96 protein-coding genes (1 of these 96 only partly in view) are annotated in these 114768 nt (G+C 70.7%); 43 read left to right on the forward strand and 53 right to left on the reverse strand.

Annotated features, from left to right (window positions below; all coding sequences use genetic code 11):
- The first annotated feature begins 562 nt into the window (after positions 1-562).
- Entirely contained in the window at positions 563-1135 is a 573-nt protein-coding gene (locus tag ACWDGI_RS12460) for a S1 RNA-binding domain-containing protein (RefSeq protein WP_450758109.1), read from the forward strand.
- Between the two features lie 104 nt (positions 1136-1239).
- Here ACWDGI_RS12460 and ACWDGI_RS12465 read toward each other — a convergent pair whose 3' ends face one another.
- Positions 1240-2250 (reverse strand): hypothetical protein, encoded by a 1011-nt coding sequence (locus tag ACWDGI_RS12465; RefSeq protein WP_450758111.1) that lies wholly within the window; start codon positions 2248-2250, stop codon positions 1240-1242.
- On the opposite strand from ACWDGI_RS12465, the gene ACWDGI_RS12470 reads away from it, so the two are divergent.
- Entirely contained in the window at positions 2249-2479 is a 231-nt protein-coding gene (locus ACWDGI_RS12470; protein ID WP_450758113.1) for a hypothetical protein, read from the forward strand. The genes ACWDGI_RS12465 and ACWDGI_RS12470 overlap by 2 nt on opposite strands.
- A gap of 127 nt (positions 2480-2606) precedes the next feature.
- On the opposite strand, the gene ACWDGI_RS12475 is transcribed toward ACWDGI_RS12470, so the two are convergent.
- From ACWDGI_RS12475 to ACWDGI_RS12495, 5 genes are all read right to left on the reverse strand, one after another.
- Positions 2607-6260, reverse strand: a complete 3654-nt coding sequence (locus tag ACWDGI_RS12475; protein ID WP_450758115.1) for a hypothetical protein — start codon at positions 6258-6260, stop codon at positions 2607-2609.
- Between the two features lie 3 nt (positions 6261-6263).
- Positions 6264-6596, reverse strand: coding sequence for a hypothetical protein (locus ACWDGI_RS12480; protein WP_450758117.1), 333 nt, complete (start codon positions 6594-6596; stop codon positions 6264-6266).
- Positions 6597-6819: 223 nt separating this feature from the next.
- A complete protein-coding gene (locus tag ACWDGI_RS12485) occupies positions 6820-7599 on the reverse strand; it encodes a polysaccharide deacetylase family protein (protein WP_450758119.1) in 780 nt (259 codons plus the stop codon).
- A gap of 226 nt (positions 7600-7825) precedes the next feature.
- A complete protein-coding gene (locus tag ACWDGI_RS12490) occupies positions 7826-8407 on the reverse strand; it encodes an ATP-binding cassette domain-containing protein (RefSeq protein ID WP_450758120.1) in 582 nt (193 codons plus the stop codon).
- Positions 8404-8835, reverse strand: coding sequence for a GntR family transcriptional regulator (locus tag ACWDGI_RS12495; RefSeq protein ID WP_450758122.1), 432 nt, complete (start codon positions 8833-8835; stop codon positions 8404-8406). The genes ACWDGI_RS12490 and ACWDGI_RS12495 overlap by 4 nt, the downstream gene beginning before the upstream one ends.
- 205 nt (positions 8836-9040) lie before the next feature.
- Between ACWDGI_RS12495 and ACWDGI_RS12500 the strand changes: the two genes are divergently transcribed.
- Complete coding sequence (locus tag ACWDGI_RS12500) at positions 9041-10396, forward strand: NAD(P)/FAD-dependent oxidoreductase (protein ID WP_450758124.1); 1356 nt, start codon at positions 9041-9043, stop codon at positions 10394-10396.
- A 50-nt stretch (positions 10397-10446) separates the two neighbouring features.
- Positions 10447-10788, forward strand: coding sequence for a hypothetical protein (locus ACWDGI_RS12505; RefSeq protein ID WP_450758126.1), 342 nt, complete (start codon positions 10447-10449; stop codon positions 10786-10788).
- Between the two features lie 83 nt (positions 10789-10871).
- Here the strand turns inward: ACWDGI_RS12505 and ACWDGI_RS12510 are convergent, their stop codons facing one another.
- The gene (locus ACWDGI_RS12510; RefSeq protein ID WP_450758128.1) at positions 10872-11471 is read right to left on the reverse strand and encodes a hypothetical protein; all 600 of its coding nucleotides are present in this window, start codon (positions 11469-11471) and stop codon (positions 10872-10874) included.
- 702 nt (positions 11472-12173) lie between these two features.
- Between ACWDGI_RS12510 and ACWDGI_RS12515 the strand changes: the two genes are divergently transcribed.
- The gene (locus ACWDGI_RS12515) at positions 12174-13088 is read left to right on the forward strand and encodes an RNA polymerase sigma-70 factor (RefSeq protein ID WP_450758491.1); all 915 of its coding nucleotides are present in this window, start codon (positions 12174-12176) and stop codon (positions 13086-13088) included.
- A gap of 30 nt (positions 13089-13118) precedes the next feature.
- Here ACWDGI_RS12515 and ACWDGI_RS12520 read toward each other — a convergent pair whose 3' ends face one another.
- Positions 13119-15284 carry a SpoIIE family protein phosphatase gene (locus ACWDGI_RS12520; RefSeq protein ID WP_450758130.1) on the reverse strand — a complete coding sequence of 722 codons (2166 nt, stop codon included), beginning with the start codon at positions 15282-15284 and terminating at the stop codon, positions 13119-13121.
- 233 nt (positions 15285-15517) lie between these two features.
- Here ACWDGI_RS12520 and ACWDGI_RS12525 point away from each other — a divergent pair, with 233 nt between their 5' ends.
- The 3 genes from ACWDGI_RS12525 to ACWDGI_RS12535 all read left to right on the forward strand — a co-directional run bounded on the left by ACWDGI_RS12525 (position 15518) and on the right by ACWDGI_RS12535 (position 21509).
- Positions 15518-18013, forward strand: a complete 2496-nt coding sequence (locus ACWDGI_RS12525; RefSeq protein WP_450758132.1) for a SpoIIE family protein phosphatase — start codon at positions 15518-15520, stop codon at positions 18011-18013.
- Between the two features lie 204 nt (positions 18014-18217).
- Positions 18218-18586, forward strand: coding sequence for a cupin domain-containing protein (locus ACWDGI_RS12530; RefSeq protein ID WP_450758493.1), 369 nt, complete (start codon positions 18218-18220; stop codon positions 18584-18586).
- A gap of 70 nt (positions 18587-18656) precedes the next feature.
- On the forward strand, positions 18657-21509 hold the full coding sequence (locus ACWDGI_RS12535) for a helix-turn-helix transcriptional regulator (protein WP_450758134.1): 2853 nt from the start codon (positions 18657-18659) through the stop codon (positions 21507-21509).
- 16 nt (positions 21510-21525) lie between these two features.
- Here ACWDGI_RS12535 and ACWDGI_RS12540 read toward each other — a convergent pair whose 3' ends face one another.
- The 6 genes from ACWDGI_RS12540 to ACWDGI_RS12565 all read right to left on the reverse strand — a co-directional run bounded on the left by ACWDGI_RS12540 (position 21526) and on the right by ACWDGI_RS12565 (position 28826).
- Complete coding sequence (locus tag ACWDGI_RS12540; protein WP_450758136.1) at positions 21526-22731, reverse strand: acyl-CoA dehydrogenase family protein; 1206 nt, start codon at positions 22729-22731, stop codon at positions 21526-21528.
- A gap of 155 nt (positions 22732-22886) precedes the next feature.
- Positions 22887-23510: a DUF5134 domain-containing protein gene (locus ACWDGI_RS12545; protein WP_450758138.1), complete on the reverse strand. Its 624-nt coding sequence runs from the start codon at positions 23508-23510 to the stop codon at positions 22887-22889.
- 117 nt (positions 23511-23627) lie between these two features.
- Positions 23628-25253 carry a cytochrome bc1 complex cytochrome b subunit gene (gene qcrB / locus ACWDGI_RS12550; protein WP_450758140.1) on the reverse strand — a complete coding sequence of 542 codons (1626 nt, stop codon included), beginning with the start codon at positions 25251-25253 and terminating at the stop codon, positions 23628-23630.
- Between the two features lie 301 nt (positions 25254-25554).
- Entirely contained in the window at positions 25555-27255 is a 1701-nt protein-coding gene (locus ACWDGI_RS12555) for an FAD-binding oxidoreductase (protein WP_450758142.1), read from the reverse strand.
- The gene (locus ACWDGI_RS12560) at positions 27252-27878 is read right to left on the reverse strand and encodes a lysophospholipid acyltransferase family protein (RefSeq protein WP_450758144.1); all 627 of its coding nucleotides are present in this window, start codon (positions 27876-27878) and stop codon (positions 27252-27254) included. Before ACWDGI_RS12560 ends, ACWDGI_RS12555 begins: the two co-directional genes overlap by 4 nt.
- 135 nt (positions 27879-28013) lie before the next feature.
- Positions 28014-28826 carry an SDR family NAD(P)-dependent oxidoreductase gene (locus tag ACWDGI_RS12565; protein WP_450758495.1) on the reverse strand — a complete coding sequence of 271 codons (813 nt, stop codon included), beginning with the start codon at positions 28824-28826 and terminating at the stop codon, positions 28014-28016.
- Positions 28827-29188: 362 nt separating this feature from the next.
- On the opposite strand from ACWDGI_RS12565, the gene ACWDGI_RS12570 reads away from it, so the two are divergent.
- The 3 genes from ACWDGI_RS12570 to ACWDGI_RS12580 are packed head-to-tail and all read left to right on the forward strand — an operon-like array spanning position 29189 to position 33122.
- Positions 29189-30016 carry a hypothetical protein gene (locus ACWDGI_RS12570; protein ID WP_450758146.1) on the forward strand — a complete coding sequence of 276 codons (828 nt, stop codon included), beginning with the start codon at positions 29189-29191 and terminating at the stop codon, positions 30014-30016.
- Positions 30013-32328: an HAD-IB family hydrolase gene (locus ACWDGI_RS12575; protein WP_450758148.1), complete on the forward strand. Its 2316-nt coding sequence runs from the start codon at positions 30013-30015 to the stop codon at positions 32326-32328. The genes ACWDGI_RS12570 and ACWDGI_RS12575 overlap by 4 nt, the downstream gene beginning before the upstream one ends.
- Complete coding sequence (locus ACWDGI_RS12580; RefSeq protein WP_450758150.1) at positions 32328-33122, forward strand: ferritin-like domain-containing protein; 795 nt, start codon at positions 32328-32330, stop codon at positions 33120-33122. Before ACWDGI_RS12575 ends, ACWDGI_RS12580 begins: the two co-directional genes overlap by 1 nt.
- Positions 33123-33251: 129 nt before the next feature.
- Here the strand turns inward: ACWDGI_RS12580 and ACWDGI_RS12585 are convergent, their stop codons facing one another.
- From ACWDGI_RS12585 to ACWDGI_RS12595, 3 genes are all read right to left on the reverse strand, one after another.
- Positions 33252-33917, reverse strand: a complete 666-nt coding sequence (locus ACWDGI_RS12585; protein ID WP_450758497.1) for a nitroreductase — start codon at positions 33915-33917, stop codon at positions 33252-33254.
- 233 nt (positions 33918-34150) lie between these two features.
- Entirely contained in the window at positions 34151-34552 is a 402-nt protein-coding gene (locus ACWDGI_RS12590) for a winged helix-turn-helix transcriptional regulator (RefSeq protein WP_450758152.1), read from the reverse strand.
- Between the two features lie 69 nt (positions 34553-34621).
- Positions 34622-35872 (reverse strand): ABC transporter permease, encoded by a 1251-nt coding sequence (locus tag ACWDGI_RS12595; RefSeq protein ID WP_450758154.1) that lies wholly within the window; start codon positions 35870-35872, stop codon positions 34622-34624.
- A 119-nt stretch (positions 35873-35991) separates the two neighbouring features.
- Between ACWDGI_RS12595 and ACWDGI_RS12600 the strand changes: the two genes are divergently transcribed.
- Entirely contained in the window at positions 35992-36594 is a 603-nt protein-coding gene (locus ACWDGI_RS12600) for a TetR/AcrR family transcriptional regulator (RefSeq protein ID WP_450758156.1), read from the forward strand.
- 293 nt (positions 36595-36887) lie between these two features.
- Here ACWDGI_RS12600 and ACWDGI_RS12605 read toward each other — a convergent pair whose 3' ends face one another.
- The 3 genes from ACWDGI_RS12605 to ACWDGI_RS12615 form a co-directional block, all read right to left on the reverse strand.
- Positions 36888-37058 carry a hypothetical protein gene (locus ACWDGI_RS12605; protein WP_450758158.1) on the reverse strand — a complete coding sequence of 57 codons (171 nt, stop codon included), beginning with the start codon at positions 37056-37058 and terminating at the stop codon, positions 36888-36890.
- A gap of 280 nt (positions 37059-37338) precedes the next feature.
- A complete protein-coding gene (locus tag ACWDGI_RS12610; RefSeq protein ID WP_450758160.1) occupies positions 37339-37509 on the reverse strand; it encodes a hypothetical protein in 171 nt (56 codons plus the stop codon).
- 309 nt (positions 37510-37818) lie between these two features.
- Positions 37819-39519 (reverse strand): L-aspartate oxidase, encoded by a 1701-nt coding sequence (locus tag ACWDGI_RS12615; RefSeq protein WP_450758499.1) that lies wholly within the window; start codon positions 39517-39519, stop codon positions 37819-37821.
- Between the two features lie 437 nt (positions 39520-39956).
- Here ACWDGI_RS12615 and ACWDGI_RS12620 point away from each other — a divergent pair, with 437 nt between their 5' ends.
- Positions 39957-40493 carry a DUF1003 domain-containing protein gene (locus ACWDGI_RS12620; protein ID WP_450758162.1) on the forward strand — a complete coding sequence of 179 codons (537 nt, stop codon included), beginning with the start codon at positions 39957-39959 and terminating at the stop codon, positions 40491-40493.
- Positions 40494-40642: 149 nt separating this feature from the next.
- Here ACWDGI_RS12620 and ACWDGI_RS12625 read toward each other — a convergent pair whose 3' ends face one another.
- Positions 40643-41140: an Ohr family peroxiredoxin gene (locus ACWDGI_RS12625; RefSeq protein WP_450758164.1), complete on the reverse strand. Its 498-nt coding sequence runs from the start codon at positions 41138-41140 to the stop codon at positions 40643-40645.
- A gap of 457 nt (positions 41141-41597) precedes the next feature.
- Between ACWDGI_RS12625 and ACWDGI_RS12630 the strand changes: the two genes are divergently transcribed.
- Positions 41598-42326, forward strand: coding sequence for an SDR family oxidoreductase (locus ACWDGI_RS12630; protein WP_450758166.1), 729 nt, complete (start codon positions 41598-41600; stop codon positions 42324-42326).
- Positions 42327-42747: 421 nt separating this feature from the next.
- On the opposite strand, the gene ACWDGI_RS12635 is transcribed toward ACWDGI_RS12630, so the two are convergent.
- Positions 42748-43158, reverse strand: a complete 411-nt coding sequence (locus ACWDGI_RS12635) for a cupin domain-containing protein (RefSeq protein ID WP_450758168.1) — start codon at positions 43156-43158, stop codon at positions 42748-42750.
- 185 nt (positions 43159-43343) lie between these two features.
- The gene (locus ACWDGI_RS12640; protein WP_450758170.1) at positions 43344-43817 is read right to left on the reverse strand and encodes a carboxymuconolactone decarboxylase family protein; all 474 of its coding nucleotides are present in this window, start codon (positions 43815-43817) and stop codon (positions 43344-43346) included.
- Between the two features lie 265 nt (positions 43818-44082).
- On the opposite strand from ACWDGI_RS12640, the gene aceE reads away from it, so the two are divergent.
- Together aceE and ACWDGI_RS12650 are read left to right on the forward strand one after the other, a co-directional pair.
- Positions 44083-46776, forward strand: a complete 2694-nt coding sequence (aceE, locus tag ACWDGI_RS12645; RefSeq protein WP_450758172.1) for a pyruvate dehydrogenase (acetyl-transferring), homodimeric type — start codon at positions 44083-44085, stop codon at positions 46774-46776.
- A gap of 134 nt (positions 46777-46910) precedes the next feature.
- Positions 46911-47396 (forward strand): MarR family winged helix-turn-helix transcriptional regulator, encoded by a 486-nt coding sequence (locus ACWDGI_RS12650; protein ID WP_450758174.1) that lies wholly within the window; start codon positions 46911-46913, stop codon positions 47394-47396.
- A gap of 117 nt (positions 47397-47513) precedes the next feature.
- Here ACWDGI_RS12650 and ACWDGI_RS12655 read toward each other — a convergent pair whose 3' ends face one another.
- Positions 47514-47855, reverse strand: a complete 342-nt coding sequence (locus ACWDGI_RS12655) for a DUF5133 domain-containing protein (protein WP_450758176.1) — start codon at positions 47853-47855, stop codon at positions 47514-47516.
- 645 nt (positions 47856-48500) lie between these two features.
- On the opposite strand from ACWDGI_RS12655, the gene ACWDGI_RS12660 reads away from it, so the two are divergent.
- On the forward strand, positions 48501-49427 hold the full coding sequence (locus ACWDGI_RS12660) for an RNA polymerase subunit sigma (RefSeq protein ID WP_450758178.1): 927 nt from the start codon (positions 48501-48503) through the stop codon (positions 49425-49427).
- Between the two features lie 66 nt (positions 49428-49493).
- Here the strand turns inward: ACWDGI_RS12660 and ACWDGI_RS12665 are convergent, their stop codons facing one another.
- Both ACWDGI_RS12665 and ACWDGI_RS12670 read right to left on the reverse strand, forming a co-directional pair.
- On the reverse strand, positions 49494-50162 hold the full coding sequence (locus ACWDGI_RS12665) for a nitroreductase (RefSeq protein ID WP_450758180.1): 669 nt from the start codon (positions 50160-50162) through the stop codon (positions 49494-49496).
- A gap of 222 nt (positions 50163-50384) precedes the next feature.
- Entirely contained in the window at positions 50385-50879 is a 495-nt protein-coding gene (locus ACWDGI_RS12670; RefSeq protein WP_450758182.1) for a MarR family winged helix-turn-helix transcriptional regulator, read from the reverse strand.
- A 398-nt stretch (positions 50880-51277) separates the two neighbouring features.
- Between ACWDGI_RS12670 and ACWDGI_RS12675 the strand changes: the two genes are divergently transcribed.
- A complete protein-coding gene (locus tag ACWDGI_RS12675; RefSeq protein ID WP_450758184.1) occupies positions 51278-51658 on the forward strand; it encodes an SsgA family sporulation/cell division regulator in 381 nt (126 codons plus the stop codon).
- Between the two features lie 793 nt (positions 51659-52451).
- Positions 52452-55184: an ATP-binding protein gene (locus tag ACWDGI_RS12680; protein ID WP_450758186.1), complete on the forward strand. Its 2733-nt coding sequence runs from the start codon at positions 52452-52454 to the stop codon at positions 55182-55184.
- A gap of 46 nt (positions 55185-55230) precedes the next feature.
- Here ACWDGI_RS12680 and ACWDGI_RS12685 read toward each other — a convergent pair whose 3' ends face one another.
- Positions 55231-56418: a hypothetical protein gene (locus ACWDGI_RS12685; protein WP_450758188.1), complete on the reverse strand. Its 1188-nt coding sequence runs from the start codon at positions 56416-56418 to the stop codon at positions 55231-55233.
- Between the two features lie 467 nt (positions 56419-56885).
- On the opposite strand from ACWDGI_RS12685, the gene ACWDGI_RS12690 reads away from it, so the two are divergent.
- From ACWDGI_RS12690 to ACWDGI_RS12700, 3 genes are all read left to right on the forward strand, one after another.
- Positions 56886-57461, forward strand: a complete 576-nt coding sequence (locus ACWDGI_RS12690) for a CGNR zinc finger domain-containing protein (protein ID WP_450758190.1) — start codon at positions 56886-56888, stop codon at positions 57459-57461.
- A 105-nt stretch (positions 57462-57566) separates the two neighbouring features.
- Entirely contained in the window at positions 57567-57992 is a 426-nt protein-coding gene (locus ACWDGI_RS12695) for a hypothetical protein (RefSeq protein WP_450758192.1), read from the forward strand.
- 235 nt (positions 57993-58227) lie between these two features.
- Positions 58228-58770, forward strand: a complete 543-nt coding sequence (locus ACWDGI_RS12700; protein ID WP_450758194.1) for an AAA family ATPase — start codon at positions 58228-58230, stop codon at positions 58768-58770.
- Between the two features lie 280 nt (positions 58771-59050).
- Here ACWDGI_RS12700 and ACWDGI_RS12705 read toward each other — a convergent pair whose 3' ends face one another.
- Positions 59051-59224 (reverse strand): hypothetical protein, encoded by a 174-nt coding sequence (locus ACWDGI_RS12705; protein ID WP_351313851.1) that lies wholly within the window; start codon positions 59222-59224, stop codon positions 59051-59053.
- A gap of 642 nt (positions 59225-59866) precedes the next feature.
- Here ACWDGI_RS12705 and ACWDGI_RS12710 point away from each other — a divergent pair.
- Entirely contained in the window at positions 59867-62137 is a 2271-nt protein-coding gene (locus ACWDGI_RS12710; RefSeq protein ID WP_450758196.1) for a M4 family metallopeptidase, read from the forward strand.
- Positions 62138-62205: 68 nt separating this feature from the next.
- Here the strand turns inward: ACWDGI_RS12710 and ACWDGI_RS12715 are convergent, their stop codons facing one another.
- The 3 genes from ACWDGI_RS12715 to ACWDGI_RS12725 form a co-directional block, all read right to left on the reverse strand.
- Positions 62206-63315 (reverse strand): acyltransferase family protein, encoded by a 1110-nt coding sequence (locus ACWDGI_RS12715; protein ID WP_450758198.1) that lies wholly within the window; start codon positions 63313-63315, stop codon positions 62206-62208.
- 272 nt (positions 63316-63587) lie between these two features.
- A complete protein-coding gene (locus ACWDGI_RS12720) occupies positions 63588-64148 on the reverse strand; it encodes a hypothetical protein (RefSeq protein WP_450758200.1) in 561 nt (186 codons plus the stop codon).
- Between the two features lie 132 nt (positions 64149-64280).
- Positions 64281-64775 carry a MarR family winged helix-turn-helix transcriptional regulator gene (locus tag ACWDGI_RS12725; RefSeq protein WP_450758202.1) on the reverse strand — a complete coding sequence of 165 codons (495 nt, stop codon included), beginning with the start codon at positions 64773-64775 and terminating at the stop codon, positions 64281-64283.
- Between the two features lie 263 nt (positions 64776-65038).
- Here ACWDGI_RS12725 and ACWDGI_RS12730 point away from each other — a divergent pair, with 263 nt between their 5' ends.
- The 3 genes from ACWDGI_RS12730 to ACWDGI_RS12740 all read left to right on the forward strand — a co-directional run bounded on the left by ACWDGI_RS12730 (position 65039) and on the right by ACWDGI_RS12740 (position 68990).
- The gene (locus ACWDGI_RS12730) at positions 65039-66457 is read left to right on the forward strand and encodes a lamin tail domain-containing protein (RefSeq protein ID WP_450758203.1); all 1419 of its coding nucleotides are present in this window, start codon (positions 65039-65041) and stop codon (positions 66455-66457) included.
- 165 nt (positions 66458-66622) lie between these two features.
- Positions 66623-67708, forward strand: coding sequence for a hypothetical protein (locus ACWDGI_RS12735; protein ID WP_450758205.1), 1086 nt, complete (start codon positions 66623-66625; stop codon positions 67706-67708).
- Between the two features lie 256 nt (positions 67709-67964).
- Positions 67965-68990, forward strand: coding sequence for an alcohol dehydrogenase (locus tag ACWDGI_RS12740; RefSeq protein ID WP_450758207.1), 1026 nt, complete (start codon positions 67965-67967; stop codon positions 68988-68990).
- A gap of 38 nt (positions 68991-69028) precedes the next feature.
- On the opposite strand, the gene ACWDGI_RS12745 is transcribed toward ACWDGI_RS12740, so the two are convergent.
- A complete protein-coding gene (locus tag ACWDGI_RS12745; RefSeq protein ID WP_450758209.1) occupies positions 69029-70732 on the reverse strand; it encodes a SpoIIE family protein phosphatase in 1704 nt (567 codons plus the stop codon).
- Between the two features lie 264 nt (positions 70733-70996).
- Between ACWDGI_RS12745 and ACWDGI_RS12750 the strand changes: the two genes are divergently transcribed.
- Positions 70997-75025, forward strand: a complete 4029-nt coding sequence (locus tag ACWDGI_RS12750; RefSeq protein ID WP_450758501.1) for a molybdopterin-dependent oxidoreductase — start codon at positions 70997-70999, stop codon at positions 75023-75025.
- On the opposite strand, the gene ACWDGI_RS12755 is transcribed toward ACWDGI_RS12750, so the two are convergent.
- Positions 75019-76029 (reverse strand): helix-turn-helix domain-containing protein, encoded by a 1011-nt coding sequence (locus tag ACWDGI_RS12755; protein ID WP_450758211.1) that lies wholly within the window; start codon positions 76027-76029, stop codon positions 75019-75021. The genes ACWDGI_RS12750 and ACWDGI_RS12755 overlap by 7 nt on opposite strands.
- 184 nt (positions 76030-76213) lie before the next feature.
- On the opposite strand from ACWDGI_RS12755, the gene ACWDGI_RS12760 reads away from it, so the two are divergent.
- The 3 genes from ACWDGI_RS12760 (at position 76214) to ACWDGI_RS12770 (ending at position 80896) form a co-directional block, all read left to right on the forward strand.
- Positions 76214-78268 (forward strand): molybdopterin cofactor-binding domain-containing protein, encoded by a 2055-nt coding sequence (locus ACWDGI_RS12760; RefSeq protein ID WP_450758503.1) that lies wholly within the window; start codon positions 76214-76216, stop codon positions 78266-78268.
- A 31-nt stretch (positions 78269-78299) separates the two neighbouring features.
- Positions 78300-78758 (forward strand): (2Fe-2S)-binding protein, encoded by a 459-nt coding sequence (locus ACWDGI_RS12765; protein WP_450758213.1) that lies wholly within the window; start codon positions 78300-78302, stop codon positions 78756-78758.
- Between the two features lie 203 nt (positions 78759-78961).
- Positions 78962-80896, forward strand: coding sequence for a right-handed parallel beta-helix repeat-containing protein (locus tag ACWDGI_RS12770; RefSeq protein ID WP_450758215.1), 1935 nt, complete (start codon positions 78962-78964; stop codon positions 80894-80896).
- 19 nt (positions 80897-80915) lie between these two features.
- Here the strand turns inward: ACWDGI_RS12770 and ACWDGI_RS12775 are convergent, their stop codons facing one another.
- On the reverse strand, positions 80916-81890 hold the full coding sequence (locus ACWDGI_RS12775; RefSeq protein ID WP_450758217.1) for an alpha/beta hydrolase: 975 nt from the start codon (positions 81888-81890) through the stop codon (positions 80916-80918).
- 263 nt (positions 81891-82153) lie between these two features.
- On the opposite strand from ACWDGI_RS12775, the gene ACWDGI_RS12780 reads away from it, so the two are divergent.
- Positions 82154-83035, forward strand: a complete 882-nt coding sequence (locus tag ACWDGI_RS12780) for an LLM class F420-dependent oxidoreductase (RefSeq protein WP_450758219.1) — start codon at positions 82154-82156, stop codon at positions 83033-83035.
- A gap of 127 nt (positions 83036-83162) precedes the next feature.
- On the opposite strand, the gene ACWDGI_RS12785 is transcribed toward ACWDGI_RS12780, so the two are convergent.
- A complete protein-coding gene (locus ACWDGI_RS12785) occupies positions 83163-83720 on the reverse strand; it encodes an NADPH-dependent FMN reductase (RefSeq protein ID WP_450758221.1) in 558 nt (185 codons plus the stop codon).
- A gap of 102 nt (positions 83721-83822) precedes the next feature.
- On the opposite strand from ACWDGI_RS12785, the gene ACWDGI_RS12790 reads away from it, so the two are divergent.
- Complete coding sequence (locus ACWDGI_RS12790) at positions 83823-84503, forward strand: TetR/AcrR family transcriptional regulator (RefSeq protein WP_450758223.1); 681 nt, start codon at positions 83823-83825, stop codon at positions 84501-84503.
- Here the strand turns inward: ACWDGI_RS12790 and ACWDGI_RS12795 are convergent.
- Both ACWDGI_RS12795 and ACWDGI_RS12800 read right to left on the reverse strand, forming a co-directional pair.
- Entirely contained in the window at positions 84478-85644 is a 1167-nt protein-coding gene (locus ACWDGI_RS12795) for an FAD-dependent oxidoreductase (RefSeq protein WP_450758225.1), read from the reverse strand. The two genes, ACWDGI_RS12790 and ACWDGI_RS12795, sit on opposite strands and share 26 nt — an antisense overlap.
- Positions 85645-85653: 9 nt before the next feature.
- Positions 85654-86325 (reverse strand): TetR/AcrR family transcriptional regulator, encoded by a 672-nt coding sequence (locus ACWDGI_RS12800; RefSeq protein WP_450758227.1) that lies wholly within the window; start codon positions 86323-86325, stop codon positions 85654-85656.
- 255 nt (positions 86326-86580) lie between these two features.
- Here ACWDGI_RS12800 and ACWDGI_RS12805 point away from each other — a divergent pair, with 255 nt between their 5' ends.
- The 3 genes from ACWDGI_RS12805 to ACWDGI_RS12815 all read left to right on the forward strand — a co-directional run bounded on the left by ACWDGI_RS12805 (position 86581) and on the right by ACWDGI_RS12815 (position 90409).
- A complete protein-coding gene (locus tag ACWDGI_RS12805) occupies positions 86581-87627 on the forward strand; it encodes a LacI family DNA-binding transcriptional regulator (RefSeq protein ID WP_450758229.1) in 1047 nt (348 codons plus the stop codon).
- A 121-nt stretch (positions 87628-87748) separates the two neighbouring features.
- Positions 87749-89185, forward strand: a complete 1437-nt coding sequence (locus ACWDGI_RS12810) for an aldehyde dehydrogenase family protein (RefSeq protein WP_450758231.1) — start codon at positions 87749-87751, stop codon at positions 89183-89185.
- Positions 89186-89488: 303 nt separating this feature from the next.
- On the forward strand, positions 89489-90409 hold the full coding sequence (locus tag ACWDGI_RS12815) for an aldo/keto reductase (RefSeq protein ID WP_450758233.1): 921 nt from the start codon (positions 89489-89491) through the stop codon (positions 90407-90409).
- An 81-nt stretch (positions 90410-90490) separates the two neighbouring features.
- Here ACWDGI_RS12815 and trxA read toward each other — a convergent pair whose 3' ends face one another.
- Positions 90491-90871: a thioredoxin gene (gene trxA, locus ACWDGI_RS12820; protein WP_450758235.1), complete on the reverse strand. Its 381-nt coding sequence runs from the start codon at positions 90869-90871 to the stop codon at positions 90491-90493.
- 133 nt (positions 90872-91004) lie between these two features.
- Here trxA and ACWDGI_RS12825 point away from each other — a divergent pair, with 133 nt between their 5' ends.
- Entirely contained in the window at positions 91005-92432 is a 1428-nt protein-coding gene (locus tag ACWDGI_RS12825) for a dihydrolipoyl dehydrogenase family protein (RefSeq protein WP_450758237.1), read from the forward strand.
- Between the two features lie 129 nt (positions 92433-92561).
- Here ACWDGI_RS12825 and ACWDGI_RS12830 read toward each other — a convergent pair whose 3' ends face one another.
- The gene (locus ACWDGI_RS12830) at positions 92562-92690 is read right to left on the reverse strand and encodes a hypothetical protein (RefSeq protein ID WP_450758239.1); all 129 of its coding nucleotides are present in this window, start codon (positions 92688-92690) and stop codon (positions 92562-92564) included.
- A gap of 43 nt (positions 92691-92733) precedes the next feature.
- Positions 92734-93378, reverse strand: a complete 645-nt coding sequence (locus ACWDGI_RS12835) for a peptide deformylase (RefSeq protein ID WP_450758241.1) — start codon at positions 93376-93378, stop codon at positions 92734-92736.
- 124 nt (positions 93379-93502) lie between these two features.
- Between ACWDGI_RS12835 and ACWDGI_RS12840 the strand changes: the two genes are divergently transcribed.
- The 3 genes from ACWDGI_RS12840 to ACWDGI_RS12850 all read left to right on the forward strand — a co-directional run bounded on the left by ACWDGI_RS12840 (position 93503) and on the right by ACWDGI_RS12850 (position 96376).
- Entirely contained in the window at positions 93503-94951 is a 1449-nt protein-coding gene (locus ACWDGI_RS12840) for a PepSY-associated TM helix domain-containing protein (RefSeq protein WP_450758243.1), read from the forward strand.
- 81 nt (positions 94952-95032) lie between these two features.
- Complete coding sequence (locus tag ACWDGI_RS12845; protein WP_351742906.1) at positions 95033-95449, forward strand: BlaI/MecI/CopY family transcriptional regulator; 417 nt, start codon at positions 95033-95035, stop codon at positions 95447-95449.
- A 6-nt stretch (positions 95450-95455) separates the two neighbouring features.
- Complete coding sequence (locus tag ACWDGI_RS12850; protein WP_450758245.1) at positions 95456-96376, forward strand: M56 family metallopeptidase; 921 nt, start codon at positions 95456-95458, stop codon at positions 96374-96376.
- Positions 96377-96483: 107 nt separating this feature from the next.
- Here the strand turns inward: ACWDGI_RS12850 and ACWDGI_RS12855 are convergent, their stop codons facing one another.
- Positions 96484-96831, reverse strand: coding sequence for a tetratricopeptide repeat protein (locus ACWDGI_RS12855; RefSeq protein ID WP_365793332.1), 348 nt, complete (start codon positions 96829-96831; stop codon positions 96484-96486).
- 212 nt (positions 96832-97043) lie between these two features.
- On the opposite strand from ACWDGI_RS12855, the gene ACWDGI_RS12860 reads away from it, so the two are divergent.
- Positions 97044-97892, forward strand: coding sequence for a chitosanase (locus ACWDGI_RS12860; RefSeq protein ID WP_450758247.1), 849 nt, complete (start codon positions 97044-97046; stop codon positions 97890-97892).
- A gap of 77 nt (positions 97893-97969) precedes the next feature.
- Here ACWDGI_RS12860 and ACWDGI_RS12865 read toward each other — a convergent pair whose 3' ends face one another.
- The 3 genes from ACWDGI_RS12865 to ACWDGI_RS12875 are packed head-to-tail and all read right to left on the reverse strand — an operon-like array spanning position 97970 to position 99950.
- Positions 97970-98776, reverse strand: coding sequence for an SAM-dependent methyltransferase (locus ACWDGI_RS12865; protein WP_450758249.1), 807 nt, complete (start codon positions 98774-98776; stop codon positions 97970-97972).
- A 41-nt stretch (positions 98777-98817) separates the two neighbouring features.
- Entirely contained in the window at positions 98818-99078 is a 261-nt protein-coding gene (locus ACWDGI_RS12870) for a DUF397 domain-containing protein (RefSeq protein WP_351742891.1), read from the reverse strand.
- Positions 99075-99950: a helix-turn-helix domain-containing protein gene (locus tag ACWDGI_RS12875; protein ID WP_450758251.1), complete on the reverse strand. Its 876-nt coding sequence runs from the start codon at positions 99948-99950 to the stop codon at positions 99075-99077. Before ACWDGI_RS12875 ends, ACWDGI_RS12870 begins: the two co-directional genes overlap by 4 nt.
- 349 nt (positions 99951-100299) lie before the next feature.
- Here ACWDGI_RS12875 and ACWDGI_RS12880 point away from each other — a divergent pair, with 349 nt between their 5' ends.
- Positions 100300-100626, forward strand: a complete 327-nt coding sequence (locus ACWDGI_RS12880) for an ATP-binding protein (RefSeq protein WP_450758253.1) — start codon at positions 100300-100302, stop codon at positions 100624-100626.
- Positions 100627-100838: 212 nt separating this feature from the next.
- Here the strand turns inward: ACWDGI_RS12880 and ACWDGI_RS12885 are convergent, their stop codons facing one another.
- The 9 genes from ACWDGI_RS12885 to ACWDGI_RS12925 all read right to left on the reverse strand — a co-directional run bounded on the left by ACWDGI_RS12885 (position 100839) and on the right by ACWDGI_RS12925 (position 111141).
- Positions 100839-101765 carry an endo alpha-1,4 polygalactosaminidase gene (locus ACWDGI_RS12885; RefSeq protein ID WP_450758255.1) on the reverse strand — a complete coding sequence of 309 codons (927 nt, stop codon included), beginning with the start codon at positions 101763-101765 and terminating at the stop codon, positions 100839-100841.
- Positions 101762-102424: a spherulation-specific family 4 protein gene (locus ACWDGI_RS12890; protein WP_450758257.1), complete on the reverse strand. Its 663-nt coding sequence runs from the start codon at positions 102422-102424 to the stop codon at positions 101762-101764. The genes ACWDGI_RS12885 and ACWDGI_RS12890 overlap by 4 nt, the downstream gene beginning before the upstream one ends.
- Positions 102421-103314, reverse strand: coding sequence for an NAD-dependent epimerase/dehydratase family protein (locus tag ACWDGI_RS12895; protein WP_450758259.1), 894 nt, complete (start codon positions 103312-103314; stop codon positions 102421-102423). Before ACWDGI_RS12895 ends, ACWDGI_RS12890 begins: the two co-directional genes overlap by 4 nt.
- Positions 103315-103321: 7 nt before the next feature.
- A complete protein-coding gene (locus ACWDGI_RS12900; protein ID WP_450758260.1) occupies positions 103322-104035 on the reverse strand; it encodes a nucleotidyltransferase family protein in 714 nt (237 codons plus the stop codon).
- A 43-nt stretch (positions 104036-104078) separates the two neighbouring features.
- Positions 104079-105080: a GDP-mannose 4,6-dehydratase gene (locus ACWDGI_RS12905; RefSeq protein WP_450758262.1), complete on the reverse strand. Its 1002-nt coding sequence runs from the start codon at positions 105078-105080 to the stop codon at positions 104079-104081.
- A 40-nt stretch (positions 105081-105120) separates the two neighbouring features.
- Complete coding sequence (locus tag ACWDGI_RS12910; RefSeq protein ID WP_450758264.1) at positions 105121-106539, reverse strand: hypothetical protein; 1419 nt, start codon at positions 106537-106539, stop codon at positions 105121-105123.
- Positions 106536-108053 carry a GT4 family glycosyltransferase PelF gene (pelF, locus tag ACWDGI_RS12915; protein ID WP_450758266.1) on the reverse strand — a complete coding sequence of 506 codons (1518 nt, stop codon included), beginning with the start codon at positions 108051-108053 and terminating at the stop codon, positions 106536-106538. Before pelF ends, ACWDGI_RS12910 begins: the two co-directional genes overlap by 4 nt.
- A 112-nt stretch (positions 108054-108165) precedes the next feature.
- On the reverse strand, positions 108166-110295 hold the full coding sequence (locus ACWDGI_RS12920) for a hypothetical protein (protein WP_450758268.1): 2130 nt from the start codon (positions 110293-110295) through the stop codon (positions 108166-108168).
- 318 nt (positions 110296-110613) lie between these two features.
- Positions 110614-111141: a hypothetical protein gene (locus tag ACWDGI_RS12925; protein WP_450758270.1), complete on the reverse strand. Its 528-nt coding sequence runs from the start codon at positions 111139-111141 to the stop codon at positions 110614-110616.
- A 378-nt stretch (positions 111142-111519) separates the two neighbouring features.
- Here ACWDGI_RS12925 and ACWDGI_RS12930 point away from each other — a divergent pair, with 378 nt between their 5' ends.
- Both ACWDGI_RS12930 and ACWDGI_RS12935 read left to right on the forward strand, forming a co-directional pair.
- Positions 111520-111834, forward strand: a complete 315-nt coding sequence (locus tag ACWDGI_RS12930) for a hypothetical protein (protein WP_450758272.1) — start codon at positions 111520-111522, stop codon at positions 111832-111834.
- A 572-nt stretch (positions 111835-112406) separates the two neighbouring features.
- Positions 112407-114768 carry the 5' portion of a Pls/PosA family non-ribosomal peptide synthetase gene (locus tag ACWDGI_RS12935; protein ID WP_450758274.1) on the forward strand. It continues 218 nt past the right edge of the window, so the window shows 2362 of its 2580 coding nt (coding positions 1-2362); its start codon is at positions 112407-112409; its stop codon lies beyond the right edge, outside the window.

A 114768-nucleotide genomic window follows, 5' to 3' on the forward strand; every position in this document is an offset into this window, starting at 1 on the left:
CGCAAGGCGGGACCGGGAACACCCAGGGCGGTACGCAAGGCGGGACCGGGAACACGCAGGGCGGTACGCAAGGCGGGACCGGGAACACCCAGGGCGGTACGCAAGGTGTCCGGAATTCGGCAGCTGGGCGCATCATCACCGCGCCGCTCCCATCTCCTTCTGCTTCACCCATGGCGTTCACGACGAGTCTTCTGAAGTTGATCACTGATCGGACGAGGCCACTGACGTGACGGCGAGGCCCCCGAACACTGTCGAGCGAGATGTCCGACGTCTCCGCACCACAGCCCCGGGGGCCTCGTTGGTTTCTCCACGCGCTGGAGGAGCGAGCTGACGATGCTCATCGTCACCCGTCAGCACGACCGACGGTGCAAGCTGTGAAGTCGATCCGCGCTGCCCGGCCAGACGGCGCCCCGATCTACGCGTTCTGGGCGAAGCCGATCGAAGCCCACTTCGGACCCCATCCGCAGCGAGAAAGGCATCCGCTGCGGCGGACGTCCCCTCAAGACCGCAGCGTGAGCTCACTTCCCACCCAGTGCACGGCTCCTCGTGAAAGGCTGGGAGCATGATGGGTGGTCCGTCCGAGAACCCAGAACTCTGGGCCTTCCTGGAATCGTTGCACCTCGGCGAACTGCTTTCCGGCACCGTCACAGCGATCGAACGGTTCGGTGTGTTCGTCGCGCTGGACGACGGCCCCGGCCATCCGGTCTTCCCCGGCGTCGGGTTCATCTCCTTCGCTGAACTGTCCTGGCGGCGTTTCGAGGCAGCCTCCGACGTCGTGCAGATCGGACAGCGCGTCTCATGCGAGTTCCTCCAGTTCGACACGTGGAACCTGGAGGCCAGACTGTCCTTGAAAGCCACACAGCTGGACCCCTTTCAGGTCTTCGCTGACACCATCGCGGTGGGGCAGAAACTGCCTGGCCAGGTCACCAAGCTGATCCCGTTCGGTGTCTTCGTCCAGGTCGCCGACGGAATCGAGGGACTGGTTCACCTGCGAGAGCTCGCCTGGCCACCGGTGGAGACTCCATCAGATGCCGTCCAGGTAGGCGACAAGATCACGGTGGTCGTCACCGAGATCGACCGAGAGCGACGCAGGATAGCCCTCTCCCGACGACAAGCCTCATCCGCCGGCGTGTGATGCGCTGCCTTCCTGCGACAGCTCCCTTGCACGAGTGTTCCTGAACGTCTGCTCAGTCGAAGGAAGCACAGTCGCCAGGCCGGTGAACCCTTGCGGGCAGAGCGCTAGTGCGTGCGCGACAAGGAGTCGCGTGACCGGCCGCGCACGATCTCGGCCAGGCGGGCGGCCTGCTCATCCACGGCTTGGGGTCCGTTGCCGGTCAGCAGGGAGTGGTCGGCGTCCCAGACCACCTTGGCGGCCGAGGGGTTGAGGGTGAGGCTGACGTCGTAACCGGCCTCCTTGAGTGCCACGTCGACGTAGTAGGTCAGGCGCGTGCGTTCGCCGGGCACCTTCGGATACCCGGACGCGAGCATCACCTTCTCGCCGTACTTGGGGACGGTGGTGATCCGTGCGCCCTTGAAGGCGTGGTCGGGATCGGTCGTGACCTTCCCGTCGCCGTCGACCCGGTAGCGCGCCGAGGTCAGGCCCACCGGGGCATGGCAGATGAGGGAGATCGGGACGTCGACCTCGCGGAGCGTGTTGAGCAACTCCCCCACACACGGGTTGTTGTTGAAGTCGACCATCGGTGCGTGTCCGCCGGGCATGTGCACGAAGGCCAGGTCCGCGAGCGAGAAGCCGGAGGCGGGGTCGGGGTGCCGTTCGATCAGTTGCTGGATGGACAGGTACTCGCGCTGCCGCGATGCCTCGAAGCCGGCGACGACGTCGCCCCGGACGGAGACGGCTTCCGCGTCCGTCCTGGGAAGCGGCTCGGAGACCGGGATGCGGCCCAGAAGCCGGTGGGCGAGGGCGAGTTCGCTCTCGCGGCGCTGGAGGAGGTCCGGGTTCTTCTCGCGCAGCTTCTCGGGGCCGAACCGCTCGACTCCGCTCTGAATGGCGGTGCAGGCGGTGGCGGGACCGAGGTTCCCGCACGCCTGGAAGTTGAGAGCGAGTCCGTTGACGTCGAGCTGCGGCAGCAGGCCGTCCGGCGTGGCCAGGACGAAGTCGTACTCCCTCTCGAACTCCGCCATCACGGCGGCCAGTTCGACGAGGAAGAATCCGGTCGGTATCCCGGGGTGGCCGGCGGGCGCGGTGAGCGGGAGCCGGCGTGCCGACGGTCTTGCCGGACTGGCGGACATGCTGCGGGAGATCCTGCCCGAGCTCAGGGACCGGGAGGCCGCCGAAGCAGCCGCCATGACGATCGTCCTCGTCGGGGCGTTGTGGACGCACAGCCATCCGGCGGAGGCAGTGCGTGCCGCCTACGCCGGCGATCCGAGCCTCGTCTTCCTTCCTACCCCCTTCGCCGCGACGCTCGAACGTTCGATCGCGATCTACCTGACCGGCCTGCTCGCCCACCCCGACCGGTGATCCCGGCGGAACCGGCGGAACCGGCGGAACCGGCGGAACCGGCGGAACCGGCGGAACCGGCGGAACCGGCCGGGGCTGCCCGGCCTCCGTCGACGCCTCAACGGCCGCCACGCCTCACCGTCGGTGATCATCCCGGGCGGTCGCCGGGCCGGATGCCATGGTTGCGGGCGCGTCGGCTGTAGGGCGCCGACACGAACTCCTCCAGCCCGAGAACACCGCCCGCGACCTGGCCGTCCAGGTGCCGGGCGAAGCCGATGACATCCGCCTGCCCCTCGCCCGCCAGCCAGTGCAGGACGAGGGTGAACACATCGCCCAGGAACTGCATCTGCACGGGGCTGCTTTCCCGGCCCCGGGCGGTGACGACCGCCGACAGGTCGCCGAGGCGCCGCTCGGTCGTGGCGAACGTGCCCGTCTCGATTGCCTTCTTGAACGCGTCGACCACAACCGGCAGCACCTTGGACCACAGGTGCTGCTCGACCGCGGCACAGAGCATGCTTCCCCACACCGCCGCCGACCACAGGGCGTCCGCGTGCTGAAGCCGCGTGGCGCAGCCCGCGAGCGAGGCGAGCAGGGGTGCGGCCAGCTCCCAGGCACCGATCCCGACGAGGAGCGCCACCGAGTCCCGGTAATGGCCCAGTGCCTCGGCGTCCCTGCCGCGCAGCCTCAGCGTCTCGGCGACGTCCCAGTGGAAGCTCGCCGTCTCCCTCGGGATGCCGAGCTTCTCCGCCCGCGCGAGGCCGATGGAGGCGTACCGCGCGGCGATGTCGAGGTCGCCCTTGTCCCGGTGGGACGTGCACAGCCTGCCCACGGCGGCCAGTTCCTGCTGGTCGTCATGGTTGATGCGCGCCAGTTCCAGTGCCTTCGTGGCAGCGGCGATCGCGGCGTCCGGATCACCCGCGATCTGGTGGAGGATCGCCTCGTCGAGGATGAAGGCGGCCTGCTGCGTCCGGTTCTCCAGCTCGAGCGCGCGGGCGTAGCCCTCCCGGGCATGGCGCATCGCCTCGTCGTAGCGCTGCAGCCGCTTGCTCAACTGGCCCAGCAGGCCGCCCGTTTGGAGCAGCCCGTTCTTGTCGTCGTGCCGGAGGTACAAGTCGTGTGCCTCTTCGGCCAGCAGCCGGGCCTCCTCTCCCTGTCCGTGCCGCATCTGGAGCTGTGCCATGCGCAGCAGGAGGTTCGGGCGGTTTTCGCAGGCCTCGCCGTAGGCCACGCTGCGCCGGAAGTCGGCCAGTGCCGCCGCCAGGTCGTCGAGCCGCTCGTGCCGAGTGCCGGTCAGCTCGAACCGGGTGGCCCATCGCTGGTCGGCGGTCTCCGCCGGGAGGTCCAGCCGCTCCAGCAGGGCGTCGATCCGCGTGACGAGCTGGTGTACCGCCTCCTCGCCGGCGGTGTCGTCCCTGGCGGTCAGCCCGAGCTCGTCCAGCAGAACATCCAGGTAGGACAGCGTGTCGCGGTGAGGTGTGCGCTCGACGGCACGACGCAGTCCCGTGATCTCCTTGTGCAGGAGGCGGGCCAGGGCGCCGTGGTCCCGGCGGGCTACGCGTGCGAGCATCGCGCACTGTGCGAGTGCGGCCTCGCCGGCGGTGCCGGCCCGGTCCCGCCACTGGTCCAGCCGCCCGTTCGCGGTGCCCACGTAGATGTACGACCGCTCGATTCCGGCGGGCAGCCCAGTGCCGACGATGGCCTCACAGACCGGGGTCTCCTCGGCCGTGATGCGGTGCACGACCATACGGCCGAAGTCGGCTGCCCGCTTCGACGGGATGCTCCAGAGCGAGCCGATGTAGCCGCGGGCGCCGACCCGGACGAACTCCCGGCCGACGCCCGTCCAGGACTGACAGGAGTTGTTGAACACGATGGGCCGGTGGCGCAGTGTCAGCCACTGCGGAATGCGCCAGTTCTCCAGGGCGAACTGCTCGCCCAGCACGATCCCGTCGTCCGTGCCGTGCGTGTTGAAGAACAGCAGCTCCACCGGCAGGTCTTGGGGCAGCGCCATCAGAGCACCGAGCATGACCTTGCCCGGTCCCGGCAGCAGGATGGGATGGGTGAAGTGGCCGCCCACCGAGCGCATCACGTCCTCGGTCTCCGAGACCCGGAAGAACCCGGGATCGAACACGAGGCTGAATGTGCCGGCCGATCGTTCGATGCCCTCGCCGTACACCTCGTTGAGGATGATCAGGACGGGATCGGCTGCGACGTGCCCGATGGGCTTGCGCGACCAGTCGGCCTGCGCGGAGCGGACGAACGAGTACGGCAGACCGGTGGTGAACGCGGTCAGCCTGCGCTCGCCGACGGAGGCGAGCGCGGCCGGCGGGACCTGCGCGGTCACCGCTTCTTCCAGGGCCCGATAGCGGTTTCTGCCGCCGGTGGACAGCCATCGCCGCAGTCTCCCGCCGACGTCGTCGCCCCTGGTCTCCTCGTGGAGGCGCGCGCCCGCGGTGATCCGCCGCTGCTGCTCGTCGACCGCTCGCCGGACCGGCTCCAGGTCCGGCGGCGGTGTGACCACCAGGCGTGCGCCGCGGTGATGGGCGTACACCGCACCCAACAGCGCGTTCACGTCTGCGGTGTTCTCGACCAGCGTCGCCTCGTCGGAATCCGGATTGGCCTGCGCGAACAGCTCGTCGAGCGGTGCGCCGGGACCGTCGACCGCACGCAGGGCCGCACCGGTGCGCAGCGCGGTGAACAGCGCGGCGACATAGCTCGCGGGGTCGTCGGTGGAGACCTCGATCGTGCGCTCCGGCTCGCCGCCCGGCTCGCGCAGCGACCGCCAGGCGACGCTGGTGAGTTCGGTCAGTCCGCTCCACCGCAGGCGCAGCTTCTCCGGGACGTCCGCGAACATCCCGTCGTCTGGGTCGCCCTCGTCCTCCCCGGTGTGCGCGGCCCACAGGCGGTTCGCCCCTCTGCGGAGGGCGGGGTCGAGGGTGTTGAGTTCCTCGGGGCTGAAGTCGGCGAGGAACACGGCGCGTTCGACGCCCATCCGCGACAACAGTCCGGACACCATCTCGTTGTGCTTGGCCCAGGACCGGTACTGGCTCAGCTCCTTGCCGAGCCGCTGATGCTCGGCTATGTCCAGCAGTGTCTGCCGCTGCACCTCCGGACCACCAGCCAGCACCTCGTCCAGACCCAGCCGCGAACCGATGCGCTGCATCGACTTGTCCTGACTGCTTTTGAACTCCTCGTACAGCGCGATGAATGCAGCCTCGGTCACAGGCGGCGGTTCGACTGCGACGATGGGCGTCAGCCGGTCCGCGGGGAGGCAGGACGCCACGACGGCTGCCTCCCGCATCTGGTCGGGGCGGCACACCACGACCGTGTCGCCGACGTTGAACACCGGCTGGCTGGTCAGCGCCAGGACCACCGCGGAACTGCCTGCCGGTAACGACAGGCGTACCTCATCGCCGTCGATCGCACACGGCACGGCCGCCTCGACGGTGAGCGTGACCCGATCGGGCAGGGAGTAGGCCACGCCCCGGTCGAACGGTTCCGGGGTCCCCTTCACCTCCAGGCACCAGTCCACCGGGACGCCCAGGTCAAAGCGCAGTTCGAGCGCCACGGAAGGGCCCTCGTCCCGCGGTGTGACCAGTTCGAGTTCCCGCGTGCCCGCCCCGAGGTGCTGCCTCACCCGCGTGGTCGCCGGCTCTGCCACGGGCAGCGCTGCGGGCCGCACCCCCGCGCCGAGCATCCGTTCTCGAAGGGGGAGCGGCGACTTGCGGTGCATGTCGAGCAGGGCCGCACCGAGGAGACCGCCGTCGAAGCGGAACCTGATCCCGTGCGACAGGCCGAGATCCATGGCCTACAACCCGTACACGTAGGAGTCGACCAGCGAGTACCGCGTGACGGTGGGCGGCCACGAACGCAGTTGCGTGCGGGCGCGCTCGCGTCCCTTGCGCACCATGGAATTAACCAGGACCGGCGTCGACACCCCGACGTACAGGGCGCCCCAGTAGGTGGTCGCCGGCAGCACCAGCGCCAGGACACCGCCGAGCGCCGAGAAGGCGAGCGAGACTGCGAGGTAGAACCACGACCACTGGAACCGTTCGGGATCGTTGCGGATCTCGTAGAGGCGAACGATCTCCGGCGCCAGCGCGCCGACCATACCCAGCAGGAACACGGCCGCAGAGCTCATTCTCCGCATCGTACCTGAGAGTGATCGACAGCTCACGCCGAAGGGAAGACCAACTCCGTATCGTCATGAGGGACTTGGTCTGCTCCTCGGACGCCGTTCAGAGGCCGGCCCGTCGCACGACGCTCAGCGCAAGCGCGAACCGACCCACGGGGTACGGCTCGATCTCCGGACCGCCGTGCTACGCGGATCCTCTGACGACCGGATCCGTCGCCGCCGAGGTGGCTCAGGGCCGGTAGACCATCCCGGGCTGGGGCTTGGCGGGGGCGAGCAGTTGCGACACGGTGACGATGGTGTAGCCGCGCTGCTTGAGTGCTTTGAGGATCCCCGGGACGGCGGGCACGGTCCCCTTGTGCAGGTCGTGCAGCAGGATGATGCCGTCCCGGTGGGTCTGGTCGAGCACCCGCTTGGTGATCAGGGCCGAGTCGGTCGTCTCGTAGTCCTTGGCCGTGACGCTCCAGAGCACCTGCGCCAGTCCCAGCTCCCGGCAGATCTTGGCCACTTTGCGGTTGGTGCGGCCCTGCGGCGGACGCATCAGGACGGGCCTGGTGCCGGTGATCCTCTCGATGGCGTCCTGTGTCCGGGTCAGTTCCTGACGGGCGTCGTCCGCTCCGATTTCGGTCAACCGCTTGTGATTCCAGGTGTGGTTGCCGACCTCGTGCCCCTCGTCCGCGATACGGCGCAGGATGTCGGGGTACTTCGAGATGTGACCCTTGCCCTGCACGAAGAACGTGGCGTGCAGACCCTGCTGCTTGAGGATGTCCAGGAGCTTGGGGGTCGTCGGGCTGGGACCGCCGTCGAAGCTGAGGGCGACGCACTTCACCTTGCGGCAGTCGGTGTCTCCGGTGACCGATCCCGATGCCTTGGCTCGGGCGGCGCGCGGCGAGGTGTGATCGTAGGTGGTGACCGTCAGGGCCAGAGTCACGGCGACGGCCAGGACGGCGGCCGCCGCTGCCGCGACGGCGATGAGTATGCGTGAGCGTCTTGTACGAGTGTTGAAGAACATGCGAGCCCGTTCTTTGGTGGGGTACCGGGGTTCCGGTGTTGTCGAGTGCGGATGAGGGCGGCCTGCGGGGTGAGGTCCCGCGGCCGCATGTCGAGCGTCAGGCGATGCCTCGGACGGCGTCCGAGCCGACGCTCCACCAGGGTGTGGACCAGCAGGGACAGCCCGAGCATGCAGATGACGGACAGCGTCATCGAGGGCAGTGGTCCCAGCCCGGGGAATGCCTGGATCAGGCCTTTGGCCAGGGGGATCCCGAGGCTCTGGTGGATGAGGTAGACGGGGTAAGGGGTAGGTGAGTGCCCCGGCGGTGACCGGCCAACGCCATCGCAGTCCGGTGAGCTCCGTCCTCCAGCCTGGGCCGTGCCACATGCGCGAGCGCGACGCGGGTGCGCCGTCCGGGGGACAGTTCACCGACGCGGGCGTGGAGCGGGATGCCGCCCTCGTGGACGATCCGCTCGGCGGCCGTCCGGTCCCACGACGAGTTCAGCTTCTCGCCCATCAGCAGGGTGTCCGCCACGGTGAAGCGGGGGTAGAGCGGCTTGTCCTGGGTGAGCAGGGCGACCCGGGCGCGGGCCTCGGCCGTGCCGGGCGCGGCGCCCAGCACCCGCAGTTCCCCCGAGCCGGCTCGCAGGAGGCCGCCGGCCAGGTGCAGCAGGGTGCTCTTGCCGGCGCCGTTGCGTCCGACGAGGGCGGCGACACGACCGCCGGGCACGGTGAACTCGCAGTCCCGCAGGGCCCAGCCGCCCCGCTTCCGGTACCGGAATCCGAGTCCCGTGGCGCGCAGTGCGGCCGGCGCGGCAGGCCCGGTCATACGTCCTCCTTCTTCCGTTCCCGGTCGCCCGGGGTGTGGCTGTCGTGTTCGTTGTCGTAGGCGTCCAGAACCGCTGTGACCACGGCGAGGACGTCGGCCCGTTCCAGGCCTTCGGCCCGGGCGCGTGCGACCCAGTCGGTGACTTCCCGGCGCAGCGGCGAGTCGTCCTCCGCGCCGGGCCGGGCGAGTGATCGCGTCACGAAGGTTCCGAGACCACGGCGCAGTTCGACCAGGCCGGCCTGCTCCATGTCGCGGTAGGCGCGCAGCACGGTGTTGGGGTTGATGGCGGTCGCCGCCACCACCTCCTTGGCCGTGGGCAGCTTGTCCCCGACCTTGAGGAAGCCCATCCGGAGTGCTCGTTCGGTCTGCTCGACGATCTGCACATAGGCCGGTACGCCGCTGCCACGGTCGATCCGGTAGTCGATCACGGCGCCTTCCTCGGTTCCATCATGCTTGTACTAATGAATTAATGGAAGCATGGTGGACGTCCGGTGGCGCTGTCAAACGTCGGTTCGGCACCGGACGGTGTCCTGGCCCCGCCGGACCAGGGCGCTCGTTTTCGCCCAACAAGCTGTGTCACACCGTCTGGCCCTGTCTTGTCAAAGAGGTGTCGAACAACAAACAGAGGGTCTGATGCGTGAAATTCTGATTGTCGGTGGCGGCTACGCAGGCTTCTACGCGGCCTGGGGCCTCGAGAAGAGGCTCAGCACGGCGGAGGCACGGGTCACGGTTGTCGACCCCCGCCCCTACATGACATACCAACCGTTCCTGCCGGAGGTCACGGCCGGATCGGTCGAGGCCCGACACGCCGCCGTGTCGCTGCGACGGCACCTGCGCCGCGCCCGGCTGATCGCAGGAACCGTGACCACGATCAGCCATGCCGACCGGACGGTCACGGTACGGCCTGCCAAGGGGGCGGACTACGAACTGCGTTACGACACCCTCGTCGTCACCGCCGGCGCCGTGACCCGCACCTTCCCCATCCCGGGGCTCGCCCAGCACGCGATCGGTCTGAAGCACGTCGAGGAGGCGGTGGCCATCCGCGACCGGCTGATGACCGCGTTCGACCAGGCGGCGTCGTTGCCTCCCGGCGCCGAGCGGCAAAGACTGCTGACGGTGACGTTCGTGGGTGGCGGATTCTCCGGGGTCGAGGGCTTCGGGGAACTGCTGTCGCTCGCGACGGCGATGCTGAAGTCGTATCCGGAGCTGGGCAGCGACGAGCTGTCCTTCCACCTGGTCGAGGCCCGGGGCCGCATCCTGCCCGAGGTGGGGGACAAGCCGGGCGCCTGGGTGGTGCGCTCCCTGGAACGCCGTGGCGCGCATGTTCACCTCAACACACAGATCCGCTCCCTCGCCGACGGCCATGTAGTGCTTTCCGACGGGGCGGAGTTCGATTCCGCGTTGGTCGTATGGACCGCCGGCAACGCCTCCAATCCGGTCGTGCACAACCACTCGGATCTCCCGATCGACGAACGGGGTCTGCTCGTGGTCCGTCCCGATCTGCGCGTGGGCACCGGCAGCGAACTCGTCGTGGACGCATGGGCGGCCGGGGACGACGCGGCCGTTCCCGACCTGGCCTCAACGGTGCCCGGGGCTCACACGGTGCCGAACGCCCAGCACGCCGTGCGGCAGGGCAGACGCCTCGCGAAGAACATCGTGGCCGACCTGCGCGGGGGACGGATCAAGAACTACCGCCACAGCAGTTTGGGGGTGGTGGCCACGCTGGGACTGGGACGGGGCATCTTCCAGTACAAGAGGATCGTCATCAAGGGGCTGCCGGCCTGGCTGATGCACCGGGGCTACCACGTCCTGGCCGTGCCCTCATGGGAACGCAAGATCCGCGTCCTCACGGTCTGGCTCACGGCTGCGTTCTTCGGCCGGGACCTGGTCTCCCTCGCCTCCGTGCAGCATCCACGGGACGCGTTCGTCACGAGCGGCGATCCGCAGCGCCCCGGTGAGAGCCCGACGAGTGGCCGCACGGCCGCATGACCACGCGGGATCCCGCACCCGGGCTCACCGCCTTCCCTGTGGAGCACACCATGAACACGAGCAAGGAGGCCGCGCGCGGCCTGACCGACATCGAGACCTTCCTGTACCGGCATGCCCATCTGGACGCGGCACGACAGCGCGTGGCGGTCTTCACCACGCGGGTGGCGGGGCTGAACCAGGAGCAGAAGGCGGATATCGAGAGCTGGTACCTCAAGGAACAGAGGTACGTGGCACGCATGGTCACGGAACACGTCGCGGCAAGCATCAGCGAGGTGCAGCAGCAGCACCGTGTCCGCCTCACACGGTGGCTACGAGGAACGCTGACCGCGATGATCCTGATCACCGTGGCCATGGCCTTGTGCTTCGCCGTCCTCCTGGGATCGTTGAGCTGAACCGCCGGGCGCCGCTCAGCTCGGCACCGCGCTCGCATGCGGAGACGGACACATCGCCGTGGTCACGGACACATCGCCGTGGTCTAGGCGCGACGGGCGCGGTAGAGACCTCGCCCGGTCCGCTGGACGCGAGAGGCGCCGACAAGGCGATCGAGTGTGCTGCGAACCCCGTTGATGCTTGCGCTGTCGGAGTCACGGCCCAGCGCGGCGGCCACATCACGGGCCCGTACGTCGACGGCGCCGGCCGCGGCGAAGTACTCCATGATCTGCTCGGTGAGCCGACCGTACTTCTTCTGCCCGTCCGTGTCGTCCCCAGCCGGAGCAGGACGGAGGGCGTCCTCGCTCCTGCTCGGCGGCTTCTGCGCCCGAGGCACAGGTGTCGTCGCGACGCCCTCGGACTCGACGGACTCGGTGGCGGGCGTCGCGACGCCCTCGGACTCGGTGGCGGCGGGCGGGGCCTGCGGGACGACGGGCTTCGCCACCTGGGCCTGCTCGGCGGCAGCCGGGGCGCGCATCAAGGACTCGAAGGCGCTGAGAGCCCGCTGCACCGAGCCGAGATGCGCCACCACCGCGGCAAGTTCCCTTTCCAGTGCCTGCTTCTGGATCTGGAGGCGGGCCAAATCCTCCTGGAGGCCTTCGGCGGTGACCGCGATGTCGTGCGTCGAGTGCGTTACGGAGCCCATGCGTTCCTCACATCCTGTACCCCTCCGGCCACGCCTCGGCTCGGCCGTGTGCCACCCGGCCCGGACGCGGAAATGGGTACCCCGGCAACATCATATGCACCGTTCTACAGGGGCACCGTGCCGTCCGACCAGGCCGCATCGTGCGCTGTGGAAGATCCGCCACGACCGCGGGCGGGCGGTGCCGCGTTCGACGGAGTGGCGCGACTGTCGTTCAAGGTGTGATGGCTCCGTGTCACAACTTTCGATCCCTGCCGGTCAATGGTGCGACAGGTCGAGCGGATGAGGGAGGTGGGGCGGCCTTGGACGTCCATGAGGCGGTCATGAGGTGGTCATGAGCCGAGGGGCGGTGTCCCTGAGGCGGATCCCGCCGCTCGGCCGGTCGAATCACTCGTTTGTGCGATGCGTCCAGGTGGCAGTACGACCAGTCTGGCGTGGTTGACGAAGATTGTTTCCATTCCCTGAAGAGAAGTGCAGTTGTTGCCCGGAGTCCTGATGTGAGCCGAGGGGCGGGCCGCGAGACCACGATGTCTTGCCTGACCGCCACTGTTCCGACAACAGCCTGCGGCATTCCCATGTGCCGGTTCGGCCGGAGGAACGGGGCTGATTCGGATCTCTGGTCCAGCTGCGATTGGACCAGTCGTGACTTTTGGTGGCCACATTTCCCGCACCATCCGAACAAGCCGGGCGGAGCCTCCATCACCTGTGACAAGTGACCTTGGCGAGGCTGTTTCTGACTTCGTGCAGCACCGCGCGCGCCTCTTCGGGATCGCCTACCGTGTGCTCGGCAGTGTGGTCGAGGCCGAGGACGTGGTCCAGGAGGTGTGGCTGCGTTGGCAGAAGACCGACCGTTCCGTAGTGGTGAGCCCGGTGGCCTTCCTGTCGAGCGCGACGACCCGCTTGGCCATCAACGTGGCGCAGTCGGCGAGGGTGCGTCGGGAGACCTACATCGGGCCGTGGCTGCCGGAGCCCGTCGACACCAGTCTGGATCCGGAGGTGGGCGCGGAGCGCGCGGAGGCACTGGAGTTGGCCCTGTTGCTGGTACTGGAGAAGCTGAGTCCCACCGAGCGGGCCGCGTACGTCCTGCGGGAGGCGTTCGACTACTCCTATCCGGAGATTGCCGAGATCCTGCAGCTCAGCGTCGTCAACATCCGCCAGATCGTGAGCCGTTCGCGCAAGCGCCTGTCGGGCGAGCCGCGGGTGAGTGTGGACACGGTGGAGCATCGACGCCTGCTGGACGCCTTCGTCTCAGCGGCTCGCACCGGGGATGTGGCCTCGCTGGAAGCCGTCCTCGCCCCTGACATCGTCAGCCTCTCCGACGGTGACGGTCTCCGAGGTGCCGCCCGCGTACCCGTGGTGGGCCGTGCGCCTGTGGCCAACCTGGCGACCGCCACCCCGCGGTTCTGGCAGGACACGGAGCTGCGACTGGTCCAGGCCAATGGCCGTCCGAGCGTGATGATGTACCGCGACGGTTCCCCCACCACCATCCTGACGATCGCCGCTTCGAGGGACGGCATACACAGGGTGATGTGGGTGTTCAACCCGAGCAAGATCGCCGCGTTTCTGGGCTCCCGCGCCCGCTGCGCGACTGTTCCCGGTCCGGCGCCGGCCGATGGGTGAGCCACGCTCCCCGTCCCGCAGCACTCCGCCCTACCCGGTGGTGGCGAGCCCGATGAGCAGCAAGGCGATGTCGTCCGTCGTGGGTGCGGTTCGCCGTGCGTGGTCGATCAGGGCCGTGGCGAGCCGGTCCATCGGCTGGAACCGGGCCCGGGCGAGCTGGGCGGCGAGCCCGGACATGGCGTCGTCCAGGTCGACTCCGGGAGTTTCGACGAGTCCGTCGGTGTACAGGGCGAGGACGGTGCCGGGGATCAGCGGGATCTCGGTGGAGGGATAGTCCGTGTCGGGGTCGATGCCGAGCAGCAGCCCGGGCGGCAGGGAGAGGACCTCGGCGTGTCCGTCGGGGTGGCACAGGATCGGCGGGGGATGCCCGGCGGTGGCCAGGACGGCCCGGCGGCGTGCGAGGTCGAGACGTGCGTACAGGCAGCTGGCGAAGCGACCCGAATCCAGGTCGACCAGTTGGCGGTTGGCCTGCGTGAGGGCCTGCACCGGCGTGGTTCCGGTGACGGCGTGGGAGCGGAGGGAGGGACGGATCCGGCCCATGAGCGCGGCGGCGGTGACGTTGTGACCCTGAACGTCGCCGATGAACGCGGCCGCCGTGGTGTCGTCCACCCGCACCAGGTCGTAGAAGTCGCCGCCGATGTCCATACCGCGGGCGGCGGGTAGGTAACGGGCGGCTGCGTCCAGACCCGGGACGTCCGGTAGCGAGTCGGGGAGCAGGGCCGCCTGGAGGGTCTGCGCGAGCTCCTTGCTCGCGTCGTAGAGGCGGGCCCGTTCCAGCGCCTGGGCGATGAGCCCCGCGAGTGCGGTGAAGATCACCCGCTCCTGCTCGGAGAAGGGATGGGGGTGGTCGAAGGCGAACACGCACGAGCCCACCGGGCGCCCGGAGGTGATCAGCGGCAGGAAGGCCCAGGCGTGCAGGCCTTCCTGACGGACGGCGGGTGGGTAGGCGCGGGACAGTTCCTCGAACGTGGCGAAGAAACCGGGCCGGCCGGTGGCGAGGACCCGGACCGGGGGCGCCTGGCAGGTCAGCGGAGCTCCTTCGAAGAGTTCCAGAAGCCCGGGGTCGTATCCGCGACGGCCGATGACACGCATTCTGCCGTCCTCGGCCGCGAGCAGGGCCACGGTCCGGGCGCCGAAGGCCGGCAGTATCTCTTCGGTGATCAGATCGACCACGTCACGCACGCCCACGGCTTCGGAGAGAGCGGCGGCCAGGTGGAGCACCTGGTAGACCTCGCCCAGGGGGATCGGCTCGCCCAGGAATGTCCGCGTCTCGGCGGGCCCGGCCCGTGGGGAGGGGCCCGGGCCGGCCGGCGAGATACGGACGCTCACCCCGGATCCGTCGGGGTAGAGCTCGAAGGCGAGCCACTGGTCCGGCGGACGCATGGCGGTGCAGCAGGCGGGCCTGCGGCTCGCCAGGGCGCCGTGGAAGCAGTCCTCGAAGCGTGAGTCGGCGCACCAGGGCAAGGACTGCCAGGGGCGGGTGCCGGTCAGCTCGGGGACGCTGCCGCCGAGCAGGGTGGCGGCGGTGGCGCTGACGTAGGTGAACCTGCCCTCGAGGTCGAGCGAGCAGTTGCCCTCCGGCAACCGTTCCACGAGGTCCGTCGCGGCCAGCGCCTCGGCCGGATCCCGGCTGCGGGCCGGCGGGTGCGGCAGGGTGCGTGGTGCCGGTCCCGGGCGGACGGCGTGGCCGGTGTCGGACGCGTCGCGGAGGAACCGCCCCAGGCGGCTGCAGACGGCAGCGACCCGATCGGGTCCCGGCCCGGTGGCCCCGGCGGTGCCGGACCCGGGCCACAGAAGCAGCAGGGCGCCCCATCCCCGGGTGCCGGTGACGATCGGTGCCGCGGCCGCCGCGCAGCGGTACGGAAGTGCGATCGCCGTGCGCGGATAGCGCCGGGCGAGTTCCTCGGGGTTGCTCAGCCAGACCAGCCGTCGTCGGCGCAGCGCCTCCGCCACCGGATCAGGACTGGACAGCGCCATGCGGAACCAGGGCGCCAGACAGTCGGCCGGCAGCCCCAGGGTCGCCTCCAACCGCAGCGTGTGCCCGTTGGAAGCCAGCAAGAACACCGCACCCGCGAGCACCCCCGTGTCGCGCACGGCGAACTCCAGCAGCCGGTCCAGCTCCGCCCGGCGAGTCGATCCGCCGGCGGGTGAGGACGGACGAGGCCCGCAGGGCTGTACCGCGCCGTCTTCCCGCATGGCGCACATACCAGCACCGTACGTCCGCTCCGGCCGACCCCGCGCGGGAGAGCCCGCTGCGCCCGCCGGCCCCCGTTGTCACAGATCACAGCGCCGTCCGGTCAATGGCCTGAAAAGGGACAAGTAGGGGCGCAATTCGGCTCATGTCCGAGTCCGGAATCGAGAACCGTGACGAAGCACGGCGTGCCGCAGACGTCTGCTCCGCCGCCACCTATCCGAGGACGACGAATTCGATGATCAGCACTGACGAAGCGATACCCGGTGAGCAGCCGAACATCCACGAGCCCTCGGAGTCGGCGATCGCGATGCTCGACGAGCAGGGGACGGTGGTCGGATGGACGGGGGCCGCCGAGCGGCTGGTCGGGTACTCCGCCGGCGACGTCGTGGGCCGGTCGGCCTCGGCCGTACTGCCGTACCCCGAGGAAGCACCGACGACTGCGGAGTTCGTCGAGCAGTGCCGCACCCAGCGCGGCTGGTCGGGCACGACGACGGTGCGGCACAAGGACGGTCACGCACTCGACGTGAGCCTGCGGGTCTCGATGCTGTGGGGGCAGGGCGGAACGGTCCGGTGGCTGGTGTCCGTGACCGACATCGGCGAGGCCTCCGGGGAAGCGACGAACCGACTGGTGCGGGAGTCCCTGCTCGCCCGCGTCCCCATGGGCATCGTCGTCGGGGACCCGCAACTGCGCTGCACCTGGGTGAACGACACGATGGAGAGCCACGACGGCATCTCCCGCGACCGACGGCTCGGACGTCGATTCACCGAGGTGCACCCGGACGCCGAGACCGAAGCACTCGAGTCAGCGATGCGGCAGACTGTCCGGAGCGGGCCGATCAAGGTCCACGACTACCGGACGCGGCTGCCGTCGAGCCCGCAGCGGGAGCACACGTTCGCGGCTTCGATCTTCTGCCTCCGGGACGCCGACGGCCTGGTGCTGGGGGTGTGCGTCATCAGCGTCGACGTCACCGAGAGCCGGCGGGCGCGCGATCGCCTGGCCATACTCAGCGAGGGCAGCACCCGCCTCGGCAGCAGCCTGGACGTGATGCGGACCAGCCAGGACCTGGCCGACCTGGCCGTGCCTCTGCTCGCCGACTACGTCGCCGTCGACCTCGAGCAGTCGGTGCCCGGCGGAGAAGGGCCCCCGGTCCACGTCGGGTTCACGGGCGAACGCCTCCCTGTTTTCAGGCGCGCCGGTCTGGCCTCGGTCCGTCAAGGGGTCCCGGAGTCCCCATGGGTGCACGGTGAGGTGGTGCCCTGGCCGCCCGCCTCGCCCTTCACCGATGTCCTGAGCTCCGGCAGGCCCCACCTCGAGCCGGTCCTGGACACCGCTCCTGGTACATGGATCGACCATGACCCCACGCGGGCGCGGAAGATCCACGAGAACGGCATGCACTCCCTGATGGTCATTCCCATCCGGGCGCGGCGTGTCCTGCTGGGCATGGTGCTGTTCGTCCGCACCGTGGACCCGGGGCCGTTCCAGGAGGTCGACGTGCTCCTCGCCGAGGAACTCGTCAGCCGCGCCGCGCTGGCGCTGGACAACGCGCGCCAGTACGCCCGCGAGCACACCGCTGCCCTCGCCCTCCAACGGAACCTGCTTCCGCACCGTCTGAAGGGCGGCGCGGCGGTGGAGACGGCGTCTCGTTACCTCCCCGCCGACATGGATCACGGCGTCGGGGGTGACTGGTTCGATGTGATCCCGCTGTCCGGCGCGCGGGTGGCACTCGTCGTCGGCGACGTGGTCGGACACGGGATCAACGCCGCCGCGACCATGGGCCGGCTCCGCACCGCCGTGCGCACGCTCGCCGACATGGAGCTGCCCCCCGACGAACTGCTGACCCACCTCGACGACACGGTCCAGCGGCTGGCCGAGGAGGACGCCGACGGCCCGGAGCAGTACCCCCCGGCCGTGGGTGCCACCTGTCTGTACGCGGTCTACGACCCGGTGACCCGCCGGTGCACCATGGCACGGGCCGGGCACCCCCCGCCCGCGATCATCGACCCGCAGGGGCGGGTCGCCTTCCCCGACCTGCCCACCGGAACCCCCCTGGGCATCGGGCTGGGAGTCCCCTTCGAGGCCGTGGAACTGGAACTGCCCGAGGGAAGTCTCCTCGGCCTGTACACCGACGGCCTCATCGAGACCCGCGACCACGACATCGACGTGGGCATGCACCGCCTCGGCACCGCTCTGGCACAGCCGAGCCGCACCCTGGACGAACTCTGCGGCCGCGCGATGGAGACCTTCCCGGGGCAGGCACCCTCCGACGACGCCACACTGCTCCTCGTGCGGACCCGCACCCTCAGCCCCGCCCAGGTCGCCTCCTGGGCACTGCCGAGCGACCAGACCGCCGCCCGCAGTGCCCGGCACCTGGCAGCCCGTCAGCTGGCCGAATGGGGCCTGGGAGGCCTTGCGGACTCCACACAGCTGATCGTCAGTGAACTGGTCACCAACGCCGTCCGGCACGGGAGCGGCCGGATCACTCTGCGTCTGATCCGGCACCAGGTCCTGACCTGCGAGGTGTTCGACACGAGCGCCTGCTCCCCACGTCTGCTCGGCGCACGCACCCATGACGAGAACGGCCGCGGCCTCTTCCTGGTCGCGCAGTTGTCCCGCCGATGGGGTTTCCGCTCCGTATCGGGTGGCAAGGTGGTCTGGGCCGAAGAGGAGCTGGCCCCCGCGTCAGCACCATCACCGGTTCCCGGGGTGATGCCGCGGGCTCCTGGTTTGTGAGGGCCGCGGACAGGAGGCAAGGTGGTCTTGGAGCTCCGCTCGTGAGGCAGCAGGCGCACGGCCCGCCGCGGACGCCGTACACCGGCCCACGAGCGGTGCCGGACCATCCGTTTCGGGCAGGCCCACGGAGGTGCAGCAGTGTCGGCAGAGGACTCGGCGAACGAGACCGCGCAGCAGGACAGCGAGTCGACGTTCGGCCCCAGGATGCTGGCGGACGTCAAGCCGCCCTTCGTTCCCGAGGGTGCTTCCGGGATGACCGTTCTCGTCGAGTGGCCGCCCGGCGACCCCGGGACTCCTCCGCACCGCCACTCGGGGCCGTGTTTCGGCTACGTCCTCGAAGGGGCGGTCCGGTGGGAGCTCGAGGGCGAGCCGGAACGCGTCATCAAGGCCGGTGAGACGTTCTGGGAGCCGGGCGGTGACGTGATCCACTACCAGAACGGCAACGCCTCGTCGGACGCGCCGGCCAAGTACATCGTGTTCATGATGTGCGCGCCGGGTCAGCCGATGCTCACCCTGGTCGAGGAGCGGGAGTTGACGCAGCGGGCCCATCTGCGCGCCCCGCGCCCCGCCTGACCTGCCGGAGTGCCGATCACACAGGGGGACCGGCGTTGAGGGCGCCCATGGCCTGCGGCATGCTTGCCCCATGCGCACCACAGACCCCACGGGCGGCCTGGACCCCGGGCGCGGTGCGCAGGCGGGGGCCGGGCTGAGCCTGCGGGGGCGGGACCGTGAGATCGCGGCCGTCCGCGAAGCTCTGGTGGCCGTGCGTGGCGGACGGGGCGCCTGCGTCGTCGTGGAAGGCGTGCCCGGCGTCGGCAAGAGCCGGCTGCTCGCGGAGCTGGACGAGCGGGCGCGGCGGTGCGGGTTCGATGTGGTCTCCGTACGGGCCGACGAGTTCGATCAGTACGCCGCAGGGGCCGCCCTGCAGTCGGCCCTGCAGGCCTGCGACGGTTCCGCCCGAGCCGTCGCGGCCGTGGACGACCAGCGGCTCCGGCTGCTGGACAGCATCGCGGACGCTCTGGAGGAGCGGGCTCAGCGCGCGCCGGTGCTCGTGCTCGTGGACGACACGCGATGGGCGGATCCGGCCACGCTCTTCGCGCTGCGCACGCTGCCCGGACGCCTGGCCGCCTCGCGGATCCAGTGGGTGCTGGCGGTCCGGTCGGAGACCGAGCGGCCGACCGTGGTCAGGGTGCGGGAGGACCTCGAACGCCTCGGAGCCCGATGGCTGACCCTCGGTCCCCTGCCGCAGCAGGAACTGGAGAACATCGCGGCCGACGTGCTCGGGGTGAAGCCCTCACCCGGTCTGGCCAGGATGCTGCGAGGTGTCGCGGGCAATCCGTTCCTGGCTATCGAACTGGTGCGCTCTTTTCCTGACACGGAAGCCGTCAAAGCGGAGGCGGGCGCTGCCGGCCGCCTGTACCGAGACATCCCCGTCGGCTTCCGGCAGAGTGTCGGCGCACGTCTGGAGCAGCTCCCGGAGGATGCCGTACGCCTGCTCCAGATCGGCTCCGTCCTCGGCCGCGAATTCGACTTCGGTACGGCCGCCCGCCTGCTCGGCAGGCAGGCCGGCAGCCTGCTGGCAGGCGTGGAGGCCGCCCTGAACGGCGGACTGCTCTCGGCGGACGGCCCGCGACTCGCCTTCCGCCACGACCTCCTGAGGCAGGCCGTCCACGAGAACCTTCCGCCGGCCGTACGGACCACCCTGCACCGGGAGGCCGCCGAGAGTCTGCGCGCCACCGGGGCACGATCGGCGGAGGTGGCCTGGCACGTCGTCATGGCGGGCGGCCCGCTCGACGACGACGCCGTGACCAGTCTGCACACGGCCGTACGGGAACTGTCGTCGACGGCGCCCGACGCCGCCGCGGACCTCGCTCAGCGGATCGCCGGCCTGCTGCCCCGGCGCGACCGGCGTCGTGTCGGCCTGCTGACCGACGCCGCCGAATACCTCGGCCGGACCCGCCGGGTTCACGAGGCGCTCGACCTGGTCGACGCCGCCCTGTCGGACGGTCTGGAGCCGCCGCAGGAGGCGAACCTGCGCCTGGTGGCCGCCGAAATACACCAGGCCGCGGGTGACGACGCCGCCGCCATGACACACCTGCAGCACGCCCTGGACCTCCCCGCGCTGCCGTCCGGCCTGCGAGTCCTGCTGCTGAAGACGCAGGCGACGGGCCACGTGTACCTCGGAAACATCACCGCTGCCGAGCAGGCGGACACCGGCCTGGTCGCGGACTCCTACCGGAGCCCCGATCCGGCCGTCGTCGTCAGCGTCATGGTGTTCCAGTCGCAGACCCTCTTCTACCGTGGGCACCTGGCCCGGGCTCTGGAGCTTGCGGAGGCAGCCACCGCCCGCGCCCGCACCGAGCCCACCGTGCCCTACCTGAGGCCCCCGAGAATTCCGGCGCTGTGGCTGGCCACGGTACTGACCACCACTGACCGGCTCGCGGACACCGAGCGGGTGCTGCGTGAGGGACAGCACGAAGCGGAGGCGCTGGGCCTCGGCTGGTCACTTCCCCACTGGCACGCCCGCCGTGCCTGCGCCCTGCTTGAACAGGGCGCGCTGGACGACGCGGCCGTGGAGGCCGAGGCCAGTCTGGCGGTGGCGGACGAACTCGAGATCACCCAGCCGAATCCGCAGGCCCGCTCCGTGCTGGCACTGGTGGAGATCAGGCGCGGTGACCTCGCCAAGGCGAGGGACCAGCTCCGCGCCGCCGAAGCCGGCTCCGGCACGAACGCACAGCGGTACGGCCTGTGGGTGTCTCTCGCCCGCGCCTGCCTGGCGGCCGCGGAGGGCCGCGACGAGGCAGCGGCAACGGCACTCACGGGCGGCTTCGAGGACAGCGAGCCGACACGGCTGCTCGCCCTTCCGCCGTCCCACTGGCCCGCGATCGTGCGTATCGCGTTGCGCGGCGCGGAGCCGTCGGTCGCGCAGGCGGTGTCCGGCGCACTGCGCACCCTGACCGCCCGGGATGACAGCCAGGAGATCATCGCGGCCGTCCGCGCCCATGTGGACGGCCTGCTCCACCGCGACCCCGGTGCACTCACGTCCGCCGTCACCGGCTACCGGAGCACCGGCAGGGGGCTTGCTCTGGCCGCGGCCTACGAGGATCTGGGCGAGCTCATGGCCACATCGATCGATACCGCGCGGGCGATCCCGTACCTCGAAGAAGCGGGTCAGCTGGCGTCGGCCTCGGGAGCCCGGCGCGATCACGAACGGATCAGGCGGCGTCTTCGGCAACTCGGGGTGCGCGCGGGCGCCCCGCGGCAGGACACGACCAGCTCCCCGGGGTGGACGAGTCTGACCGAATCCGAACGGAAACTTATCCCGCTCGTCGTGGACGGCCTGACCAACCGGGCGATCGCCGACCGGCTCTACGTGTCCGTGCACACCGTCAACACCCACATGAGGCACATCTTCACCAAGCTCGGCATCAACACCCGCGTCGAACTGACCCGGCTGGCCGTCGAACGGGGCGAGACCGCCGACGGAGCCGAGTGAGCGCTTCCGGCACGACTCACACGAAGGCGCTCTGCCCGGTGATGGACTTTCCGACGATGAGGGTTTGCATCTGGCGGCTGCCCTCATAGGAGTAGAGGGCTTCGGCGTCGGCGAAGAACCGTGCGACGTCGTAGTCCAGGACGATGCCGTTGCCACCGAAGATCTCGCGGCTGAACGCGACGACCTCCCGCATCCTCGATGTGGTGAACCCCTTGGCCAGCGCCGAGTGGTCGTCGCGGAAGACGCCCTGGTCCTGCAGCCGGGCGAGCTGTACCAGCATGCCCCAGGAGGCGGTGATGTCGCCCAGGCTCTTCACCAGCAGGTCCTGCACCATCTGGAACCCGGCGATCGGACGCCCGAACTGCTGACGCTCCTTGGCGTAGGCGAGTGCGAGCTCATAGGCACCGATCATGACACCCAGGGCCTGCCAGGCGACACCGCTGCGCGTGAAGCGCAGGATCTCCGCGACGTCCCTGAAGGAGTTGATGTTCTGGAGGCGGTTCGCCTCCGGCACCCGTACGTCGGTCAGGGTGATCTCGGCGTTCTGTACGATCCGCAGCGCGATCTTGCCCTCGATCTTCACCGGCACGAAGCCCGGGGTGCCCTTCTCGACGACGAAGCCCTTGACCTGGTTGTCGGCCACGTCCCGCGCCCACACCACGACGTGGTCGGCGAAGGTCGCGTTGCCGATCCACCTCTTCGCGCCGTTGAGGACCCAGGTGTCGCCCTGGAGCCTGGCGGTGGTGCGCATGCCACCGGAGACGTCGGAGCCGCCCAGCGGCTCGGTCATGGCGAAAGCGCCGATCTTCTCCATCGAGGCCATGGCGGGCAGCCACCTCTTCCGCTGCTCCTGGTCGCCGCCGGTGTAGATGGAGTAGAAGCTGAGTCCGTTGTGGACGCCGAAGAAGGTGGCGACCGAGGCGTCGACACGGCTCATCTCCATCGCCAGCATGCCGCCGAGCAGATGGCTGGCGGCGGGCAGGTGCTCACCGTAACCCTCGTAGGACAGGGCGGTCAGGCCGCTCCCGCGGAACTTCTCGATCAGCTCCATGGGGAACTCACCCCTGTCCCAGTACCCGTTGACCATCGGCTTTATCTCGTCACGCAGGAAGGCGCGGGCCTTGCGCAGTATCTTGCGTTCGTCGTCCGTGAGGAGCGCCTCGTAGCGGTAGAAGTCGGCGCCCAGCAGGTCGGACGGCGGTGCGGGGGGAGCGGTGGTCATGTCATTCTCCTTCGGCGTCGGACATGGAGCTGTCCCAAGAGGGCGGTGCGACGGGAAGCCGGTGCCCGGTCCACCAGTTGACCGACGGGCCATTCCGGCTGTGACGGCCACCGGCACGGTGGTCCGTCCGGCTGAGCGGGGTTCCGGCGAAGAGATCAGTGGGGCATCAGCAGCATGACCGCCGTTCCCATGGCTGTCGCTCCGTCCCAGAAACGGTTGCAAACGCTCTTCAGGCTGGTCGGGTTGTCGGCCGTCCCGGTCGTTGCGCGCAGTGTGGGCATGTCACGGGTCAACGAGCGGAGAGAACAGGTGAGGAGGTACAGCGCCAACACCCCTGTGACGATGTTGTCGGCCTTCGACTCACCCGTGAAGTGGCGGAGACCCACGGCCTGGTGTGCTGTCGGTACACCCACGGCCATGGTCGGGTGCGCATGGCCCGCCGCGCGGTACGACATCCAGGTCATCGCCGCCATGCCGACCGCGTAGGGCACTCTCCTGGCGGTTGCCGACAGCCGTCCCTCCTGGCCGCACCTGACGGCGGTCAGCGGGAACCACACCGCGGCGCCGGCGAAGAAGACCGACTGCGGCAGCTCCGGCAGGGCGCCACCCCAGCTCCACGGCATCACTGTCATGGCCAGGGCCATGGCGGCGTGCAGCAGATCGTCGACGCGGCCGCGGAAAAGACGAGTCCGTGTCAGGACACCCTGCCGGAGCGCGCGCACGGCGGCCGCTGAAAACAGGCCGGTCAGCAGGTAGGGGACAACTCCAGCGGCACTCATGCCGAATCGCACCTTCCCACGGAGCGGCCAGGATCCGTGTCGGAACTGCATTGTCTGGGTGGGTGGTCGGCCAGTCGGCGGAGCGCGGGACGCGCGGCTGCCTACGGGCCGCTCTGTTCAGCGCAGGTGCTCATCGGCGATCTCCCGGTACTCCTGCGTGGTCGGCTTGGGGATCTGTGAGCCTTCGCCGTAGAGGGCGCGGCTCAAACCGACACGCAGGCGGCGGCCGAGGCGGGCGCCGGCACCCGGGCTCTCCGCGTTGCCGTTCGCGCCGGGTGCGATCGGCGTGTACTGCTCATGCTGTGTGAGAAGGTGGAGTTCCGCCTGGCCGAGAGGCTCGTGCACCTCGATGAACTCGCCGTCCGGCAGACGTTTTACGACACCTGTCTCTCGGCCGTGCAGCACCTTGTCGCGGTCTCTGCGTTGCAGACCGAGGGCCCACCGCTTCGCCACGGCGTAGGCTGCGACGGGCGCGACGAAGAGACCGATGCGGATCGTCCACGTCACCGATTCGACCGAGAGATGGAACCGGGTGGCGATGATGTCGTTCGCCGCGCCGGTGAGTGACACCAGATAGAAGCTGATCCAGGCGACACCGAGTGCTGTTCGCACGGGGCGGTTGCGCGGTCTGTCGAGAAGGTGCTGCTCACGAGAGTCCCCGGTCAGCCAGGGCTCGATGAACGGGTACACGCCCATGGCCAGGAAGAGGCCGACGCCTGCCACCAGCGGGATCAGGTTGTCCAGTGCCAGGGTGTGACCCCAGAGGTCGATTTCCCAGCCGGGCATGACGCGCAGCAGTCCGTCCGCCACGCCCATGTACCAGTCGGGCTGCGATCCGGCCGAGACCTGGTCGACGCGGTAGGGGCCGTACAGCCAGATGGGATTGACCTGCACCAGTGCTGCGATGGCGAAGATGGCACCGGTGACCAGGAAGAAGAAGCCCGCGGACTTGACCGCCCGTACCTTGAGCGGCAGGCCCACCACGTTCTTGTTGCTCCGTCCCGGGCCTGGATACTGCGTGTGCCGGTGGAGGAGCAGCAGGATCAGATGGGCCACGAGCAGTCCCACCATGAGGGCGGGGATGATCAGAACGTGGACTGTGTTGAAGCGAGCCACCAGTTCACCGCCCGGGAACCCGCCTCCGAAGAGAAACATCGACAGGTAGGTTCCGACGATCGGTATGGAAAGGATCGTCCCGTTCACGACGGCGAGCCCGGTTCCGGAGAGCAGGTCATCCGGAAGGTCGTATCCGGTCAGCCCTCCGAACATCCCGAGGACCAGGAGCAGGAACCCGAACAGCCACTGGAATTCCCGGGGCTTGCGGAAGGCGCCGGTGAAGAACACGCGCAGCATGTGGACGAGCATGGACCCGATGAACACCAGGGCTGCCCAGTGGTGGGCCTGCCGGATCAACAGGCCGCCGCGGACGTCGAAGGAGAGGTGCATGGTCGAGTTGAACGCCTCCGACACCGTCTGCCCCCGCAACGGCAGGTAACTGCCGTTGTACCGCACCTCTTTCATCGACGGATGGAAGTACAGGGTCAGATAGACCCCGGTCACGACAATGACGATGAAACTGTAGAGACAGATCTCTCCCAGCAGGAAGGACCAGTGGTCGGGGAAAGCCTTACGTGCTTTGGCCCGCAGCAGGCTGTACGGGCCCAGGCGTCCGTCCGCCCAACGGGCCATGCGCTCCCCGCCGCTTCCTTCGCCTGCTTCTTCTTTCTGGCTCTGATCACCCATGCCCCTGAAACCATTCCTCATCCGGCCCGAAAGGGACGGTCTTCATGTCATGAGCCTGTCTTGTTGCCGACAGCGAACGGATACGGCGGGTTGGTCGCCCGCGGTGGGCGGAACCGAGACAGCGGGGCGCCGGGTCCGCACTTCTTGGGCGAGCAGGTTCATGACTTCTTCCACCCATATGACCGGGCATGAGGCATGAATGTGACACGCATGACCCCGAGGTGGTGCCCAGTGCTCTCACGCCGCTTCATCGGGGTCTCTCGAAGGCGTTCTGGAACGCCGGCGCCGCGGACCGCCGTGCTCAGAGCACGATCTTGCGAGGGTTGAAGTTGCCGCCCGGGTCGGCAGCGTCGAAGAGGCCCGACATGATGGCGACCCCCTCCGTCGAGATGTCCTCCTCCAGCCAGGGCGCGTGCTCCAGGCCCACCCCGTGGTGGTGCGAGATCGTGCCGCCGGCGTCGACGAACGCCTGCTGGATCGCGCGCTTGACGGTGTCGTACTCGCCGAGCGGATCGCCACCGAACACGAAGGCGAAAGTGAAGTAGAGGCAGGCTCCGGAGTGGTACGAGTGCGACATGTGTGACATGGTCCAGCCGGTGCGGCCGATCTTCTCGTAGGCGGTGTCGGCCGCCGCGTAGACCGCGGCGTGGATGCCACGCAGCTTCGACCAGGGACCGGCGGTCTCGCTCACGTCGCCGGCGGCACCGCGGTCGAGCAGGAAGTCGCGGATGTACGGCGTGTCGAACTTCTTCTGGTCGTAGAGCGCACCGGGTCCCTGGCCGACCGCGATGCCGTGATGCCTGCGCACGATCCGGCCGACGAGCGACTTCTGCCGTTTCACGTGTGCCTCGTCGCCCTCGAAGCCGATGAAGGAGAGGCACATCTCGTCGAGGTTCCAGCCACGCCTCTTGAGATAGGCCATGAGGCCGGCCTGTGCCTTCTTCTGAACACCCTTCGACTCCTTGCTCGTCGCCAGGGAGAAGGCCGTCTCATACGCGTCCGAGACACGGGTGACCGAGGGCGAGACGTCGCTCTCGGCGATCTCCTGCATCGCCGCGAGGCCGTGGTCGAGATTCTCGAAGAAGTAGGCGTGGATGGCCCGCTTCTCGGGGAGCCGGTGCACCTGCACCGTGACCTCGGTGATGACGCCGAGCCGCCCCTCGGAGCCCACCACCATCTCCCGCACGCTCGGCCCCGTCGACGCGCTCGGAACGGCACGGATCACGAGGATCCCCCCGGCCCGCACGACACGCAGCCCCTTGACGATGTCCGCGATGTCGCCGTACTTGTCCGACTGCATGCCGGACGAGCGCGTGGCGACCCACCCGCCGAGCGTCGAGTGGGTGAACGAGTCGGGGAAGTGCCCCATCGTCCAGCCGTCCCGATTGAGTTGAGCCTCGAGATCGGGGCCCAGCGCCCCGGCCTGGACACGCGCCAGGCCGGAGTCGGGGTCGATCTCCAGCACCTGGTTGAGGCGTCCGAGGTCGAGTGAGACGACCACCCGGGACTCGTCCAGGTGCGGCTCGAGACTGCCCGCGATATTGCTGCCGCCACCGAAGGGGATGATCACCGCGTCCGCCTGGACGGCCGCGTCGACGACGCTCTGCACCTCCGCCTCGTCGGCCGGGTAGACGATCACATCGGGACTGCGTGCTATGTCGCCGGCTCGGACGCGAACCAGGTCACGCAGGCTTTTGCCGTAGGTGTGGACGACCCGGGACAGGTCGTCGACATCCGTGTTCCCGGCTCCGACGATGCCGTTCAGGACGGCGACGAACTCCTCGGGCGCCGTCGAGGCCGGCACCTTCAACTGCGAGAAGTCGGGCCGTTCGGTGGGCTCGCCGGCCCGGAGATCGAGACCGACGGCCCTCTGTACGAACGGTGCGAAACCAGGTTTGTCCTCGTGTCGGAATCCGACACCTTCCACGCCCCAGCCCCACCACTTCATGTGTTTCACATCGTCGGAGCGCAGCGCCTGGGCGCGGCCGGTGGTTTCGGTCACGATAGGTCTCCTTGAGGTATACGACGGGAGGTCGCACCGACGCCGAGGATGCGGTCGGAGTTCTCCTCGGTGAGGGTGAGGATCGCCGAGCGGATGCGTTCGGTGAACTCGCTCCTCAACTCCCCTGGAAAAGCGGTGAGCGGTTCACCGAAGACAACCCCGACCGGCAGACGGCCCGGTTTCGGCCAGTTCGACCCGCGAGGATGTGCCGCATGCGCGCCGATGACCGCGACGGGGAGCACCGGCACCTCGGCCGACGAGGCGAGTGCCGCCGCCCCCGGCTTGAACGCCCCGAGCGATCCGTCGCGCGAGCGGGTTCCCTCGGGAAAGATCAGGAGCGGTACCCCTCGGTTCAGCAGAGCCTTGGCGCTCACTCCGCGCGCGTTCACTCCGGTGCGGTCGACCGGGAAGGCGTTGAAGAAGAGGGTCGTCAGGCCGCGCCGCCGCCACACGTCGAAGAAGTAGTCGGCGGCGGCTCCCACGGCCAGGTAGCGCGCCAGTCGGCGGGGCAGCGCGCCCATGATGAGTGGGGTGTCGAGGTGCGAGGTGTGATTGGCGACGACGACATACGAGTCCTCGACGTTCGCCAGGCGCTCGCGCCCGAGCACCGTGACGCTGGTCATGCTCCAGACGAGGGGCTTCAACAGCCCCCGCTGCGCGATGAAACGCGCGGCAGCGTGGGAGCGTGAGGTGAAACGGCCGCGTATCGTCGCAGGCATCCGCTTCCTTCCCGTGCGGGCTCGCCCGCACTGATTCCTTCAGTGAGTGAGGCTGTCGTTGCGGCTGGAGGAGATACGTCGCGAGATCCACCGGACGGTGCGGCGTGGAAGATGACGTGTGAACCAGATGAGCAACCGGTATCGGAGGCTCGGCACGGAGATCACCCGTCCGCGGCGCACGTCGCGCAGACTCGTCTCGACCAGTCGCCGGGCATCGAGCCAGAGGAAGTCGGGAATGCTCGACGACCGGATTCCGGCCCGTGTGTGGAATTCCGTGCGGACCCAGCCCGGACAAAGTGCCGTCACGGTGACGCCCGTTCCGTGGAGCTCGTTCGCCAGTCCCTCGGAGAGCGCGGTCAGGAAGGCCTTGACGGCCGAATAGCTGCCCATCGTGACGAAGCCGGCCGTGCTCGACACATTGACGATCGCACCGTGCCCGCGTTCGCGCATGGCCCGCCCGGCGGCACCGGCGAGCACCAGCACCGCGCGCCCCATGACCTCGAACGCCCGGTCGTGCGGAGCGGTGTCGGCCGACGTCATCGGTGCGTGCACGCCGAAACCGGCGTTGTTCACGAGCAGGTCCACGGGACGGGCCGGGTCCGCCAGCCGGGCGGCGACCCGCTCGACGGCGGCTCGATCGGACAGGTCGGCGGGGAGCACCTCGACAGCACGGCCCCGGGATTCGAGCTCGGCCGCCGTCCGGCCGAGCCGCTCCCTGTCGCGCGCCACCAGGACAAGGTCCCATCCGCGCTCCGCCAGAGCGCGCGCGAACTCCGCTCCGATACCGGACGTGGCACCGGTGACAAGTGCGACCCGTGGACGAGCCGACCGGTCAGCAACCCGCTTCTGCATGGCAACTCGAAGATCCACAGGGCTTCCATGTCCGAGGTCCGACGAGCCGGCCCAGGGGGACTGCCTCGGTCGTACAACGCAAGACGGCCGGGTCCTCACGCATGACACACCTTTCGTTTCTCGGCTCATCGGGTTAGACCGGCCACGCATCCGTCCTGTGACACGAGCTTCCGCACCGGGCGGAGATGAGCGATGCCCGGCAAGGTCCGGCGCACGCGGCCGCACCCGCAGGCCCACGGAGCCGCGTCACGTGTCACACATGTGCCGGCCGCCCGGTCTCACGTGACGGCCCCCGACGGCTTCGCGCACGCTCCGGGGCTTCCGCAGCGTTTCCCCCTGCTCCCGCCCCAGAAAGCCTGTGCATGAACTCGAACAACGAGACGACGACCGCGCCGCCCGAGACAGCGGGCTTCGACGTGCGTGAGTTCGCCCGCACGGCACACGGCAGCCACCGCGGAACGCTCGACCTCGGGTCGCTCGCCGAAGAGCCGCTCGATGCCGAATCCGTCCGGCTCGTTCGCGCGCTGCGCGACATGGAACGCGCGACGCTGCACCGCGTGCGCGACCTCCTCGTCACGGCGACACACAAGGACGCCCGTGTCACCGCGTTCCTCACCACATGGATGTTCGAGAGGTTCTGGATAGCCGATGTCCTCGACGCCGTCCTGGAAGCCTCTCCGGCCGCCCGCGACCTCCCTTCGAGCGCCGGTCCGGCGCGGTGGGTACTGGCGGAGCGCCGCGAACGCCGCGGGCCGATCCGTCGTTCCCTCGTCGCGAACATCACCGGTACGCAGATCGTCGCCGAACACGTGACGACGGCCCTCGTGGACGAATGGATCACGCAGGCGGCCTACCGGCGTCTGGCGGGTGCGTCCTCCGCCATGGCGTCGATCATCGACCCCGTGGTGGAGATCAAGCATCGCCACATCCGCTTCCTCGCCGAGGAGGCGGAACGCCGGCTCCAGGGCTCGGCCCGCGCCCGGCGCATCACCCGCCGCGCCCTCCGGCGCGCCGCCTGGCCGCTCGGCTCGGTCGGTCGCTCCGGGCACGAGCGCACCTTCTTCGAACGCCATGTCTTCGGCGACCGGAGCGGACGAGCCGAGGCACGCCGTATCCGCGGAATGGTCGCCGCGCTCCCCGGCATCCGCCCCGGCGTCGCATCCACCGTGGAATCGAGGCTCCTCCCATGACATCGCAGAACGCGAAGACCGAACTCGGCGACGCGCACGTCCTGCTGACCGGCGCGACCGGCTTCGTCGGGCAGGCCGTGCTCGAACGGCTGCTCACCGACCACCCCGCCACCCACATCTCGCTCCTCGTGCGCGGGAAGGGCAGCCAGACCGGGCAGGACCGGCTCCGGCAGCTGCTGCGCAAGCCCGTGTTCGAGCGCTGGCGGGATGCCGTGGGCGCCGAGGAGGCCGAGCGCGTCGTCCGTACCCGGATCACGGTGCTCGACGGCAGCATGACCCGCATCCCCGAACTGCCCTCGCACCTTGACGTCGTCATCCACTCGGCGTCGACCGTCTCGTTCGACCCGCCCATCCACGAGGCGTTCGACACCAACGTCAACGGCGCCGTAAGCCTCTACGAGGCCTTGCTCGCCTCCGGATCCGATCCGCACGTCGTCCACGTGTCCACCTGCTATGTCGGAGGGCTCCGTCGCGGTGTGGTGCCCGAGGCCAAGCTCGAACACGATGTCCTCTGGCACACCGAGTGGACCTTGGCGGCACGGACCCACGAGCGGACCGAACTCACCTCGCGCGAGCCGGCCATGCTCGAGCGGTTCATGTCCCGCGCCCGCGGCAAACACGGGAAGGAGGGTCCGATCGCGGCGGCCCGCGCGAGCGAGAACGCGCGGCGCGAGTGGGTGCGTTCCCAGCTTGTCGCCGCCGGCCGCCGGCGCGCGCAGAGTCTGGGGTGGACCGACGTCTACACCCTGACGAAGGCACTTGCCGAACGTGCCGCGGAAGACCTCTGGGGCGAGGCCGGACACCGGCTCTCGGTGGTCCGGCCCGCGATCATCGAGAGCGCGCTCCAGCATCCGTTCCCCGGCTGGATCGACGGCTTCAAGGTCGCCGATCCACTGATCTTCGCCTACGGCCGAGGCCAGCTGCCCGACTTCCCGGGACTGCCCGACTCGATCCTCGACGTCATCCCCGTCGACTTCGTCGTCAACGCCATCCTCGCCGCGGCGGCCAACCCGACCCCCGTCGACGAGCCGAAGTACTTCCACATCGCCTCGGGCGCGTCGAACCCGCTGCCCTTCCACCGCATGTACGAGAACGTACGCGACTACTACACCCGGCACCCGCTGCCCAAGGGCGACGGATTCGTCGAGGTACCGGCCTGGAAGTTCTCGGGCGAGCGCAGGTTCAACCGAGGTCTTCGGCTGGCGAAGAAGAAGGCCGACCTGTGGGACGCCGCGCTGCGGCTGATGCCGAACGACGAGCGGAAGCGCGCTCTCGCGACCGAGAACGCCAAGCTGCGCGCCGGCATCGCCACCCTCCGCAACTTCACCGACCTCTACCGCGCGTATGCGCAGACCGAGATCGTCTTCGACGACCGCAACACCCGCGCGCTGAACAACGCCCTCCCGGCCGAGGTGCGCGAGGACCGTGGCTTCGATGTGGAGCGGATCGACTGGGAGGAGTACCTGCAGAAGGTGCACCTTCCCGCCATCGGCGAGCTGACGTCGGCCTACCGTCGCCGGAGGGCCGCGGCCGCTGGGCCGGCGAACGCCCGCCCGAAACGCGAACTGCCGCGGCGTACCGACGTACTCGCGGTCTTCGACCTCGAACGGACCGTCGTCGACTCCAACATCGTCGAGCAGTACCTCTGGGTGCGCACCGCAGGCTTCCGCAAGGCGGCCTGGCCGAAGGAGGCGGCGGACCTGCTCGCCGCACTGCCCGGCTACCTCCGCGCCGAGAGACGTGACCGCGGGGAGTTCATCCGCGCGTTCCTGCGCCGCTACCGCGGCATGTCCGTCGCCCGTCTCGAGGAGGTCGTACAGCGCGGGTACGCCGACACGATGCTGCGGCACACGAGCGCGGACGCCCTGGAGCGCATCCGCGAGCACCGTGCGGCAGGTCACCGCACCGTCCTGGTCACCGGCTCCGTCGGGCTTCTCGCCGCTCCGCTCGCCGACCTGTTCGACGAGGTCGTCGGGAGCTCCATGCACGTACGGGACGGTGTGCTCACCGGCTACCTGGCGAAGCCGCCGCTCGTCGACGAGGCGAGGGCCGCCTGGCTTCAGCGGTACGCCGAGGAGGGCGGCTACGACCTCGCCGCGTCCTACGGCTACGGCGACAGCCACTCCGACCTGCCGTGGCTGTCGCTGCTGGGCAAGCCCTCGGCGATCAACCCCGACGCCGGACTGGCGCGCGAGTCGCACAAGAGGAACTGGGACATCCACCGCTGGAAGAGGGGCGGTTCGGGGGTGCGCCGCGATGTCATCGCGGCACGGGCGACGATTCCGACGCGCACCGACGAGAAGAGCGACTGATGGCTTTCGACATAGACAAGTACACGAAGAACTCCACCGGCGTGCAGTGGGCCGACCTCGACTTCGACGAGTTCGAGCGCAGCCCACTGTCCGAGGAGACGTTGCGCACGCTGCGCTACATGTGTGACATCGAATACCACACCGTGTGCTACCTGCGTGATCTGCTGACGACCCCGTCTCACGACGAGCCCGCGGTGGGCGCTTTCATGACGATGTGGAACCGTGAGGAGTTCTGGCACGGCGAGGCACTCGCGGCCGTGCTGGAGCGCCACGGCCTCCGAGTCGACTTCGACGAGCTCAAGGCGACCCGACTGAAGCTCGGCTGGAAGGACCGCCTGGGGACGGTGAAGCAGACAGTGATCGGTCGGCTGGTCGGCAACGACTTCGTGGCCGTGCACATGGCGTGGGGCGCGGCGAACGAGTGGTCGGCGACGGCGGCGTATCACCGGCTTGCCGCGCTGGAGAGCCACCCGGTGCTGGTACCCCTGCTGAAGCGGATCGCACAGCAGGAGACGAAGCACGTCGCGTTCTACGCATCGCAGGCACGCGACCGGCTCGCGGCCAGCAGGAAGGCCCGCGTGGTGGCCCGCCTGGCGCTCGAAAAGGCCTGGGGCCCGGTCGGCTCGGGCGTGATGCCCGAGACCGAGGTCACGCACGTCATGACTCACCTCTTCGTGGGCCCCGAGGGCCGCAAACTCATCCGCGACATCGACTCGCACATCGCGAAGCTGCCGGGCATGGACGGGCTGCGCATAGTCGAGGACGCCATGGACAGGCGCGGGATCGCCGCCTGAGGACGATGTCGGAACGGCTGTCACAACGGCTGACGCGATGAGCCGAGTTGCCGGGGGTGACGAGGCGGCGGGTGGGTTCGAGGACCGCTTCGGGGATGCCCCGAACGGCGTTCCCACGGGTGCCGCCGACTATTCATCGACAAAGGTGACCATCTCGTCGAGCGGTGCTCGGCCGGTACGGATGTAGGGCACCGTGGTGTCCTCGAATCCGATCGACATGCCGCAGAAGAGGATGAGGTCGGCCGGAGGCGACAGGACCTCCGCGACGGTCTTGCGGTAGACCGACCACGCCATCTGCGGGCAGCTGTGCAGGCCTTCGGTGCGGAGCAGCAGCATCACGGTCTGCAGATACATGCCCACGTCGGACCACTGGGGCCGGCCCAGGCCTCGGTCGACGTAGCAGAACAGGGCGGCGGGCGCGCCGAAGCATTGCCAGTTCGCGGAAGCGGCCCTCTGGCGCGCCTCCCAGTCCTCGTGCGCGATACCTAGTGCGCTGTAGCGCTCCGCCCCGAAGGCGGACCGGCGCTCGCGGTACGGGGACTTCAGTGTCGCCGGGTACATCTCGTATTCCCGCTCGTCCCAGGGATCGCACGCGGTCACGCGCTCGCCGGCGAGCTCCTTGAGTTCGGCCAGCGGTCGGCCGGTCAGCACGTAGACGTGCCAGGGCTGGAGGTTGGACCCGGACGGCGCCCAAGCCGCAGCGGAGAGCACCCGCTCCAGTACCCCTCTCGGGACGGGCCGGTCGGTGAACCCGCGTACGGCTCGTCGGCTCGTGACCGCCTCGTAGACATCCAAGTTCACCGATCTCCCTCGTCTGCTCTACGTGCCCCCCGTCGGCCACAAGACCATCAGATGGAACCTTATGCGCAAAATACCCCAGATTGCAGTGATACCGGTTCCTGCCCTCTGCGGTCGGCCCCGCGGAAGCGTCCGCACCGTGAGAAGTGGCGCAGGGGTCGTGGTGAGGCACGACGTCATGACGGAGCCGCCGACCACCCAGCGGTGTTCCGGCCCCGGCGAACGGGAAGTCAGCGCTCTGGTGCGGCCGGTTGATCGGATGCCGGTGAGTCGCCTGCCGGGAGGTGGTCTTCCGCCCACAGGAACAGAATGGCCAGCGGGATGAGGAAGGCGGTGCCGTGCGGAGAGAGTGCGTAACGGGTTCGCGATGACAACTCGGGCCGGACCTCCTGGGCGACCAGGCCGATCGCGGTCAGCTCCTGGAGCCGCCGGGTGAGCATGCGGCTGCTGATGCCGGGGACGCGCTCGCGAATCCGTGCGAAGTCGGACGGACCTTTGGCCAGAGCCATGAGGATCAGGCCGTTCCAGCGTCTGCTGAGCAGGGTGAAGGCCCGAGCGATGGCCGAAGAGTCATCGCCCGACTGCTCAGGTGCGGTCCGGGGGATCGGCTGAGGGTGCTGTGGGGCAGGCATGGTGGGTATCCGTACTGTGCCGAAGTTGCTGGCGGTCAGGGCCTGATTGCGCACATCAAGCGTTCGGTGTCAGTCGTCGCCGTCATGGCGGCGGGCGTGGGCGTGCGCGTGACGTCGAAGCGGCACGGCGGTGCCGGACCCGGGCAAGGCCGGGAGCAACTCACCGGAAGCCGGCGCCGCGGTCTTCGTGCCGCGGGGTTCCCTGATGACCCAGTGGCCGCACATGACTGCTGTGAGCCCGCACAGGCTCCACAGGGCGAGGACGGCGAGGTGGCCGGCGTCGGCGTTGCCGTCGAAGTACGTGGTGTCGCGAAGCAGACTGGCTCCGGCGCCCGGGGGCAGCCACTGGCCTACGGAGGCCACGCCCTTGGGCAGCATCTCCGGAGCGGAGGTGGCGCCGGAGAAGGCGTTTCCGACGAAGACCATGAGCGCGGCGCTGAGCCCGAGGCCCGCCGGTCCGAGAAGTCGGATCACGCCGGCGGCGGTGGCGCTGATGGAGAGCAGGTCGAGCGACAGGATCGCCCACGTGGCCACGTGATGGTGGGGCAGCGCCCCGAGGAAACCCTGGGCCACGAGATAGACACCGAGAGCCGCCACGGCGCATGCGACGAGAAGTGTCAGCACTCGGTGCCGCGGGCGGGCCAGGCCGCGAGCCATCGTGACGAACGCCCCGATCAGGATGCCGCAGATCGTGAGCGGGAAGACCGATGAGCTGAACACCACGCCCCGGGGGTCCTCCGTGGCGACGGGCACCACGTCGATCGCCTTCGCGAGGACCTTCACCGACGAATCGGCACCGGCGGCTCCCTGCGGGGCGGCCTTCCGCCGGTCAGCACCCTGCTGGGCGGCCGTCTGCTTGTGGGCCTTCGCCGGGGAATGCGCACCGTCGGCCTTCTGCTCGGCGGCCTTCTGCTCGGCGGCCTTCTGCCGGGCGGCAAGCTGCTGGGTGGCCTTGTCGGCCAACTTCTGTCCGACATCGGTCAGAAGCTGGGCCACGGAGGGGCTGGCGGCGGTGGCCTTCAGCACCGTGATGCCGTGGCCGGAGACGGCGAAGGCGCCGTAGGCGTCCCGGTTCCTGATCGCCGACCGCGCGGCCTGCTGGTCGGGATAGAGGTGGAAGTCGAACGCGCCGGGCATCTCCTGGGTCAGCCCCTCCACCGCGCGCTGGCCGGCCGGACCCGTGCCCACGATCCCGACCGGTACGTCGCGCGGCGAGATCCGCCCCGCCGGCCAGGCGAACGCCATCACCGCCAGGGTGATCACTATGGGCAGCACTACGGCGGCGATGACTACTTCCCGCCATGCCTGGTGTCGTGACAAGGGGTTCCGCACAGCCTGGCCTCACAAAAAAGAATGATCGTTTTTCTTGAGTCCTCAGTGTGGCCTTTCCGTCGATGTACGTCAACACGAATGTTCGTTTTCTTTGCTAGGCTGGCCTCATGCCCAAGGTCACCCAGCAGCACATGGACGCCCGTCGCGCGCAGATCCTGGACGCGGCGCGCCGCTGTTTCCTCCGTGACGGGTTCCACTCCACGTCCATGCAGGACCTGTTCGCGGAGGCGGGACTGTCCGCGGGCGCGGTGTACCGGCACTTCACCAGCAAGGACGAGATGATCCTCGCGATCGCCGAGGAGAACATGCGTGACGTCCTCGACAACACGCTCGCCATCGCCACGGACCGGCAGGGCCAATCCATCGGGGCGGTCCTCGCGGAACTGCTCGACGTGATTCGGGCCAAGTCCGTCGAGGAGGACGTGGCCGGCCTCGCGGTTCTGGTCTGGGGAGAGGCCATGCGCAACCGCTCGCTGGCGCGCAGGCTCGACCATCTCATGGGCCGCATACGCGAGAATCTGGCCACCTTGGTCCGTGACCACCAGGAAAGCGGTGGCCTGCCCGCGAACGCGACGGCCGAGGGGATCGCATCAACGATGCTCTCCATCCTCCCCGGCTACATCCTGCAAGTGGCTCTGCTCGATCAGGCCGCTGTGGCCGAGGTGCCTGACGCGGTGCGGGCGTTGTGGCCGGAGGCCGCTGAGCGCTGAGCGCTCTCGCCACCCACGGGGCTGCCGCGCCGGCACCGTCGCCGTCGGCGTGGGGGAGGGCGAAGCCCCACCTGGCGGCCGTACCGGAGTAGCGGCCCCGCAGCAGCTCGCCCCGTCGGCCGCCGGCCGGATCGCTCTCGCCCGGCGAGTACCGGGCGGGGGCGAGGAACATCGCGCGGTCCGGACCGTAGGGGGCGCTGCCGGGCGCCGAGCCGACAGCGCAGCGGTGTGTTCTCGTGGCGTGCCCGGTCTTGGTGGTCACCGCCGCCACCAAGACCGGGCGGTCGCTCGGATCAGCTGGTGCGGGCCGCGGTGGTGATGAGGTCGGCCACGGCGCCGGGATGGGAGACCGGAGAGAGGTGCGAGGAGTCGATCTCCTGCACCTCGGCGTGTGCTCCGACGCTCGCCGTGGCCAGGACGGTGAGTGACGTGCGGGTGTGTCGGTAGAGAGAACGATGGTTCATTAAAGGCCCTTTCGAGGCATGCGTTGAATTTCCGCCGTTTCCGGAAGGCCGGATCGGCAAGGGTTGCGACAGCGCGCGCAGGTCATGGCAGGGCGGACCCTGGGAGGGAGATGTCCCGGGTCTGCCGGAAACGGGCGCGGCCACGGATCGACCCGGATCAGTGAGCTCTGGGAGAGCCGCCGTTTCAGGGTGCGGACAGCTTGTGCTCAGGTTGTGTGAGCCACCCGGGCGGCACGGCCGGTCGGCGCCGAGTCCGGACATCCGCGGTCCGCTCGGCTGTTCAACGGGACGGAGGCTGCCGCAGAGCGGCGGTGATGGCCTTCATCTGCTCGTCGAGCGCCACGAGTTCTTCGCGAAGCGCGTTGATACGCGTCTGGAGTTCGGCGGCTTCGGCGGTCAGCGCCACGACTGTGGCCGCCAGGCCGATGCCGTTCTCCCTGGCTTGCGTCATCGTGCGTCCTTCTGCTGATTACGCCGGACGGCGTCTCGCGGCCTGTGCGCCCTGCGCCTGGTCCAGTCGCACGGCACGGATGTCGAGAGTCACCTTCACCTCGTCGCTGATCAGAACTCCGCCCGTGGCCAGGACCCTGTTGCCGTCAAGCCCACAGGGGCCACTCGCGCGGCCCACCGCTGCTGCCCGAGCCATTCGGTGTTGGGCGAGGCCGCGCGCAGCCGTGACGAGTTCCTGGTCGGCGCCGAATGAATTTCGATCTGCAACAATCCAGAAGGGCCGGGCTGTTCACCCGCTCGCGACACGGCGTTATTCGACGAGCTTCCCATCGGTCGAGACCTCTCCCATCAGAGAGGAGATCTCGTCGGGGATGGCGGGAATACTCTCGCGGGTGATACCGGCCGTGGGCGACCACACGAGGTTGACCTGCTGAGCGGGGTCCAGGTGGGGGTAGTCGCTGCGGTTGTGGCAGCCGCGGGTCTCGCGACGCTCGAGTGCTGCCTCGAGGGTGGCCCGGGCCGACAGTGCCGCGGACTTGAGATCAAAGGCGTGCGCGAGATCCTGGAAGCCGGCGATGTCCGGATGCACGCCGACGTCCTCCATCCTCTTCTCGATCGCCGTGAGTTCCGCGAGCCCGGTGCGCAGGCCCTGCTCGTCACGTACGACTCCGGCGTGCTCCGTCATGGTGTTGCGGATGGCGCGCTGCAGGGCGCGGACGTTCTCCGGTCCGTCGGCCACCAGCAGATCGTCGATCTCCGCACGAGCCTGTGCGACAGCCGACGCGGACCGCGGCTGGGCGGTCAGGGACTGCGAGTAGGCGGCGGCCGCCCGGCCCGTGATGCGGCCGAAGACCAGCAGTTCGATGAGACTGTTCCCGCCGAGGCGGTTGGCGCCGTGCAGGCCGCTCGACGCCTCACCGATGGCGTACAGACCGCGCACGTCGGTGCTGTGGTCCTCGTGCCGTACCCACACCCCACCCATCGAATAGTGCGCGGTGGGCGCGATCTCGATGGGATCGCGGGTGATGTCCAGCATCTGCAGATCGAGCAGGGTCTGGTAGACACGGGGGAGACGCGTCATGATCGTCTGCCGTGGCAGATGGGAGACGTCGAGCCACACTCCGCCCTTGGGCGTCCCCCGCCCTTCCTTGATCTCCGTGTAGGAGGCGAGGGCCACGCGGTCGCGGGTCGACAACTCCATGCGCGCAGGGTCGTAGCGGTTCATGAACCGCTCGCCGAGCGCGTTGCGCAGGATGCCGCCCTCACCGCGCGCGGCCTCGCTGACGAGGGTGCCGGCCGCGTTCTCGGGCTCGATGATCCCGGAGGGATGGAACTGCACCAGTTCGGGGTCGCGCAGCCGGGCGCCGGCCTCCACGGCCAGGCGGAACGAATCGCCTGTGTTCTCGTCGCGCCTGGAGGACGTTCGCCGCCAGATGCGGGTGTGACCGCCGGCGGCAAGGACGACGGCGTCCGCGTGGATCAGATACCGCGTTCCATGGGTGAGATCGAAGCCGTAGGCACCGAAGACGGCGCCGTCGTGGACCAGAAGCCGGGTGATGTAGACACCGTCGAGCACCGGAACGTTCAGCTGGTCCGCGCGCCGGATGAGCGTGCGCTGGATCTCCAGACCGGTGTAGTCGCCGGCGAACGCCGTCCGCCGGAACTTGTGCGCGCCGAAGAAACGCTGGGAGATCCGGCCGTCCTCCTCACGGGCGAAGGCCATGCCGTAGCGTTCCAGGTCGCCGATGCCCCGGGCGGCGCCCTGGGCGACTATCTCCACGGTGCGGGGATCGGCGAGCAGATAACTCTCCTTGAGCGTGTCCGCTGCGTGCTGCTGCCAGCTGTCCTCGGGATCCATGGTGCCGAGGGCCGCGTTGATTCCTCCGGCGGCGAGCGCCGTATGCGCGTCCTCCTTGGGGCGCTTGCCGACCGCGAGGACGTCGACACCGGCCTCGGCCAGTTCGATCGCCGCTCGAAGCCCGGCACCGCCGGTTCCGATCACCAGCACCATGGTGGAAATGCGTTGTTCGCTGATGGCCACGCCCTGCTCCGATCGCCGAGGGATTGTCACTCAGTACGACCGGGATGTTCCGCAATCTGTGACACCTTTCGTGTTCCTGCCCGTCGGCGAGCCACCGCGCCCGTGCTCCCGCGGTGCCTCACCCCGGCGCCGACCTGGGCGGGTCGGGCGCCGGCCGTCACAACCTCGTGGGCTTCATGGTCATATCTCCAGTCGACCACCGCCTCGGCGAGCCGGCCGACCACTGATCATCTCCGTCGGGCAAAGGAGCCGAAGATGCCGTACGTCATTGCACAGCCCCGCACCGACGCCGTTCGATGACGCTTGCCTCAGCCTGCTTGCCTCCGTCGGCGGTTCGGAGCGGGCAGGCTGCGAGGCCCTGGGCGGCTGGTGGCGACGGCGTCGCCGGTGAGGAAACGAGGCACCAAGTGGGAACGACCCTTCACTCCGGAGGCCGGGCCTTCCGGCCGAGCTCCGCTTCCGGCGCTGCTCAAGGCCTCGACCTCCGCCTGCGCCACGAGCGGCTGGCGTTCGCCAGGATGCGCACGTCGCAGGACCGGTGCGCAGACGCGATCACTGCCTTCGCGGGCACGATGGGCTTCGTGTACGTCCATGCCGTCTGGTTCGCGGTGTGGATCGCCCTCAACCTCAGGCTGTTCGGCTCCGTCGCGGTCTTCGACCCCTACCCGTTCGGGCTGCTCACGATGATCGTGAGCCTGGAGGCCATCTTCCTGTCGACATTCGTCATGGTGAGCCAGAATCGGCAGGCCGCACGTGAGAACGTCCGGGCCGACCTGGATTTCGAGACCAGTCTTCGCGCCGAGGTCTGGACGGTGCACATAGGCAAGGCGCTCGGCCTGAATCCGCAGGAGATCGAGCTTCATGTCCAGGAGATCGTCCGGCAGAGCAGGATCGCGATGGAACCGGGGTCCGGGGTTGCGCCGGTGGCCCCGGACGCGCTGTGAGGGCGGACCCACGACGGCTGAGGCTCGGTCTGGCCGGTGCGCGCGACAGGCCGGCTGGTCTCCCCTCTCCGTAGCCGTGGTGTGCCGGCACGACGCACACGACGGCTACGGAAACGACGTGCGGCTGGACAGTCAGCCTTCCCCGCCGGCTAGGAGGTCAGCCTGATGCTGGTGGGTGTGCCCCGCTGGGCCATCTTCGTGTAGGGGCACAGTGAATCGGCCTTCTCCACGAGCGGGGCGGCGACGGCAAGATCGATGTCCGGCCACCTGACCTCGAGGTCGACGTGCAACAAGTAGCCGCCGTCTTCCGGGTCCCGCCCGAACGCCACGGTCGCCACCACGGAGATCGCCGCGGGGTCGAGCGCGGCCTGCCGTGCGACCAGACTCAGCGCCCCGTGAAAACAGGCGGCCATGCCGGCGGCGAACAACTGCTCGGGATTCGTCCCCTGGCCGTCTCCTCCCAACTCCGCGGGCATGCGCAGGTTGAGATCCAGGACTCCGTCGCCCGAGCGTGCCCTTCCCGAGGCCCGCCCGTGACTCACCATCCCCCCGCTCACCGTCACGGCCGTGGTGTAGATCGGGGCGAAGGTCTCGCCGTCGAAGTCCTTGTCGGTGGACAGATCGGGCAACCCGGTCCGCTCGTTCATGGCATGACTCCGTCAGCGGCGCAGTGCACGGCCGGGCGCTGAGCCGAGATCGACGCGGGCAAGATCGCGTCCGTCGGCCTGTTCACGTCACGTGGCCTCTGCGCGTCGAGCCGCCATGCGATACCGGACTCCGGGCCGTGGGCAGAGCCCCACGGACCGGTAGTGTCATATGCCATATTTGGTGCACCTTCGCGTATGGAGGGTTTCCAGATCCGGACAGTCAGTTGACAGACACGTCCCCACTGTTGTGACAGCCGGTGGTGTGCGGCTCGCTCGGCGATTGCCTCAGCCCTGGCCATGCGAACAGACCACTACGGTCGTCGCCCGTCCTCGCCCCGGATGAGTGCGCGAACCTGCCCTCGGCGGTCGGGCGGCATGTGGCCGGGCCAAACCCGTATCGCCCACTTATAGTGGCTTATAACTCACTTCAGGCGTACTAGCGACGAAAGGTCACGTCATGAAGTTCGCAGTCATCGGCGGTACCGGGCTCATCGGGTCGCAGGTCGTCAGGAACCTGATCGCCGCCGGGCACGAGGCGGTACCGCACTCGAAGTCCACCGGCGTCGACGTCCTCAGCGGCCAGGGGGTGGACGAGGCGCTGGCCGGATCCGACGTCGTCGTCAACCTGACGAACTCCCCGACCTTCGACGACGCCTCCCCGGCCTTCTTCCAGACCTCGATGGACAACCTTGTGGCCGCGGCCCACAGAGCCGGCGTCGGCCACTTCGTGGTGCTCTCGATCGTCGGCGTGGACCAGGTGCCGGAGCTGGACTACTACCGGGCCAAGACGCTCCAGGAGCACATCCTCGCGACCGGGCCGGTGCCCTACTCGATCGTCCGGGCGACGCAGTTCATGGAGTTCATGGACGACGTCATCTCCTGGACCTCCGACGCCGACACCGTCCGGCTGCCCGCCACGCCCATCCAGCCCATCGCCGCCGCGGACGTGGCCGCGGCGGTGGCGGAGGTCGCCGCGGGCGCCCCGCTCAACGGTATCCGCGACATCGCCGGCCCCGACGTCTTCACCCTGGACGAGCTGGGGCGGCTCACCCTGTCCCACAAGGGCGACAACCGTACCGTCGTCACCGACCCCACCGCCGGCATGTTCGCCGTGGTCAAGGGCGACGTCCTCACCGACAAGGACGCCCACCTCGCCCCCACCCGCTACACCGAGTGGCTCGCCTGAGGAACTCGCGCACCCACAGGCGAACGACCGTCGCCGGGGCCGGGAGCCGGCGGCGCGCAGAGCAGGGGTTCCGGGGGGTACAGCCCGCGTGCCGCTCCGTATCCGTGGTCGGGTCGGGCGGCGTGCCTGCTGGTCCCGCCCCTGGAGGATGCCACCCGGGACGCAGGGCTGAAGCCGGTCGTGCTGTCACGATGGCGGGGAGCCCGGCGAGTTGGCCGCGTCCGAAGCCCGCAGCACCGCCATGGCCAGGGCCATGGCGGTGCTGCGGTGGAACCGCGGTCCCTGGAGACGGCCGACTCGGCGGCCGCGCCGCCCAAGGCGCGAGAGCATGCCGCGGTGCGCGGACGGCCGGGACCGCGAACAGCGCTGTCGGTGTGCGGTTCACACTCCGCGCTGAACCGGCCGGTGCGCGGGCGGGAGCTCAGTCCGTGGGCCGCGGGGCCCGCAGGTGGGCCCGCTCCTTCAGTTCCTCGTCGTCGACCAGGGTGAGCATCGGCTGGTTCGGCGCGCACATCATGAACACGATGTACTTGGCCGGCGCCTCCGACGAGGCGTTGCCGTTCTGGTAGTGGATCACCTCACCGCCCGGCTCCCAGAACGTCTCACCGGCCTTGATCACGTGCTCCGGCTCGCCCTCGAGCTCCCACCGGACCGCCCCTTCGAGCACATAGCCGAAACACGGCCCCGAGTGGCGGTGCGGAGGAGTCCCGGGGTCACCGGGAGCCCACTCGACGAGAACGGTCATTCCCGAGGCACCCTCGGGAATGAAAGGCGGCTTGACGTCCGCCAGCATCTTGGGTCCGAAGCCGTCCTCTGAGTGCATTTCGTGCATGGTGCTTCACCTCCGTAGACCGGCCCGGAACGGACGATCGAGCGTCGGCGGTTCCGGGCACACGACAACTTGCTTTACAGCGAAGACAGAGCGTGCATCGCATCGTTGACACGCTGTGAGCCTCCTGAAGGCGGGGTGACGCGGACAAGCACTGTCCGCGTCAGGGTGGGCACCCCGCCCCCGGCTCAGCCGAACATCCCGACCTTGTAGCTGCCGGCCGGCTGCTGGGTGATGATGTTGATGCGGTTGTAGGCGTTGATGAGGGCGATGAGGGTCGTCAGCGCGGCGAGCTGGTCCTCGTCGAAGTGCTTGGCGGCGTTCGCCCATGCCTCGTCGGTGACACCACCGGCCGCGTCCGCGACGCGGGTGCCCTGCTCGGCCAGTTCCAGCGCGGCGCGCTCGGCCTCGGTGAAGACCGTCGCCTCCCGCCAGGCGGCGATCAGGTTGAGCCGCACCGAGGACTCCCCGGCGTGGGTGGCCTCCTTGGTGTGCATGTCGGTGCAGAAGCCGCAGCCGTTGATCTGGCTGGCGCGGACCTCCACCAGATGCTGAACGGTGGCCGGCAGCGTCGAGTCGGACAGCGCCTTGCTGGCGGAGAGGAACTGCTTGAGCACCTTGCCCGCGAAGGGATTGCCGTAGTAGTTGAGGCGTGCGTCCATGGGCCCTCCTGGTGAAATTGCTGGTACGCACTACTGACCGGACAGCCCGGCTGGGTGTGACACCGAAGCGCAGCGTGATGCGGGTCTCAGCAGCCATGTCAGGGTCGTACAGCTCCGGCGGCGGGTCGCACCCGGAAGGATCTCGGCAATCTCACACTGTCGAGGACTGTCACAACGGTGGCACGAGGGCGGTCCAAGGTGTTGTGAACGGCTGACTTCACGCCTGCCCGCGCACTCCGACCCACGCTGTGACAGAAAGGCCGCCATGAGTGATCCGTCCCGGCCCACTGAGTCCCCCGCGACGAGCGAGCTCGACCAACTACCCGACCGGGACACCGAGGAGACCGCTGAATGGCAGGCGTCACTCGACGCTGTCGTACGGAACGCCGGGCCGGACCGGGCGGTGTACCTGCTGCGACGAGTGCACGAGCACGCGGTCAGGTCCGGGATCACCCTGCCCGGGCTCCTGTCCTCGGACTACATCAACACGATCCCGGCGTCCGCGCAGCCCGTCTTTCCCGGCGACGTCGCCGTGGAGTCCAGGATCACCGCGGTGAACCGCTGGAACGCGGCGGCGATGGTGACACGCGGCTCCCGTCTGGGGCTCGGCGGCCACATAGCCACCTACGCTTCGGCGGCATGGCTCTACGAGGTCGGGTTCAACCACTTCTTCAACGGCAAGAACAGGGACGGCTCGGGCGATCAGCTGTACGTGCAGGGCCATGCCTCGCCCGGCATCTACGCCCGCGTGTTCCTGGAAGGGCGCCTCGACGAGAAGCAGTTGGACGGTTTCCGACGCGAGGCCGGCGGCCACGGACTGCCGTCGTACCCCCACCCCCGCCGCCTGCCGTGGCTGTGGGAGTTTCCGACCGTCTCCATGGGACTTGGTCCGCTCGCCGCCATCTACCAGGCTCGGTTCAACCGCTACCTGCACGCGCGTGGCATCAAGGACACCTCCGGGTCCCGCGTATGGGCATTCCTCGGGGACGGGGAGACGGACGAGCCCGAAGCGATGGCCGCGTTGGCGCTCGCCGCCCGCGAGGGGCTCGACAACCTCACCTTCGTCATCAACTGCAACCTGCAGCGCCTGGACGGCCCCGTACGGTCGAATTCCAAGATCGTTCAGGAGCTCGAGGGCCGGTTCCGGGGTGCGGGCTGGAACGTCGTGAAGTCCCTCTGGGGCGAGGCTTGGGACGCCGTGCTGCGACAAGACACCACGGGGTCTCTCGTCCACCGCCTGGGCGAGGTGCCCGACGCCCAGATGCAGACGTACGCCGCGCGGGACGCCGCCTACATACGCGGGCATTTCTTCACCGGTGACGCGCTGTCCGGCATCGCCGGCCGGCTCAGTGACGCTCAGCTCACCGATCTGTTCGGGAACTCGCGGGGCGGGCACGAACCGCTCAAGGTCCATGCCGCCTATCGCGCCGCGGTCCAGCACCGTGACGCTCCGACCGTGATCCTCGCCCAGACGGTGAAGGGGCACACCCTGGGCGCGGGCTTCGAATCCCGCAACGCCAACCATCAGATGAAGAAGCTGACCATGGCGCAGTTCCGTGACATGCGGGACCTGCTTGAACTTCCCATTCCCGACAGTGCGTTGAGCGGCGACCTGGTGCCGTACTGGCACCCCGGTGAGAATTCGGAAGAGGTGCAGTACCTGCGTGATCGGCGTACGGCTCTGGGAGGTCCGGCCCCGGTGCGCAAGGTGGTCGCCAAGGCGGTGCAGCAGCCCCCGGCCGCACCCTTCGAGTCCCTGACGAAGGGCTTCGGCGGACAAGAGGTGGCCACCACCATGGCTCTCGTCCGACTGGTCAAGGACCTGATGCGCGTCGAGGAGACGGGGCGGCGCTGGGTGCCGATCATCCCCGACGAGGCCCGTACGTTCGGTATGGAGTCCCTGTTCCCGACAGCCGGCATCTACTCACCGCACGGCCAGACGTACGAACCGGTCGACGCGGACCAGCTGCTCCACTACCGCGAAGCCAGGAACGGCCAGCTCATCGACGAGGGCATCACCGAGGCCGGTTCCATGGCCGAGTTCACCGCTGCGGCAACCTCGTACGCCACACATGGCGAGCCCATGATCCCGTTCTACATGTTCTACGCCATGTTCGGTTTCCAGCGAACCGGCGACCAGTTCTGGGCCCTGGCAGACCAGATGGGGCGCGGATTCGTCATCGGGGCGACGGCCGGCCGTACGACGATGACCGGTGAGGGGCTGCAGCACGCCGACGGACATTCCCACCTGCTGGCATCCGCGAATCCGGCTGCCGTGAGCTACGACCCTGCCTTCGCGTACGAGATCGCGGTGATCGTCAGGGAAGGTCTGCGACGGATGTACGGCGACCGGCCCGAGGACGTCTTCTACTACCTGACGGTCTACAACGAGCCCAAGCCGCAGCCGGCCATGCCAACGGGGCCGGAGGTCGAGGAGGGGATCCTGCGGGGCATGTACCGGTTCCGGCAGGCCGAGCATCGGGGCGCGGGACCGCGGATCCAGTTGCTGGCCTCCGGCACGGCCATCCACTGGGTGCTGGAGGCCCAGGAACTGCTGACGTCCCGGTGGGGAGTCCAGGCGGACGTGTGGTCGGTGACCTCCTGGACGGAGCTGCGCCGGGATGGCATGAGTGCCGACGGGGCGCGGCTTCGGGGTGAGGAGCGCGTTCCGTACGTGACGGCCGCGCTGTCGGGCACTTCAGGGCCCGTTCTGGCGGTCAGCGACTGGATGCGGCAGGTGCCCGACCAGATCAGCCAGTGGGTGGAGCAGGACTACACGTCACTGGGAACGGACGGCTTCGGGCTGTCGGACACCCGTGACGCCGTACGTCGCTATTTCCACGTCGACGCCGAGTCGATCGTCGTTGCCGCCCTGGACCAGATGGCACGGGTGGGCGCAATCGCCCCGGAGACGGTTGTCCGGGCTCGCGAACGCCACGGGCGCCCTGCGAGCGCATGAGGAGTGACCGGGAGCACGGTCACCCGGCGGCTGAAGCGGGTCGGGGAGAACAGCGCGGGTGAGCGCAATCCGGATCCGCTGTTTGTTTCAAACGATACCGTATTGGATGAACAGGTGGCTGGTAGCCTGAAGCGGTGATTGCCGATGCTCCGCACCCCTCGGGCGGCTCGCGTGCGACCGACCGCCCCGGGGACACCTCACCCTTCGCTCTTGGCCTCCTTCTGCGGCGGGCGCACTGGCGGGCGGCCGGGGTGATGACGGAGGCGCTCCGCCCGCTCGGTATCGAGTTGCGGCACTTCGCGGTGCTTCTTGTGCTGGTCGACCGCGGGCCCACGGTGCAGCGCGACCTGGGGGCGGCGACGGGGTCGGACAAGGCGGGGATCATGCGGGTCGTGGACGACCTGGAGCGCATGGGGCTGGCCGTACGCAAGGCGGTTCCGGGGGACCGGCGGGTGAGGGCGGTGGAGATCACGCCTCGCGGTGTCGAGCTTTTCGACGCGGCCCATGTGGCGGCGGAGCCGCTGGCCGAGCACCTGGTCACCGGCCTGGGACCGGCCGAGCGCGAGCAGTTGACGGAGCTGCTGACCCGGTTCGCCCACCCCACGGAGACCGACAGCTGAGCACGCCCACCCCCACGGAGACCGACGCCCAAGCACGCCCACCCGGCCGTGACCCAAAGCGTGGACGGGCTCCGGGCGGTACGTCCCCCACGGGCGACACCGACACCGTGTGATGTCCTATGCCATCGTGTCGCGGACGGGGTCGGTGGCGAGGCCGCGACAGGTCGCCGTGCCCTGCGGCTGCTGTTCCTCCCAGACCTTTGACGGGACCACCGGCGAACCGTCCGTGCCGTCCGGCTCCTGGACACTGTTCCGGCTGACCCGGGCCATGAGCAGCGTGTCCGCGGCCGCTATCGCCTCGTGCACGTTCCGGGTTCCCATCGTGATGCACAGCGTGTAACTCACGTCCTCAAGCTCACGTGCACCTTCCCGCTCCTCGCTCTCGGCGAGCGCGATCCGCAGGGACGCGTACCGGGTCAGCAGCGTTCGGACGACCTTCGGATCCGGGACAATGAGCACAGCCAGGCCCTCTCTTTCGATGTTCGAGTCACACTCGCACCACCAACGACACGCTGGGCGACAGCAGCGTTCGGGCGCCTTCGTGGGCCACACCGCTGCCGCGAGTGAAGACCGGATGCCCCCGACTTCTGTGACGAGGTCGGCTCCAACGCTTCGTCGCCGCGCCCGTGTTGCACCCTCCTGGCCCGACTCGTCCATCTGGCGTCGAAAAACCGAGGGCGGCCTCTCCGGCGCCGAGGACGTCGGCGAACTGTTGTCGCCGGCAACAGCGATGGCCAGGCTCTACCCGCAACTGAGCTTCGACGAGGTGTCGTTCCACCCTGGTTGAGGCCCCGACCCGAATCCCGCCCGAGGCGGAGGAGAAGCCGGATGCCTGGATCGCGCACTCGTAGCGGGCGCAGGCGGGATGGGCTGATGTCACACGACGCGTGCATGCCCGGTCAAAGGATTGAGCCGAGGAACGAAGGAGGTGTGTCGTGTGCGAGGACTCGGACACGGACTGCCGGAGTCCCTCTGCCACAGGTGGGGGCTCCATGCCGGCACCCTGCCATCGGCACGCGGAAGTCTCTGACGCCCTCGTGAAGGTTGACGGGATCAGTGTGTGCGGCCGTGCAGTGCCGTGCCTTATGAGGGGGAGGATGTCGTATGGACCACGCTGACTCGGTGCCGGTCGCGGAGCTGCTCGATGAGCGTCGGCATCTGCTGGAAGTCACCTACTGGATGTTGGGCAGCTCCGGTGAGGCGGAGAGCGTCGTCGGTGAGACCTACCGTCGGTGGTACGGGCTGTCCGAGGTGGAGCGTGGGGAGATCTCAACGCCCCGATACTGGCTCGCGAAGACCGCGGGCGGGATCTGTCTGGCCCTGCTCGCTCACCCTCGCCGAGGTGCGAGCGGTGAGACCAACCGGACAGGGGAGCAGCACACCGGGCCGGGAGACGCCGAGGGAGCTCAGGAGGGCCTGGCGAAGGAGGTCAGCCGGGTTCTGCTGAACGCGCTGGACTCGCTGTCGCCGGCCGAGCGGGCGGCGTTCGTGCTCAATGACGTCTTCGGGATGGCCTCCGGCACGGTGGCCGACATCGTGGGACGCCCGGAGTCCGAGTGCGTGGAGCTCGCCGACCGTGCCCGGCACAGCATTCGGATGCAACGCTCACGCTCCACCCCACCGGACGAGCACGATCTCCTCGCCCGCACCGTCCGCCAGGCCTGCGTGAACGAGGATGTGGAACTCCTCGAGTCGTTGCTGTGTCCGGACGCCACGGCGTTCTTCGACGGCGGCGGCAAGGTCCGTGCGCTCAGCAGGCCCGTGCACGGCAGCCGTCAGGTCGCTCACAGCCTGCTGGTACTCCTGGCCCGGCACCCCCGCACCACTTTGACCACCCAGTCCGTCAACGGGCGTACCGGCCTCATCGCCCGCTACGACCGCCAGGTCGCCGCCGTCATCAGCCTCGACATATGCGAACACCATGTCGCGCAGGTCTGGGTTGTCCTCAATCCCGACAAGCTGCGCTCCTGGAACCAGCTCCCCACCCAGGGCGACCCCGGCTCGCACGGACGGCCACCGGGACGACCCTGAACACGTCCATGCAGGTCCGGGGCTTGATGGAGCCGAACCGCATGTTGCAGGCGTGGAGCCGAGGTGTCAGTAACCCTCGACGAACGTCACCGTCTCCTCGATCGGCGCCCGGCCGATTCGGGGCTGGCTCGCCGCGATGTCCTCGTGCCCGATCGACATGCCGCAGAAGAGGAGGAGCTCGTCCGGGGGCGACAGGACCTCCGCGACGGTCTTGTGGAACTTGGCCCAGGCCATCTGCGTGCAACTGTGCAGCCCTTCGGCGCGGAGCAGCAGCATGACGGACTGCAGGTACATGCCCACGTCGGACCACTGGGGCCGGCCCATGCGGCGGTCGATGTAGCAGAACAGTGCGGCGGGTGCCCCGAAGCAGTCCCAGTTCGCGGCGGCGGCCCTCTGCCGCGCCTCCAGGTCCGCCCGCGGAATGCCGAGTGCCCCGTAGCGCTGCTCGCCGAAGGCGGATCGGCGCTCCTGGTAGGGGTTCTTGAGCACCGGGGGGTACTGCTCGTACTCCGGCTCGTCCCAGGGGTCGCCCGCGGCTATGCGCTCACCGGCGCGCTTCTTGAGCTCGGCCAGCGGCCGGCCGGTCAGCACGTAGGCGTGCCACGGTTGGAGGTTCGATCCGGACGGCGCCCACGCCGCGGCGGACAGCACCCGCTCCAGCACCTCCCGCGGGACCTGCTGGTCGGTGAATTCCCGTACAGCACGCCGACTCGCGACCGCTTCGTAGACATCCATGATCACCTGCACCCCTTTTCCGTCCGGTACATCTGCAACCGTCGCGCTGTAGACGGTATCAGGCAATACTATCTCGGGCGAGTGGAACGGTGTACGGAGAAGGGTTTACGGCCCCAAGGGTGGTTCGGTCCCCGACGGCGATGACGCCCCCGACTGCGCTGCTCGTGGCAGGGCCGGCGGGTGGGCGTGCTTGGGTGTCGGTCTCCGTGGGGGTGGGCGTGCTCAGGTGTCGGTCTCCGTGGGGTGGGCGAACCGGGTCAGCAGCTGCGTCAACTGCTCGCGCTCGGCCGGTCCCAGGCCGGTGACCAGGTGCTCGGCCAGCGGCTCCGCCGCCACATGGGCCGCGTCGAATAGCTCGACACCGCGAGGCGTGATCTCCACCGCCCTCACCCGCCGGTCCCCCGGAACCGCCTTGCGTACGGCCAGCCCCATGCGCTCCAGGTCGTCCACGACCCGCATGATCCCCGCCTTGTCCGACCCCGTCGCCGCCCCCAGGTCGCGCTGCACCGTGGGCCCGCGGTCGACCAGGACAAGAAGCACCGCGAAGTGCCGCAACTCGATGCCGAGCGGGCGGAGCGCCTCCGTCATCACCCCGGCCGCCCGCCAGTGCGCCCGCCGCAGAAGGAGGGCGAGCGCGAAGGGTGAGGTGTCCCCGGGGCGGTCGGTCGCACGCGAGCCGGTCGAAGGGGTGGCTCGGTGGGGAATGTGGGTGGTCACGACGTCACATTACAGCCATATGTACATTCGAGACGGTTTCACTTGAAACTGAGTGTGCACACCCACAGGAGGGGGCCCGTCGGACCCGACCTGGCCCGTCCGTCGACGGTCACTTGACTGATGCATCAGGTCCCAGCCGGTCCCAGGCTCGTAATACCCCGATCTGCCAGAGCAGGTGAGGACCTTCCGAACCAGCCGGCGGCCCGTTCGCGGGTCTGTAGACGCCGACCGCCTACCGGTAGTCGTCGTGGCGGGAAGACGAGAGAGGACGAATCATGAGTGGGAAGGTCTTTGGCACCGATGAGGAGCCAGGGTGTGCTCACGAAGATCGCAGACGCCGGCAACAAGGTGGCGCAGAGTGGCACGTCCGACCAGACCCGGTGACATGTCGGACGGTCGTGGCGCTTCTTGAAGAGGACGTGCCACTGTCGGTCACAACAGATTTCCGATACGACAGCGCAGAGCCTTATTCGATCGTCATGGCATTCAATGCAGGTACCGATCTGGTCATCGAGTGGGAGCTCGGTCGCGAGCTGCTGGCTTCCGGCCGGCGGCGGCTCTCCGGGTTCGGTGACATTCAGATCTGGCCCGCTGAAATCCGCGGTCACGAGTTGGTCTACATGTCGTTCCGGTCGGGATGGGAAACTTTTGCCGTAGCCGCATCGGCGGTAGTGATCGACGAATTCCTGGACCGCACCTTCGAGGTTGTGCCCCTTGGCGGGGAAAGAAGTTTTCTGGGTATCGAATGTCTGGTCAGCCAGTTCTCGGGCGAAATGTGACATATTCGAGCTTGATCGATTAATGCCCGGCGATGCGAAGGGTTGATCAGCTGGGGGCGCCGCTCCGGGCCGAGTGCTGGTCCGCCGGCCCATGAGCGGTCATTCCCACGGATCGGCCGGAACCGTCGGCAGGCGGTGACGCGAATTCGTCGGCGGAAGGCCAGGTACAGGGCTTCTCACCGATGTCTTTTCGATGTCTTTTCGACCTCGGGTCGAATCAGCTGTTTCAGCGTGGCCATTGATCGGAACGGCATCGGCGTCCGCACAGCACAAGGGTCCCGTGCAACGCCGGCGCATCCGGTCCTCGCGACCGCGCCCATCTGGTCGCCAGCTCCCGGGGGACGACATCGGAGCGAGGCCGCCCGGACGGCAACCCGTCGCGAACCCGCCCCGTCGCGAACCTGCTCCGCAGAGTCGCGGTCCGCCCGGAATCGGCAGAGGCTCGCCGTTGGCTGTGTTGTTACGAGAGTCGTTCGACTGATGGTTGACCCCCACCCGGCAAGGGGGGAGGTCGCACCCCATGAGTAGCATGATGGCCGGAACGACGCCTCGATGGAGAGAAGCTTCACGTGCTGTGCCCCATGCCTGCTGTGCCGATGAGCGAACGTGCGGCGCTGCTCGAGCATCCCGTCGTCACGGTCGACGGAAGCACCGCACGCGGACACCGCCGGACGGCAGAGGGCTTTGTCGTCGTACGAGGCCCTCAGGTCCCCAGGCTCACGGTCACCGCGGGCGTACGTGTCGGTACGGGGCTGCTGGGGACCCCGCAGAAGGCGGGATCTGTGCGGGTTCGATGATCGGGCGGGACAAGGAGCTGCGCACTTTGCGCGGCCTGCTCGCGGACGCTGCGGCTGGGCACGGCAGCGCGCTGCTGGTCCACGGTGCTGCGGGCGTCGGGAAGTCGGCCCTGTTGCGCGCGGTCGGAGCCGAGGCCGTCGAAAGCGGCTTCAAAGTGCTGCGGACATCTGGGGTGGAGCCCGAGCGGTGGCTGCCGTTCGCCGCGCTGCAGATGCTGCTGCAACCGGTGGCTCCTGGCATGAAAGACCTGCCGGCTCCGCACCGGCTGGCGCTGAGCGGAGCCTTCAGCGCCAGGGACACCGAGCCCGAGATATACCGGGTCGGACTGGCCGTACTCGAACTGCTCGCCGACGCGGCCAACCGGCAGCCGCTCCTGCTGCTGGTCGACGACCTGCAGTGGATCGACTCCTCCAGCCGGGACGTGCTCAAGTTCGTTTCCCGACGCACCCGCGACCACGCCGTACAGGTGATCGCGGCCGCCCGGGTCCAGTACTCCGAATCGTACGTACTCCTGGACCTCCCCCTGGAGCCGCTCGGCAGACCGGCCGCCGCCGAACTGCTCGATGCCGGCGCGCCCGATCTGCCGGCGTCCTTGCGCACCCTCATCCTGGAGCGTGCCGCGGGGAATCCGCTGGCCCTGGTGGAGCTGCCCAAAGCCGTGCAGGGCGTGCCCCCGCAGATGGACGACCTGCCGCTGACCCAACGGCTGGAGGACGCGTTCTCCGCGCGTACCGAGGCGGTGAGCCATGCGTGTCGCACGTTGCTCCTGGTCCTTGCCGCCGAGCCGGCCGCGCCCCTCAACCTGCTGCTCGACGTGGCGAGTCGCCTCCGTCGTTCGGCGGTCTCCGTCGACGCCGTGCAGGAGGCGGTAGACGCGGATCTGGTCACGCTGGTCGGCTACAGCGCGGAGTTCCGCCATCCGCTGATGCGAACGGCGATCTACACCCACGCTACGCTCGCCGATCGGCTGGCCACTCACCGTGCCCTCGCCTCGGTGATGGACGACACCCCCGAGCGCCAACTCGCTCACGAGGCAGCGGCCACCATCGGACCGGACGAGGAGCTGGCCGCCCGGCTCGAGCGGTTCGCCGATGCGTCGCAGGCGCGAGGGAAGGTGGCGGCTGCCGTCCCGGCGCTGCGTCAGGCGGCCGACCTCGTCCTCGACGCACAGCGCCGAACCGGCATCCTGGTCCGGGCGGCCGAGCTGTCCAGCGAGATCAACCACCGCGCCGGCGTCCAGATGCTGCTGGACCGCACCGACATGAGTGCGCTGGGGCGGGTCGAGCGGGCTCGCCTCATGGTGGTGTCCGACAACTGCGCGATCGAACCGGACGCGCCGCAGCGACGGATCCAGGACATGGTCACCGCGGCGGCCGGAGCGTTCGACGCGGGAGCCGGAGACGTCGCGGAGAACCTGTTGTGGCGAGCCAGCGCACGATGCTTCTTCCAGGACGGCGACGCGCAGGTGCGTGCCGAGGCCGCAGCGGAACTGGATCGATGGAATCCTGACCCGGATGCCCCCCACGTGCTGGCGGTGCGGGCGTACACCGAGCCGTACCGGCACGGAGCCGACGTGATCGCGCGGCTCGACGGAATCAGAGCAGACCCTGAAGACGGCCGGATCCTGCATTTCCTCGGTAGCGGTGCCATGGTCATCGGCGACATCAGCCGCGCCGTTCAGTACCTTGCGCCGGCCGCCGCGGCGTGGCGGTCGCAGGGCCGGCTGGGGCTGCTCGCCCGTTCCCTGGCCACCAGCTGGCCACAGGTGTACCTCGGTCGGCTCGAGCGGGCTCGCGAGGAGTCCGCCGAGGGGCTCGCCCTGGCCGAGGAGACCGAGGAGTGGATCGTCTGGCTGGGACTGAAGGCGACGGCCGGCCTGGTGGCAGCACTGCGCGGAGAAACCGGGCAAGCAGCGCTGATGATCCGCGAACTGCGCATGCACAGACTGTTCCCGGGCATGCCGTTCGTCACCGTGATGGCGCAGCAGACCGACGGCCTGCTCGCTCTCTTCGACGGCCGGGCCGCGGAGGCGTACGACGTTCTCTCACGCGCGTTCGATCCCGCCGACCCGCACTACCACTCGGTGAGCCGCTGGCTGCTCGCCCCGGACCTGGCGGACGCCGCGGTCGCCGCGGGCACCGTGCAGGAGGCCCGGGAGCTGCTGGCCGACCTTCCGGAGCTGGCCGGTCAGCTGCCTTCGGAAATGATGGTGGTGGCTCACGCCTACACCGACGCGGTGCTGGCACCGGACGACACCGCGGAGGAGCGCTACGCCGCGGCCCTCACCGCACTGCCGGCCGACTGGACGCTGTCGCGGGCCCGGCTGCATCTGCACCAGGGCCGCTGGTTGCGCCGCCAACGCCGCAACGTGGACGCTCGGCAGCCGCTTCGACTCGCCCGCGACGAGTTCGACCGGGTCGGCGCGCAGCCCTGGGCCGAGATGGCGCGCGAGCAGCTGCGGGCCACCGGCGAGTCGACCGGTCGACGGCGCGCGAACACCGGTGAGCAGTTGTCCGCCCAGGAAATGCAGATAGCCGTGCTGGCGTCACAGGGCCTGAGCAACCGGGAGATCGGGCAGCGCCTGTTCATCTCGCACCGCACCGTCGGAGCGCACCTGTACCGCATCTATCCACGTCTGGGCATCACCGGCCGGGGCAAGCTCGCCGCCGCACTGGCCGCACTTCACGAGGGACATCCCACGTTCGACATCTTCGACACCCCGGAGTGACCTTCCGACTCGGAGGGCCGGTGCGGCCGGCCTCGTCGAGCCGCGGTCAGGCAGAGCTTTCCACGGCCGTGGCGGACGCCTTCCCTGGCGCGGTGACCGTCGGGTGCCATGCGGTGCCGTCGCCTGGCGCGGTGTGTCCTTGGTCGGTGCCGGCCCGGTGGGCCGTGGGTGCGCCGTCGGCTGTCGCCCGGTGTGGTGCGGAGCGGTCATCGGCGGACTGGTGCGGGGCCGGGGCGGTCTGGGGCTGGGGCGGCGTGGGGGCCGGCGGTCGTTGTTCGGTGGTGCGGAAGGCCAGCAGGACCGCGGAACCCGCCGCCCAGAGGATGAGTGTCGCCAGTGGTGCGAGGACGTGGGAGCCCTGGAAGTAGCTGAGGTCGGCGATGGCGCGCACCGCGGCGCCGGGCGGCAGCAGCTCGGACAGGGTCCGGGCGCCGCCGGGCAGGAGGTTGGTGCCGATGGTCGCGCCACTGGTGGAGTTCCCGACGGTCAGCAGCAGCAGGGTCGCGAGGGGGATACCTAGGGGGCCGATGTAGGTGGCCAGCATCTTCGTGGTGAACGCGGCGGCGGCTGCCAGCAGGGCCAGGACGAAGGCGAGAGGGAGATACGACGCGGGGATGGCGCCGAGAATGGGGCCGGCGATGGCGGCTGCGACAAGGCCTGACGCTGCGGCGAAGCCGGCCAGCAGGGTGAACCGGTGCCGCAGGTGAAGCAGGTTGCTGAGACCCACGACGTTCTGAGCGAGGGCGAAGCCGGAGAGGGTCACCCCGAAGGAGACGTAGAACCCGGCCAGCCCGCGGGCGTCGTACCGGTCCAGCGGAACGATGTCGGAGACGCTGAGGTGCTGGTCGGCGCCGTGTGCGTACGCGGTGACGAGTTTGGTGACCGCGGTGGTCGTCGACAGGCCGTTCGCGCTCGCGACGTCGAGTTTCAGGTCCTTGCCGTGCGGGCCGGCGCCGACCACGGCCACGACGTCGTGGTGGCGCAGCGCGTCACGTGCCTCGGTGATGGAGTCGGCATGCCGGGTCTCGATCGAGTCGCCCAGGGCGTTCTGGAGCTTGTCCGCAAGCTGGGGGCCCGTGACCGCCACGGGGATCCGGTGGGGCTGGGGGTCGCGCATGAGCCCGACGTAGCAGCTGACGAATGCCGAGACGATGACCAGGCCGATCAGGAACGGCTGCAGCCAGACGCGGACCGGAGGCCGTGACCTGCGATGGGGGTGGGGCTGGGAATGCACTCCGGGTTTCTCCATGACTGGTGGGTGATCGACGGCCTTGGGACCGTTCGGGTCTGCCCCCCGTCCCCCCGGACCGCTGCCGTACGAGACGGGACACGCCGAACGGCCACTGCGGGGAGAGCGGCTCACGAGCGATGCCACAGGGGGGAGGGCACTGCGCCTTGAGATCCCATGAGACGTAAGCGTATGCCTTTTGGTTATGTCGAACAAGGCGGGCCCTTATGGCTCATTTCACCCTCGGTGGCGACGTCCGGGGGGCGGGCAAGGAGGGCCCTGGCGGTGGGTGCCGATGCGACGGTCGGCTGCTGCGCGGCCCGGCCGAGCGGAGCCGGCCGGAGGGGGAGTTGCATCCCTGAGGGGGAGTTACACTCATAGAAAGTAATAAGTGAATAGGCTATGAGTACGTTGCTGTAGCCGTCACCGAAAGAGGTCCGTGAATGTCCTGGACCGCGACAGACCGATACGGCATGGAGCCCGCCCCCGGTGGGCTGGCCTTCGTGCAGGACCTGCTCAACACCCGGTCCGCCGGCAAGCCCCGGAAGCCCGACCTTCTGCAGACCGCTGAAGACGCCCGCACGTGGCTTGACCAGGCACTGAAGAGCTGGAGCGGCGCGACCGGGCGACCCGCCCCCGATATCGAACTGACAGCCGAAGACGTGCAGCGTCTTCACGACTTCAGGCAGGACCTGCGCCAGAGCCTGCACGGCCGGCTCGGCGACCCGGCGGAGGACCCCGGCCCGGCGGCTTCACTGATCACCCTGCCCACCGCGCTGCGGCTCGACGAGCACGGCGCCATCCACGCCGTACCCCGCGGCACAGGATGGCGGCAGGTGGCGTCACTCGCCCTCATCGAGGTCTTCCAGGCGCAACTCACCGATACCCTCCGCCGCCTGAAGTCCTGCCGCAACGCACGCTGCGTGACAGCCTTCTACGACCGCTCCCGCAACAACAGCGGCGTCTGGCACGACGTCCACGTCTGCGGAAACGCGGCCAACCTGCGCAACTCCCGTGCGCGCAAGAGGGCCGGCGCCGACCACGTCTGACTCCCCGGCGTCACACCGTCGGCACGGAAACCCAGTCGCCAGCCTTCAGTGCCTACGGCAGGATCACGCGGATCGACCATGCGCAGGGAGAGCGGGGAGAGCCGAATGATCGCCGTCACCCAGGGAACGAAGGTCACCTCGCCGTGCGTGACCTGTGGCGGCGAGCTCGTCCGCGACGTCGGTCAGTTCATCGACAGGGGACAGCTGCGCTGGAGCGTCGAAGGCCAGTGCCGAGCTTGCCCCGACGCGTGGTGCGAGACGGGCACAGACCCGACTCCCGAAGAGATCAGACAGGCACTGCTGGCCGAGCACGGCGCCGCTCGGCTTCGCCTGGTGGCCAAGGACACCAGTATCGTCCCCGTCCTGCGAGCCCTGCGCGAGAGGAGCCACCTGTCACCGGGCGACGCCCGGCTGGCAGCCGCCGAGCTGTGTGGAGCCGGACTGGTCGGCACGTACGTGGAAATGGCGCTCCTGGCGGACCGACTTCGCCACCGGTCCGTCGCCACGATCCTCGTTCCAACGCCCACCTGACCGCCCGGCAAGCTGCTCGGCCGGTTGACGGGCGGCATGGGGGAACCGGTGGCAGTCGGTCAAAGCCCTGTGTCACTGGACAACAGCTCTCAACGGTGTGACTGAGCCGCCCAGTTGGTTGTGGCCATGCTTCCGTGACGATCACGGCTGGGGCGAGCCCGTGGTGGACATGGGCTTTCGGTGAACGACGGGAGCTTGCCTTCGGTGCTTGCGGTGCTCGACGTACGATGCCGAGATGTACGCGGACCGCCCCCGGAGTGCTGGTCACGCCCTCCTGATCAACGGCACGGTCGGTGTGGGCAAGACAACCGTTGCCGAGGCGGTGGGCGATCTTCTCGCCGACGCCGGGGTCTCTCATGCCGTGCTCGACCTCGACTGGCTGAGCAATTCGTGGCCCGCACCACCGGGTGACCGGTTCAACTTCGGCATGCTGCTGCGGAACCTGCGGAGCGTCGCCGGACACTACCTCGACGCGGGAGTGAAGTGCCTCGTACTCGCCGGCGTGATCGAGGAACAGGGTGAGCGGAAGCAACTGGCCGATGCCGTGGGCGTTGATCTCACGGTGTGCCGGCTCCGGGCCGAACTGCCGGTCATCCACCAGCGCCTGGCCCGCCGCCACGACGGCGAGCCGGAAACCCTGCAGTGGCACCTGAATCGGTCCGGCGAACTGGACGGAATTCTCAGCCGGGCTGGAGTCGACGACTTCACCGTCGATGCCGGTGCGGGTTCCGTCACCGACGTCGCCGCATCCGTGATCAAGATGACCGGCTGGCCGTGACCACCGGATGGCAGGACCGTTCCGCGAGGGGAACCACCGTCATGAAGACGGAGACGTCTGAGGATGTCCTCTTCCCAGCCCGCACCTCACGGTGCGGCAAGTCGTGGCGGTCGACGGCAAATCGCCGCCGGCGCCCAGCGGCTGGCCGAAGAGGAGTTGGTCGTTCTCGACGAGCTCGAAGTATGGCCTCAGTCGCGGTGTCTTCGGGTGGGGCACGGCCCGCCGCGACCGTGGGCTCGGCGGCGGGGTGCCGCCGAGCCCACGGTCGCGGAATGCGCGGTCAGCGCCGCCTCCGGTACGACCAGCCGGTGCCGATTCCCGCCACGTGGAGAGCCAGGGCGGTCAGCCCCAGCAGCATCACGTTCGTGGAGGTGAAGGTGTCGTTGGTGCTGATGTCCGCCGCGTTGATCAGGAAGGCGATGAAGAACAACACTGCCGCAATGATGCCGGGCATGACCAGGCTCCTCTCGATGGGGTGAATCCCGTATGCCCACACATCGCCTCCACAAGCCCGTCGCAGGGTAACCACGGGGAACGGCGCATCCCGATCCAGTGCCGGGCCGGTTCTCACGAGGCCACCACGCCACGCCGGTTCGGCGGCGAAGCGGTGGAAGTCGCTCGGCAAGCTGGCCCGTTGCCGGACATTTGTCTCCCTCTCCTGTGGCTCCGGGCGGCGCGGCACGGTTCCGTGTGTCACGGAGCCCAGCCCTGTGTTCGTGGACCCGTGCATGCGCAAGTCGGGCCATGGCGGTTGTCGGTGCGGTCCCGGCGGCACCACGACCGGAAAACGTTGTCGCGGTGCGCGAAACCCTAGCTCGCAACCACCAGTTCAAGCCGTTGTTCTGATGCGCTCATGACAGTCCCGTGCGGCGGATGTCAATCTGCTCTCCGGAAGTTCACCGCCCACTCACAGGCACCACACGCAATACCCACATCTCATTCCCCAGGTCACCGGCACGCCCGAGCAGACGCCACCCCGTCGCCCCGTGCCCTTTCGGCTCCCCCCCCGCACCCGCGCGCCGCCGGACGGCTCGACCCAGCCGACCCGCTCTCCCGGGCTCCACCGAGTCCGACCACCCCACAGAAGGAGAACGCCATGTTCCGGCAGGACCGTCACCATCGCCGTGTCAGACACGGTGTCGCCCTGGCGCTGACCGCCGCCACCACCCTGCTCGCGGCCGGCCTCCAGCACGGCACCGCCCTGGCCGCGGCCGGCGAAACCGCCCCCGCCAAGATCCTGGCCACTCCCAGAGCCGGTGCGGCCCCCGCGCCCCTCTCACCGGCGAAGCGCACCGCACTGCTCAAGAGCGCCGCGGCCGACGCCTCCGGTACCGCGAAGACCCTCGGCCTGGGCGCCGACGAGAAGCTCGTCGTCAAGGACGTCACCCGGGACGCCGACGGTACGACGCACACCCGCTACGAACGCACCTACGCGGGCCTGCCCGTCCTCGGCGGTGACCTGGTCGTGCACGAGAACGGCGGCCGCCTCACCGTGTCGAAGGCCACCAAGGCGGCAATCGCCATCCCCTCCACCAGGGCGAAGATCTCCGCCGTCACGGCGAAGGCCCAGGCGCTCGGCACCGCCGTGAAGGTCGGCGCCCAGCAGCCCAAGGCCGACGGCACCCCGCGTCTGGTCGTCTGGGCCGCCTCCGGCCGCCCCGCCCTGGCCTGGGAGTCCGTCGTCGGAGGCGTCCAGGACGACGGCACGCCCAACGAACTCCACGTGATCACCGACGCGGCGTCCGGCAAACAGCTCTTCCACTATCAGGGAGTCGAAACCGGCACCGGCACCGGGCAGTTCGACGGGACCGTGCCCCTCGGCACCACGCTCTCCGGCTCGACCTACCAACTCGTCGACGGCGACCGTGCCGGACACCGCACCTACGACCTGAACCAGGGCACCTCCGGCACCGGCACCCTCTTCACCGACGACAACGATGTCTGGGGCGACGGAACCGTGGCCAACCGGCAGACCGCGGGCGTGGACGTGGCCTTCGGCGCGGCGGCCACCTGGGACTTCTACAAGAACGTCTTCGGCCGCAACGGCATCCGCAACGACGGCGTCGCCGCCTACAGCCGCGCCCACTACGGCAACAACTACGTCAACGCCTTCTGGCAGGACAGCTGCTTCTGCATGACGTACGGCGACGGCTCGGGCAACACCCATCCGCTCACCGCGCTCGACGTGGCGGCCCACGAGATGAGCCACGGCGTCACCGCCGCCACCGCGGGCCTCACCTACTCCGGCGAGTCGGGCGGCCTGAACGAGGCGACCTCCGACATCTTCGCCGCGGCGGTCGAGTTCTACGAGAACCTGCCCGCCGACGTCCCGGACTACCTGGTCGGGGAGAAGATCGACATCAACGGGGACGGCACCCCGCTGCGTTACATGGACAAGCCCTCCAAGGACGGCGCGTCCAGCGACTACTGGAGCCCGTCACTGGGCGGACTCGACGTGCACTACTCCTCGGGCCCGGCCAACCACTTCTTCTACCTGCTCTCCGAGGGCAGCGGAGCGAAGACGGTCAACGGGGTCGCCTACGACAGCCCCACCTACGACGGCCAGCCGGTGACGGGCATCGGCATCGACAACGCCCGGCAGGTCTGGTACCGGGCTCTGTCCACCTACATGACGTCGAGCACCGACTACGCGGGCGCCCGCACCGCCACGCTCCAGGCCGCGGCCGACCTCTTCGGGGCCTACAGCCCCTCCTACCTCGCCGTCGCCGACGCGTGGGCGGCGATCAACGTCGGCAACCGGATCGCACTCGGCGTCAACGTGGCGCCGATCGCGGACCAGATCAGCGGTGTCGGGCAGGCGGTGTCCCTCCAGACGGACGCGTACACCACCAACTCCGGCGCGGGCCTGACGTACACGGCGACCGGCCTGCCGGACGGGCTGACCATCAGCGACACCGGCCTGATATCCGGCACCCCCACCACCCTCGGGACCAGTGACGTCACGGTCACGGTCACCGACGACACGGGCGCCTCCGCCACCCGGCACTTCTCCTGGCAGGTGGCCTACGTCTACGCCAACGCCACCCGGGTCGACATCCCCGACAACGGCGCCGCGGTGGAGTCCCCGGTCACCGTCACCGGCCGCACCGGGAACGCCTCGGCCACCACCCAGGTCTACGTCAAGATCATCCACACCTACCGGGGCGACCTGACCGTCGACCTCGTCGGCCCCGACGGCACCGTCTACTCCCTCCTGAACCGCAGCGGCGGCTCCGCCGACAACGTCGACCAGACGTTCACCGTCGACGCCTCCGCCCAACCCCTGACCGGTACCTGGAAGCTCCGGGTGCAGGACCGGGCCGCGATCGACGTCGGCTACATCGAGCAGTGGCGGCTCATTCCCTGAGCCCCCTTACCAGCGGACGGAGCCGTGGTCCCAGGACGCCTACCGCGTCCCGGGACCACGGCTCCCGCTCAGCCCGGCCGACGCGCGGAACCGGGGAACGACGGAGCGCCGCGTGCGACCAGGGTCTTCCAGGACCTGTTCCGTTTGAAGGGCATCTCGAAGATCTGGGCGAACAGCCATGCCCCGAGCACCGAAACCGGCAGCGCCACGGCAAGCGTGAACCAGAACGTCGGCAGGCCGCGAGATACGAAATGCGGGGCGACGCGGCGTATCACGACCATGACGATCGGCAGATGGATCAGGTAGAGGCTGTAGGAGAAGTCGCCGAGCCTCCGGACCGGTCGGGTGGTCAGGAGCCGCAGGAGCGGGGCGGGCCTGCCGGTGGCCACCGCGGCGAGCAGCATGGTCATGGCGGGAGCGATGGCCAGGTCGATCCAGAAGTAGTGGTTCACCGTCCACACGGAACCCTTGATGAGGCCGAGAGCCAGGACGGGCAGGGCGGCCAGGGCGGCGAACCAGCCCCAGGGCAGACGCCGGACCCGCTCTCGCGCGGCCACGATCCCCGCGCCGATCACACCCGCCACGAACACGGGCGCGAGGTGGGGAGCGAGCCAGTTGTCGCCCTCCACCGGATTCGCGCCGGGTGCCGTCAGGCCGAGGGCGATCACCGGAAGCGCCACACACGCGGCCAGCACCACCGCGCTCGACCGTCGCCGGACCAGGAGGAGCAGGGGAAAGAGGAGGTAGAGCTCGGCCTCCACCCCGATCGACCAGAACGCGCCGTTCGGCGTCGGTGCGGTGACCATGTCCTGGGCGACGAGTCCGAACACCAGGACCGTCTTGCCGGTCGGCGGTCCGAAGTGCGAGGCCGGCACCACGAACAGGGAGATCGTCAGGCTCATCGCCAGCGCCGCCCAGTACGGCGGCAGGATCCGCCAGGCACGCCGGCGCAGGAACCGGGCGACGCCGCCCGACCGCCAGCCGTGCCGCGCCGGGGAGATGGCCAGGGAGAAGCCGGACAGCACCAGGAAGAAGACGACGGCCAGGCGCCCGAACATCAGCCCCTTCAGCCATGGGGGTGCCGAACTGTCGGGGTAGCCGGGGAAGGTGTACAACCAGCAGTGAAACAGCACCACATACAAGGCTGCCAGGCCGCGGAGGCCGTCCAGACCCACCACTTGTGAGGGGACGCGGGCTCCGCCCGCCGTCTCCTCCTGCCCTGCCGGGGCCGGGGCGGCCAGGTCGAGAGTGCTGCCGGCCGGACGGCTCAGGTCCGTGGAAATCGTTCAACCCCCTTCTCCGTGCGGCGCCGTTGCCGCCGAGCCGTCTGCCTGGCGGTGCGCCGGGCGGCACAGGGCCACCACAGAGACTTGGTACGTGGCGTCCGGCTGAGAAGTTCAGCGGCGGAGGCAGCCGGTCCTCATGGCCGGCAGCACCGGAGCGGTGCGCGTCAGCCCGACCTGGCGGCCTTCCGGCCGGACGGGGCGACGGCGTACCACTGCGCGTCCTTCCCCTGGCCGTTGGCCTGTGCGGCGCCGGTGTCGCCGATGTACCGGTAGAGCGGCCACCCGGCGAGGGTGAGCTGCTTCATGCCGTTCCGGTGCACCGTGCCGAGAAGGTTCTTCTCGACTCCCGAGGTCTGGACGGAGTCCCCGACGATGACCGGCAGCCAGGTCTTCGTGCAGGCGCCGGAGCAGGTCCATCTGGAGGGATCCGACTCGTCCTTGTCGTATCGGTAGAGGGTCATCCCCTTGTCGTCGGCGACCACGGTGCCGATGCCGTTCAGCGCCTCGGCCGCCACCCCGGTGGTGAGGGCCGACGCCCCGGCCCCGGAGCCGCCGCTGCCGGCCGCCGCCGAGGTGGCCGGTGCGGAGACCGCGGAATCCGACGCGGCCGGGGCCACCGGCGCGGCGCTGTCGGAGCTGGTGCCGTTCGAGGAGCCGCACGCCCCCAGCAGGAGCGGGGAGGCGAGCCCTACGGCAAGGCTCAGGACGATGCGTCGCAGGATCAAGGAGTTGCCCTTCTGAAGGAGTCGCAGCCACTTGCTCCCTTGGTACGTCGCCCGACTCCCGCCCTCTCAGCCACGGGTACGAGATGACGCAGTCTTGACCATCGCCGTGCCCGGCGACGGCGGCCCGCGCGGTCACGACGGCGGCGCGGTGCCGTTCGTGCCGGTGAGGTTCTCCTCGATACGCGCCAGGAACCGCATGGCCTGCCGGTACTCCTCGTCGGTGAATCCCGCGGCGGTGACCGCCTCCAGGTCGCGCCAGGCCCGCAGGACCCGGTCGCGCAGTGCCTGGCCGGCGCGGGTGGTGCTCACGAGGACGGCCCGGCGGTCGGCGGGGGAGGGGCTGCGGGTGACGAACCCGGACTGCTCGAGGCGCTGCAGCATCTTGGTGACGGTGGACGGGTCGAGACCCAGCGTCTTGATGAGGTCGGCCTGGCGCTGCTCGCCCTGTTCCCAGAGCCGCATCATCAGGAGCTCCTGCCCGGGGTAGAGGCCGGTCTCGCGCAGCAGGTGCCCCGCCGTGATCCGGTGCGCCCGGGCGGCACGGAAGAGGACCTCGCTCATCGGAGCGTCGGCGACGGTCGGGACCGCGTCGTCCCTGCCCCGGACCGGTTCGGACGCTGGCGGCATGGCTGCTCTTCCTCCCTGCACGGCGAACGGGTCGCCCGTCGTGGAATCGTCTCACCCCCGCGGCCTGCCGGGGGCGCCACCCGGTCGCGGCCTCGCGGGTGCGCCGGTGGTGACGGCGTGTCTGCCGACCGGTGCGGACACCCGGCGCGATCTTGGTCATTCGCCCACCGTTCATAACGGCCTCACCTGGGTGAGGGCAGCCGTTCGGGCCACGTCGGAAAAGTCCTGGCGGCCTGTCACAACGGAACCCCAGGACGGATTTCGTGACCGAATCACGCGTTCGCCGGTGGCGTCGTAGCCTCCGTGTTCTGCTCGTCGCCGTCGCCGGCCCGACGCTCGCCGTCGGCGCCCTGACCGCGTCCCCCGCCCACGCGGCGGCGGCCGACGACATCCGGATCAACGAGGTGGTGACCACCGGGGACGTCAACGACTCGGTGGAGCTCTACAACAAGGGCACCGCCTCGGTGAACCTCTCCGGCTGGATCCTCAAGGACGACGACAACAGCTCCAAGTACGCGATAGCCTCCGGGACCACGCTCGCCCCGGGCGGCTTCGTGGCCTTCGACGTGCACAACGCCTTCGGTCTGGGCTCCGACGACGAGGCACGCCTCTACCTCGCCGACGGCACCACCCTCGTGGACAGCTTCAGCTGGAGCGAGCACTCCGACCCGTCGTGGTCGCGCTGCCCCGACGGCACCGGCACCTTCGGCTCGGCCGCGGTCACCCTGGGCGCCGCCAACGACTGCGGATCCGGTGGCGTTTCGGCGACCTCCTGGCCGGGCGGCAGCTCCGTCGCGACCGCCGACACCAAGAACGCCTTCGGCTCCGACCTGAGCGGCCTCTACCAGGAGGGGAGCGTGATGTGGGCGGCGCAGAACAGCGGCAAGCTGTGGCGGCTGGTCCCGAACGGCTCCACCGCCTGGAAGGCCGACACCAGCAACGGCTGGACCTCCGGCAAGACCCTCAGGTTCCCCGGCGGCTCCGGCACACCCGACGACGAGGGCGTCACCCTGACCGGCTCCGGAGCGGGCGGGGGCGTCTACGTGGCGAGTGAGCGCAACGCGGACTCGTCCGGCACCAGCCGCCTGTCCGTCCTGAAGTACGACGTGAGCGGTACCGCCACGGCGCTCACCGCCGCCACCGAGTGGAACCTGACCCCGGACCTGCCGTCCGTGGGCTCCAACCTCGGCCTGGAGGCCATCACCTGGGTCCCGGACGCCACCCTGACCGCCGCCGGGTTCAGGGACGCCGCCACCGGCGCGGCCTACAACCCGGCGAACTACGGCTCGCACACCGGCGGGGTGTTCTTCGTCGGCGTCGAGGGCACCGGCATGATCTACGGCTACGTCCTCAAGGGCGGCGGCACCTTCACCCGCGTCGCCTCCCTCAGCAGCGGCATGGCCGGCGTGATGGAACTCCAGTGGGAGCCGCAGGCCTCCCGCCTCTGGGCGGTCTGCGACGACACCTGTGACGGGCAGCACCGGACCATGAAGATCAACGCGTCCGGTGTCTTCGCCACCACGGCGATCTACAACCGCCCGTCCGGCATGGACAACCTCAACAACGAGGGCTTCGCCGTCTCCGGCTCCGACGCGTGCAGCAGCGGCACCAAGCCCGTGTACTGGTCCGACGACAGCAACGACAGCGGCCACGCCCTGCGCCGGGGCACGATCACCTGCTGACCCTGCCGGTGCGCCGATACCCCGCTGTATCGTACGCGCGGCAGCTCACGCACCACTGGAACATAGCGTCAACTCCCTTACCGGCACGTCGACTTCACCGACGTGCCGGTTCCTTTCGCCGCCCCCGGAGGAACCGTGGCAACCAGCCGCCCCCGCCGTTCTCGTGTGCCTCTGACCCGACGCAGATCCCTCGCCCTGACGGCCGCCCTCGCCGCCGTCTGCTGCGCCACCCTCACCCATCCCGCCCAGGCCCGCGCCGACTCCGCCGCAGACCGCGCCGCCCTCGCCCAGTGGTGGGCCCCCGTCAACTTCCAGGATGTCGACTCCACCGGCGAGACCGCGCTCGGCGGCAAGTCCGACTACATCACCTCCTACGACTACGACGGCGACCTCAACGGCCGCGACAACTGGGAGAACACCGGCCAGTCCCCGCTCGCGGCGCATGTCTACTACTCGGTCGTCCAGACCCCGTCCTTCTCGTACCTGCTCTACACGTACTTCCATCCGCGCGACTGGTCGGACGGCGTCCTCGACAACTACCAGGAGGACCTGTCCGAGCACGAGAACGACTCCGAGGGCGTCCTCGTCGTCGTGGCCAACGACGGTTCCGCGCACGGTCAGTTGAAGGCCGCGATCACCGTTGCGCACAGCAACTTCTACTCCTGGGTGCCCGCGGGCAGCGACTTCACCAGCGGGCAGGAGAGTGTCGACGGCACCCTGAAGCTGCAGGGCGACCCGCACGACGACGGCCACGGACGTCCGTTCACCACCCAGCAGCCCAACACCCACGCCGCGTGGGCCGAGGGTTACCTGTCCAAGGAGCGCGACCAGTACGCGAGCGGAGACGGCGTCGTCTACTACCCCGGCTCCACCGCCGAGGTGCCGTCCGGCTCCAACGACCGTGACGTGCAGTACACGCTGACCGACGTCTTCGCCTCGAACGGCATGTGGGCGAACCGCACCCTGACCTCGCTGTTCGCGACCCCGAACAACTTCGCCGGCGACGACGGCTCCAACCCCTACGGTGCCAAGTGCGGCGCCGGCGGCGTCCTCGGGCCGGCCAACGGCGCCTGCGACACCGACGCGGCCAACCCGCCCTGGGCCTGGGACGACGGCGACGACCTGCCCGGCCGGGGCTACCTCGCCACCAACCCCGCCGAACTCGTCTGGGACTACTTCGACTGGTCCGGCAAGCCCTCCTCGCCCGACCTCGCCTACACCTGGGACCAGTACAACGGCATCACTTCGTGACAACCCGTAGCAGCGGCGTCACTCCGCTGTGAGCGGTCAGGGCGTACCGGTGAGGTTCTCCGTCAACCGGTACGCCCGCTCCAGGGACAGCGGCACGCGCGGACACCTCTCGGGTGAGGCGCTGAGCGGGGCTCGCGGCACCTTCGTCGTCGCCCAGCGGGCCGCCCGCCGGACTCGACGCGCGCGATCGGCCCGGAGCTGGTGTGCTGGGGGAGGGGGTTCGACCGTCCCGTCGTACCCGTTCCGGGAGAGACGTATGAGTACCTACCGAGTCGCGCAGGTGACCGCCGCGGGCGGACCGTTCGAGATCGTCGAGCGGGAGGTGCCGCGGCCGGGCCCCCGGCATGTGCGGATCGCCGTGGAGGCCTGCGGAATCTGCCACAGCGACAGCTACTTCGTGACCGCCGGGCTGCCGGGCATCACGTTCCCCGTGGTGCCCGGACACGAGATCGCCGGGCGGATCGAGGAACTCGGCGAGGGCATCGAGGACTGGGGCTGGCGGATCGGCGACCGGGTGGGCGTCGGCTGGTTCGGCGGCAGCTGCGGCCATTGCAAGCCCTGCCGGCAGGGCGACTTCATCGTCTGCGAGAACATGCAGACGCCCGGCTGGAGCTATGACGGCGGGTTCGGCGAGCAGGTGATCGCCCCGGTGGACGCCCTGGCCCGCATCCCCGACGGGCTGACCGCCGCCGACGCCGCGCCCCTGGGCTGCGCGGGCGTGACCACCTTCAACGGGCTCAGGCGCAGCTCGGCGCAGCCCGGTGACCTGGTCGCCGTCGTCGGCCTCGGCGGGCTCGGCCACCTCGGGGTGAAGTACGCGGTGGCCATGGGCTTCGAGACGGTGGCCATCGCCCGCGGCGCCGAGAAGGCGGACTTCGCCAAACAGCTCGGCGCCCACCACTACATCGACTCCACGACCTCGACACCCGTCGCGGAGGCCCTCCAGTCGCTCGGCGGCGCCAAGGCGGTGCTCGCCACCGCGGGCAACTCCCAGGCGATCTCGGCGGCCGTGGACGGTCTGGGACCCCGGGGCGAGCTGGTGGTGGTCGGCGTCGACCAGGAGCCCCTCGGGATCAGCCCGTTCCAGCTGCTCATGAGCGCCCGGGAGGTACGCGGCCATCCGTCCGGCACCGCCCAGGAGGTGCAGGACACCATGGAGTTCAGCGCCCTGCACGGGATCCGCCCGACGATCGAGACCGTACCGCTGGAGGAGGCGGGCGCGGCCTACCAGAAGATGATGGACGGGGCCGCGCGCTTCCGGATGGTGCTCACCTACGGCTGAGCCGCCGGATGGTGCACACCTACGGCTGAGCCGCCCGGTCACGGCCGTACGGCACGGGCCGCGAGCAGGGCGATGTCGTCCTCGGAGCCGATGGCGAGGCGGTCGAGAACGGTGTCGACGATCTTGTCCAGCGGGTCGCTGGGCGACAGGGACAGCCCGGTCAGACGGGCCAGGCCCCGGTCGATGTCCTCGCCTCGCCGCTCCACGAGTCCGTCGGTGTACAGGAGCAGCACACCCCCGCGTTCCGGGGTGACGCGCTGCTCATACCGGCCGAGCCCGCTGCCAAGCGGCGGCCCGACCGGCACCGGCACCAGCTCGATCCCGCCCTCGGGGGCCAGCCAGACCGGCGGCAGATGCCCGGCGCTCGCATACGTGAGGGTGGCGACGTCCGCGTCACCGAGCGCGAGGAAGCAGGTGGCCACCCGCTCGAAACCGGAGTCCGAGACCATCCGGTCCGCGTGTTCCAGGATCCGGCGTGGCGAGAGCCCCGCGCGGGCCAGGGCGCGCAGCGTCGAACGGTAGTGGCTCATGGCCACCGCAGCGTCCACGCCATGGCCCATCACATCCCCGATGACCAGCATCGTACGGCCGTCGGGCAGGGCCAGGACGTCGTACCAGTCGCCGCCGATCAGCGAGCCGTCGTCGGCGGGCCGGTAGCGCCCGGTGGTCTCCACACCGGCGTGCTGCTGCAACTGGCCCGGCTCGGCAAGCAGGGCCCGCTGCAACTCCAGCGCCATGGTGTGCTCACGCTCGAAGCGGACCGCCCGGTCCAGGGCGCGCGCGGCGCGGGCGGCGAGTTCGCGGGCCACCGTGGCGTCCTCGTTCGAGAACGGCCCGGAGTCCCCGGCCCGCCCCAGCTGCAGGCTGCCGAGATACCGGCCGTCCGAGACCAGCGGCGCGAGCAGCACGGAATGGACACCGGCGGTCAGACAAGCCCGGGCCGGTGGCCAGCTCGGAATCAGCGCCCGCCACTGTGCCGAGGTGATCGCGTTGCGCCGCAGCACCCGGCCCGCCGCCAGGTTCCGCCGGATCCCGGCGCCGCGCGGCCAGCCGACCAGTTCGCCGCGCGCGTCCAGCGCCGCGAGACCGGTGACCAGACCCGGCCGGGTCGCGTACGCGGCGAGCCGGGTGGGCACCCGCCGCCCCGACGCCGTGTCCGGCGGATTGAGCTCCACCCCGGCCGCGTCCGCCAGCTCCGGTACGACGAACTCCGCCAACTCCCGGCAGGTCCCGGCGACATCGGTGCCGGTGCCGATCCGGGACGCGGCCGCGTCCAGCAGCGCGAGCCGCCGATGGGCACGCTCCAGCTCGTAGACGTACTGCTGCGGCTCACTGATCTCCAGGCCCACCCCGGCGACACCCACCACCTTGCCGGTGCTGTCCACCAGCCGGTGGTACACGCACCGCCACTCCCGGACCTGGTACGGCGAGTCCACCCAGGTCCGCCCGGTGACGATGGTCTCGCGGGGCCGTCCGTCGTGCAGGATGTCCCGCAGCAGCTGCTCCGACCGCTGGATGTGCGGCAGCACCTCGTGCAGGGTGTGCCCGAGATAGGCGGCGGCGGGCAGGCCGGTCATCCTGGCCATGTGCGGGTTGACGTACAGGTAGCGCAGATCGGTGTCGAGGACCGCGAAACCTACGGCCGAGTCCTCGACGATGCCGCGCAGCAGATCGATGTAGCCGATGTCGACGGGCGGTGCGCCCACGGAGGCCGGTCGTCGCGAGGAGGTGTCCCTGTCCACCCGGTCCTCCTCGCCTGCCCCCGCCCACGGCCGCCCTCATCCTCCACCAGGTCCCGGTACCGCGCATCCCGGGGCAGCCCGTACGCGCCCGCTCACATCGCCGGGTGCCGGTCTGTGCGGCGGCCTTAACCCCCGTTGATCAGGAGCGGTGACGCCGGTGTAATCAGCCGTGCATACGGTCGGGGCCGGATGACAGAGGCTGACCAGCAGGAACAGGGGGTGCCCGTGGCCGCGCCGGACTCGCGCAGCACCGACACGGCCAAGATGCGGACGGTCTGCTCGTACTGTGGGGTCGGCTGCGGCATGGTCCTGGACGTCGGCAGCGGCCCGGACGGCCGCCGTACCGTCCTGAAGGCCTCCGGCGACAAGGAGCACCCGGCGAACTTCGGCCGGCTGTGCACCAAGGGCGCCACCACCGCCGACCTGCTCGCCGCGCCCGGCCGGCTGACCACCGCCCTGCTGCGGCCCGGGCGGGGCGAGGAGGCCGTCCCCACGGCCGTGGACACCGCCGTCGCCGAGACCGCGCGACGGCTGCGCGCGATCGTCGAGGAACACGGACCGGACGCGGTGGCCCTCTACGTCTCCGGCCAGATGAGCCTGGAGGCCCAGTACCTGGCGAACAAGCTCACCAAGGGCTTTCTGCGCACCAACAACATCGAGTCCAACTCCCGGCTGTGCATGGCCGGCGCGGGCACCGGCTACAAACTGTCCCTCGGCGCCGACGGGCCGCCCGGCTCGTACCAGGACCTCGACCGGGCCGACGTCTTCCTGGTCATCGGCGCCAACATGGCCGACTGCCACCCCGTCCTCTTCCTGCGTCTGATGGACCGGGTGAAGGCGGGCGCGAAACTGATCGTCGTCGACCCGCGCCGCACCGCCACCGCCGCGAAGGCCGACCTCTTCCTCCAGGTGAAACCGGGCACCGACCTCGCCCTGCTCAACGGCCTGCTCCACCTCCTGTACGAGAACGGGCACACCGATCCCGAGTTCATCGCCGCGTACACCGAGGGCTGGGAGGCGATGCCGGACCTCCTGGCCGGCTACCCGCCCGCCGCCGTCGCCGCGATCACCGGCATCCCCGAGGCCGACCTGCGCGCGGCCGCCCGGCTGATCGGCGAGGCGGCGGAGTGGACCAGCTGCTGGACCATGGGCCTCAACCAGTCCACCCACGGCACCTGGAACACCAACGCGCTGGTCAACCTACACCTCGCGACCGGCAGGATCTGCCGCCCCGGAAGCGGGCCCTTCTCCCTCACCGGCCAGCCCAACGCCATGGGCGGCCGGGAGATGGGGTACATGGGACCGGGCCTGCCCGGTCAGCGGTCGGTCCTGGTCGACGCCGACCGGGCCTTCGCCGAGGACGTGTGGGGGCTGGAGCCCGGCACCGTCCGTGCCGACGGCGTCGGCAAGGGCACCGTCGAGATGTTCCGGAAGATGGCCGACGGCGAGATCAAGGCCTGCTGGATCATCTGCACCAACCCGGTCGCCTCCGTCGGCAACCGGCGGACCGTCATCGAGGGCCTGGAGGCCGCCGAGCTCGTCGTCACCCAGGACGTCTTCACCGACACCGAGACCAACGCCTACGCCGACATCGTGCTGCCCGCCGCCCTGTGGACCGAGTCCGAGGGCGTCCTGATCAACAGCGAGCGCAACCTCACCCTCGCCCGTCCCGCCGCCGACCCGCCCGGCGAGGCCACCGCCGACTGGCGGCTGATCGCCGCCGTCGCCCGCGCGATGGGCTTCGAGGACGGCTTCCGCTACGACAGCGCCGAGCAGATCTTCGAGGAGATCAAACGCTTCCACAACCCGGGGACCGGCTACGACCTGCGCGGAGTCAGCTACGACCGGCTGCGCGGCACCCCGGTGCAGTGGCCCGCGCCCACCGCTGACGGCCCCGACCGCAACCCGATCCGGTACGTCAACCCCGACGGCACCCTCACCTTCGCCACCGCCTCCGGCCGCGCCGTCTTCCACGCCCGCCCGCACCTGGACCCCGCCGAGATGCCCGACGACGACTACCCGTTCGTCCTGAACACCGGCCGCCTGCAGCACCAGTGGCACACCCTCACCAAGACCGCGAAGGTCGCCAAGCTCAACAAGCTCAACCCCGGCCCGTTCGTCGAGGTCCACCCCGAGGACGCGGCCGCGCTCGGCCTCGCCGACGGCGACTCCCTGGAGGTCGCCTCCCGGCGCGGCCGGGCCGTGCTGCCGGCCGTCGTCACCGACCGGGTGCTGCCCGGTGCCTGCTTCGCGCCCTTCCACTGGAACGACCTGTTCGGCGAGTACCTCAGCGTCAACGCGGTGACCAGCGACGCGGTCGATCCGCTGTCCTTCCAGCCCGAGTTGAAGGTGTGCGCGGTGTCGCTGACCAAGGTCTCCACACCGGTGAGCGTGCGGCGGCCGGGTGTCGAGGAGACTCCGGCCGCGCCGCCCACGGCCGCCCCCGCCTCCGCTGCCGCCGCCTCCGTCTTCGGACTCGACCCCGCCCCGCCGCCGGTCCTCACCGAACCCGAACGGCAGTACCTGGTCGGTTTCCTCGCCGGCATCCCGGCCGGTGCACCCGGCGTCCCCGTCCTGCCCCCGGACGCGCCGTTCAGCCCCGAACACGCCCGCTGGGTCAACGGCACCCTCGCCGGCATGTACTCCCGTGCACCGGCGCCGGAGGCCACGGCGGCAGGGCCGGCCACCCGCCAGGTGGTGATCCTCTGGGCCTCGCAGACCGGCAACGCCGAGGACTTCGCCACCACCACCGCCGAACGCCTCACCGCGGGCGGCCACCCGGCCTCCCTGGTCGCCATGGACGAGGCCGATCCGGCCGCCCTGCCCACCGGCGCCGACCTGCTGCTGATCACCAGCACCTTCGGTGACGGCGACGCCCCCGACAACGGCGCCGGCTTCTGGGACGGCCTCGCCGCCCTCGACGCCGGGCGGCTGGCCGGGCGCCGGTACGCCGTCCTGGCCTTCGGCGACTCCTCCTACGACGACTTCTGCGGGCACGGACGGCGCCTGGACCGTCGTATGGACGAACTCGGCGCGGTCCGGCTCGCCCCGCGCACCGACTGCGAACCCGACTACGAGACCCAGGCGGAGTCCTGGCTGGACCAGGTGCTGGCCGCCCTCGAGGACGGGGCTGCCGCGGCCGCCCCCGCCCCCGCGCCCGCCCGGTCCAGGCGGCCCGCCCCCAGCACCGCCCGGCTCGTCGGCAACCGGCTGCTCAGCCTGCCCGGCGCCGGCAAGGAGGTGCGCCGTTTCACCTTCGACACCCGCGACAGCGCGATGCCGCTGGTCTACGAGGCGGGCGACGCGCTCGCCGTCCGCCCCCTCAACTCCCGGGACCTGGTGGCGGAGTGGCTGACCGTCACCGGCCTCGACGGAGAGACCGGCGTGAGTGTCGACGGAGTCGGTGAAGTCACTCTCTCCGAGGCCCTGTTGCGGCACCTCGACATCACCCGGATCACCCCGGACCTGCTCCGCTTCGCCACCGAACGCACCCGTGACGCACGCGAGCTGCGCAAACTGCTGCGCCCGGACAACAAGGACGAGCTGGCCAGGTGGTCCTGGGGGCGGCAAGCCGTCGACGTCGCCGCCGAGTTCGGGATCCGTGCCGACGCCGGGGAATGGGCGGGGGTCCTCGGCAGGCTGCAACCGCGCCTGTACTCCATCTCGTCCAGTCCGCTCACCGACCCCCACCTGGTCTCGACCACCGTCTCCGTGGTCCGCTACGAGAACCTGCACGGCAGGCCCCGGCAGGGCGTCTGCTCCCCGTTCCTCGCCGACGCCGAGCCCGGCACCCCGGTCCCGGTGCACGTCCAGCGCTCCCCGCACTTCCGCCCGCCCGCCGACCCGGCGACGCCCATGGTGATGGTCGGCCCCGGCACCGGTGTGGCGCCGTTCGTCGGCTTCCTCCAGGAGCGCCGCGCCCGTGGCCATCGCGCCCCCAACTGGCTGTTCTTCGGCGAACAGCACCGGGCGACCGACTTCTACTACGAACAGGAGCTCACCGCCCTGCTCGCCGAGGGCACCCTGAGCCGCCTCGACACCGCCTTCTCCCGCGACCAGCGGGCCAAGGTGTACGTCCAGGACCGGATGCGCGAACACGGCCCGCTGCTGTGGTCCTGGCTCCAGGACGGCGCCCACTTCTACGTCTGCGGCGACGCCTCCCGGATGGCCAAGGACGTCGACCGAGCCCTGAAGGACATCGCCGCCGTGCACGGCGGACTGTCCGAGGGCGAGGCGACCGCGTACGTCAAACAGCTCGCCTCGGAGCGGCGTTACGTCCGGGACGTCTACTGATTCCGCGTCAGTTGCCGCATGGTGAGGGCGAGTTGCAGCCGGAACCGGCCCTGCGGGGTGCGCACCGGCCAGCCCAGCAGATGCTCCGCGTGCGTCAACCGGTCCTGGAGCGTCGAGTGGTGGACGCTGACCTCGGCGGCGGCCGCCCGCAGGCTCGCCGTCGACGCGACCGCGTGCAGCGTGCGCAGCATCCAGGGCGCGTCCGCGGCCGCGGCCTCCACGGCCCGGACGTCCGGCGCGGGCTCCGCACCGGGCACGACGAGATCGGCGAGCAGCGCGACGCCGCCCAGCTCCTCGGCGTGCACGACGGCAGGCCCCGGCTGTCGCGCGGGGCCGTCGGGGGCGAACCGCAGCGCGGTGCGGGCCGCGGCCCAGGAGCGCGGGAGATCCGCCACGGCCACCGCCTGACCCACGCCCGCGCGTCCCGCCGTCGCCACCGTCTGCCCGTCCGCCACGATCCGGGGCGGAGCGCCGGCCGCCGCCACCGCCCGGACCCGCACCGACGGGTCGCCGGTGTCCAGACCGAGCCGCCGAGCCGCGTGCAGCCGGGCCGGTAGCGGGGCGTCGGCGTCCAGGACCGTCTCGACCAGCGCCGGATCGTCCACCGGCGGCGCCGGGGCCCGGCCCCGGGTGCGGTCGAGCACGGACCGTACGGCCGCCGAGGCCCGCTCCAGGATCACCGCGTCGACGACGCTCGGCCCGTCGGACCCGGTCCGCTCCAGCCAGAGCGCCGGCGGCCCGCCCGGCACCAGCGGCGCACCCGGCCAGCCGGGATCGGGAGCGCCGGTGCCGTCCTTTCGCCGGCCGTCCGGCTCCACCCGCAGCCGGACCCGCCGCTCCTCGTCGACCAGCCGAGCCGGACACCCGGCGAGCACGGCGGCCCCGCGCACCAGTGCCTCCAGACCGGCCCGGCTCTCGGCCAGCCGGTCGAAGTAGGCGATCACCGAGACGGCGGCCCCGGCATCCGGGTCCACCGCCGCCAGCCGCCCCGCCAGCTCCTTCATACCGCCATGATGCGCCATCCGGCGGTACGGCGAGGAGAGCCGGGCGCGGCAGGCAACCGTTACGGACGCCCGTCCCTCCTAGCTGTCGAGACACAGCGTCGACACAGCCACCGACCGCCAGGAGCCCCGCTTGGACCGCAACGAGCCCGTGCGGGCCGCCACCGGACCGTCCCGCCGGAAACTCATGGTCTACACGGTGGCCGCGGCCACCCTCACGCTCGCCGCCCCGCTCGGCTGCGACACCCCACGGGCCGACGGCGCCACCCCGGCCTCCGACGTCGTGGTGACCGGCACCGACGAGGAGATGCTCGTCCTGGAGGTCACCGCCGCCAACCAGGTCGTGGTACGGCTGCCCCGGGCCGAGGTCGGCCAGGGCATCACCACCGCCGTCGCGATGATGATCGCGGAGGAGCTGGACGCCCGCCTCGCCGACGTGCGGATCCCGCTCGCGGACGCGCGCGCCAGGGGCAACCAGTACACCGGCGGCTCCAGTTCGGTCAGCTCGCTGTACGACCCGGCCCGGCGGCTGGCCGCCACCGCGCGCGCCCGGCTGGTGACCGCGGCCGCCCGGCGCTGGCGGCTTCCCGCGCACACCCTGCGCACCTGGAACACCCGGGTCCTCGCCCCCGACGGCCGGACGGCCACCTTCGGTTCCCTCACCGCGAGCGCCGCCCGGATCCACGTCCCGGAGGTGTCGAGCAAGCCCAAGCCGGCCTCCCGGCACCGGGTGATCGGGAAGCCGACGACCAGGATCGACGCCCGGGACATCGTCACCGGCGCCGCGAAGTACGCGGGGGACCTGGCGGTGGCCGGGGCGAGACCGACCGTGGTGGCCCGGCCACCGACCCTGCGCGGCAAGCTGGTCTCCCTCGACGACACGGCGGCCCGCGCCCTGCCCGGCGTCCAGGCGATCGTGCGGATCCCCGGCGGTGTCGCCGTGCTGGCGGACACCTTCCACCACGCCTTCCAGGCCCGGGACGCGCTGCGGATCACCTGGGCCGCCGGTCCGCTGGCGCCCCTGTCGGACAAGGAGATCCGCGCCCGGCTGCGGGCCGCGGTGCCCCGCCTCGGCACCCCGCCCCGCGGATCGACCCAGGTCGAGGGCGAGTTCGCGTTCGCCTTCGTCAGCCATGCCCCGATGGAGGTGCTCACCGCGGTCGCCGACGTCCGCTCCGACCGCGCCGAGCTGTGGTTCTCCTCGCAGACGCCGATGGACGCCCGCGAGACGATCGCCGACCTGCTGGGACTGGCGACCTCGGCGGTACGGGTCCACGTGGTGCGCGGCGGCGGCTCGTTCGGGCGCCGGCTCAACTTCGACGCGGCCATCGAGGCGGCGCTCGTCTCCAGGGCGGCCCGCAAGCCCGTGAAACTGATGTGGAGCCGCAACGACGACACCCGGCACGGCAGGATGCGCCCCGCGAGCCACCACCGGATCCGGGCCAGTGTCGCCGGCGGCCGGGTGGTGGCCTTCCAGCACCTGACGGCCTCGGTGGGGGAGTCCTCCGACGAGAGTGGCCTGACCGCACAGGCGGCCGGGGTACGACCGCTGCCCAGCGACAGCGGGCTGTACAACTTCGGCCGTGTGAGCGGCGATTCGGGCGGCATCGAGCTGCCGATGCCGCTGGGCGCCTGGCGCTCGGTGGACTCCGGGACGATGCGCACGGCCGAGGAGATCGTCGTCGACGACATCGCCCGTGCGCTGGGCCGGGACCCGGTCGCCTTCCGCCGCACCACCCTGCGGAGCAAGGCGGTCAAGGCCGTACTCGCCAAGGCTGCGGCCGCCGGCCACTGGGGCCGCGCGATGCCCGCGGGCACCGCCCAGGGCGTGGCCGTCCACGAGGAGTACGGATCCGCCGTCGCCTGCCTGGCCGAGATCGACGCCACCGACCCGAAGAACCCCCGGGTCACCAAGGTGGTGATGGCCGCCGACGTCGGTACGGCCGTCAACCCGCGCGGCCTGGAGGCACAGCTGATGGGGACCGCCGTCGACGGCGTCTCCACGGTGCTGCGGGCCGGGCTGCACATCGACCGGGGGGCGGTGCGCGAGGGCAGCTTCGCCGACTTCCACTGGGCCCGCCAGCGGCACGCCCCCCTCCTGTTCGAGGCGCACATCCTCCCCTCGGGCGGGGCACCGGGCGGCGCCGGTGAACTCGGCGTCCCCGCGGCGGCTGGCGCGGTCGCCAACGCCTACGCCCGCGCGACCGGCACGAAACCCCGCACCTTCCCCCTCGACTTCTGACCCACCGTCTCCCGACTCCCTGAAGGCACCGATGCGTTCGTACTCCTTCGTCCTCAACGGCGAACAGGTCACCGTCGAGGCACCCGCCGACATGCCTCTGCTCTGGGTGCTGCGCGATGTGCTGGGCGTCACCGGCCCCAAGTACGGCTGCGGGGTGGGCGTCTGCCGCGCCTGCACCAGTCACCTCGACGGCGAGGAGATCCAGCCCTGCACGGTCCCGGTCGCCGACTGCGCGGACCGTGCGGTCACCACCATCGAGGGCCTCGCCGACGGCGACACCCTGCACCCCGTCCAACAGGCCTGGCTGGACTGCGACGTTTCCCAGTGCGGCTTCTGCCAGCCCGGCCAGATCATGGCGGCCGCCGCCCTCCTGAAACGCACCCCGCACCCGACGGACGCCGACATCGACCGCATCGAGAACGTCTGCCGCTGCGGCACCTACTCCAGGATCAGGGAGGCGATCAAGAAGGCGGCGGCGAACGGGGGCTGAGCGCGTCCCGCGCCAGGAGTCGGCGGCCGTCGCCGGAGGGCGCCGGCCGCCGGACCGCCGGCTCCTCCTCCGGTCGCCCGGCCGACGACCAACTCCAGTCGCCCGGCCGACGACCAAAGTGACCCACGCACAGACGATCGGCCGACTGCCCGGCACCCTCGCCCGCTCCACGATGGACCCATCCGACGAGCGGGAGGCAACACGTGAGGACAGCACGGGGGAGTGCGGTCACGGCCCTGGCCATGGCGGCCGTACTGGCGTCGACGGCCGGCGCACCGGCCCCGAACCACCCACCCACCACTCAGCTCTACGTGGCCCCCTGGGGCGACGACCACGGGCCCGGCACCCTGGACCGGCCCTTCGCCACACCGGCTCGCGCCCAGCGGGCGGTACGGGCCATGGCCCCGCGCATGACCGCGGAGATCACGGTCAACCTGCGCGGCGGCACCTACCGCCTGACCGCGCCCCTCCGCCTGACCCCGGCCGACTCGGGCCGGCACGGCCACCGGGTGGTCTACCAGGCGTACGGCTACGGCACCGCGCACCAGGAGCCGGTCACCCTCAGCGGCGGCCGCCCGGTCACCGGCTGGCGCCCCGACCCCGGGCGGCCCGGCGTCTGGCGGGCCGACGTCGGGACCCTGGAGACCCGTCAGCTCTACGTCGACGGCCGCCGCGCCCCGCGCGCGGCCCGGAACGCACCCCTGCCCGGAAAACCGAGACTGACGGCCACCGGCTACACCACCACCAGCAGGATCCCGCTCGCCTGGCGCCACCCGGCCGACCTCGAAGTCGTCTACCGCTACGACTACGTGGAGGGCCGCTGCGGTGTCGCCGCGATCTCCAGGACCGCCGCCGGCCGGACCGCGATCACCATGGACCAGCCCTGCTGGCGGATGGCCCGGGCCCTGTACGGAGCCGACGCCCTGACCCAGACCCACGACGTCGAGAACGCCCCGAACTTCCTGGGCGGGTCCGGTAGTTGGTACCTGGACCGTTCCAGCCCCGCTCACCACACCCTTCTCTACCGCCCCCGCCCGGGCGAGGACATGACCCGAACCGAGGTGACGGCCCCCGCCCTCCAGACCCTGCTCAGCGGGACCGGCGGCTCCGCGGCGCACCCCGTGCACGACATCACTCTGCGCGGCCTGACCTTCGCCCACGCCACCTGGCTGGCGCCGAACGAGCGGGCCGGTTTCGCCGCCGCCTGGAGCATGTACATGCGCCCCGGCAAAGGCGGTGACATCACGGCGCTCACCGTGCCAGGCAACGTCACCTTCCGGCACGCCGAGCACATCACCCTGAGCGGCGACCGGTTCACCCATCTGGGCGGCCAGGGCGTCGACTTCGCCGCCGACAGCTCGCACAACACGGTGACCGGCAACGTCTTCACGGACATCTCCGACGGCGGTGTCGCCCTGGGCGTCCTGCCCCCGGCCACCCGGGGCACGAACACGGGCAACCGTGTCACGGACAACTGGATCCACCACATCGGCGTCGAGTACCGGGCGGCCTCCGGCATCTGGAACAGCGCCACCCAGGACACCCTCATCGCCCACAACCAGGTCGACCACGTCCCCTACACCGGCATCCTCTCCGGCCCCAGCGAGGACCTGCGCGGCCTGACCCGCCGCAACCGCATCCTCGGCAACCGGGTCTTCGCCACCAACCGCCTGCTGGCCGACGGCGGCGGCATCTACCTGCGCGGCGAACAGGGCCCCTCCTACGCGGCCGGCGCCCTGGTGGCCCGGAACGCCGTCACCGACAGCGCCCACGGCATCTGGAACGTCGGCATCTACACCGACGACTCCAGCAACCGCATCACCGTCCGCGACAACGTCGTGCACGACTACGTCGCCTCGATCGGCGGCTGCAGCGAGAACTGGGGCGACCGCCCGGTCCAGAACATCCGCTACCTCGGCAACTACTGGGACAACAAGGTCCCCACCTGGCTCCCCCGCCGCACTTACCCCGGCGCCTGGCCCCCCGCCCCCGACTGCGGCGACCCCCGACACCTCCACTTCGCCCACAACACCCTCCTCACCCCGGCCCACCCCTGCGCGTCCCTCCCCGCCTGCGCCGCCATCACGGCCGACGCAGGCCCAAGGCCGCCGTACCGCCGGGCCCCGGGCCTGCGCTGACCGCCGGGCCGCGCGATCCTCAGCGCGCCAGCAGCCGGCGCAGCCAGTCCGTGTGGGCCGTCCTCGCCGACTGGGACAGGGCGGCCTGTGGGGCGAAGCCGTCGAAGCCGTGGAAGCCGCCGGGCCAGACGTGGAGTTCGGCGATGCCGCCCGACTGCCAGATACGGGAGGCGTAGGCGACGGTCTCGTCGCGGAAGGTCTCGGCGGAGCCGACGTCGAGGAAGGCCGGGGGGAGGCCCGTGAGGTCGGTGGCGCGGGCGGGGGCCGCGTAGGGGGAGACGCCGGGGCCGCCGCGGGCGTCGCCGAGGAGGGCGGTCCAGCCGGTCTCGTTGGCCGTGCGGTCCCAGACCCCGAGGCCCTTCATCTGGTGGCTGGACGGAGTGTCGTTGCGGTCGTCCAGCATCGGGCACATCAGCATCTGGCCGATCACCGCAGGACCCTGACGGTCTCTCAGGAGTAGCGCCAGGGCGGCGGTGAGGCCGCCGCCCGCGCTGGCTCCCGCGATCACGATCCGCTCGGGATCGCCGCCGATGTCCTTCGCGTGCTCCGCCGTCCACAGCAGCCCGGCGTACACGTCCTCGACCGGCGCCGGATGCGGGTGCTCGGGCGCCAGCCGGTACTCCACCGACACCACCACCGCGCCCAATTCCCTCGCCCAGGCCAGCGGGACGTCCACCCCCACCCGGTTGTTGCCGATCACCATGCCGCCGCCGTGCACGTGGTAGATCACCGGCAGCGGGGCGGGGACGGGCGGCGCGGTGGGCCGGCAGATCAGCAGGGACACCTCGGGGGCGCCCGCCGGACCGGGCACCGTGAGGTCCGCCACCTCGAACGCCCCGTCCATGGTGAGGTCCAGCTCGGCGAGCAGCCGTATCCCCTCGCTCTGCCGGACCGTGTCGATGTCGTCCAGCGTGAACCCCGGCGAGATCATCTCCCTGATCAGCTCCAGGGCGGCGGCCAGCTCGGGGTCGAACGGGGGCGGTACGGAGGTCATGGCGGCTCCTCGCGGCGGTGACGGAACGGACGGCTCGTACGGCCATGATCCGCGCTCCCGTCCGGCCGGCCGGACCGCCGGACGGCGGAAGCTCCCCGCCGTCCGGCGGGTGGTCCGCCGTCCCGGCCGAGGGCACCACCGTCACCAGGCCGGGCGCGTCGAGGACACGGCCGTAGCCCGACGCCCGGACCTTGACTTCGAGAGCGCTCGAAGTTCTAGCGTCGGACGGACACAAGACGATCCGGGCGGAACGGAGAACGGCCATGCGCGTGGGCGTGCACATCAACCGGTTCAATCATCCTGGCGGCGGCCCCGCGCTGGGCGCCGAACTCGCCGCCGCCGGTGCCGCGGCCGAGGCGGCGGGCGTCAGCTGGGTCTCCGTGATGGACCACTACTTCCAGATGGAGTTCAACGGCGGCGCCGAGGACCCCATGCTGGAGGCCTACACCACCCTCGGCTACCTGGCCGGCCGCACCTCCACCGTCCGGCTGGGCGCCCTGGTGACCGGGGTGACCTACCGCCACCCGGGACTCCTCGCCAAGATCGCCACCACCCTGGACGTGGTGTCGGGCGGCCGGGCCACGCTGGGCATCGGGGCCGCCTGGTACGACCGTGAGCACCATGGTCTCGGCGTGCCGTACCCGCCGATCGCGGAGCGCTTCGAGCGGCTGGAGGAGACTCTGCGGATCTGCCTGCAGATGTGGGACCCGGAGAACAACGGCCCCTTCGAGGGCAAGCACTACCGGCTCGCCGAGACGCTCTGCGTGCCGGCGCCGGTCAGCTCCCCGCACCCGGAGATCATGATCGGCGGCGGGGGCGAGAAGAAGACCCTGCGGCTGGTCGCCCAGTACGCCGACGCCTGCAATCTGATCCCCTCCTCGGCGGAGGAGCTGCGGCACAAGCTGGAGGTGCTGCGCGGGCACTGCGACACCGTCGGGCGCGACTACGACACCATTCGCAAGACCATCGCGTACACCGGGGACGCGGCCACCGACGGCGACCTGGACGCCTTCACCCGGGACATCGAGGGATACGCCAAGCTCGGCGTCGACACCGTCATCGTGGGCCCGCGCCTGGGGGAGACCTCGGGGTGGATGGAGAGCTTCGTGGCCCCGGCCGTCGAGCGGCTCGCCGCGATCGACTGAGACGCGATCGGCCGGGATGTGATCGGCCGGGGCGCGATCGACCTGGGCGCGATCGGCCGGGCCGCATCGGCCGGGACGCGAAGGAGCCGGGGCTCACCGAGCCCCGGCTCCTCCGTCGGGCGGTGCCTCAGGCGGCGACGCCCACGTTGCCGTGCAGACGCGCCACGACCTCGGTCAGCTGGGCCGCGACCTCGGCGTCGTCGACCGGGTGGGTCTCGGCGAAGCGGGTCACCGAGCCGGGGATGGAGAGCTTGATGTCCTCGATCACGTTGCCGCCGGCGATGCCCACGGCCTTGCGGGCCTCGTCCTGCGCCCACACGCCGCCGTACTGGCCGAAGGCGGTGCCGACGACGGCGACCGGCTTGCCGCCGAAGGCGCTGGCGCCGTACGGGCGGGACAGCCAGTCGATGGCGTTCTTCAGGACGGCCGGGATGGTGCCGTTGTACTCGGGGGAGAAGAGCAGGAAGGCGTCGGCGGACTGGGCGGCCGCGCGCAGCTTCGCGGCGGCGGCCGGGACGCCGCCCTCGACGTCGATGTCCTCGTTGTAGAACGGGATGTCGGCCAGGCCCTCGAAGACCTCGACCTCGGCACCCTCGGGGGCGAGCTTGACGGCCGCCTCGGCGAGCTGGCGGTTGTGCGAACCGGCGCGAAGGCTGCCGACGAGCGCAAGGATGCGGACAGACATGGGGGAACTCCAAGGGGGCTGAAACACTGCTGTTACGAATCCGGACCAAGGTCCGGTTAATTTCTAACACCCCAAACGGACCGCGGTCCAGTTCTGTTCCCGATGCTTTACGCTGTCTTCATGTCCAGCGTCCTGCCGCCCTTCCCGCAGCCCCAGGAGCCCTTCGACGCACCCGAATTGCTCGACGTGGGGCCGGCCCCCGAAGAGCCGTGCCTGCGCGCGGACGCGGCCCGCAACCGTGCCCGGCTGCTGGAGGCCGCCGGGCGGCTGATCGCCGAGCACGGAGTGGCAGGCGTCACCATGGAGGCGGTGGCCGCGGCGGCCGAGGTGGGCAAGGGCACGGTCTTCCGCCGCTTCGGTGACCGCACCGGACTGCTGATGGCGCTGCTCGACCACTCCTCGCGCCGGCTCCAGGCGGACTTCCTGGGCGGGCCGCCGCCGCTGGGCCCCGGTGCCCCGCCGGTCGAGCGGCTGCGCGCGTTCGGCGTCGCGGTGCTGTACCGCGCGGCCGAGCAGCTCGACCTGCAGCTGGCCGCCCAGCCGGAGCCCACCCGGCGCTACGCCAATCCGCCGATGCAGGCGCTGCGCACGCATGCCACGATGCTGCTGCGCCGGATCCAGCCGGAGGCCGACTGCGAACTGCTCGCCCAGACCCTGCTGGCGTACCTCGACCCGGCCCTGGTCCACCACCTGACCAGGCAGTGCGGGATGCCGATGGAGCGCCTGGAGGCCGGCTGGATCGACCTGGTCGCCCGGGTCACGCGGACGGAGCCGCCGCGCTGACGTCCGGCCGGCCGGCGCTGAACATCCCGACCAGGCCCCGCGGCGCGTCGGCCTGGAACAACAGGGCGCTGCCCGCCGCGGACTCCGCCGCGGCCGCCTCGGCGCGCGGGAACATCCGGGCCTCGTAGGCGGCCAGGGCGGCCTCCGTGTCGTCCGGGTGCCCGGCGAGGGCCAGGCCCAGGTCGGCCGCGTCGATCAGGGCCAGGTTGGCGCCCTCGCCGGCGAACGGTGACATCAGATGGGCCGCGTCGCCGAGCAGCGTGACCCCGGGTGTCCGGTCCCAGCGGTGGCCGGCGGGCAGCGCGTGGATCCGGCGCGGGGTCAGCGCGCCCTCCGCGTCCGCGACCAGCGCCCGCAGGCTCTTGTCCCAGTCGTCGAAGGACCGGAGGACGGCCCGCTTGGCCGCCTCGCTGTCGGTGAAGTCGATCCCGTCCAGCCACTCCTCGGGTGCCTCGACCGCCGCGTACACGTGCAGGCTGCCGTCGCTCTCGCGGTGGGCCAGGATGCCCCGGCCGCTGCCGAGCGCGAACAGCATCCCGCCGCCGACGACCTCGGCGCTCACCGGATGCCGTACGTCCGCGTCCGGCAGGTCGGCCTCCGCGAACGACACGCCGCAGTACGCGGGCCGGACGTCCGAGACCAGCGGGCGCACCCGCGACCAGGCGCCGTCGGCGCCGACCAGCAGGTCGGTGGTGAAGGAGCCGCCGTCCTCCAGGAGCACCTCGTGCCGGCCGTCGCCGAGCGGGCGGGCGCCGGTGACCTTCGTGCCCCAGCGGATCACGCCCTCGGGCAGCGAGCCGAGCAGCATCCGGCGCAGATCGCCCCGGTCGATCTCCGGACGTCCGCCGGTGCCGTCGTCGGCCGCCGCGTAACGGACCCGGGCGTCCTTGTCCAGCACCCGCACCGCCTGGCCGCCGGCGTGCACGTGCGTCAGGAACTCCTCGTACAACCCGGCCGCGCGCAGGGCCACTTGGCCCGAGTCGTCGTGGATGTCGAGCATGCCGCCCTGGGTGCGGGCGGCGGGGGAGGCGTCGAGGTCGAAGAGGGCGGCCCGGACGCCGTGCACATGGAGCACCCGGGCGAGGGTGAGGCCGCCGAGACCGGCGCCGATGATCGCTACGGGGTGGTGGGGAACCGACATGGTGGTCTCCTAGTCGTGAGGTTCGGGTACGGCGGTACGTTCGATGCCGTTGATCAGGGCCTGGAAGGCCCAGGACGCACGGGCCCCGGGCGGCCCCGACAGGAGCAGCCCGGACGCGGCGGCGATGTGCGGATGGGTCCGCTCCGACACCTCGCCGAGCGCGTGGCCGAGCGCGTCCCAGTCACCCCGGGACTCCCCGCCCGCGTGTTCGGCGGCGGTCGCGGTGGCGCGCTGGAGCAGCAGGTCGACGCCCCAGGCGGCCCGCTCGCGCGGTACCCCGCCCTCGTCGAGCAGGCCCAGCAGGTTCTCGATCAGGTCCAGGTAGTGCGGGCCGCTCGGCCACGCGGTCAGAGCGGAGCGGGCGAGGCTCGGATACTCCAGGAGCAGCTGCGTGTACGCGACGAGCACCCGCTCCAGCCGCTCCCGCCAGTCACCCTCGGCCGGAGCCGGGGCCAGGGTGCCGAGCAGTTCGTCCAGGACCGCCGCGTGCAGCTCGGCGGTGTTGCGGACGTAGACGTACAGCGAGGCCGGGCCGGTGTCGAGCTCCTGTGCCAGGCGCCGCATGGTGACCTTCTGCAGGCCCTCGGCGCGCAGGACCTCCACGGCGACGCCGACGATGCCCTCTCTGGTCAGGGCGGGCTTGGCGGGGCGCTCCCGGCGGGAGCGGGGGGTTGCTGGCATGCGTCGACTGTAACGAACATGTTCGTCGCGAACAAGTTCGGAACGAACATGTTCGTAGCGGCGTGTCGTCAGCGGCGTCGCGAGGGGCCTCGCGAGGGGCGTCGTGAGGGGCGTCGTGAGGGCGCCGCGAGCTGCGTCCTGACCGGCATTCTGGGCGGCGTCGTGAGTGGTGCGACGGGGGGCATGGTGGGCCCAATTCGTGCAACGGTGAACCACCTTGCCCCGCCGGTCCCCCCTCCCCGGCCTTCTGCCAAGATGCCGTACGTCATGGTGCAGATACCGAATACGCCCTCGGCAGCGTTGCCGACTCCGCGCTCGGTCCCCACGAGCGCCGATGTGGCCCGTCTGGCCGGCGTCTCCCGCGCGACCGTCTCCTACGTCCTCAACAACACCAGTGCCGTACGGATCAGTGAGCCCACCCGCCGCCGGGTCCACGAGGCCGCGAAGGAACTGGGGTACGTCCCGCACGCGGCCGCCCGCAGTCTGCGCGCCGGCCACAGCCGGATGGTCCTGATGCCCGCCCCGGCCATGCCGATGGGCCCGCTCTACGGCCAGTTCATCAACGACCTCCAGTGGGCCCTCAGCCGCCTCGACTACACGGTCGTCCAGTACGGCACCGCGGGCCTGAGCGGGGACGAAGCCGCCCGTGCCTGGGCCGAGTTGAGACCGGTGGCCGTGCTGGTCCCGGGCGCCGGACTCGGCACCGAGGGCGTCGCCGTCCTCAAACGGGCCGGTGCCCGCGCAGTGGTCACCCTCGGCCCCGAGCGGGTCGACGGCGCACACGCCCTGCTGATGGACCATGACGCCGTCGGCCGCTGCGCCGGCGCCCATCTGTACGCCCGTGGGCGGCGCCGCATCGGCGTGGTCGTCCCCGAGGAGACCGGCCTGGAGACCTACTCCCGGCCCCGCCTCGAAGGCGTCCGCCGGGCCCTGTACGGCACCGACGCCACGGTGACCGAGCTGCCGCTCGGCTTCACGGAGGAGTCTGCGTCCGAACTCGCCGCGCACTGGCGGGAGTTGGGGGTCGACTCGGTGTTCGCGTACAACGACGAGTACGCGATGCTCTTAATGCGCGCCCTCCAGGACGAGGGCGTGCGTGTCCCCGAGGACGCCGCCGTGGTCGGCGCCGACGACCTGATGCTCGGCCGGCTGCTGCGGCCCCGGCTCTCCACGATCCACATCGAACTGCCCTCCGGCCGTGAGCTCGCCGAACTGGTCGACCGCGTGGTGCGCGACCCGGGCGGCGCACCGGAGACGCACGAGGTGCTCGGCGCCTCGGTGGTACGGCGCGAGTCCAGCTGATGGGTCACCCTGGTCGGGGCGGTGCTTTTCCGGGCCCCCTGACTAGGATGTTGCGCGCTCAACAAAACGGCTCACGGGCGCCGTGGGCCGCGCAACCCCGGTGATCGATCGGAGAGCCGTCATGCCGCTGCTCGACCCGAAGACCTGGCAGGCGAGCGCCCTGTCCGGCCCGCAGTACGCCGTCACCGAGCCCGCCACCGGCGACACGCTCGGCACGGTCACCCTGGCCGCCCCCGCGGACGTCTCCCCGGCCGCCACGGCGGCCGGCGCCGCGCAGCGCGAGTGGGCCCGCGCACCGCACTTCGTGCGGGCCCAAGTCCTGCGCCGCGCAGGTGACTTGTTCACGGAGCACGCCGACGAACTGCGCGAGTGGCTCGTCCGCGAGTCCGGCTCCATACCCGGCAAGGCGGACTTCGAACTGCACGTCGCCGCCCAGGAGTGCTACGAGGCCGCCGCCCTCGCCTCCCGCCCGGTGGGCCAGGTGCTGCCCAGCGAGGCGCCCCGGCTGTCGTACACCCGCCGGGTCCCGGTCGGTGTGGTCGGGGTGATCGCGCCCTTCAACGCGCCGCTGATCCTCTCCATCCGCTCGGTGGCGCCCGCCCTCGCGCTGGGCAACGGGGTGGTCCTGAAGCCCGACCCGCGCACCGCCGTCTGCGGCGGGCTCTCCCTCGCCGCGGTGTTCGCCGAGGCCGGCCTGCCGGAGGGGCTGCTGCAGGTACTGCCCGGTGCGGCCGGCGTCGGTGCGGCGCTGGTCGAGGACCCGCGGATACCGGTGATCTCCTTCACCGGATCGACGGCCGCCGGCCGCGCGGTCGGCGAGGCCGCGGGCCGCCGTCTGAAGCGTGCCCATCTCGAACTCGGCGGCAATTCCGCCCTGATCGTCCTGGAGGACGCCGACCTCGACGCGGTGATCTCCACCGCCGCCTGGGGATCCTTCTTCCACCAGGGCCAGATCTGCATGACCACCGGACGGCACCTGGTCCACAGCTCCCTGGTCGAGGAGTACGTCGAACGCCTCGCCGCCAAGGCGGACTCCCTGGCCGTCGGCGACCCGCACCGCGAGCAGGTCCACCTCGGCCCGATCATCGACGACGCCCAACTCGCCAAGATCCACGGTCTGGTGGAGGCGAGCACCGCACAGGGCGCGAAACTGGCCGCCGGCGGCACCCACGAGAACCTCTTCTACCGGCCGACCGTCATCTCGGGCGTCGACGACCGCACCCCCGCCTACGCCGAGGAGGTCTTCGGGCCGGTGGCGCCCGTGCGCGCCTTCGCCGACGCCGACGAGGCCGCCGCCCTCGCGGCCGACAGCGCCTACGGGCTCTCTCTCGGCATCGTCACCCGGGACGCGGCGCGCGGTCTGGACCTCGCCGAACGCATCCCGACCGGCATCGTCCACATCAACGACCAGACGGTGAACGACGAGGCCGTGGCCCCCTTCGGCGGCGTCGCCGCCTCCGGCACCGGGGCACGGTTCGGCGGCGAGTCCAACCTCGAGGCGTTCACGGACGTGCGCTGGACGACCGTGCGCGGGGACGTGGCGCCGTACCCCTTCTGAGCCGCGCCAGATCGAGTGGTCCGGGCCGAGGCGTCCTTCGCCCCGCTGCCCGGGGGTGAGGGCCGTCATCCATGGGGCTGCCGCACCCCCCCGCATGATCGGCCCCATGCCCTGCTGCTAGAATGGCGATCATCGCGTGAGCCTTCCTGGTGCGGATTCCGGTCCCCCAGGGAGGCTTTTTTCATGCCGCCCGCCCCGGCGCCGGCCGACCCGCTTCGACGTGCTCGCCCCGCCGAGCGCCCCGAACGCGTCGCGCCCACCCGCCGGGTCCCCGTTTCCCGTCCGCCAGAGGAGATCCATGTCATGAGCCCACGCACGAACATCTCGGCAGCCGCGGGTACTTGGCGACTCGGTGACCTGACCGTCAACCGCGTCGGGTTCGGCGCGATGCGCCTGACGGGTACCGAGCCCTTCGACCGCGGTCTGCCGCGGGACCGCGACCGGTCGATCGGCGTGCTCCGGCGGGCGGTCGAGCTCGGCGTGAACCACATCGACACCGCCGCCTTCTACTTCTCGGCGACGCGCTCCGCCAACGAGCTGATCAACCGGGCGCTGGCACCGTACCCGGAGGAACTGGTCATCACCACCAAGGTGGGGCCGGGCCGCGACCCCTCGGGCGCGTGGTGGTGGGCCGCACCGGCCCAACTGCGCGGCCAGGTCGAGGAGAACCTGCGCCAGCTCGGCCGCGATCACCTGGACGTGGTGAACCTGCGCGTGCCGCCGAGCGGGCGGACCGGCTCGATCGGCGAGCACTTCGGCGCGCTGGCCGAGCTGCGCGATGCCGGGCTGATCCGCCACCTGGGCCTCTCCAACGTCACGGCCGAGCAGCTGACCGAGGCCCGGGCCATCGCCCCCGTCGTCTGCGTGCAGAACCCGTACGGGATCGGAGCGGCGAGCGGGGAACGGGCACTTCTGCGGCTCTGCGGTGAACTCGGCCTCGCCTTCGTCCCGTTCTTCGCGATCGCCGGGCCGGGGCGCGAGGCGGGTCCGGTCGCCGGTGACGGCGAGGCGGTGCACGCCGTCGCCCGCGCGCACCGTGTGTCCGTCGCCCAGGTCCGGCTGGCCTGGACCTTGCAGCAGGGGCCGCACGTGCTGGCGATCCCAGGGACCGGCGATCCGGACCACCTGGCGCAGAACATGGCGGCCGGCGCGCTGCGGCTGTCGGAGGAGGAGATGGCAAGCCTCACTCGCTGCGGGACCGCCCCCCACGGCGGACGATCTTAAAGACATAGCCGCGGTTAGAAAATCTAACTGCGGCTATGTGTCGTTACTCAAGCGATGGCTTGTCACCCGGGCGGCAGGCCGTCACTCGCCCTGCGCGCTGCCCTGCTGCGCGGCGATGCTCTTGCGCACCTCGTCCATGTCCAGCTTGCGGGCCTGGCCGATGACGTCCGTCAGCGCGGCCTCCGGCAGGGCACCCGGCTGGGCGAAGACGGCGACCTGGTCGCGGACGATCATCAGGGTCGGGATCGACTGGATGTCGAAGGCCGCGGCCAGCTCGGGCTGCGCCTCGGTGTCGACCTTGGCGAAGACCAGGTCCGGGTTGTCCTGCGCGGCCTTCTCGTAGACCGGGGCGAACATACGGCACGGGCCGCACCAGGACGCCCAGAAGTCGATGAGAACGAACCCGTTCTCGCTGACCATCTGGTCGAAGTTCTCCTTGGTGAGTTCCACGGTGCTGCTCATGCGTGCTTCCCTCTTCCTGATGTGGGGGGCGCCCCGCTCCGGGACGAGCCGTCCGCACAACACGTCCGACCGGGTGGGTATTCCGGCCACTACCCGTGTGGCCCCCGCGCACACCACCCGCGAGACTGACCCCATGACGGAAACGGAATCCATCGCTTACGACGTCGTTGTGCTCGGGGCCGGGCCCGTGGGGGAGAACGTCGCCGACCGCACCCGTGCGGCGGGACTCACCACCGCGGTCGTGGAGAGCGAACTCGTCGGCGGCGAATGCTCGTACTGGGCGTGCATGCCCAGCAAGGCCCTGCTGCGCCCGGTCATCGCCCAGGCCGACGCCCGCCGCCTGCCCGGCCTCGCCCAGGCGGTACAGGGCCCGCTCGACACCCCCGCGGTCCTCGCCCGCCGCAACTACTTCACCTCGAACTGGAAGGACGACGGTCAGGTCGCCTGGCTCGACGGCATCAGCGCCGACCTGTACCGCGGCCACGGCCGCCTCGCCGGACCCCGCACGGTCACCGTGACCGGCCCCGACGGCACCCTCACCACCCTCACCGCCCGGCACGCGGTCGCCGTCGCCACCGGCACCCGCGCCCAGCTGCCCCACCTGCCGGGACTCGCCGAGGTCAAGCCCTGGACCAGCCGGGAGGCCACCAGCGCCCAGGAGGCGCCCGGCCGGCTGATCGTCGTCGGCGGCGGTGTCGTCGCCACCGAGATGGCCACCGCCTGGCAGGCCCTCGGTTCCCGGGTCACCCTGCTGGTCCGCGGCAAGGGCCTGCTCAACCGCATGGAGCCGTTCGCCGGTGAACTCGTCGCCGAGGCGCTCAAGGAGGCCGGCGTCGACGTCCGCACCGGCACCTCCGTCGAGTCGGTGACCCGCGAGAACGGCACGGTCGTGGCCGTGACCGACACCGGTGACCGCATCGAGGCCGACGAGATCCTCTTCGCCACCGGGCGCGTCCCGCACACCGACGACATCGGCCTGGACACCGTCGGCCTCGAACCGGGCTCCTGGCTCACCGTCGACGACACCCTCCTGGTCGAGGGCACCGACTGGCTCTACGCCGTCGGGGACGTCAACCACCGGGCGCTCCTCACCCACGAGGGCAAGTACCAGGCCCGGATCGCGGGCGCCACCATCGCCGCCCGCGCCTCGGACACGCCCCTCCTGGACGGCCCCTGGGGGGCGCACGCGGCCACCGCCGACCACCACGCCGTACCGCAGGTCGTCTTCACCGACCCGGAGGCGGCGGCGGTCGGCCTCTCCCTCGCGGAGGCGGAGCAGGCCGGATACCGGGTGCGCGCCGTCGACGTCGAGTTCTCCTCGGTCGCCGGGGCGGGGCTGTACGCCGACGGTTACAAGGGCCGTGCCCGGATGGTCGTGGACCTGGAGGCGGAGATCCTGCGCGGGGTCACCTTCGTGGGCCCGGGCGTGGGCGAACTGATCCACTCGGCGACGATCGCGGTCGCTGGGCAGGTGCCGATCAGCCGGCTGTGGCATGCGGTGCCGTCTTATCCGACGTTGAGCGAGGTGTGGCTGCGGTTGCTCGAGGCGTACCGGGGCTGAGGGCCGAAGGGGGGTTTCCGGCCGTGGGTCGTCCGCGGCGCCGTCGTGGCTGGTCGCGTCCACACGGCGGAGCCGCACATGGACACGGCCCCGCGCCCCTTCGGGGGCGGTTCCGCGGGGCGGTCCTGGTCAGGGCAGCTTGAAGCCCAGCTCCGCCGTCGTCGGGGTCGGGGTCGGCCGGTCCAGCGCTCCGCCGTCGGTCGTCCGCGGCGCCGTCGTGGCTGGTCGCGTCCACACGGCGGAGCCGTACATGGACACGGCCCCGCGCCCCTTCGGGGGCGGTTCCGCGGGGCGGTCCTGGTCAGGGCAGCTTGAAGCCCAGCTCCGCCGCCGCCGTCGTCGGGGTCGGCTGGGTCCAGCGCTCCGCCGTCGCCTCCGTCGACGACAGCGAGCGCAGCTCCGCGCGGTCCAGGTAGAGCGTGCCGTCGAGGTGGTCGGTCTCGTGCTGGACGATCCGGGCCGGCCACCCCGTGAACACCTCGTCGACCACGCGGCCGTGCTCGTCCTGGCCGCGCAGCCGCACCTCGGCGTGCCGGGCCACCACCGCCTGGTAGCCCGGCACGCTCAGGCAGCCCTCGAAGAAGGCGGCACGGGCGTCGCCGACGGGCTCGTAGACCGGGTTGACCAGGACGCGGAACGGCTGCGGGACCCGGCCGCGGGCGACGGCGATCTCCTCGGGTACCGGCGCCGGGTCCTCGATCACCGCGATCCGCAGCGGTACGCCGACCTGGGGCGCGGCCAGGCCCACGCCCGGCGCCGCGTGCATGGTGTCGCGCAGCGCCCCGACGAACCGGGCCAGCAACTCGGGGCCCAGTTGGCCGTCGTACGGCTCGGTTCCGCGCCGCAGGACCGGGTCGCCGGCCGCGACGATGGGCAACGGACCGCCAGCGGCGAGGAGTTCCTCGATCCGCTCGGCAAGAGGTGCGCGATCACTGGGAGATGCCATCGCGCCAGCATGCCATGACCGTGAATGTGACGCGGGTCACTTTACCTGCCGGGAACTCGTTCCCGGCACTCTCCGACTACTGGACCGTCCCCGCTCTCACACGAGTCCCCCGGAGAAGCCCCCGATGTCCATCACCCCCTCGACCTCCCCTCATCCCGGCTCCGCTCGACCGGGGGGACCCCCATCGGACGAGGCACCGAAACCGACCCCACCGGCCGCGCCCCCGAGCCGCTGGGCACCGCTGCGCCCGCTCGTCCTGCGTCTGCACTTCTACGCCGGCGTCCTGGTCGCCCCGTTCCTGCTCGTCGCCGCCACCACCGGCCTGCTGTACGCCTGTTCCTTCCAGGCCGAGAAGCTGGTGTACGCCCATGAGCTGACCGTCCCGGCGGGCAGGTCCGAGCTGCCGGTCTCCGAGCAGGTCGCCGCGGCCCGCGAGGCCCACCCCGAGGGGACCGTCTCCGCGATACGGCCCGCCCCGGAGGCCGGCGCGACCACCAGGGTGCTGCTGTCCGGGGTGAAGGGCGTCGGCGCCGACCACACCCTCGCCGTGTTCGTCGACCCGTACACCGGGAAGGTGCGCGGCGCGCTCGAACAGTACGGCTCGACCGGCGCGCTGCCGCTGCGCACCTGGATCGACGAACTCCACCGCGATCTGCACCTCGGCGACACCGGGCGGCTCTACAGCGAGTTCGCGGCGAGCTGGCTGTGGGTGATCGCGAGCGGCGGCCTGGTGCTGTGGTTCTCCCGGCGGCGGGCGCTGCGCAAGGTGCGCGGCACCGGCGGGCGGCGGCGCACCCTCGGCCTGCACGGCAGTGTCGGCGTCTGGGCCGCCGCCGGTTTCGTCTTCCTGTCGGCGACCGGCCTGACCTGGTCCACCTACGCCGGTGCCAACATCGACGAACTGCGCACCTCGCTCGGCCAGTCCACCCCGTCCGTCTCGGCGGCCGCGAGCGGCGGCGAACACGCCGGGCACGACATGACGTCCATGACCGGCGCCGTCACCGACCACGGCGTGGGCCTGGACAGGGTGCTCGCCGCCGCCCGCGCCGAGGGTCTCGGCAACCCCGTCGAGATCGTCCCGCCCGCCGACGCGAACAGCGCCTACGTCGTCCGGCAGGTCCAGCGCAGCTGGCCCGAGAAACAGGACTCCGTCGCCGTCGACCCGGCCACCGGCGAGGTGACCGACGTCCTGCGGTTCGCCGACTACCCGGTGCTCGCCAAACTCACCCGCTGGGGCATCGACCTGCACACCGGCATCCTCTTCGGCATCGTCAACCAGCTCGCCCTGGCGCTGCTCGCGCTCTCCCTGATCCTGCTGATCCTGTGGGGCTACCGCATGTGGTGGCAGCGCGGCCGCGGCTCCGCCTTCGGCCGGCCGATCCCGCGCGGTGCCTGGGCGGAGGTCCCGCCGTACCTGCTCGTCCCGGCGATGGGGGTGATCGCGGTGGTCGGCTACTTCGTGCCCCTGCTCGGGATCCCGCTCGCCGCGTTCATCGTCGTGGACATCGTGCTCGGCGAGATCGCGCACCGCCGCGGGCGGCGGACGTACGGGGGCAGGGGCGGCGTGAAGTAGCGTGGTCAGACACGCCGACGCGGGTGTCCTCACACGCCTGCTCGCGTGTCAGACACGCCGACGCCGGAGGGAGACGGGGCTATGGTGCGGGCCCGGCGGGGGCAGGGGGAGCTGGAGGGCCAGGTGCTGGGCGCGCTGCGCGAGGCCGGCGGTCCCGTCACCGCCGCCTGGGTGCAGGAGCGGCTCGGCGGCGACCTCGCCTACACCACCGTGGTGACCATCCTGACCCGGCTGCTCGCCAAGGACGTCGTCGCCCGGGAACGGCAGGGCCGCGCCTTCCTGTGGACGCCGACCGCCGACGTGGCCCGGCTCGCCGCTCTGCGGATGCGCCGGCTCCTCGACGGCGAACGGGACCGCGAGGCCGTCCTGGCGAGCTTCGTCACCGCGCTGCCGCCCGGCGACGAGCAGGTGCTCCGGGCGCTCCTGGAGACCGCGGGACCGGGCCGGGTGAACAGTCGGAACACCTCGCACACCGACCACGGCGGTACGGAAGACTGACCGCCCATGGGGGTCTTCGTCTTCCTGCCGCTGGTCCTGCCGCTGACCGCCTGGCCGGTCGCCCGGCTGGCCGAGGGACGGCTGCATCCGCGCACCGCGACCCGGCTGCTCACCGCGGTGGCCGTGGTGATGGCCGGGTGCAGCACACTCTGCCTGGCCCTGCTGATGGTGGTCGGCACCGCCCAGCTCCCCGGCAATCCCCTCCCCGACGCCTGGTCCGACCCGGAGGTGCGGGCCGCCGTGCCACAGGACGAGATCGCGGGCCGCGCCGCCATCCCCGCGCTCGGCGTGGTCGCCGTGCTGTGCGGGCGCACCCTTCACCGGCACCGGCGGGTCACCCGGCTGGCCCGGCGGGCGCTGACCGGACTGCCCGGCCGGGAGGTCGCCGTCCTGCCCGACCGCACCCCCTACGCCTACGCGCTGCCCGGCCGGATCGTCGTCACCACCGCCCTCCTCGACGGCCTCGACCCCGGTGAGCGCCGGGCCCTGTTCGCCCATGAACGCGCCCATGTCGCCGCCCGGCACCACCGCCACCTGCTCGCCGTGCACCTGGCGGCCCGCGCCAACCCCTTCCTGCGGCCCCTGCGCACCGCGGTGGCCTACACCGCCGAGCGCTGGGCGGACGAGGTGGCGGCCCGCGCGGTGGGGGACCGGCACACGGTCGCCCGGGCCATCGGCAGGGCGGCGCTGCTGTCGCGAGGCACCCCGGCCCCCACCCTGGCCGCGTTGGCCGCCACCGGCCCGGTGCCGCGCCGGGTCGCCGCGCTGCTCGGTCCGGCCCCGTCGTCCGGCGGCTGGCCGTCGGCGTTCACCGGGGCCGGTCTCGCCGTCTGGGGCGCGGCCGCGGGCACCTTCGTGTCGGCGATGTCCTCCGCGAACTCGGCGGTCACTCTCTTTCTGATCCTGCACGCGGCCACCCCCCTCTGACGGCACCGGCCGGCCTCGACGGCCTGTCGGCCCGGCTGCCGGAACCGGTGGCCGCCGGACACCGAGAAGGGCCCCGGGGAGACCCGGGGCCCTGGTGATCCGTTCCGCTACTCCTGCGGGAAGTCGCCCGCCAGCGCCGAGGCGAGACGCAGATGCGGCTCCGCCTCCTCGTGCCGGGCCTGCCGCTGGAGCGTGCGGCCCAGCATCAGCCGGGCGTAGTGCTCCACCGGGTCGCGCTCGACGATCTCGCGCAACTCGGCCTCGGCGCGGCCCAGTTGAGCCGAGTGGTAGTAGGCACGTGCCAGCAGCAGCCGCGGTCCGGTCTGCTCCGGCACCTCCTCGACCAGCCCGGCGAGCACCCGTGCGGCGCCCGCGTAGTCCTTGGCGTCGAAGAACAGCTGGGCGCGGTCCCAGCGTTCGGCGAGAGTTCCCTGGTCGTAGTACGTGGTGTCCACTCGTGACCTCCTCGAGGCCGTCAACGGACGCAGTTGGTTGAATATTCCACCATCTCCTCGGCCGGGTCCCGCCGCCGTGCCGTGGTCCGTACCTGTCTTGTTCGACCCTACGAACTTTCTGCGTGACGGGTACACATCACCGACGGGCTCTGATAGGAAACCTTCCTAATAGTGGATCCCCAGTCCACCCCCCACCACCTTCTGGAGCCCACGTGAGGCACCCGAACAACCCCACGACGACCCCTGCCCCGACCTCCCGGCGCACCCTGCTGGCCCTGCTCGGCGCGTCCGCGGCCGGTGCCGTACTGCTGCGTCCCGCGCACGCCTCGGCCGCCTCGGCGGCCGCGAGCTGTGTGGGCCTCGACGACCCGGCGAAGAAGGAGATCGCCATGAAGCTGGTGTCGAGCGCGGAGAACTCCTCGCTCGACTGGAAGGCGCAGTACAAGTACATCGAGGACATCGGCGACGGCCGCGGCTACACCGCCGGGATCATCGGATTCTGCTCCGGCACCGGCGACATGCTCGACCTCGTACAGCTCTACACCGACCGCAAGCCCGGCAACGTCCTCGCCAAGTACCTCCCGGCGCTGCGCCGGGTCAACGGAACCGACTCGCACTCCGGCCTCGACCCGAACTTCCCCGCGGACTGGCGCAAGGCCGCCCAGGACACGGCCTTCCAGCAGGCGCAGAACGACGAGCGCGACCGGGTGTACTTCAACCCGGCCGTCCAGCAGGGCAAGACGGACGGGCTCGGCACGCTGGGGCAGTTCGCCTACTACGACGCCATCGTCATGCACGGCGACGGCGACGACCCCACCAGCTTCCGCAACATACGCAAGCGCGCCCTCGGCAAGGCGAAGCCGCCGGCGCAGGGCGGCAACGAGGTGACGTACCTCAACGCCTTCCTCGACGCGCGGGTCTGGGCCATGAAACAGGAAGAGGCGCACAGCGACACCACCCGCGTCGACACCGAGCAGCGGGTCTTCCTGAGCAAGGGCAACCTGTGCCTGAACACCCCGCTGGACTGGAAGGTGTACGGGGACAGTTACCACATCGGCTGACCTGTTCCCGGGGCTGTTCCGGGCTGTTCGGGCTGTCGTGCCGCCGTGTCACCGTGCGGTACGGCAGCCCGTCCGTGCTACGGCTTGATGCCCACCCCGGTCCACAGGCTGACCTCCGCGTCGCCGGCGGTCGATTCGGAGTCCGGGCGCCAGTGGTGCGCCAGGGAGACGCCGGGGTCGAGCAGTTCGAGCCCGTCGAAGAACCGCGTCACCTCGTCGCGGGTGCGGAACCGCACCGGAGTGCCGCCGTTGTGGTAGATCTCGGCGACCTTCTCCCAGGAGTCCGGGTCGAAGTCGGGGGTGACATGGCTCAGGGCGAGCGCGCTGCCCGAGGGGACCACGTCCAGCAGCCGGCTGACGATGCCGTACGGGTCCTGGGCGTCCGTCACGAAGTGCATCAGCGCGTTGAGGGACAGCGCCACCGGCCGCTCGAAGTCCAGGATCTCGGCCAGCTCGGGGGCGTCGATCAGCGCCTGCGGGTCGTTGACGTCGGCCTCGATGTACGTGGTGCGGCCCTTTACGTTGCTGCGCGTCAGACGCTCGGCGTACTTGAGCACCAGCGGGTCGTTGTCGGCGTACACGACCCGTGCGTCGGGGACCACGGACTGGGCCACCTGGTGCAGGTTCGGCTCGGTGGGGATGCCGGTGCCGATGTCCAGCCACTGCCGGATGCCGTGCTCCCGGGCCAGGACACGGGTGGCCCGGTGCATGAAGGCGCGGTTCTCACGGGCGGCGACGAAGACGCTGGGGTAGGCGGACGCCACGCTCTCGCCGGCCTGCCGGTCGACCTCGAAGTGGTCCTTGCCGCCGAGGTAGTAGTCGTACATACGGGCGGAGTGGGGCTTGCTGGTGTCGATGTCCCGCGCCGCGTGCGAGTCGGTCATCCTGAACCTTTCGGAGGGGTGCCCGGGGGGGAGGGGGGAGGTCACCCAGTGGTCAGATGGTCGGCGAGGCCCCGCTTGACCCCGGCGACGAACGCCGTGATCTCTTCGGGGGTGTAGATCAGCGCGGGGCCGGCGGGGTCGGTCGACTGGCGCAGCGCCACCCGGCCGTCGGCGAGTTGCTTCGTCTGCACGCACTGACCTCCGTTGGGGCCGCTCCAGGGCGATTCCCAGCCCTGCTCACCCAGGTCCGCGGCGGGCATGCCGTTGTACACGTCGTGGGCACTGCCGTCGATGATGGTCATGCGTACTCCTTGCGCATGTGGTTCAGGAGCGCCCTGCTCTGTGCCTCGGAGGTCAGCAGGGACATGCGGTTGTGCGCCTCCAGATGGGCGACGACGTCGGGGCGCTGGTCCAGGTACATCGCGCCGGAGAGGATCTCGCTGTAGACGACGTCGGGAAGCTCGGGCTCCTCGAAACGGAAGTAGGTGAACGGGGCGCACGCGCCCATGTGGGCACCGGCGGTGAACGGCACGACGTCGACGCTGACGTGGTCCAGCCCCGAGACCTCCAGGAGCCGTTCGATCTGCGTCCGCATCACCTGGGGGCCGCCGACCACCCGGTGCAGGACGGCCTCCTCCATGACCACCCACAGGGTGGGCGCGTCGGCCCGCTCCAGCAGGGCCTGCCGGCGCAGCCGGAGGTTCACGCGCCGGTCCAGCTCCTCGTCGCGGTCGTTCGGGAAGCCGCCGCTCAGCACCGAACGCGCGTACTCGGGGGTCTGCAGCAGTCCCGTGACGTAGTGCGGCTCATAGGTGCGCAGGGTCTTGGCACCGGTCTCCAGGCTCACATAGGCGCTGAACCAGGTGGGCAGCACGTCACGGTAGGTGTGCCACCAGCCGGGCTCGTTGGCCCGCTCGGCGAAGGCGACGAACTCGGCGGTCTCCTGCCGGTCGGCGCCGTAGGTCTCGAGGAGTTTCTCCACGTAGAGAGGCTTGAGGGCCACCTCCGCCTTCTCCAGGCGGCGGATGGTCAGGGGAGCGACCCGCAGCGCCCGCGCCGCTTCGTCCAGTGACACGCCCGCTTCCTGGCGCCGCTCCTGGAGCCTGCGGCCCAGGATCATGCGCAGCACGGTGGGCGCACTGGCGCTGCTCGCGTTCGACCGGCCTTCGCTCACGCACCACCTCCCGAGGGAACGTCACCGGCACAAGTTTGACAGGCACTTGATGAAGCGACCACACCGACACCGGCATTCTGAAATTATCAGGGAGTCGGTTGCAGGGTGAACCCGACTGCGCGCATAGTTACTTGAGTAAATCGCGGTCACGCTCACGGGCAACGTACGTCTCCCGTGCGGACGTTGCTCAGTTCTGCCTGCTCCCCGCCGCAGCCGCCTCACGGAAGGCAACCACGTGTCCCCCCACGCGACCTCCCCGCTCGACCTGTTAGACGTAGCCGACCCCGACCTGGCGCACTGGATCGAGCTGCCCGCGCACCGCTCCAGCGTCAGAGTCGCCCGCCGCTCCATGAGAGAGCGCCTGAGCGCCTGGGGGATGCCCGGCGAGCTGTGCGAGGACGCGGTGCTGCTCGTGTCCGAGCTGGTCACCAACGCCATCAGACACACGTTCAGTGTCCGCATCCTGTGTGGCATGGGCATGATCACCGACGGGTGTGTGCGGCTGGAGGTGCACGACCACGACTATTCGCGGCGGGGTCTGCTCCGGCGTGAGCCGGGGCCCGACGACGAGGGCGGCAGGGGGCTGCTGCTCGTCGGGGAACTCGCCGACTCCTGGGGCGTCGACCGGTCCCGGCTCACCAGCGGCCACGCCGTGTGGGCCACACTGACGCCCTGACACAGGCGCCGGGCACCCAGGGGGGATGGGCGGGTGCCGGGTGGGTGAGTTGGGGGACTCGCCCGATCCGACTCTGCGGAACACCAGCAGAGCCGGCGCCGGCCCCGGTGAGCACGGTCGCCCCTTGTAGGGGGAGGGCGACCGCGCTCACCGGGGCACTTCCACATCCACCGGCTCCGGAAGCGGCCGGCCGCGGTCCGGCTCCACCGCCGTCAGCAGGGCTTGCGCCACACCCCCAGTTCCAGCTTCTTCTGCATCGACGACAGGCCCAGCCGCCGGGACTCGGCGCAGAAGGCACTGGGCGGTTCCTTGTACTCGACGTGGAACACGGCCTTGCCCGCCTCGACGAACGGGACGAGGCGGGCGCACTCGTCGTACTGGGCGCACTCCTCGTTGACCGCGAAGTCGAAGTCGGCGAGCAGTCGCGGGATCTGCGGGAGGTCGTTCTTCAGGCCCACGGACAGGCCGCGCACATGCGCGATGTCCGCGATCATGCGGTTGTAGCGGAGCTGGTCGGCGGCGGTGAGGCGGAACCCGGTGTCGTTGCCGTACCCCTCCACCAGGTCGGGCTCGACCGCGTCGAAGCCCTTGTCACGGCACATGTCGAAGCGCCGCTCCATGATCGGCCGCAGCACGGACAGCTTGCGGATGTCCAGCCAGCGCTCGCCGGCCCAGCCATTGGTGCGGCCCAGCACCGAGCGCGGGAAGTCGCCCTTGTCGGGCCGGAAGTCCTCCCAGGCGCCGACGTTCACGTAACAGATGACCTTCCGGCCGGCGGCGTGCAGCCGGGCCACGTCCGCCTCGGAGTTCTCGAAGCCGTCGATGTCGTAGACGGGCACGTCCACCGTCGGCCTGACCTCTCCGTCCAGCTGCCACTGCCAGGCCAGGCCGGGCTTGGGTCTCCACCGCACCCGGGCGGGGTGTCCCCCGGAGGAGCCCGTCGGCGTGGCGGTGGGCGAGGCCGGGTGGACGCCGGCGGTGTCCGACGGCTCGGCGACGGGGGAGCCGGGCGGCGTGGTCGAGGAGTCAGCGGGCCCGGAGGGGGACCTGGGGTGCGCGGAGGACGCGTCCCGGTGCGCGGAGCAGCCCGCCAGCAGCCCCGCCAGGACGGCCGCGGTCAGTACCACCCGTGCCCTCACCGCTGCGCTCCGGCCAGGGCCGGGGTCAACTGCGCCCAGGGATTGGGCGGTTCGCCGGTCACCGGACCGCACACCGCCGCGCCCCGCTCGTGCGCGGTGCGTACCGCGAGCGGGACGAGGGGCTCGGGCACACCGTAGACCAGGTGGCACAGCCGCTCCGGCGGCTGCCGGGCGGCCCACGCCGGTCTGCTGAACGCCGAGACGTACGTGGACCAGTGCCCCTCGAAGGTGACGGTCAGGTCGGCGAGACGGACATAGCCGGGCGCCGGGTGCACGCCAGGGTTGAGCACGACCGTCCCGGCGCCCGCTCTCCGTACGGCACGCACCAGCCGGCGGCAGGCCGGCAGCGCCTCCGCAGTCGCCGTCACCCGGTCGAGAAAGCAGCCGTCGGCCGCGTACCACTCCTCGTACCGGCGCACGTCCTCGATGACGTCGGCCGGTCGGCGCATCCCGTAGTCGGTGTCGACGTACCCGAGGAGGAGCGCTCCGGCCGACCGCAGTGCGTCGGCCGCGGCGCCGAACGCCGGGTCAGGGCGGTCGCCGGGGCCGTTCGCCGGGTTGAGGACCACCCCGTAGGTGCCCTTCGCGCCGCTGATCAGGCGGTGCCAGGCACCCGGGTCCTCGGTCGGGTGCACATACAGCGGAATCAGCAGGCTCACCGCGTACCGTCGCTCTCCCACAGCGCGGCCAGCGCGTCCTCCAGCGTGTGCGCCGGGCGCCAGCCCAGGGCCCGCTCGGCGGCGGAGATGTCGGAGCACTGCCACGACACCCGCGCCGAACGCACCGAGCCGCCCGCGCTCTCCTCGACACGGCCGCGGAAGCCGGCCCGGGCGGCCAGCGCGTACACCAGCTCCCGCACTGGGACGGCCCGGCCGCCGCCGATGTTGAGGACAGGCGGTGGCGGGCCGCCGACGGTGGCCGCGAGGACCACCGCACGGGCCACGTCCCTCACGTCCACGAAGTCGCGGTACGCCGACAGGTCGCCGAGGCGCAGTACCGCCTGCGGGTCCGGACCCGCCTCGCGCAGCAGCGCGGTGATCCGGCCGGGCAGCGAGGCGGCCGGCGCCCCGGGTCCCACCGGGTTGCCCACCCGCAGCACCACCGCGTCCAGGCCGGACGTGGTCACCGCGACCGTGCCCGCCAGCTTGGTCGCGCCGTACGGGGCCGCCGGGCTGGTCGGCGCCGACTCGGTGACCGGTGCGTCCGGGGTGCCGGGGCCGTACTCGGCGGCGGAACCGAGGTGCACCAGACGGGCCGTCGGTGCCGCGTCGCGCAGCGCGGCACAGAGCACCGCCGGGCCGCGGGCGTTGACCTCGGCGAGCCCCACCGCGTCGCCGCCGGTCGTGCCCGCACAGTTGACCACGGTGTCGGGCGCGACGGCCGCCAGGATCTTGGCCAGTTGCTCCGGGCGGACGGCGGCGAGGTCGACGTGGTGGTCCGCGCCGGCCGAGCGGCCGCCGCCGAGGACCTGCGCGCCGGGCACGGCCCGCAGTCCCGCGGCGACATGGGTGCCCAGATAGCCGGAGTGGCCCAGGACGAGAATGCGCATGACGAGCTCAGGCTCCCTTGAGCAGAAGCGACTTGCGGGTGGTGAACTCGGCGTTGGCCCGGTCGTAGTCGTCCGGGCGGCCGATGTCCAGCCAGTACCCGTCGAACTCGTAGGCGTGCGGGGGAGTTTCGGCCTTGAGCAGATCCAGCACCAACTCGTCGAAGCCGAGCGGGAGTCCGGGCGTGTAGTCGTCCAGCGTCGCACGGGACAGCCCGTACACGCCCATGGAGACCCGGTAGTCCATGCTCGGCTTCTCGGTGAAGGCGACGACCTTGCTGTCGTCGGTGGTCAGCACCCCGAAGTCGATGTGCACCTGGCGGGAGTAGGTGGCGATGGTCAGCGGGGCACCGGAGAATCTGTGCCGGTCCAGGACGTCGGCGTAGTCGAGGTCGGTGAGGACGTCGCCGTTCATGACCAGGAACGTCTCGGGCAGCCGGTCACGCAGGTTGAGCAGCGGGCCCATGGTGCCCAGCGGGCTCTCCTCGGTGGCGTAGTCGACGGTCACGCCCCACTGGGAGCCGTCGCCGACATAGGCGCGGATGATCTCGCCGAGGTGGCCGATGGCCAGGGTGACGCCGGTGAAGCCGGCGGTGGAGAGCTGGCGCAGCACGATCTCCAGGATCGCGTGCTGGTCGCCGATCGGGACGAGCGGCTTGGGCAGCGCGGTCGTGTAGGGCCGCAGCCGGACGCCCTTGCCTCCGGCCAGAATCACTGCGTGCATGGGGCTCCTCCTTCGTGTACGTGCGCAGACGTGCCGGACGAGGTCAGATGTTGTAGATGCCGGTCTTGTACCGGGCGAGGTTGGCCGGGTCGCGGAAGAACTCCACGGTCTGGCCGAGGCCCTCCTCCAGGGAGTGCCCGGGACGCCAGCCGGTGGCCGCGGTGAGCCGGCTCGCGTCGGCGACCAGCCGCATCACCTCGGAGCCCGCGGGCCGGATCCGGGCCTCGTCCTCGCGGACGTCGACGGCGGTGTCCATCACCTTGCCGATCAGGGCGACCAGGTCGCCGACCGAGATCTCCCCGCCGGTACCGGCGTTGAAGGCACGGCCCACCACCCGCTCGGCCGGCGCGGTGCCGACCGTCAGGAACGCCCGGGCGGTGTCCTTGACGAACATGAAGTCCCGGGAGGGACGCAGGTCGCCGAGGGTGATGGTGCGCTCCCCGGCCGCCAGCTGACCGATCACCGTGGGGATCACCGCGCGCATCGACTGGCGCGGCCCGAAGGTGTTGAACGGCCGCAGTGTCACCACCGGGGTGTCGAAACTGGCGTGGTAGCTGTCGGCGAGCCGGTCCCCGCCGGCCTTCGAAGCGGCGTACGGGGACTGGGTGTTGATGGGGTGGTCCTCGGTGATCGGCACGGTCCGGGCGGTGCCGTAGGTCTCACTGGTCGAGGTGTGCACCAGCCGGGGCGTGCCGAGCGCGCGAACCGCCTCCAGCACGTTGAGCGTGCCGGTGACGTTGGTGTCCACGTAGCTGTGCGGGGCCTGGTAGGAGTACGGGATCGCGATCAGCGCGGCCAGGTGGTAGGCGGTGTCGGCGCCTTCCAGGAGGCCGCGGACCGAGCCCGGGTCCCGGACGTCGCCGAGGACGATCTCCACCTGGTCCAGGACGTCCTGGGACAGGGTCTCCAGCCAGCCGTAGGAGGAGAAGGAGTTGTACTGGGCCATGGCCCGTACCCGGTGCCCGGAGGCGACCAGCGCCTCGGTGAGGTGCGAGCCGATGAAACCCTCGGCCCCGGTGACGGCGGCGAGCGGTTGGGAGGTCAACTGCGGTGTCCTTCCGATCGGTTGTGCGTGGGGGGAGTGACTATCCGTGCGGGGCGGGGCGGCCGAGCAGCACCAGCGCGCCGGCCGCGAGACAGAGCGCGGCGGCGCCGCAGCACAGGGGCAGGGCGAGACCGGCCCCGGGCAGGTGGAACAGGGAGAACGCGCCGGCGACGGCGGCGGCGGTGAGACAGAGCGCGGCCGACGGCCAGGCCGCACCGAACGCCTGGAGCAGCAACGCGGTCCACAGCGTGGCCGCGAGCAGCAGCAGGGTGGCCGGACCGGCGCCCGTGAGCAGGGCGGCGGGCAGCAGCGGCGCCAGGTAGAGCGCCAGACAGAGGGCGAGGATGCCGGCGGAACGCAGCAGGAAGGCGGCGGGGGTCGCGGTGGCGCGCAGCGCGCCGACCGACAGCCCCCGGTAGCGGTACAGCAGCCATTCCGCGGGCCCCATGCTCACGGTGAGCACGATCACCGCGTACGGCTCCTCGCGCCCCTCGAGGAGCACCAGTACCCCGGCGGCCAGCCCGAACAGGCCGTACGGCAGGGACCACAGCACCTTGGGCCGGTGGCCGCCGGTGACGGCCGGGACCGAGAGGGCCTGCCACAGCACCCACCCGGTGACCGCTAGCGTCGCGGCGAGCGCCAGCAGCGGAAGCCCGGCCCGCAGCGCACGGCCCGGCTCCCACCAGGGCAGCACGGCCGCACCCGCGATCAGCGGACTGAGCGCGGCCAGCAGCAGCCGTTCCCGGGCCAGCACCAGCAGCACACCCGCCGCCGCCAGGTACAGCGACTGGGCCGCGGCGGCCGCCGCGGCCCAGTCGCCCCCGGAGACCAGGGCGGCGGCAGCCGTGGCCGGTACCGCCCCGGCCGGTGCGCCGATGAGGAGAGTACGGGCCGCCTCGTGCCGTCCAGCCGTCATCCGCAGATGGGCGCGGTGGCCGAGGGCCTGCCCCCACGCCCAGGAGACCAGCCCCGCCACGACCAGCGCGGGCGCGTGCCCGGCCGCGTGCCACAGCGGAGCGGTCAGCGGATACGCCAGTCCGGGCAGGGCGAACAGCACCCCCCGCAGCAGACAGCGCACGGTGTCCGGGCGCCACGGGTCGGCCGCGGGCGCCGGTTCCGGGAACGCCCTGGGCACCCGTTCGTAGAGCGCCGAGGCGAGCGAGAACAGGTTCGGGTGGCCGTACCGCTCGTTGATCAGGGCGGCGGACAGGCCCTCCGACTCCAGCAGCGCGGCCACTTCGTAGGGGTGGACGGCGGGGCCTATCCGGTCGGCGAGTTCGGCGGCGAGTTCGCTGACCGTGTCCTCGTCCGGGCCGCGCCGGGGCAGCCGTATGGTCAGCGTGGTGTCGTCGAGGGCCCAGCGCGGCCGGCGGCGGGGCGCCGGCCGGGGCTCGGCCAGCCGCAGGGCCAGCGTGTCCTGTTCGGAGCCGCCGGGTTCGAGGGACATCGGTCCGCTCACAGGGCCACGCTCCCGGTGACGGACGCCGTGGGCAGCTCGGCCGCGGCGGCCCGCCCGGACGCCGACCGCCGTGCGCGGTCGGAGAGTTCGAGGTAGATGGCACGGAAGGTGTCGATGGTCTGCCGGAGGGTGAACTGCTCGATCACCCGCAGTCGCGCCGCCTCGCCCATCGCCCGGCGGCGCGCCGGATCGCCCAGCAGCTCGAGGGCGGCCGCGGCCATCGCCGCCGGATCGCGTGGCGCGACGACCAGCCCGGTGTCGCCGACGGCCTCCCGGACCCCGCCGACGTCCGTGGAGACGGTGGCCCGCCCGCAGGACATGGCCTCGATCAGCGTGAACGGGAAGCCCTCGCTGATGGAGGAGAGCATCACCACGTTGCCGGCCGCGTACGCGTCCTTGATGTCGTCGACGCGGCCCTCGAAGGTCACGGCGTCCCCGTGCCCCGACTCGGCGGCCAGGGCCTCGCAGCGCTCCCGGTAGGCCTCGCCGCCCCGGGGCGTCCCGCCGAACAACCGCAGCCGGGCCTCGGGGACCTGGGCGCGCACCAGGGCGAAGGCCCGGATCAGGGTCTCCAGGTCCTTGATGGGGTCGACCCGGCCCGCCCAGCTGAGGGTGGGCACCTCCGGCTCCGGTCCGGCCGCCGGGAACCCGGCCGGGTCCACGCCGTTGTAGACGGTTCGGACGGCCTCCGGATCGGCGCCGCCCTCCTCCTCCCAGAGCCGGTTGTAGCGGTTGCCCGGGGTGATCAGGGCCGCCTTGCGGTAGGACTCGCGGGCCAGCAGCCGGAAGAACCCGAGCACGACCGCCTTCACCGGCCAGCGGTAGGGCGCGGTCCGATAGCCGAGGTAACGTTCCCGCAGGTAGACGCCGTGTTCGGTGAGCAGCAGCGGGACCCCGTGCCGCTCCAGGGCGGCCAGCCCCGGCAGCGCGGCGACGCCACCGCTCACCGCGTGCGCGACCCCGCTCTCGGGCAGCGGAGCGGTCATCGGGCGAAGCGCGTGCTCGAGGAGCGCGGTCGCGGTGAGCGCGTCGTGCAGGGTGGGCCGGGCCTCGCGCACGGCCAGCCCCGGCCGGTTCCACAGCGAGCTCAGCACGGTGATCGCGGTGTCGGCGCGCAGGAACGGGCTGAGTGTGCCGTCCGCCGCGGCCCGGGCCAGGGCGTACAGGGCGGGCGGGAAGCCGTCCTCCTCCCGGGGGTCGAGCAGCGCGGTGAGGAACCGGGCGTAGGCGTCGGCGAGTTGGCGGCGGGCCCGGCCCCGGGGCGGGCGGCCCGGCGGCGGGTCGCCCCACATGGGCACGGACCACACGTTCGAGACGTGTGCGGGCAGGTCCCAGACGACGGGTTCGCGTCCGGTGCCGGTGACGGCGACGATGTCGAACTCGAAGTCGGGCATGCCCTGCACCAGTTGGTCGCACCAGACGCTGACGCCACCGTGACTGTGCGGGTAGGTGCCTTCGGTGAGCAGGGTGACGCGCGTAGTGCGGGTGCCTGGCGCGCCGTCGAGAAGGGGCATCGGTGTGCTCCACGGCCGAGGTGTGGGGTGGTCGTGCCGGTCCCGGCCGCCGCGCGGCGGCCGGGACCGCGGGTCTGTTCTCGCTTCGGTCGTTGGTGCTGCGGAGCGCCGTTCAGTCGCCGGCGGTGGCGGGTACCGACTCGGTCACACCCGCGGGGACCCGGGTACGGGGTGCCGGATCCGTGGCCGGGCCGGTGGAGCCGGCCGTGACCGCCGGGGCGGTGGTGGTGGCCGGCAGGGCGAGGACGATCGGGTCGCCGGCCGAGGGGGTCCAGCCGGAGACGGCGCCCGCGTACGCGGTGCCGAACGCGGTGCCGGCCACGGTGGTCCCGGTCGGCAGGGTCGCGGTGACCTCCAGGCCGGCCGGCGCGTCGACGGTCACGGCGTCGCCGATTCGGTAGGCGGTGACCTGACCGGCCTGGAGCGCGGCCTGCCATTCGGCCCGGCGCTTCAGCTCGGTCCCGATGTCCTTCAACCGCAGGTTCACCACGGGGGTGTTGTCCGCGAACAGGGCCCGGTAGCCGTCGAGCACGCCGTCCAGCACCGGGTAGGCGATGCGGTCCTCGGCCAGGTTCGACTGGTGGATGTAGTGCGGCCGGGGGTCGCCGGACAGCACGTGTCCGAGGGCGATCCGGGTCTCCAGCGGCACGATCTGGCCGGTGTAGCCGGTGCTGGTGTCCAGTGGCTGCGACAGACAGGTGGTGGTCGCCGGGTTGTCCTCGCAGACACCGCTGCCGCCCTGGGCACGACTGGTGTAGAGCCAGTTGTACTCGTCGACCTCCTCGGAGGCCTTGCCCGCGTTGTAGAAGACGTTCATCGGGTAGCGGGGGACGGTCTCGGCCGCGCCGACCTGACGCTGCTGCGGATCACGGGAGTTGTCGGAGCCCAGCCAGTCGACGCCGTTGGCGGCGAGGGCGGCCGCCAGGTTCGGGTTGTCGTCGGGCTGCTGCGGCAGGATCCGCATCCCGGAGTGCTCACCGGTGACCAACTCGTCGTTCTCCAGGGGGAGTCCGTTGGACTGGGCCCAGACCCGGTTGGTCGCGATCTCGTCGGAGATGTCGTTCTCGCTGACCCACTTGGTGCTGCCGTCGGCGTTGGTCTCGCAGACCCACGGCACCACGGCGGTGTTCTGCACGCAGCCGAGGAAGGCGTGCGTGTAGGTGTGGTTGATCCAGCGGAAGTCGTTCTTGTCCGCGATCAGCTTGTCGGCGAGCTGGTCGACGCCGTTGTCGTCCTCGCGCTGGTCGACGCTGCCGGAGCCGTTGAAGGCGAGGTCGAGGGTGAAGTCCTTGCTCTGCTCCCAGGCCAGCGCGTGGTCGACGTCGGCGGACGTCATGCGGATGGGGTCGGGCGTGGCGTTCGGGTCGGTGCAGTCGACGTCGCCGGGCGTGCAGTCGAGCTCGGTGTTCCAGCGGTCGTCGGCGGCGAACAGGTCGTCCACGTGCACCGCGAAGTAGTTGCGGGAGGCGCCGAGGTGCACCCCGCCGGTCATCCACTCGACGATGCCCCGGGCCAGCAGCCGGAACTGCTCCTGGGACTGGTTGTAGACGAAGGTGACGACGAGCTCGCGCCGGCCGTCGTGCCGGTACTCGCCGATCAGGGAGCCCTTGGTCGACGACCCCGGGATGGTCGCCTCGACGTAGGGCGTGAAGTCGGCGCCGGCCGCCGGCTGTGCGAGGTAGGCGTAACTCTCGCCCACGGACGGGTCGTTGTCCTCGAAGGGCACGGCGCCGTCGAGGTATCCGAAGGGGCCCGCCTGGCCTGCGGCGGTCACGTCGGCCTGGGCGCCGTCGAGGCTGCCGGAGTAGCCGGCGCTGCCGACCGGGTACTGCAGTCCGGCTTCCGGACGTGCGTAGGTATAGGCATCGACCTGGGGGATCTGGTAAACCTGTTCGTACGCTGTGAGTGCCGCCATCTCGTTCGAACCGGCCGCGAACGGGTTGTCGTTGGGCAGCACCACGGCCTGGAACCTGGCGCGCGGTCGCCCGTCGACGGTGTCTGCCAGGAAGCTCGCGTCGATCGTCTGCCGTCCCGACCCGGTCAGATCGATCTCGGTGAACGGAGTTCCGGCGTCGGTCAGTTCGGCTGCGATGGCATCGGTCGACGGGCCCCCGTCGCTGACCACCAACACCCGCAGGTCGATTCTGGGCGCGTCGTCGGCGTGGGCCGTGCCGGCCGGCAGGCCGAGCGTGGCTATGAGCGCACCGACCGTGAGCACGGTCGTGCGTAAGGTCCGCTTCATGCGGTGAATGTCCCCTCCCGGGCAGGGGTGAGTACGGCTCCGTAGAGCGGACGCACCCCCTACGCCGACGTCGGCTTCCCTCTGAGAGGCCCGTTCGCCGACGCATCCGTCGCGTCACATAGTGGTGTCTGTGTGTAGCTTTCGTGGTCGCGCTGCGAAACATGACGGAAAAGAGCAGGCGACCAACAGGCCCTCGATGGAACCGAGTTGCCTGATTTTCCGTCCGCGGTGCAGGCCGGGCCCTCGATGGGGGAAGGAGCGCCCGGCCCCGGACCATCGGCTGATCGCAGACCTTTTCAGGTCATCCGCGACAGGTCGTCAGGCGCACAGAACGCGCGTCTCGGGCGTGTAGACCGGGCCGCCGCTCGTGTTCGTGGAGTCGCTGAACTCGGCGTAGAAGTACGAGTAGAAGCCGATGTTGCCGTTGCAGCCGGAGTCGGCGGCGACGCTGAGCGTCAGGTTGACGGTCCGGCTCTGCCCGGGCGGGACGGTGGCGCCGTAGTCGGCGCCGAGGTCGGTGGGCCCGGTGCCGGAGCAGGTGGTGCTGGTGCCGTCGGCCGCGGCCAGGCTGCAGCCGGTGAAGCTGTACTTCAGGTCGGGGCGCTGCGTGGTCAGATAGGTCGGGTCGATCGTCTGGTACACGAACCAGATGTCGTACGTCCTGTTGTTGGTGATCGTCGTCGACAGGTTCACCGTGCCGCCGGGCGTGGTGGTCGCGGCGTTCGTGGCGAAGGTGAGCTCGGCCGGCGCCGGGTCGGCGCTCGCGCCGGGGGCCAGTCCGAAGACGGCCAGGGTGAGGGCGAGGACGGCGCCGAGGCCGAAGCGTCTCATGAGTGGTGATGGCATGGCCGGGACGCTAGGCAGCCGGGCCCGCGGCGTCTTCTCCCGGCGACCGAGCAGGCACCCTGGGCGACCGAAAGTGCGTGCATCGTGAAGGACATGTGACCGATGCGTGATGGCGTAATCATCGGGTCAAACGCGCACGTGACCGGCGCGCTCCGGAACGGCCGCCCGGCCCGGCGCCGAGTACCGCCCGCGTCGCCTCGGGAGGGTGGCTAATGGCGTGTACCGCATGCACCGGACCCCCCTCCCGCCCCTCCGCCTCCCGGGGGTTCTCGGCCATCCGCCGGTTTCCGGCCCGGCCCGCCGCTCGCCGCCGATGCGCCGCCCTGAGGCCCGGCCCGGCGGTCGGCGCCCGCTGTGACGGGAGGCCGGACTTCGGGCGTGTCGAGCGCCGTGACCGGCCGGAACGATGTCGCAACGATGCGCATCGGCCGGCGCCCCGCCCGCATGACCCGGCTCGGTACGGGGCATTCGGCAATCATGAAAGACGCGCCTGTGGTGGTGCAGCCGCCGGGCCCCGACGGTGGCAGGCGGGTGACCATCCGCGGAGAGTATGTCGGCACCGCGTATCACCTGCTCGACGTCGTCGAGTTCCTGCGCCGGGCCGGGCTGCCCGAGGCCAATACGACGGTCGACGACCCGGATCTGATCGAGTGGCGCGGCATGGGCCCCAAGGCCTGGACGGCCGCCGGCTGATCCGGACGCGGCCCGCTGCCGGGACGTGACCCGCACAGGGTCGTGGCCCGGCCTGTAGGCGTGCTCGTACGGCCGAGATCGTCGTTACGGCGCCGAGATCGCCGTTGTCCCGTACGGCCGTGATGGCCGTTGGCCCCGTTACGGCGCCACGATCGCCGTTGTCGCGGACGGCCGGGATGGCGTTGATCCGGACGGCCACGATTACGTTGTCCCGGACGGCCACGATGACGTTGTCCCGTACGGCCGCGATCGTCGCTGGGGCGTGTCGGAGGCACTCCCGTCATGACTCCTGGGCACCGGGCGACTCCCTTGTGTGACCGCGGCAGCCTCCCGGGCGCGTCCCGCTTCCCCGATGCGCTCCCGGCCCGGGGGCGCGCACTCCCGGATGGGGGGCCGCCATGTGGGTGAACGGTGCAGGACCCGCCCCGGCCTGATTCCCGGGGGACAGGGCCGAGGCCGTCGTTCTTTCCGAACCGTTAGATCCATGGCAAAAGTGGCAGACGTCGATCTCTCTGGACAAACTGAATCCGCCGGTTCGTGATCAGGAACATCCACGTTCTCCAGGAGATCGCATGGTGGAACAGTCCTCCGAGGTCGTTTCGGAGCCGGATGAATCCGTCGTCGCGCTGAGCGACACCGGCCGCAGGGCGGCGGAGACCGAGCGGCGGCTCGCGCGGGCACTGGCCGACCTCCTGGACGCCGAGAGCGTCCCCGTCGACGGCCACTTCTTCGCCGACCTAGGCGCCAACTCCCTGGTCATGGCCCAGTTCTGCGCACGAATACGCAAGGCGGAGGATCTGCCCTCGCCGTCCATGAAGGACATCTACCAGCACCCCACGATCCAGAGTCTGGCCACCGCGCTCGGGGATCCCGCACCCGCCCCCGACCAGCCGGCGGACGCCCCGTCCACGGCGGCGCCCCCGCCACCGGCTCCGGGGCCGCGCGGGAAGCGGATCGCCCATCTGCTCTGCGGAACTGCCCAGTTGCTGGTCTTCCTGGGCTACTCGCTGGTCTCCGGATTCGCCACCGCCGCGGGGTACGAGTGGATCGCCGGCGGTTCGGGCCTGGCCGAAATCTATCTGCGGTCGGTGCTGTTCGGAGGCATCGCGTTCGTGGCGCTCTGCGCCTTCCCGATCGCCGCCAAATGGCTGCTCGTCGGACGCTGGCGGCCCGGTGAGTTCCCCGTCTGGGGCCTGGCGTACCTGCGCTTCTGGCTCGTCAAGGTGCTGCTCCACGCGAATCCCATGGTCTTCCTCGCCGGAACCCCGCTGTACGTGCTGTACCTGCGGGCCCTCGGCGCACGGATCGGCAAGGGCGTCACGATCTTCTCCCACTCCGTCCCGGTCTGCACCGACCTTCTGACGATCGGCGCGGGGACCGTGGTCCGCAAGGACGCGTTCCTCCTCTGCTACCGGGCCCACGCGGGACACATCCAGACCGGCCGGGTCACCCTGGGCGCGGACGTCTTCGTCGGCGAGAAGACCGTCCTGGACATCGACACCGCCATGGGCGACGGTGCCCAACTCGGCCACTCGTCCGCCCTGTACCGCGGTCAGGCGGTGCCGGCCGGCGAGCACTGGCACGGATCCCCGGCGGAACCCACCCGGGTCGACTACGCCAGGGTCGCCCCCGCCCGCTGCGGCACCCTGCGCCGGGCCTGGTTCGGCCTCGGCACCCTGACGCAGATGTTCCTCCTGTACATCCCGCTGTTCGTCGGCGGTGCGTACATGCTCTTCACCGAGGTACCGACGATCGGCAAGCGGCTCGACCCGCAGTCGGCCGCCCTCAAACCCTCGGAACTGCTCCCCGACGCGCTCGTGCTCTCCCTCGTCCTGTTCTTCGGGTTCGTGGTCCTGGGCCTGCTGACCCTGTGCACCGTGCCGCGTCTGGTGGGCCTGGTCCTCAAGCCCGACAAGGTCTATCCGCTCTACGGATTCCACTACGTGCTGCAACGGACCACGGCCCGCATGACGAACATCAAGTTCTTCACCTGGCTCTTCGGCGACAGCTCGTACATCGTCCACTACCTCCGCGGTATCGGATACGACCTGTCACGCGTCGAGCAGACCGGCTCGAACTTCGGCACCGAAGTGCAGCACGAGTCGCCCCTGCTGGTCACCGTCGGCAGCGGAACGATGATCGCCGACGGCCTCTCCGTCCTCAACGCCGACTTCTCCAGCACCTCGTTCCGGCTGTCCAGGGTGGAGATCGGGCCGAACAACTTCCTGGGCAACAACATCGCCTATCCGGCGGGCGGCAGGACGGGCGCGAACTGCCTGCTGGCGACGAAGGTGATGGTTCCCCTCGACGGCGAGATCCGGGAAGGCGTGGGCCTCCTCGGCTCACCGTGCTTCGAGATCCCCCGCACGGTGGACCGCGACACCCGGTTCGACCACCTCAGAACCGGCGACACACTGCGCCACCGGCTCGCCGCGAAGAACCGCTACAACCTCCGCTCCATGGCGGGCATGCTGCTCGTGCGCTGGCTGCACACCTTCGCGCTCACCCTCTTCGGACTCGCCTCCGTGGACCTGTACGGCGTGGTCGGACACGTGGTGATCGGCGGATACCTGGCCTTCACGCTGGCCTTCTCCACCGCGTACTTCATCCTGGTGGAGCGCTGCATCGCAGCCTTCCGGGCGCTGCGCCCCCGGTTGTGCTCCATCTACGACCCGTACTTCTGGTGGCACGAGCGGCTGTGGAAGGTCCCGGACCACTATCTCAACATCTTCAACGGCACCCCGTTCAAGACCCTGGTCTGGCGGCTGCTGGGCGTGCGCATCGGCCGCCGGGTGTTCGACGACGGTGTCTACATGACCGAGCGGACGCTCAGCACCATCGGCGACGACTGCACCCTCAACGCCGCCAGCAAGATCCAGTGCCACTCGCAGGAGGACGGCACCTTCAAGTCCGACGTCACCACCCTCGGCGCCG

The organism is Streptomyces sp. NPDC001220 (assembly GCF_053597895.1).

Excerpts from the sequence above, each read along its gene's own strand:
- ACWDGI_RS12850 (WP_450758245.1), top strand. The coding sequence starts at position 95,456 with ATGGGGGTCTTCGTCTTCCTGCCGCTGGTCCTGCCGCTGACCGCCTGG.
- ACWDGI_RS12895 (WP_450758259.1), bottom strand. The coding sequence starts at position 103,314 with ATGCGCATTCTCGTCCTGGGCCACTCCGGCTATCTGGGCACCCATGTC.
- ACWDGI_RS12870 (WP_351742891.1), bottom strand. The coding sequence starts at position 99,078 with ATGACCATCATCGACGGCAGTGCCCACGACGTGTACAACGGCATGCCC.
- ACWDGI_RS12610 (WP_450758160.1), bottom strand. The coding sequence starts at position 37,509 with ATGACGCAAGCCAGGGAGAACGGCATCGGCCTGGCGGCCACAGTCGTG.
- ACWDGI_RS12765 (WP_450758213.1), top strand. The coding sequence starts at position 78,300 with ATGCGTTCGTACTCCTTCGTCCTCAACGGCGAACAGGTCACCGTCGAG.
- ACWDGI_RS12465 (WP_450758111.1), bottom strand. The coding sequence starts at position 2,250 with ATGTCCGCCAGTCCGGCAAGACCGTCGGCACGCCGGCTCCCGCTCACC.
- ACWDGI_RS12750 (WP_450758501.1), top strand. The coding sequence starts at position 70,997 with ATGCGGACGGTCTGCTCGTACTGTGGGGTCGGCTGCGGCATGGTCCTG.
- ACWDGI_RS12755 (WP_450758211.1), bottom strand. The coding sequence starts at position 76,029 with ATGAAGGAGCTGGCGGGGCGGCTGGCGGCGGTGGACCCGGATGCCGGG.
- ACWDGI_RS12500 (WP_450758124.1), top strand. The coding sequence starts at position 9,041 with ATGCGTGAAATTCTGATTGTCGGTGGCGGCTACGCAGGCTTCTACGCG.
- ACWDGI_RS12660 (WP_450758178.1), top strand. The coding sequence starts at position 48,501 with ATGGACCACGCTGACTCGGTGCCGGTCGCGGAGCTGCTCGATGAGCGT.
- ACWDGI_RS12760 (WP_450758503.1), top strand. The coding sequence starts at position 76,214 with ATGGTCTACACGGTGGCCGCGGCCACCCTCACGCTCGCCGCCCCGCTC.
- ACWDGI_RS12900 (WP_450758260.1), bottom strand. The coding sequence starts at position 104,035 with ATGCACGCAGTGATTCTGGCCGGAGGCAAGGGCGTCCGGCTGCGGCCC.
- ACWDGI_RS12530 (WP_450758493.1), top strand. The coding sequence starts at position 18,218 with ATGCTGGCGGACGTCAAGCCGCCCTTCGTTCCCGAGGGTGCTTCCGGG.
- ACWDGI_RS12865 (WP_450758249.1), bottom strand. The coding sequence starts at position 98,776 with ATGACCGACTCGCACGCGGCGCGGGACATCGACACCAGCAAGCCCCAC.
- ACWDGI_RS12580 (WP_450758150.1), top strand. The coding sequence starts at position 32,328 with ATGGCTTTCGACATAGACAAGTACACGAAGAACTCCACCGGCGTGCAG.
- ACWDGI_RS12470 (WP_450758113.1), top strand. The coding sequence starts at position 2,249 with ATGCTGCGGGAGATCCTGCCCGAGCTCAGGGACCGGGAGGCCGCCGAA.
- ACWDGI_RS12680 (WP_450758186.1), top strand. The coding sequence starts at position 52,452 with ATGATCGGGCGGGACAAGGAGCTGCGCACTTTGCGCGGCCTGCTCGCG.
- ACWDGI_RS12570 (WP_450758146.1), top strand. The coding sequence starts at position 29,189 with ATGAACTCGAACAACGAGACGACGACCGCGCCGCCCGAGACAGCGGGC.
- ACWDGI_RS12840 (WP_450758243.1), top strand. The coding sequence starts at position 93,503 with ATGTCCATCACCCCCTCGACCTCCCCTCATCCCGGCTCCGCTCGACCG.
- ACWDGI_RS12805 (WP_450758229.1), top strand. The coding sequence starts at position 86,581 with ATGCCGTACGTCATGGTGCAGATACCGAATACGCCCTCGGCAGCGTTG.
- ACWDGI_RS12845 (WP_351742906.1), top strand. The coding sequence starts at position 95,033 with ATGGTGCGGGCCCGGCGGGGGCAGGGGGAGCTGGAGGGCCAGGTGCTG.
- ACWDGI_RS12615 (WP_450758499.1), bottom strand. The coding sequence starts at position 39,519 with ATGGTGCTGGTGATCGGAACCGGCGGTGCCGGGCTTCGAGCGGCGATC.
- ACWDGI_RS12695 (WP_450758192.1), top strand. The coding sequence starts at position 57,567 with ATGATCGCCGTCACCCAGGGAACGAAGGTCACCTCGCCGTGCGTGACC.
- ACWDGI_RS12925 (WP_450758270.1), bottom strand. The coding sequence starts at position 111,141 with ATGCCATCACCACTCATGAGACGCTTCGGCCTCGGCGCCGTCCTCGCC.
- ACWDGI_RS12690 (WP_450758190.1), top strand. The coding sequence starts at position 56,886 with ATGGAGCCCGCCCCCGGTGGGCTGGCCTTCGTGCAGGACCTGCTCAAC.
- ACWDGI_RS12635 (WP_450758168.1), bottom strand. The coding sequence starts at position 43,158 with ATGCACGAAATGCACTCAGAGGACGGCTTCGGACCCAAGATGCTGGCG.
- ACWDGI_RS12825 (WP_450758237.1), top strand. The coding sequence starts at position 91,005 with ATGACGGAAACGGAATCCATCGCTTACGACGTCGTTGTGCTCGGGGCC.
- ACWDGI_RS12540 (WP_450758136.1), bottom strand. The coding sequence starts at position 22,731 with ATGACCACCGCTCCCCCCGCACCGCCGTCCGACCTGCTGGGCGCCGAC.
- ACWDGI_RS12775 (WP_450758217.1), bottom strand. The coding sequence starts at position 81,890 with ATGACCTCCGTACCGCCCCCGTTCGACCCCGAGCTGGCCGCCGCCCTG.
- ACWDGI_RS12920 (WP_450758268.1), bottom strand. The coding sequence starts at position 110,295 with ATGAAGCGGACCTTACGCACGACCGTGCTCACGGTCGGTGCGCTCATA.
- ACWDGI_RS12710 (WP_450758196.1), top strand. The coding sequence starts at position 59,867 with ATGTTCCGGCAGGACCGTCACCATCGCCGTGTCAGACACGGTGTCGCC.
- ACWDGI_RS12460 (WP_450758109.1), top strand. The coding sequence starts at position 563 with ATGATGGGTGGTCCGTCCGAGAACCCAGAACTCTGGGCCTTCCTGGAA.
- ACWDGI_RS12490 (WP_450758120.1), bottom strand. The coding sequence starts at position 8,407 with ATGACCGGGCCTGCCGCGCCGGCCGCACTGCGCGCCACGGGACTCGGA.
- ACWDGI_RS12815 (WP_450758233.1), top strand. The coding sequence starts at position 89,489 with ATGAGCCCACGCACGAACATCTCGGCAGCCGCGGGTACTTGGCGACTC.
- ACWDGI_RS12535 (WP_450758134.1), top strand. The coding sequence starts at position 18,657 with ATGCGCACCACAGACCCCACGGGCGGCCTGGACCCCGGGCGCGGTGCG.
- ACWDGI_RS12785 (WP_450758221.1), bottom strand. The coding sequence starts at position 83,720 with ATGTCTGTCCGCATCCTTGCGCTCGTCGGCAGCCTTCGCGCCGGTTCG.
- ACWDGI_RS12625 (WP_450758164.1), bottom strand. The coding sequence starts at position 41,140 with ATGAACGAGCGGACCGGGTTGCCCGATCTGTCCACCGACAAGGACTTC.
- ACWDGI_RS12790 (WP_450758223.1), top strand. The coding sequence starts at position 83,823 with ATGCTTTACGCTGTCTTCATGTCCAGCGTCCTGCCGCCCTTCCCGCAG.
- ACWDGI_RS12630 (WP_450758166.1), top strand. The coding sequence starts at position 41,598 with ATGAAGTTCGCAGTCATCGGCGGTACCGGGCTCATCGGGTCGCAGGTC.
- ACWDGI_RS12835 (WP_450758241.1), bottom strand. The coding sequence starts at position 93,378 with ATGGCATCTCCCAGTGATCGCGCACCTCTTGCCGAGCGGATCGAGGAA.
- ACWDGI_RS12795 (WP_450758225.1), bottom strand. The coding sequence starts at position 85,644 with ATGTCGGTTCCCCACCACCCCGTAGCGATCATCGGCGCCGGTCTCGGC.
- ACWDGI_RS12485 (WP_450758119.1), bottom strand. The coding sequence starts at position 7,599 with ATGTTCTTCAACACTCGTACAAGACGCTCACGCATACTCATCGCCGTC.
- ACWDGI_RS12780 (WP_450758219.1), top strand. The coding sequence starts at position 82,154 with ATGCGCGTGGGCGTGCACATCAACCGGTTCAATCATCCTGGCGGCGGC.
- pelF (WP_450758266.1), bottom strand. The coding sequence starts at position 108,053 with ATGCCCCTTCTCGACGGCGCGCCAGGCACCCGCACTACGCGCGTCACC.
- aceE (WP_450758172.1), top strand. The coding sequence starts at position 44,083 with ATGAGTGATCCGTCCCGGCCCACTGAGTCCCCCGCGACGAGCGAGCTC.
- ACWDGI_RS12800 (WP_450758227.1), bottom strand. The coding sequence starts at position 86,325 with ATGCCAGCAACCCCCCGCTCCCGCCGGGAGCGCCCCGCCAAGCCCGCC.
- ACWDGI_RS12605 (WP_450758158.1), bottom strand. The coding sequence starts at position 37,058 with ATGAACCATCGTTCTCTCTACCGACACACCCGCACGTCACTCACCGTC.
- ACWDGI_RS12575 (WP_450758148.1), top strand. The coding sequence starts at position 30,013 with ATGACATCGCAGAACGCGAAGACCGAACTCGGCGACGCGCACGTCCTG.
- ACWDGI_RS12545 (WP_450758138.1), bottom strand. The coding sequence starts at position 23,510 with ATGAGTGCCGCTGGAGTTGTCCCCTACCTGCTGACCGGCCTGTTTTCA.
- ACWDGI_RS12665 (WP_450758180.1), bottom strand. The coding sequence starts at position 50,162 with ATGGATGTCTACGAAGCGGTCGCGAGTCGGCGTGCTGTACGGGAATTC.
- ACWDGI_RS12810 (WP_450758231.1), top strand. The coding sequence starts at position 87,749 with ATGCCGCTGCTCGACCCGAAGACCTGGCAGGCGAGCGCCCTGTCCGGC.
- ACWDGI_RS12520 (WP_450758130.1), bottom strand. The coding sequence starts at position 15,284 with ATGCGGGAAGACGGCGCGGTACAGCCCTGCGGGCCTCGTCCGTCCTCA.
- trxA (WP_450758235.1), bottom strand. The coding sequence starts at position 90,871 with ATGAGCAGCACCGTGGAACTCACCAAGGAGAACTTCGACCAGATGGTC.
- ACWDGI_RS12590 (WP_450758152.1), bottom strand. The coding sequence starts at position 34,552 with ATGCCTGCCCCACAGCACCCTCAGCCGATCCCCCGGACCGCACCTGAG.
- ACWDGI_RS12705 (WP_351313851.1), bottom strand. The coding sequence starts at position 59,224 with ATGCCCGGCATCATTGCGGCAGTGTTGTTCTTCATCGCCTTCCTGATC.
- ACWDGI_RS12880 (WP_450758253.1), top strand. The coding sequence starts at position 100,300 with ATGAGAGAGCGCCTGAGCGCCTGGGGGATGCCCGGCGAGCTGTGCGAG.
- ACWDGI_RS12560 (WP_450758144.1), bottom strand. The coding sequence starts at position 27,878 with ATGACCAGCGTCACGGTGCTCGGGCGCGAGCGCCTGGCGAACGTCGAG.
- ACWDGI_RS12640 (WP_450758170.1), bottom strand. The coding sequence starts at position 43,817 with ATGGACGCACGCCTCAACTACTACGGCAATCCCTTCGCGGGCAAGGTG.
- ACWDGI_RS12525 (WP_450758132.1), top strand. The coding sequence starts at position 15,518 with ATGATCAGCACTGACGAAGCGATACCCGGTGAGCAGCCGAACATCCAC.
- ACWDGI_RS12510 (WP_450758128.1), bottom strand. The coding sequence starts at position 11,471 with ATGGGCTCCGTAACGCACTCGACGCACGACATCGCGGTCACCGCCGAA.
- ACWDGI_RS12480 (WP_450758117.1), bottom strand. The coding sequence starts at position 6,596 with ATGAGCTCTGCGGCCGTGTTCCTGCTGGGTATGGTCGGCGCGCTGGCG.
- ACWDGI_RS12725 (WP_450758202.1), bottom strand. The coding sequence starts at position 64,775 with ATGCCGCCAGCGTCCGAACCGGTCCGGGGCAGGGACGACGCGGTCCCG.
- ACWDGI_RS12700 (WP_450758194.1), top strand. The coding sequence starts at position 58,228 with ATGTACGCGGACCGCCCCCGGAGTGCTGGTCACGCCCTCCTGATCAAC.
- ACWDGI_RS12475 (WP_450758115.1), bottom strand. The coding sequence starts at position 6,260 with ATGGATCTCGGCCTGTCGCACGGGATCAGGTTCCGCTTCGACGGCGGT.
- ACWDGI_RS12505 (WP_450758126.1), top strand. The coding sequence starts at position 10,447 with ATGAACACGAGCAAGGAGGCCGCGCGCGGCCTGACCGACATCGAGACC.
- ACWDGI_RS12565 (WP_450758495.1), bottom strand. The coding sequence starts at position 28,826 with ATGCAGAAGCGGGTTGCTGACCGGTCGGCTCGTCCACGGGTCGCACTT.
- ACWDGI_RS12600 (WP_450758156.1), top strand. The coding sequence starts at position 35,992 with ATGCCCAAGGTCACCCAGCAGCACATGGACGCCCGTCGCGCGCAGATC.
- ACWDGI_RS12740 (WP_450758207.1), top strand. The coding sequence starts at position 67,965 with ATGAGTACCTACCGAGTCGCGCAGGTGACCGCCGCGGGCGGACCGTTC.
- qcrB (WP_450758140.1), bottom strand. The coding sequence starts at position 25,253 with ATGGGTGATCAGAGCCAGAAAGAAGAAGCAGGCGAAGGAAGCGGCGGG.